General features: G+C 69.6%; 97 protein-coding genes and 1 riboswitch (1 of these 98 running past the window's edge). Of the genes, 49 read left to right on the top strand and 48 right to left on the bottom strand.

Going from position 1 to position 110,732, the window contains the following annotated elements; translation table 11 throughout:
- On the top strand, positions 1 to 2,120 hold the 3' portion of the coding sequence (locus AC3WQY_RS06440; protein ID WP_492706791.1) for a xanthine dehydrogenase family protein molybdopterin-binding subunit. 16 nt of this gene lie to the left of the window's left edge; only the last 2,120 of its 2,136 coding nucleotides appear in the window; its start codon lies off the left edge, out of view; the stop codon is at positions 2,118 to 2,120.
- 14 nt (positions 2,121 to 2,134) lie between these two features.
- Here AC3WQY_RS06440 and AC3WQY_RS06435 read toward each other — a convergent pair whose 3' ends face one another.
- Positions 2,135 to 2,329 (bottom strand): heavy-metal-associated domain-containing protein, encoded by a 195-nt coding sequence (locus tag AC3WQY_RS06435; RefSeq protein WP_492706789.1) that lies wholly within the window; start codon positions 2,327 to 2,329, stop codon positions 2,135 to 2,137.
- Positions 2,330 to 2,425: 96 nt separating this feature from the next.
- On the opposite strand from AC3WQY_RS06435, the gene AC3WQY_RS06430 reads away from it, so the two are divergent.
- Together AC3WQY_RS06430 and cueR are read left to right on the top strand one after the other, a co-directional pair.
- Positions 2,426 to 4,816 (top strand): heavy metal translocating P-type ATPase, encoded by a 2,391-nt coding sequence (locus tag AC3WQY_RS06430; protein WP_492706787.1) that lies wholly within the window; start codon positions 2,426 to 2,428, stop codon positions 4,814 to 4,816.
- Positions 4,816 to 5,238 (top strand): Cu(I)-responsive transcriptional regulator, encoded by a 423-nt coding sequence (gene cueR / locus AC3WQY_RS06425; protein ID WP_492706785.1) that lies wholly within the window; start codon positions 4,816 to 4,818, stop codon positions 5,236 to 5,238. The genes AC3WQY_RS06430 and cueR overlap by 1 nt, the downstream gene beginning before the upstream one ends.
- 4 nt (positions 5,239 to 5,242) lie before the next feature.
- On the opposite strand, the gene AC3WQY_RS06420 is transcribed toward cueR, so the two are convergent.
- Positions 5,243 to 7,195 carry a GspE/PulE family protein gene (locus tag AC3WQY_RS06420; RefSeq protein WP_492706783.1) on the bottom strand — a complete coding sequence of 651 codons (1,953 nt, stop codon included), beginning with the start codon at positions 7,193 to 7,195 and terminating at the stop codon, positions 5,243 to 5,245.
- Positions 7,196 to 7,292: 97 nt separating this feature from the next.
- Here AC3WQY_RS06420 and AC3WQY_RS06415 point away from each other — a divergent pair, with 97 nt between their 5' ends.
- Together AC3WQY_RS06415 and AC3WQY_RS06410 are read left to right on the top strand one after the other, a co-directional pair.
- Positions 7,293 to 7,841 carry an NADPH-dependent FMN reductase gene (locus tag AC3WQY_RS06415; RefSeq protein ID WP_492706781.1) on the top strand — a complete coding sequence of 183 codons (549 nt, stop codon included), beginning with the start codon at positions 7,293 to 7,295 and terminating at the stop codon, positions 7,839 to 7,841.
- Positions 7,838 to 8,743, top strand: coding sequence for a pirin family protein (locus AC3WQY_RS06410; protein ID WP_492706779.1), 906 nt, complete (start codon positions 7,838 to 7,840; stop codon positions 8,741 to 8,743). Before AC3WQY_RS06415 ends, AC3WQY_RS06410 begins: the two co-directional genes overlap by 4 nt.
- On the opposite strand, the gene AC3WQY_RS06405 is transcribed toward AC3WQY_RS06410, so the two are convergent.
- The 4 genes from AC3WQY_RS06405 to AC3WQY_RS06390 all read right to left on the bottom strand — a co-directional run bounded on the left by AC3WQY_RS06405 (position 8,721) and on the right by AC3WQY_RS06390 (position 12,929).
- A complete protein-coding gene (locus AC3WQY_RS06405) occupies positions 8,721 to 10,739 on the bottom strand; it encodes a hypothetical protein (RefSeq protein ID WP_492706777.1) in 2,019 nt (672 codons plus the stop codon). The two genes, AC3WQY_RS06410 and AC3WQY_RS06405, sit on opposite strands and share 23 nt — an antisense overlap.
- The gene (locus AC3WQY_RS06400; RefSeq protein WP_492706775.1) at positions 10,736 to 11,284 is read right to left on the bottom strand and encodes a PEP-CTERM sorting domain-containing protein; all 549 of its coding nucleotides are present in this window, start codon (positions 11,282 to 11,284) and stop codon (positions 10,736 to 10,738) included. The genes AC3WQY_RS06405 and AC3WQY_RS06400 overlap by 4 nt, the downstream gene beginning before the upstream one ends.
- Positions 11,285 to 11,385: 101 nt before the next feature.
- Complete coding sequence (locus AC3WQY_RS06395; RefSeq protein WP_285233780.1) at positions 11,386 to 12,258, bottom strand: pirin family protein; 873 nt, start codon at positions 12,256 to 12,258, stop codon at positions 11,386 to 11,388.
- A gap of 32 nt (positions 12,259 to 12,290) precedes the next feature.
- Positions 12,291 to 12,929 carry an FMN-dependent NADH-azoreductase gene (locus tag AC3WQY_RS06390; RefSeq protein WP_285233781.1) on the bottom strand — a complete coding sequence of 213 codons (639 nt, stop codon included), beginning with the start codon at positions 12,927 to 12,929 and terminating at the stop codon, positions 12,291 to 12,293.
- Between the two features lie 123 nt (positions 12,930 to 13,052).
- Between AC3WQY_RS06390 and AC3WQY_RS06385 the strand changes: the two genes are divergently transcribed.
- Positions 13,053 to 14,003: a LysR family transcriptional regulator gene (locus tag AC3WQY_RS06385; RefSeq protein WP_492706772.1), complete on the top strand. Its 951-nt coding sequence runs from the start codon at positions 13,053 to 13,055 to the stop codon at positions 14,001 to 14,003.
- On the opposite strand, the gene AC3WQY_RS06380 is transcribed toward AC3WQY_RS06385, so the two are convergent.
- Positions 13,972 to 14,673 carry a TonB family protein gene (locus AC3WQY_RS06380; RefSeq protein WP_492706770.1) on the bottom strand — a complete coding sequence of 234 codons (702 nt, stop codon included), beginning with the start codon at positions 14,671 to 14,673 and terminating at the stop codon, positions 13,972 to 13,974. The two genes, AC3WQY_RS06385 and AC3WQY_RS06380, sit on opposite strands and share 32 nt — an antisense overlap.
- Positions 14,674 to 14,828: 155 nt before the next feature.
- Positions 14,829 to 14,953: riboswitch (TPP riboswitch) on the top strand.
- A gap of 98 nt (positions 14,954 to 15,051) precedes the next feature.
- Between AC3WQY_RS06380 and thiC the strand changes: the two genes are divergently transcribed.
- Genes thiC through AC3WQY_RS06355 form a run of 5 tightly spaced genes read left to right on the top strand, consistent with a single transcriptional unit; the run spans position 15,052 to position 20,517 of the window.
- Complete coding sequence (gene thiC / locus AC3WQY_RS06375) at positions 15,052 to 16,914, top strand: phosphomethylpyrimidine synthase ThiC (protein ID WP_492706768.1); 1,863 nt, start codon at positions 15,052 to 15,054, stop codon at positions 16,912 to 16,914.
- Between the two features lies 1 nt (position 16,915).
- A complete protein-coding gene (locus AC3WQY_RS06370) occupies positions 16,916 to 17,974 on the top strand; it encodes an FAD-dependent oxidoreductase (protein ID WP_492706766.1) in 1,059 nt (352 codons plus the stop codon).
- The gene (gene thiS / locus AC3WQY_RS06365; RefSeq protein WP_285233786.1) at positions 17,971 to 18,177 is read left to right on the top strand and encodes a sulfur carrier protein ThiS; all 207 of its coding nucleotides are present in this window, start codon (positions 17,971 to 17,973) and stop codon (positions 18,175 to 18,177) included. The genes AC3WQY_RS06370 and thiS overlap by 4 nt, the downstream gene beginning before the upstream one ends.
- A gap of 4 nt (positions 18,178 to 18,181) precedes the next feature.
- Positions 18,182 to 18,973 (top strand): thiazole synthase, encoded by a 792-nt coding sequence (locus tag AC3WQY_RS06360; RefSeq protein ID WP_492706763.1) that lies wholly within the window; start codon positions 18,182 to 18,184, stop codon positions 18,971 to 18,973.
- Positions 18,970 to 20,517, top strand: a complete 1,548-nt coding sequence (locus AC3WQY_RS06355) for a bifunctional hydroxymethylpyrimidine kinase/phosphomethylpyrimidine kinase (protein WP_492706761.1) — start codon at positions 18,970 to 18,972, stop codon at positions 20,515 to 20,517. Before AC3WQY_RS06360 ends, AC3WQY_RS06355 begins: the two co-directional genes overlap by 4 nt.
- Positions 20,518 to 20,534: 17 nt before the next feature.
- Here the strand turns inward: AC3WQY_RS06355 and AC3WQY_RS06350 are convergent, their stop codons facing one another.
- Both AC3WQY_RS06350 and AC3WQY_RS06345 read right to left on the bottom strand, forming a co-directional pair.
- Positions 20,535 to 21,449 carry a glutaminase gene (locus AC3WQY_RS06350; protein ID WP_285233789.1) on the bottom strand — a complete coding sequence of 305 codons (915 nt, stop codon included), beginning with the start codon at positions 21,447 to 21,449 and terminating at the stop codon, positions 20,535 to 20,537.
- Positions 21,450 to 21,540: 91 nt separating this feature from the next.
- Positions 21,541 to 21,921, bottom strand: coding sequence for a nuclear transport factor 2 family protein (locus AC3WQY_RS06345; protein ID WP_492706758.1), 381 nt, complete (start codon positions 21,919 to 21,921; stop codon positions 21,541 to 21,543).
- A gap of 141 nt (positions 21,922 to 22,062) precedes the next feature.
- Between AC3WQY_RS06345 and AC3WQY_RS06340 the strand changes: the two genes are divergently transcribed.
- From AC3WQY_RS06340 to AC3WQY_RS06315, 6 genes are all read left to right on the top strand, one after another.
- A complete protein-coding gene (locus tag AC3WQY_RS06340) occupies positions 22,063 to 22,812 on the top strand; it encodes a hypothetical protein (protein ID WP_492706756.1) in 750 nt (249 codons plus the stop codon).
- A 75-nt stretch (positions 22,813 to 22,887) separates the two neighbouring features.
- Positions 22,888 to 23,904 carry an ABC transporter substrate-binding protein gene (locus AC3WQY_RS06335; RefSeq protein WP_492706754.1) on the top strand — a complete coding sequence of 339 codons (1,017 nt, stop codon included), beginning with the start codon at positions 22,888 to 22,890 and terminating at the stop codon, positions 23,902 to 23,904.
- 7 nt (positions 23,905 to 23,911) lie between these two features.
- Positions 23,912 to 24,490 carry an SCO family protein gene (locus tag AC3WQY_RS06330; RefSeq protein WP_492706752.1) on the top strand — a complete coding sequence of 193 codons (579 nt, stop codon included), beginning with the start codon at positions 23,912 to 23,914 and terminating at the stop codon, positions 24,488 to 24,490.
- Positions 24,487 to 24,909 carry a cupredoxin domain-containing protein gene (locus AC3WQY_RS06325; RefSeq protein ID WP_492706750.1) on the top strand — a complete coding sequence of 141 codons (423 nt, stop codon included), beginning with the start codon at positions 24,487 to 24,489 and terminating at the stop codon, positions 24,907 to 24,909. The genes AC3WQY_RS06330 and AC3WQY_RS06325 overlap by 4 nt, the downstream gene beginning before the upstream one ends.
- On the top strand, positions 24,906 to 25,682 hold the full coding sequence (locus tag AC3WQY_RS06320) for an ABC transporter permease (protein ID WP_492706748.1): 777 nt from the start codon (positions 24,906 to 24,908) through the stop codon (positions 25,680 to 25,682). Before AC3WQY_RS06325 ends, AC3WQY_RS06320 begins: the two co-directional genes overlap by 4 nt.
- The gene (locus AC3WQY_RS06315) at positions 25,672 to 26,442 is read left to right on the top strand and encodes an ABC transporter ATP-binding protein (protein ID WP_285233796.1); all 771 of its coding nucleotides are present in this window, start codon (positions 25,672 to 25,674) and stop codon (positions 26,440 to 26,442) included. The genes AC3WQY_RS06320 and AC3WQY_RS06315 overlap by 11 nt, the downstream gene beginning before the upstream one ends.
- On the opposite strand, the gene AC3WQY_RS06310 is transcribed toward AC3WQY_RS06315, so the two are convergent.
- Complete coding sequence (locus AC3WQY_RS06310) at positions 26,439 to 26,678, bottom strand: DUF1272 domain-containing protein (protein ID WP_285233797.1); 240 nt, start codon at positions 26,676 to 26,678, stop codon at positions 26,439 to 26,441. The genes AC3WQY_RS06315 and AC3WQY_RS06310 overlap by 4 nt on opposite strands.
- Positions 26,679 to 26,887: 209 nt before the next feature.
- On the opposite strand from AC3WQY_RS06310, the gene AC3WQY_RS06305 reads away from it, so the two are divergent.
- The 3 genes from AC3WQY_RS06305 (at position 26,888) to AC3WQY_RS06295 (ending at position 28,978) form a co-directional block, all read left to right on the top strand.
- Positions 26,888 to 27,790 carry a type 2 periplasmic-binding domain-containing protein gene (locus tag AC3WQY_RS06305; RefSeq protein ID WP_285233798.1) on the top strand — a complete coding sequence of 301 codons (903 nt, stop codon included), beginning with the start codon at positions 26,888 to 26,890 and terminating at the stop codon, positions 27,788 to 27,790.
- A gap of 9 nt (positions 27,791 to 27,799) precedes the next feature.
- Positions 27,800 to 28,474: an alpha/beta hydrolase gene (locus tag AC3WQY_RS06300; RefSeq protein ID WP_492706745.1), complete on the top strand. Its 675-nt coding sequence runs from the start codon at positions 27,800 to 27,802 to the stop codon at positions 28,472 to 28,474.
- Between the two features lie 84 nt (positions 28,475 to 28,558).
- Positions 28,559 to 28,978, top strand: a complete 420-nt coding sequence (locus AC3WQY_RS06295; RefSeq protein ID WP_285233800.1) for a c-type cytochrome — start codon at positions 28,559 to 28,561, stop codon at positions 28,976 to 28,978.
- A 12-nt stretch (positions 28,979 to 28,990) separates the two neighbouring features.
- Here AC3WQY_RS06295 and AC3WQY_RS06290 read toward each other — a convergent pair whose 3' ends face one another.
- Both AC3WQY_RS06290 and AC3WQY_RS06285 read right to left on the bottom strand, forming a co-directional pair.
- On the bottom strand, positions 28,991 to 30,208 hold the full coding sequence (locus tag AC3WQY_RS06290; RefSeq protein WP_492706742.1) for a sensor histidine kinase: 1,218 nt from the start codon (positions 30,206 to 30,208) through the stop codon (positions 28,991 to 28,993).
- Positions 30,198 to 31,532 carry a sigma-54-dependent transcriptional regulator gene (locus AC3WQY_RS06285; protein ID WP_492706740.1) on the bottom strand — a complete coding sequence of 445 codons (1,335 nt, stop codon included), beginning with the start codon at positions 31,530 to 31,532 and terminating at the stop codon, positions 30,198 to 30,200. Before AC3WQY_RS06285 ends, AC3WQY_RS06290 begins: the two co-directional genes overlap by 11 nt.
- 158 nt (positions 31,533 to 31,690) lie before the next feature.
- Here AC3WQY_RS06285 and AC3WQY_RS06280 point away from each other — a divergent pair, with 158 nt between their 5' ends.
- Genes AC3WQY_RS06280 through AC3WQY_RS06270 form a run of 3 tightly spaced genes read left to right on the top strand, consistent with a single transcriptional unit; the run spans position 31,691 to position 36,126 of the window.
- Positions 31,691 to 32,980, top strand: coding sequence for an efflux RND transporter periplasmic adaptor subunit (locus tag AC3WQY_RS06280; protein ID WP_492706738.1), 1,290 nt, complete (start codon positions 31,691 to 31,693; stop codon positions 32,978 to 32,980).
- A 21-nt stretch (positions 32,981 to 33,001) separates the two neighbouring features.
- Positions 33,002 to 33,679, top strand: coding sequence for an ABC transporter ATP-binding protein (locus AC3WQY_RS06275; protein ID WP_492706736.1), 678 nt, complete (start codon positions 33,002 to 33,004; stop codon positions 33,677 to 33,679).
- 17 nt (positions 33,680 to 33,696) lie between these two features.
- Positions 33,697 to 36,126 (top strand): FtsX-like permease family protein, encoded by a 2,430-nt coding sequence (locus tag AC3WQY_RS06270; protein WP_492706734.1) that lies wholly within the window; start codon positions 33,697 to 33,699, stop codon positions 36,124 to 36,126.
- Positions 36,127 to 36,156: 30 nt separating this feature from the next.
- Here AC3WQY_RS06270 and AC3WQY_RS06265 read toward each other — a convergent pair whose 3' ends face one another.
- The gene (locus AC3WQY_RS06265; RefSeq protein WP_285233806.1) at positions 36,157 to 36,615 is read right to left on the bottom strand and encodes a MerR family transcriptional regulator; all 459 of its coding nucleotides are present in this window, start codon (positions 36,613 to 36,615) and stop codon (positions 36,157 to 36,159) included.
- Between the two features lie 62 nt (positions 36,616 to 36,677).
- On the opposite strand from AC3WQY_RS06265, the gene AC3WQY_RS06260 reads away from it, so the two are divergent.
- On the top strand, positions 36,678 to 37,736 hold the full coding sequence (locus tag AC3WQY_RS06260) for an MBL fold metallo-hydrolase (RefSeq protein ID WP_492706732.1): 1,059 nt from the start codon (positions 36,678 to 36,680) through the stop codon (positions 37,734 to 37,736).
- A 249-nt stretch (positions 37,737 to 37,985) separates the two neighbouring features.
- Here the strand turns inward: AC3WQY_RS06260 and AC3WQY_RS06255 are convergent, their stop codons facing one another.
- The 7 genes from AC3WQY_RS06255 to AC3WQY_RS06225 form a co-directional block, all read right to left on the bottom strand.
- On the bottom strand, positions 37,986 to 38,882 hold the full coding sequence (locus tag AC3WQY_RS06255) for a M48 family metallopeptidase (RefSeq protein ID WP_492706730.1): 897 nt from the start codon (positions 38,880 to 38,882) through the stop codon (positions 37,986 to 37,988).
- A 19-nt stretch (positions 38,883 to 38,901) separates the two neighbouring features.
- A complete protein-coding gene (locus AC3WQY_RS06250; protein WP_492706728.1) occupies positions 38,902 to 39,693 on the bottom strand; it encodes a lysophospholipid acyltransferase family protein in 792 nt (263 codons plus the stop codon).
- A gap of 5 nt (positions 39,694 to 39,698) precedes the next feature.
- Positions 39,699 to 40,322, bottom strand: a complete 624-nt coding sequence (gene gmhB / locus AC3WQY_RS06245) for a D-glycero-beta-D-manno-heptose 1,7-bisphosphate 7-phosphatase (RefSeq protein WP_492706726.1) — start codon at positions 40,320 to 40,322, stop codon at positions 39,699 to 39,701.
- Between the two features lie 51 nt (positions 40,323 to 40,373).
- Positions 40,374 to 42,482, bottom strand: a complete 2,109-nt coding sequence (gene glyS, locus AC3WQY_RS06240) for a glycine--tRNA ligase subunit beta (protein WP_492706724.1) — start codon at positions 42,480 to 42,482, stop codon at positions 40,374 to 40,376.
- A 3-nt stretch (positions 42,483 to 42,485) separates the two neighbouring features.
- Complete coding sequence (gene glyQ / locus AC3WQY_RS06235; RefSeq protein WP_285233812.1) at positions 42,486 to 43,406, bottom strand: glycine--tRNA ligase subunit alpha; 921 nt, start codon at positions 43,404 to 43,406, stop codon at positions 42,486 to 42,488.
- Positions 43,407 to 43,471: 65 nt separating this feature from the next.
- Positions 43,472 to 44,947 (bottom strand): apolipoprotein N-acyltransferase, encoded by a 1,476-nt coding sequence (gene lnt, locus AC3WQY_RS06230; protein WP_492706722.1) that lies wholly within the window; start codon positions 44,945 to 44,947, stop codon positions 43,472 to 43,474.
- Positions 44,947 to 45,831 carry a CorC family transporter gene (locus AC3WQY_RS06225; RefSeq protein WP_425334660.1) on the bottom strand — a complete coding sequence of 295 codons (885 nt, stop codon included), beginning with the start codon at positions 45,829 to 45,831 and terminating at the stop codon, positions 44,947 to 44,949. The genes lnt and AC3WQY_RS06225 overlap by 1 nt, the downstream gene beginning before the upstream one ends.
- 119 nt (positions 45,832 to 45,950) lie before the next feature.
- On the opposite strand from AC3WQY_RS06225, the gene AC3WQY_RS06220 reads away from it, so the two are divergent.
- The 8 genes from AC3WQY_RS06220 (at position 45,951) to AC3WQY_RS06185 (ending at position 53,458) form a co-directional block, all read left to right on the top strand.
- Positions 45,951 to 47,003: a CobW family GTP-binding protein gene (locus AC3WQY_RS06220; protein WP_285233815.1), complete on the top strand. Its 1,053-nt coding sequence runs from the start codon at positions 45,951 to 45,953 to the stop codon at positions 47,001 to 47,003.
- 149 nt (positions 47,004 to 47,152) lie between these two features.
- Positions 47,153 to 47,869 (top strand): RNA polymerase-binding protein DksA, encoded by a 717-nt coding sequence (gene dksA / locus AC3WQY_RS06215; RefSeq protein WP_285233816.1) that lies wholly within the window; start codon positions 47,153 to 47,155, stop codon positions 47,867 to 47,869.
- Positions 47,870 to 47,914: 45 nt separating this feature from the next.
- Positions 47,915 to 49,660 carry a hypothetical protein gene (locus AC3WQY_RS06210; protein WP_285233817.1) on the top strand — a complete coding sequence of 582 codons (1,746 nt, stop codon included), beginning with the start codon at positions 47,915 to 47,917 and terminating at the stop codon, positions 49,658 to 49,660.
- Between the two features lie 76 nt (positions 49,661 to 49,736).
- Positions 49,737 to 50,309, top strand: a complete 573-nt coding sequence (hslV, locus tag AC3WQY_RS06205) for an ATP-dependent protease subunit HslV (RefSeq protein WP_285233818.1) — start codon at positions 49,737 to 49,739, stop codon at positions 50,307 to 50,309.
- Between the two features lie 5 nt (positions 50,310 to 50,314).
- A complete protein-coding gene (gene hslU / locus AC3WQY_RS06200; protein ID WP_492706890.1) occupies positions 50,315 to 51,628 on the top strand; it encodes an ATP-dependent protease ATPase subunit HslU in 1,314 nt (437 codons plus the stop codon).
- Positions 51,629 to 51,695: 67 nt separating this feature from the next.
- Positions 51,696 to 52,484 carry a potassium channel family protein gene (locus AC3WQY_RS06195; protein WP_492706718.1) on the top strand — a complete coding sequence of 263 codons (789 nt, stop codon included), beginning with the start codon at positions 51,696 to 51,698 and terminating at the stop codon, positions 52,482 to 52,484.
- Between the two features lie 141 nt (positions 52,485 to 52,625).
- Entirely contained in the window at positions 52,626 to 53,096 is a 471-nt protein-coding gene (locus AC3WQY_RS06190; protein ID WP_492706716.1) for a hypothetical protein, read from the top strand.
- An 80-nt stretch (positions 53,097 to 53,176) separates the two neighbouring features.
- A complete protein-coding gene (locus tag AC3WQY_RS06185; protein ID WP_492706714.1) occupies positions 53,177 to 53,458 on the top strand; it encodes a DUF4148 domain-containing protein in 282 nt (93 codons plus the stop codon).
- 86 nt (positions 53,459 to 53,544) lie between these two features.
- Here the strand turns inward: AC3WQY_RS06185 and AC3WQY_RS06180 are convergent, their stop codons facing one another.
- Complete coding sequence (locus AC3WQY_RS06180; protein WP_492706712.1) at positions 53,545 to 54,156, bottom strand: helix-turn-helix transcriptional regulator; 612 nt, start codon at positions 54,154 to 54,156, stop codon at positions 53,545 to 53,547.
- 306 nt (positions 54,157 to 54,462) lie between these two features.
- Between AC3WQY_RS06180 and AC3WQY_RS06175 the strand changes: the two genes are divergently transcribed.
- Positions 54,463 to 56,991, top strand: coding sequence for an ATP-binding protein (locus AC3WQY_RS06175; protein ID WP_492706710.1), 2,529 nt, complete (start codon positions 54,463 to 54,465; stop codon positions 56,989 to 56,991).
- On the opposite strand, the gene AC3WQY_RS06170 is transcribed toward AC3WQY_RS06175, so the two are convergent.
- Entirely contained in the window at positions 56,954 to 61,447 is a 4,494-nt protein-coding gene (locus AC3WQY_RS06170) for a beta strand repeat-containing protein (protein WP_492706708.1), read from the bottom strand. The two genes, AC3WQY_RS06175 and AC3WQY_RS06170, sit on opposite strands and share 38 nt — an antisense overlap.
- Before the next feature lie 357 nt (positions 61,448 to 61,804).
- Between AC3WQY_RS06170 and AC3WQY_RS06165 the strand changes: the two genes are divergently transcribed.
- Positions 61,805 to 62,887, top strand: a complete 1,083-nt coding sequence (locus tag AC3WQY_RS06165; RefSeq protein WP_492706706.1) for a helix-turn-helix transcriptional regulator — start codon at positions 61,805 to 61,807, stop codon at positions 62,885 to 62,887.
- Here the strand turns inward: AC3WQY_RS06165 and AC3WQY_RS06160 are convergent, their stop codons facing one another.
- Positions 62,888 to 63,655, bottom strand: a complete 768-nt coding sequence (locus AC3WQY_RS06160) for a type III pantothenate kinase (RefSeq protein WP_492706704.1) — start codon at positions 63,653 to 63,655, stop codon at positions 62,888 to 62,890.
- Between the two features lie 139 nt (positions 63,656 to 63,794).
- Here AC3WQY_RS06160 and AC3WQY_RS06155 point away from each other — a divergent pair, with 139 nt between their 5' ends.
- Positions 63,795 to 65,534 (top strand): methyl-accepting chemotaxis protein, encoded by a 1,740-nt coding sequence (locus tag AC3WQY_RS06155; protein WP_492706888.1) that lies wholly within the window; start codon positions 63,795 to 63,797, stop codon positions 65,532 to 65,534.
- 12 nt (positions 65,535 to 65,546) lie between these two features.
- Here the strand turns inward: AC3WQY_RS06155 and AC3WQY_RS06150 are convergent, their stop codons facing one another.
- Genes AC3WQY_RS06150 through AC3WQY_RS06140 form a run of 3 tightly spaced genes read right to left on the bottom strand, consistent with a single transcriptional unit; the run spans position 65,547 to position 68,649 of the window.
- The gene (locus tag AC3WQY_RS06150; protein WP_285233824.1) at positions 65,547 to 65,945 is read right to left on the bottom strand and encodes a nuclear transport factor 2 family protein; all 399 of its coding nucleotides are present in this window, start codon (positions 65,943 to 65,945) and stop codon (positions 65,547 to 65,549) included.
- Between the two features lie 35 nt (positions 65,946 to 65,980).
- Positions 65,981 to 68,122: a molybdopterin cofactor-binding domain-containing protein gene (locus AC3WQY_RS06145; protein ID WP_492706701.1), complete on the bottom strand. Its 2,142-nt coding sequence runs from the start codon at positions 68,120 to 68,122 to the stop codon at positions 65,981 to 65,983.
- On the bottom strand, positions 68,119 to 68,649 hold the full coding sequence (locus AC3WQY_RS06140) for a (2Fe-2S)-binding protein (protein ID WP_492706699.1): 531 nt from the start codon (positions 68,647 to 68,649) through the stop codon (positions 68,119 to 68,121). The genes AC3WQY_RS06145 and AC3WQY_RS06140 overlap by 4 nt, the downstream gene beginning before the upstream one ends.
- A 153-nt stretch (positions 68,650 to 68,802) precedes the next feature.
- Here AC3WQY_RS06140 and AC3WQY_RS06135 point away from each other — a divergent pair, with 153 nt between their 5' ends.
- Positions 68,803 to 69,690 carry a LytTR family DNA-binding domain-containing protein gene (locus AC3WQY_RS06135; RefSeq protein WP_492706697.1) on the top strand — a complete coding sequence of 296 codons (888 nt, stop codon included), beginning with the start codon at positions 68,803 to 68,805 and terminating at the stop codon, positions 69,688 to 69,690.
- Here the strand turns inward: AC3WQY_RS06135 and AC3WQY_RS06130 are convergent.
- The 5 genes from AC3WQY_RS06130 to nirB are packed head-to-tail and all read right to left on the bottom strand — an operon-like array spanning position 69,642 to position 76,433.
- Positions 69,642 to 70,100, bottom strand: a complete 459-nt coding sequence (locus AC3WQY_RS06130; RefSeq protein WP_492706695.1) for a GNAT family N-acetyltransferase — start codon at positions 70,098 to 70,100, stop codon at positions 69,642 to 69,644. The genes AC3WQY_RS06135 and AC3WQY_RS06130 overlap by 49 nt on opposite strands.
- A 3-nt stretch (positions 70,101 to 70,103) precedes the next feature.
- Positions 70,104 to 70,874, bottom strand: a complete 771-nt coding sequence (cobA, locus tag AC3WQY_RS06125; RefSeq protein ID WP_492706693.1) for a uroporphyrinogen-III C-methyltransferase — start codon at positions 70,872 to 70,874, stop codon at positions 70,104 to 70,106.
- The gene (locus AC3WQY_RS06120) at positions 70,871 to 73,618 is read right to left on the bottom strand and encodes a nitrate reductase (RefSeq protein ID WP_492706691.1); all 2,748 of its coding nucleotides are present in this window, start codon (positions 73,616 to 73,618) and stop codon (positions 70,871 to 70,873) included. Before AC3WQY_RS06120 ends, cobA begins: the two co-directional genes overlap by 4 nt.
- A gap of 1 nt (position 73,619) precedes the next feature.
- On the bottom strand, positions 73,620 to 73,997 hold the full coding sequence (gene nirD / locus AC3WQY_RS06115) for a nitrite reductase small subunit NirD (protein ID WP_285233830.1): 378 nt from the start codon (positions 73,995 to 73,997) through the stop codon (positions 73,620 to 73,622).
- 9 nt (positions 73,998 to 74,006) lie between these two features.
- Positions 74,007 to 76,433, bottom strand: a complete 2,427-nt coding sequence (nirB, locus tag AC3WQY_RS06110; protein ID WP_492706689.1) for a nitrite reductase large subunit NirB — start codon at positions 76,431 to 76,433, stop codon at positions 74,007 to 74,009.
- Positions 76,434 to 76,498: 65 nt separating this feature from the next.
- Here nirB and AC3WQY_RS06105 point away from each other — a divergent pair, with 65 nt between their 5' ends.
- On the top strand, positions 76,499 to 78,217 hold the full coding sequence (locus AC3WQY_RS06105; RefSeq protein WP_492706687.1) for a bifunctional protein-serine/threonine kinase/phosphatase: 1,719 nt from the start codon (positions 76,499 to 76,501) through the stop codon (positions 78,215 to 78,217).
- Positions 78,218 to 78,221: 4 nt separating this feature from the next.
- On the opposite strand, the gene AC3WQY_RS06100 is transcribed toward AC3WQY_RS06105, so the two are convergent.
- Complete coding sequence (locus tag AC3WQY_RS06100) at positions 78,222 to 79,484, bottom strand: MFS transporter (protein ID WP_285233833.1); 1,263 nt, start codon at positions 79,482 to 79,484, stop codon at positions 78,222 to 78,224.
- A gap of 189 nt (positions 79,485 to 79,673) precedes the next feature.
- On the opposite strand from AC3WQY_RS06100, the gene AC3WQY_RS06095 reads away from it, so the two are divergent.
- Complete coding sequence (locus tag AC3WQY_RS06095; protein ID WP_492706684.1) at positions 79,674 to 80,924, top strand: ANTAR domain-containing protein; 1,251 nt, start codon at positions 79,674 to 79,676, stop codon at positions 80,922 to 80,924.
- On the opposite strand, the gene AC3WQY_RS06090 is transcribed toward AC3WQY_RS06095, so the two are convergent.
- From AC3WQY_RS06090 to AC3WQY_RS06075, 4 genes are all read right to left on the bottom strand, one after another.
- Positions 80,925 to 81,728: an ABC transporter ATP-binding protein gene (locus AC3WQY_RS06090; protein ID WP_492706681.1), complete on the bottom strand. Its 804-nt coding sequence runs from the start codon at positions 81,726 to 81,728 to the stop codon at positions 80,925 to 80,927.
- A gap of 3 nt (positions 81,729 to 81,731) precedes the next feature.
- Positions 81,732 to 82,616: a nitrate ABC transporter permease gene (ntrB, locus tag AC3WQY_RS06085; RefSeq protein WP_492706678.1), complete on the bottom strand. Its 885-nt coding sequence runs from the start codon at positions 82,614 to 82,616 to the stop codon at positions 81,732 to 81,734.
- A 10-nt stretch (positions 82,617 to 82,626) separates the two neighbouring features.
- Positions 82,627 to 83,844, bottom strand: coding sequence for a CmpA/NrtA family ABC transporter substrate-binding protein (locus AC3WQY_RS06080; RefSeq protein WP_492706676.1), 1,218 nt, complete (start codon positions 83,842 to 83,844; stop codon positions 82,627 to 82,629).
- Positions 83,845 to 84,074: 230 nt separating this feature from the next.
- On the bottom strand, positions 84,075 to 84,731 hold the full coding sequence (locus tag AC3WQY_RS06075; RefSeq protein WP_285233838.1) for an ANTAR domain-containing response regulator: 657 nt from the start codon (positions 84,729 to 84,731) through the stop codon (positions 84,075 to 84,077).
- 83 nt (positions 84,732 to 84,814) lie between these two features.
- Here AC3WQY_RS06075 and AC3WQY_RS06070 point away from each other — a divergent pair, with 83 nt between their 5' ends.
- Positions 84,815 to 85,540 carry a hypothetical protein gene (locus AC3WQY_RS06070; RefSeq protein WP_492706674.1) on the top strand — a complete coding sequence of 242 codons (726 nt, stop codon included), beginning with the start codon at positions 84,815 to 84,817 and terminating at the stop codon, positions 85,538 to 85,540.
- 21 nt (positions 85,541 to 85,561) lie between these two features.
- On the opposite strand, the gene AC3WQY_RS06065 is transcribed toward AC3WQY_RS06070, so the two are convergent.
- The 6 genes from AC3WQY_RS06065 to AC3WQY_RS06040 form a co-directional block, all read right to left on the bottom strand.
- A complete protein-coding gene (locus AC3WQY_RS06065) occupies positions 85,562 to 85,888 on the bottom strand; it encodes a c-type cytochrome (RefSeq protein WP_285233840.1) in 327 nt (108 codons plus the stop codon).
- A 102-nt stretch (positions 85,889 to 85,990) separates the two neighbouring features.
- A complete protein-coding gene (locus AC3WQY_RS06060) occupies positions 85,991 to 87,307 on the bottom strand; it encodes a S8 family peptidase (protein ID WP_492706671.1) in 1,317 nt (438 codons plus the stop codon).
- Positions 87,304 to 88,005 carry an anti-sigma factor family protein gene (locus AC3WQY_RS06055; protein WP_492706669.1) on the bottom strand — a complete coding sequence of 234 codons (702 nt, stop codon included), beginning with the start codon at positions 88,003 to 88,005 and terminating at the stop codon, positions 87,304 to 87,306. Before AC3WQY_RS06055 ends, AC3WQY_RS06060 begins: the two co-directional genes overlap by 4 nt.
- A gap of 10 nt (positions 88,006 to 88,015) precedes the next feature.
- Entirely contained in the window at positions 88,016 to 88,630 is a 615-nt protein-coding gene (locus tag AC3WQY_RS06050; RefSeq protein WP_492706667.1) for an RNA polymerase sigma factor, read from the bottom strand.
- A 59-nt stretch (positions 88,631 to 88,689) separates the two neighbouring features.
- Positions 88,690 to 89,418, bottom strand: coding sequence for a TorF family putative porin (locus tag AC3WQY_RS06045; RefSeq protein WP_492706665.1), 729 nt, complete (start codon positions 89,416 to 89,418; stop codon positions 88,690 to 88,692).
- A 37-nt stretch (positions 89,419 to 89,455) separates the two neighbouring features.
- The gene (locus tag AC3WQY_RS06040) at positions 89,456 to 91,513 is read right to left on the bottom strand and encodes a TIGR03118 family protein (protein ID WP_492706663.1); all 2,058 of its coding nucleotides are present in this window, start codon (positions 91,511 to 91,513) and stop codon (positions 89,456 to 89,458) included.
- 147 nt (positions 91,514 to 91,660) lie between these two features.
- Here AC3WQY_RS06040 and AC3WQY_RS06035 point away from each other — a divergent pair, with 147 nt between their 5' ends.
- Both AC3WQY_RS06035 and AC3WQY_RS06030 read left to right on the top strand, forming a co-directional pair.
- Entirely contained in the window at positions 91,661 to 92,107 is a 447-nt protein-coding gene (locus AC3WQY_RS06035) for a hypothetical protein (protein WP_492706661.1), read from the top strand.
- A gap of 5 nt (positions 92,108 to 92,112) precedes the next feature.
- Positions 92,113 to 93,201 (top strand): hypothetical protein, encoded by a 1,089-nt coding sequence (locus AC3WQY_RS06030; protein WP_492706659.1) that lies wholly within the window; start codon positions 92,113 to 92,115, stop codon positions 93,199 to 93,201.
- A 16-nt stretch (positions 93,202 to 93,217) separates the two neighbouring features.
- Here the strand turns inward: AC3WQY_RS06030 and AC3WQY_RS06025 are convergent, their stop codons facing one another.
- The 3 genes from AC3WQY_RS06025 to AC3WQY_RS06015 are packed head-to-tail and all read right to left on the bottom strand — an operon-like array spanning position 93,218 to position 96,128.
- Entirely contained in the window at positions 93,218 to 94,498 is a 1,281-nt protein-coding gene (locus tag AC3WQY_RS06025) for a TRAP transporter large permease (protein WP_492706657.1), read from the bottom strand.
- A gap of 15 nt (positions 94,499 to 94,513) precedes the next feature.
- On the bottom strand, positions 94,514 to 95,065 hold the full coding sequence (locus AC3WQY_RS06020; protein WP_492706655.1) for a TRAP transporter small permease: 552 nt from the start codon (positions 95,063 to 95,065) through the stop codon (positions 94,514 to 94,516).
- A 34-nt stretch (positions 95,066 to 95,099) separates the two neighbouring features.
- A complete protein-coding gene (locus AC3WQY_RS06015; RefSeq protein ID WP_492706653.1) occupies positions 95,100 to 96,128 on the bottom strand; it encodes a TRAP transporter substrate-binding protein in 1,029 nt (342 codons plus the stop codon).
- A gap of 149 nt (positions 96,129 to 96,277) precedes the next feature.
- On the opposite strand from AC3WQY_RS06015, the gene AC3WQY_RS06010 reads away from it, so the two are divergent.
- The 6 genes from AC3WQY_RS06010 (at position 96,278) to AC3WQY_RS05985 (ending at position 103,334) form a co-directional block, all read left to right on the top strand.
- Positions 96,278 to 98,266 carry a sensor histidine kinase gene (locus AC3WQY_RS06010; protein ID WP_492706651.1) on the top strand — a complete coding sequence of 663 codons (1,989 nt, stop codon included), beginning with the start codon at positions 96,278 to 96,280 and terminating at the stop codon, positions 98,264 to 98,266.
- Entirely contained in the window at positions 98,256 to 98,867 is a 612-nt protein-coding gene (locus AC3WQY_RS06005) for a response regulator transcription factor (RefSeq protein WP_492706649.1), read from the top strand. The genes AC3WQY_RS06010 and AC3WQY_RS06005 overlap by 11 nt, the downstream gene beginning before the upstream one ends.
- Before the next feature lie 496 nt (positions 98,868 to 99,363).
- Complete coding sequence (locus AC3WQY_RS06000; protein WP_492706647.1) at positions 99,364 to 100,041, top strand: hypothetical protein; 678 nt, start codon at positions 99,364 to 99,366, stop codon at positions 100,039 to 100,041.
- 70 nt (positions 100,042 to 100,111) lie between these two features.
- Positions 100,112 to 100,432, top strand: coding sequence for a hypothetical protein (locus AC3WQY_RS05995; RefSeq protein ID WP_492706646.1), 321 nt, complete (start codon positions 100,112 to 100,114; stop codon positions 100,430 to 100,432).
- 87 nt (positions 100,433 to 100,519) lie between these two features.
- Positions 100,520 to 101,080 carry a hypothetical protein gene (locus tag AC3WQY_RS05990; protein ID WP_492706644.1) on the top strand — a complete coding sequence of 187 codons (561 nt, stop codon included), beginning with the start codon at positions 100,520 to 100,522 and terminating at the stop codon, positions 101,078 to 101,080.
- 445 nt (positions 101,081 to 101,525) lie between these two features.
- Positions 101,526 to 103,334 carry a tetratricopeptide repeat protein gene (locus tag AC3WQY_RS05985; RefSeq protein WP_492706642.1) on the top strand — a complete coding sequence of 603 codons (1,809 nt, stop codon included), beginning with the start codon at positions 101,526 to 101,528 and terminating at the stop codon, positions 103,332 to 103,334.
- Here AC3WQY_RS05985 and AC3WQY_RS05980 read toward each other — a convergent pair.
- A complete protein-coding gene (locus tag AC3WQY_RS05980) occupies positions 103,331 to 105,379 on the bottom strand; it encodes a serine hydrolase domain-containing protein (RefSeq protein ID WP_492706640.1) in 2,049 nt (682 codons plus the stop codon). The genes AC3WQY_RS05985 and AC3WQY_RS05980 overlap by 4 nt on opposite strands.
- Positions 105,380 to 105,567: 188 nt before the next feature.
- On the opposite strand from AC3WQY_RS05980, the gene icmF reads away from it, so the two are divergent.
- On the top strand, positions 105,568 to 108,858 hold the full coding sequence (gene icmF / locus AC3WQY_RS05975; protein WP_492706638.1) for a fused isobutyryl-CoA mutase/GTPase IcmF: 3,291 nt from the start codon (positions 105,568 to 105,570) through the stop codon (positions 108,856 to 108,858).
- Between the two features lie 29 nt (positions 108,859 to 108,887).
- Here the strand turns inward: icmF and AC3WQY_RS05970 are convergent, their stop codons facing one another.
- Positions 108,888 to 109,823, bottom strand: a complete 936-nt coding sequence (locus AC3WQY_RS05970) for a VTT domain-containing protein (protein WP_492706636.1) — start codon at positions 109,821 to 109,823, stop codon at positions 108,888 to 108,890.
- A 99-nt stretch (positions 109,824 to 109,922) separates the two neighbouring features.
- Between AC3WQY_RS05970 and AC3WQY_RS05965 the strand changes: the two genes are divergently transcribed.
- The gene (locus AC3WQY_RS05965; protein ID WP_285233860.1) at positions 109,923 to 110,297 is read left to right on the top strand and encodes a rhodanese-like domain-containing protein; all 375 of its coding nucleotides are present in this window, start codon (positions 109,923 to 109,925) and stop codon (positions 110,295 to 110,297) included.
- A gap of 15 nt (positions 110,298 to 110,312) precedes the next feature.
- Here AC3WQY_RS05965 and AC3WQY_RS05960 read toward each other — a convergent pair.
- Positions 110,313 to 110,732 (bottom strand): rhodanese-like domain-containing protein (locus AC3WQY_RS05960; protein WP_492706634.1); only part of this gene is annotated, 420 nt, incomplete at its 5' end.

The following is a 110,732-nucleotide window of genomic DNA, read 5'->3' as shown; positions in this document are numbered from 1 at the left end:
GCGACTTTCTCAAGACCGGCGGCAGCGCCGCCCTGGTGGTTTCCTTCGCCCTGCCGCTGGCCGCGCCCAAGCGCGCCGAGGCGGCGCTCAGCAACAGCTTCAACCCGAACGCCTATCTGCGCATCACGCCGGACAACCGCATCACCGTGGTGTGCGGCTCGGCCGAGATGGGCCAGGGCGTGCTGACCGCCATCCCCATGCTGGTGGCCGAGGAGCTGGACGCCGACTGGGCGCTGGTGAGCGTCGAGCAGGCGCCGGTGGACCAGGCCTACAACAACCCCATGTTCGGCATGCAGGCCACCGGCGGCAGCACCACCGTGCGCGGCCAATGGACGCCGATGCGCGAGGCCGGTGCCGCCGCGCGCGCCATGCTGGTGGCCGCCGCCGCCGAGACCTGGGGCGTCGATGCCGCCACGCTGCGCACCGAGCGCAGCCAGGTGTTCGGCCCGGGCGGCAAGAAGCTCAGCTATGGCGCGCTGGTGGCAGCCGCCGCCAGGCAGAAGGCGCCGGCCAAGCCCGCGCTCAAGGCCAGCAAGGACTTCAAGATCCTGGGCAAGCCCACGCGCCGCCTGGACAGCGCCGCCAAGATCAACGGCACGGCGCAGTTCGGCATCGATGCGCGCGTGGACGGCATGCTGGTGGCGGTGATGGCGCGCGCCCCCATCGCCGGCGCCAAGCCCAAGGCGATGAACGAGGCCAAGGCGCGCGCCGTCAAGGGCGTGCGCAAGATCATCAGCATCGACAGCGGCGTGGCCGTGCTGGCCGATGGCTACTGGGCCGCCAAGCAGGGCCGCGACGCGCTCGCGGTGCAATGGGATCTGGGCGCGCACGCCGATCTCTCCGCCACCAAGGTGCATGAGCTGCTGGTCTCGGGCGCCAACCAGGCCGAGGCGGTGGCGCGCGACGAGGGCAATGTGAAGGACGCGGCGGCGAATGCCGCCAAGACCCTGAGCGCCGAGTACGAGGTGCCCTATCTGGCCCATGCCTGCATGGAGCCGCTCAACTGCACCGCCTGGGTCAAGGGCGACGAGGTCACGATCTGGGCCGGCACGCAGAGCCAGGGCCCGGCGCAGGGCATCCTGGCCCAGATCGGCGCGGTGACGCCGGCCAAGGTCAAGATCAACACCTTGCTGCTGGGCGGCGGCTTCGGGCGCCGCTTCGCACCCGACTTCACCATCGATGCCACCCTGCTCTCCAAGCTCAGCGGCAGCCCGGTGAAGCTGATCTACAGCCGCGAGGACGATATGGCGGCGGGCTTCTACCGCCCGGCCTCGCTGGTGCGCTTCGAGGGCGCGCTGAACGAACAGGGCCAGCCCACGCTGCTGCGCGCCGCGGTGGCCAGCCCCTCCATCATGGCGGCCTCGGGTTTCATGCAGATCCCCGAGAACGGCGTGGATGCGATGGCGGTGGAGGGCCTGGCCGACCAGCCCTACGAGATCGCCAACCAGCGCATCGTCTATGGCCGCGCCGAGCCGGGCCCGCAGGTCTGGTTCTGGCGCTCGGTGGGGCATTCGCAGAACGCCTTCTTCATCGAGAGCTTTGTCGACGAACTGGCGCATGCGGCCAAGGCCGACCCGCTCAAGTTCCGCCTCGGCCTGCTGGCCAAGCACCCGCGCCTGCGCGGCGTGCTGGAGCTGGCCGCGGCCAAGGCCGGCTGGAGCCAGCCCGCGCCCAAGGGCGTGCATCGCGGCATCGCCGTGGCCGAGAGCTTTGGCAGCTATGTGGCCGAGGTGGCCGAGGTCTCGGTGGCCAAGGACGGCACGCCCAAGGTGCACCGCGTGGTGGCGGCGGTGGACTGCGGCCAGACCGTGAATCCGCAGACCATCGCGCGCCAGATCGAGAGCGCCATCGTCTACGGCCTCTCGGCCGCGCTCTACGGCAAGATCACCCACAAGGACGGGCGCGTGGAGCAGAGCAACTTCCACGACTACCCGGTGCTGCGCATGAGCGAGATGCCGAAGGTGGAGGTGCACATCGTGCCCAGCATGGAGGCGCCCGGCGGCATCGGCGAGCCCGGCACGCCACCGATCGCGCCGGCGGTGATGAACGCCATCTTCGCCGCCACCGGCGTGCGGGTGCGCAAGCTGCCGCTGGAGACGGCCGCGCTGGCCAAGGCCTGAAGGGCCTGGTCGCACTACGCCGATGGCGGGTAGCCGGCCTCGGTCAGCGCCGCCACCAGGGCGGCCTGGCTGAGCTGGCTCTCGACCTGCACCTTGTGGCTGGGCAGGTCGAACTGCAGCTTGGCCTGGGCATCGAGCGCCTGCACGGCCTTGGTGATGCTGGCAACGCAATGGCCGCAGCTCATATCGGGCAGGGTGAATTCGGACATGGTGGACTCCTGTTGGTGTTGCCACTGTAGAGCTTGCCATCATGGTAATGTCAAGCCGCTTGACATTGACATGATGTCAAGCATCAAACTGCGCACATGACCGATCAACTCACCCTCCCCATCACCGGCATGAGCTGCGCCTCCTGCGTCAAACGCGTGGAGAAGGCCTTGCTGGGCGTGCCCGGCGTGCAGGCTGCCGAGGTCAACCTCGGCACCGAGAGCGTCAGCGTCAGCGGCACCGCCGCGTTGACCGCCATGGCGGCCACGCTGGCGCGCGCCGGCTATGCCGTCGCCGAGCGCGAACTGACGCTGCAGATCAGCGGCATGACCTGCGCCTCCTGCGTCGGCCGGGTGGAGAAGGCGCTGCTGAAAGTGCCCGGCGTGCTGCGGGTGAGCGTCAATCTGGCGCTGGAGAACGCCAGCGTCGGCATGCTGGCCAATGTGGACCCGGCCGCGCTGCTGGCCGCCGTGCAGCAGGCAGGCTACCAGGCCGCCCTGCAGGCCGGCGAGGCCAGCGGCGCCGATGCGCCGCGCCCGGTGGACTGGCAGCACAGCGGCTGGCCGGTGCTGATCGCCGCCCTGCTCTCGGCGCCGCTGGTGCTGCCCATGCTGGCGATGCTGGCCGGCCGCCACTGGATGATCGATGGCTGGCTGCAGCTGGCGCTGACCCTGCCGGTGCAGTTCTGGCTGGGCGCGCGCTTCTACCGGGCCGGCTGGGCCGCGCTGCGCGCCGGCAGCGGCAATATGGACCTGCTGGTGGCCCTGGGCACCAGCGCCGCCTTCGGGCTCTCGGTCTACGAGCTGCTGCAAAACGGCGCACGCAGCATGTCGCTGTACTTCGAATCGGCGGCGGTCGTGATCACCCTGGTGCTGCTGGGCAAGTGGCTGGAGGCGCGCGCCAAGCGCCAGACCAGCGAGGCGATCCGCGCCCTCAAGGCGCTGCGCCCGGAGACCGCGCGCGTGCGCCGCGCCGGCGCCGAGCTCGAGCTGCCGCTGGCCCAGCTGGTGCTGGGCGACGAGGTGGTGGTGCGCCCCGGCGAGCGCATCCCGGTCGACGGCCTGGTGCTGGCCGGCGCCAGCCAGGTGGACGAGTCGCTCATCACCGGCGAGAGCCTGCCGGTGGCCAAGGAGGCCGGGGCCCGGGTGGTGGGAGGCTCCGTCAACGGCGAGGGCCTGCTGACGCTGCGCACCACCGCGCTGGGCGCCGAATCCACGCTGGCGCGCATCGTGCGGCTGGTGGAATCGGCGCAGGCCAAGAAGGCGCCGATCCAGCGCATGGTCGATCAGGTCAGCGCCTGGTTCGTGCCGGCGGTGATAGCTGCCGCCCTCGTCACCCTGCTGGGCTGGGGCTTGGTGCGCGGCGACTGGACCCAGGCGCTGCTGAACGCGGTGGCGGTGCTGGTGATTGCCTGCCCCTGCGCGCTGGGCCTGGCCACGCCCACCGCCATCATGGCCGGCACCGGGGTGGCGGCCCGCCATGGCATCCTCATCAAGGACGCCGAGGCGCTGGAAATCGCCGCCAGGCTGGAGGTGGTGGCCTTCGACAAGACCGGCACGCTGACCCTGGGCAAGCCCGAGCTGCTGGCCTTTCACAGTGCCGCCGGCCTGGACGAGGGCCAGACCCTGGGCCTGGCCGCGGCCCTGCAGGCGGGCAGCGAGCATCCGCTGGCGCTGGCGGTGCGCCAGGCCGCCGCCCGGCGCGGCCTGGCGGTACCGTTGGTGCAGAGCCTGCGCGCCGTGGCCGGCCGCGGCGTTGCCGCCCAACTTCCCGGGCAAGACCTGGCCCCGCGCGAATTGCAGCTGGGCAGCGCCCGCTACATGCAGGAGCTGGGCGTATATCTGGGCGCCATGCAGGCCGAGGCCACCGCCCTGCAGGCCCGCGGCCGCACGGTGTCGTGGCTGGCCGAGGGCGGCGCGGGCCAGCAGCCGCGCCTGCTGGCCCTGCTGGCCTTTGGCGACCAGCTCAAGCCCAGCGCCGCCGCGGCGCTGGCCAGCCTGCGCGCGCTGGGCGTGCACAGCGTCATGCTCAGCGGCGACAACCGCGGCAGCGCCGAGGCGGTGGGGCGCCAGCTCGGGCTCGACGAGGTGCGCGCCGAGGTGCTGCCCGAGGACAAGGCCCGCATCGTCAGCGAGCTGAAGCGGCAGGGCCATGTCGGCATGGTGGGCGACGGCATCAACGACGCGCCGGCGCTGGCCGCGGCCGATGTGGGATTCGCGATGGCCACCGGCACCGAGGTGGCGATGCAGGCGGCCGGCGTGACCCTGATGCGCGGCGACCCGGCGCTGGTGGCGCAGGCGATCTCGCTCTCGCGCCGCACCGTGCGCAAGATCCACCAGAACCTGTTCTGGGCCTTTGCCTACAACGTGGTGGGCATCCCCTTGGCCGCGCTGGGCTTTCTGAACCCGGTGATCGCCGGCGCGGCGATGGCTTTTTCGAGCGTGTCGGTGGTCAGCAATGCCCTGCTGCTCAAGCGCTGGAGACCGTGATGGACGAAGCATCGATGACGAGCTTGTGCAATATCGGCGAGGCCGCGGCCCGCAGCGGCGTCTCCGCCAAGATGATCCGGCACTACGAGTCGCTGGGCATGCTGCCCAAGGTGGCGCGCACCGAGGCCGGCTACCGCCTCTATTCCGAGCGCGAGGTGCACACCCTGCGCTTCATACGCCGGGCGCGCGACCTCGGTTTCTCGATCGTCGAGATCAGCGAGCTGCTCAAGCTCTGGCAGAACCGCCGCCGCGCCAGCGGCGACGTCAAGCGCATCGCGCTGGCGCACATCGCCGACCTGGAGCGCCGCCTGGCCGAGATGCAGGCCATGAAGCAGACGCTCGCGCAGCTGATCAGCTGCTGCCACGGCGACGAGCGCCCGGATTGCCCGATCCTGGACGACCTCGCCGCCAGCGCCGGCTGAGCACTCATTGGCTGGTCGCAGCCAGCACCTCGGGCAGGTCGGTCAGGCCGGCCAGCAGTTTCTCGATGCCGTCCTGCCGCAGTGTGCGCATGCCGCTGCGCTGCGCGCTGACGAACATCTCGGCGGCCGGGGCGCGGCGGCGTATCAGCTCGCGCAGCGATTCGTCGGCGATCACCAGCTCGTGGATGCCCAGGCGGCCGTGGTAGCCGGTGCCGCCGCAGGTGTCGCAACCATGGCGGCGATACTGGCGCAGGCCGCCGCCAGCTCCGTCAACGCCGAAGCGCTGCCGCCAGCCGGCCAGCAGCTCCTCCTCGTTCATGGCCTCGGCCGCGCCGCCGCCGGATTGCTGATACAGGCGCAAGAGCGAGCGCGCCGCGCGTTCATCCAGCGGCTCGACGATGCGGCAATCCAGACACAGCCGCCGCACCAGGCGCTGCGCCAGCACCGCCAGCAGCGAGTCGGAGAACATGAAGGGGTCCAGGCCGATCTCCAGCAGCCGCGTCACGCTCTCGGGCGCCGAGTTGGTGTGCAGGGTGGACATCACCAGATGGCCGGTCAGCGAGGCCTCCACCGCGATGCGCGCGGTCTCCTCGTCGCGCATCTCGCCGATCATGATGACGTCGGGGTCGGCGCGCAGAAAGGTGCGCATGGCGGCCGCAAAGGTCCAGCCGATGCGTGCGTTCACCTGCACCTGGCGCAGCCCGTCCTGGCTGATCTCGATCGGGTCCTCGGCGGTCCAGATCTTGCGCTTGTCCTCGTTGAGCTCGCGCATCACCGAGTGCAGGGTGGTGGTCTTGCCGCAGCCGGTGGGGCCGCAGATCAGCAGCAGGCCATAGGGCTTGCTCATCATGCGGCGCAGGCCCGCCAGATTGGTCTCGGACAGGCCGATCGCGTCCAGCGGCAGCGGCTTCATGCCGCCCAGCAGGCGCAGCACCACGTCTTCCAGGCCGCCGCTGGTGGGCACGGTGACCATGCGCAGCTCCAGCGATGTGCCGCCGAAACGCGCGAAATCGATCTTGCCGTCCTGCGGCCGGCGGTGCTCGGAGATGTCGAGGTCGGCCATGATCTTGAGTCGCGCCACCAGCGCGAAACGCACCCGCGCGGGCAGCTCCAGATAACGGATCAGATCGCCGTCCACGCGCAAGCGGATGCGCACCGGCTTGGGTGCCTCGAAGGTCTCCACATGGATGTCGGAGGCGCGCAGCTCGATGGCATCGGCGAGCAGGCGGTTGACCAGGCGCACCAGCGCGTTGTCGGACTCCGACACCACCTCGGCATCGGTTTCGGCGGTGCCGGGATCGGCCTGGCTCAGCTCCTGGGCGAGTTCGCGCACGGTGGCCATCTGCGGCGTGCCGGCGCCGGCATTGGCGGCATCGCCGCTGGGCACCTGGTAGGCCATGGCGATGGCCTGCGAGAGCGTGCCCGCCGCCGCCAGCACCGGGCGCACGCGCAGCTCGCTGACGAAACGCAGGTACTCCAGCAACCGGTAGTCCCAGGGGTCGGAGACCACCACCACCAGCACCTCGTCGCGCACCAACAGCGGCAGCACGCCCTCGCGCTGCGCAAGCGCGCGCGGGATGCGCGCCAGCGCCGCCGGCTCGGGCTTGAGCTGGGCCAGATCGACAGTGGGCACGTCCAGCCAGCTGGCCAGGGCGATGCGCAGCTGCGCCGGGCTGAGCAGACCCAGCTGCACCACCAGCTCGCCCAGCGGCACATGCTGCTCCTGCGCGCGCTGGCGGCGCAGCGCCGATTCCAGCTGGCTGGCGGTGAGCATGCCGGCCCCGACCAGGGCCTGGCCCAGATGGGCCGCATGATGTTCGGGCTCGCGCTGCAACGCCGCCCAGACACCTTCCATATCCGCCTCTACCGGCGGCACGCCCAGCTCGGTGCTTGGCCGGCTCAGCGCATCCAGGGCAGCGGGTACGGTGTCGTGTTCGTAGTGGTGGGGCTCGCTCATATGCACAGGCTAAGGCCGGCGCGCCGGCGCGGCGCTTGATCTGCGTCAGATCGTGGCCGCTCGGCCACAATCAGCCATCCCATCCGCAGGTACCGACATGACCCGATTGATCGCCCTTTCCGGCAGCCTGCGCCAGGCTTCCTTCAATACCGCCCTGCTGCGCGCCGCCATCGGCCTGGCGCCGCAGGGGGTGGACATCGAGCTGCGCACCCTGCATGGCATCCCGCTCTACGACGGCGATGTGGAAGCCCAGGGCGTGCCGGCGGCGGTGAGCCGGCTGCGCGCCGAGATCCAGGCCGCCGACGGCCTCATCATCGGCACGCCCGAGTACAACAACTCCATCCCCGGCGTGCTCAAGAACGGCCTCGACTGGCTCTCGCGCCCGCCGGCCGAGGGGCGCAAGACCTTCTTCGGCAAGCCGGTGGCGGTGCTGGGGGCCACGCCCGGCGGCTTCGGCACGGTGCAGAGCCAGGACGCGATCCTGAGCGTGCTGCGCGCCTTCGGCTGCAGCTGCTGGTTCGGCGGCCGGCTGATGGTGTCCAAGGCGAATACCTTGTTCGATGCGCAGGGCGAGCTGCTCGACGAGACGCTCAAGCAGCAGCTGCGCGATTTTCTGAGCGGCTTTGCCGCGGAGGCCATGAGATGAGCAAAAAGTTCGAACTGCTGCCGGCACATTTCGGCGATGTCGGCGGGCTGACGATACGCCGCGCCCTGCCCACCGCCAGGCGCCGCATGGTGGGCGCCTGGTGCTTCCTCGACCACGCCGGGCCGGCCGAGCTGCCCGCCGACAAGCCGATGCGGGTGGGCCCGCATCCGCACACCGGCCTGCAGACCTTTTCCTGGCTGATCGAGGGCGAGGTGCTGCACCGCGACTCGCTGGGCACGGTGCAGATGCTGCGCCCCGGCCAGGTGAATCTGATGACGGCCGGCCGTGGCATCGCGCATTCGGAAGAATCGCAGACGGCACGCTTGCAGCTGGCCCAGCTGTGGATCGCGCTGCCGGACGTGCAGCGCTTTTGCGAGCCCGCCTTCGAGCATTTCCCGCTGCTGCCGCAACTGGCCCTGAACGGCTTCAACACCACCCTGCTGGTGGGCCGCTATGGCGCCGCGCATTCACCCGTGCCCAGCCACACGCCCCTGCTGGGCATGGACCTGCGCTGCCAGGCGCCGGCCAGCACCGAGCTGCTGCTGACCCCGGGCTACGAGCATGGCCTGATGGCGCTGGAGGGCGAGCTGCAGATCGGCATGGAGGACGGTGAGTGTCAGACCCTGAGCCCCGGCCAGCTGCTCTATCTGGCCCCCGGCGCGCATCGGCTGCAGCTCAGCAGCGCGGCACCGGCGCGCCTGCTGCTGCTGGGCGGCACGCCCTTCGAGGAGCAGGTGCTGCTGTGGTGGAACTTCGTCGCGCGCGACAGCGAGGAGGTCCAGCGCTTCGCCGCCGACTGGAACGCCGGCATCGGCTTCGGCACGGTGCAGGGCTACGCGGGCGAGCGCCTGCTCGCCCCCGATCCGGCCGGCCTGAAGCTCAAGTCCCCGGCGCGAAATTGAACACGCCGGAACCGTGCTGCGGGCGCGCTCCGCCGGTGCGTATCAGGATCAGCACGGTGAAGCTGACATTGCCGCCCGAGACGTTCTTGAAGCCGCTCGGGTACTGCATCTCCATGCAGAAGCTGGAGAAGGTGGCGAGGCAGCCGAAGTTCTCGTCGAAGCTGTTGTAGACCACCTGGGCGGGCTGCTGGTGCGCCAGGTCGTAGGCCTCGCCGACGCCCTGGATGGCCGAGATCAGGCCATCGAAATAGTCGTAGACCTCCTTGATGCTGGTCGGCTTGGGCGGTGGTAGGGCGCTCGCCAGCCCGCCCAGCGCATTGATGGCCGCGCCACCGATCAGGTAGACATCGGCGGTCTGCGCCACCGCCAGGTCCATGCCGCGGACCTCGATGGTGCTGTCGGGGTAGTTGTAGGCATAAGGCCCCAGCACGGCGGCGCCCGCATGCACGCCGTCGATCAACACCGTCTGGGTCAGGAACTGGTCCAGCAGGCCCTTGGCCGCCAGGATGGCCGCCATGTTCTGCAGCTGGTTCAGGTAGTCGCCGTAGATCTTGTTGACGAGCTGGCCGATCGGCCCCAGGGCATTCAGCAGGCCGCCCAGCAGGAACTGCGGCTTGGCCTGCCCGGCGGCGCTGGGCCAGGCTTGCAGCGGTGCGGCCCTGCCGAGCAGGCGATCCAGGCTCATCGCCTTGGCGCTGGGCACCGCGCCAAGCAGCGCCTGCGGCGCCAGCTGGGCATTGGTGCGATCGGCCATGGCCTTGAGCAGTGCCGGCATCTCGGTGGCGATCAGGCCCTGGATCAGGTCGGCCTTGTCGACCAGCCCGTACAAGCTGGGCTGCGCGCCCGCCGCAGCCAGCTGGGTGGCCAGGGTCTGCAGCTCGCTGCGGTACTGGTCCAGCAGGGCGGTGTTGGCGGCGTCGTCGCCGCCCGACTGCTTCAGCAGCGCGGTGATCTGCTGCATCTTGGCCTTCAGCTGCGCGGTGGCGGCGGCATGGGCCAGATCGCCGGGCGTCTGCGGATAGCCGTTCGCCGCCAGCTTGGCCGGCAGCGGCACAAAGCCGCTGGCGGGCTGGTAGGGCGTGCTGAACACCATGCGCACCGGGTCCACGCTGGCCGCCGCCGCCGTGATGGCGGCCTTGGCCGCCGCCGCGCCGGTGTTGTCGCCGCGGTCCAGCGCCTCCTTGAGCAGCTTGAGGTTGCGCGCCAGGCTGCCCTGCGCCGCCGACAGATTGGCATACAGGCCGGAGTTCTTGGACACCGGGGTCGGCGCGATCACCGTGAAGGGCTGTTGCACGCTGATGGCCGTGCCATCCACCGTGGCCACCAGGGTGAAGCCGCCACGCGTGTCGGCGGCGCTCTGCAGTTGCAGGCCGGCCACCGCGGGCGTCGCACCCTCCACGCCCTCCGCCGGGCGCAACACCTGGTAGCTAATCGCCGGCAAGGGGTTCATGGCCTTGCCATCGGTGTCGAGCACGGTCGGCATGATGCCCACCGCCGTACCGGCGCCCGCGACCAACTGGCTCAGCTCCAGCGCTATGCTGGCCGGCGCGGCCACTGGCGGCGCGGCCGCGAACTGCCACACCAGTTGCGCCGGCAGGAAGGGCAGCAGCCGGTCCTGGCGCAGGGTGATGGTGTCAGCCGGCGTGGCGCTGGCATTCGCGGCGATATCGCCGACATTGACGTCGCCATCGAGCACCGTGGTGCCGGCGCCGCTGCCCACCAGCTTGGCCGTCAGCGCCGTCTGCGCCTGGGCGCCGTTGAGCACCGTGATCTTGAAGACATAGTCGTAGACCGTGCGCCCCACGCGCGTCTCGCCGACCTTGGTGAGCGAGACCACCGAGGCGCTGGCGGCCGCGACGGCCTGGATGCGCGCCTGCGTGGCCTGCGGCCGCATCGGGGTCAGGTCTTGACTCTCACCGCCTCCGCAGGCGGCCAGCAACAGCGCCGCGCCGCAGACCAGGCCCTGCAGGCTGCGTGCGATCAGCCCGGCGCTCACGAGCGGCTCCCGTCGGCGCGCCGGCGTGCCAGCAGGGCGAGCAGGCCCAGGCCGCCGAACAGCTGCGCCCAGGTGGCGGGCTCGGGCACCACCGCGGTCTGGCCGCTGGCCAGCAGCTGGAAGTTCTCATCGGTGATCTCAAACTGCAGACTGCCCGGCGCCGCGGCGCCCTGGTAATCGAACTTGACGACAAAGCCGCCCTGCGACTGCCCCGCGGTCAGGCCCAGCGAGCGGTTCAGCATCACGCTGTCGAAGTAGCCGGCCGCCGGGATGCCGGTATCCGGCTGCACGACCAGGCTGTCCCAGCTGACCGGCGATCCCTGTACAAGCAGATTGCTGAAGTCGGTCTCGGGAAAGAACACGGTGAAGCCGGACAGGCTGGCCGGCGTGCCATCGGCCAGCACGGTGAAGTCCACTGTCCAGCTGTTGCCGCCCAGCGGCGTGAAGACGCTGTTGATGGTGGCGGCGGAAGCGCCCTGGGCAAGGGCCAGGGTGAGCAGAGCGGGGGCGACCCAGCGGGCGCGCAGGAGGGGCATCGGCTGCATAGAGGGCTCCAAGTGGCAAGCCCTGACCCTAAGCAGCCCCCGCCGCAACAACCATCCCTAACTTGGCCGCGCGCCCTGTTTCACTGACAAGCGTCAAAGCCTCAGGCCAGCTTGCCGGTCTGGAAGTCACGCACCGCCTGCATCAGCTCGGCCTCGGTATTCATCACGAAGGGGCCGTACTGCGCGATCGGCTCGTTGAGCGGCTTGCCGGCGATCAGCAGCAGGCGCGCACCCGCCTCGCCGGCCGTGAAGGCCACGCCATCGCTGCCCGCGGTATTGGCCAGGATCGCCATGCGCTGGGCCGGCACGGTGCAACCCGAGCCGAACTGCACGCCGCCACGGTAGACGTAGACGAAGGCGTTGTGCGTGTCCGGCAGCGCCTGTTCAAACCTGACCCCCGGCTGCAGATGGATGTCCAGATACACCGGCTCGGTGCCCTCGCGCTGCACCGCCCCCTGCACGCCCCGGCTGGCGCCGGCGATCACGCGCACGCTGGCGCCCTCGCCATGCCACTCGGGGATTTCGGCCGAGGGAATGTCGCGGTACCAGGGCGCGCGCATCTTGTCCTTGGCCGGCAGGTTGAGCCAGAGCTGGAAGCCTTCCATGCGGCCCTCTTCCTGCTCGGGCAGCTCCGAATGGATCACGCCGCGCCCGGCCGTCATCCACTGCACGCCGCCATTGCCCAGCAGGCCCTCATGGCCGGCGGAGTCGCGGTGGCGCATGCGGCCTTCCAGCATATAGGTGATGGTCTCGAAGCCGCGGTGCGGATGGTCGGGGAAGCCGGCGATGTAGTCGTCGGCCTGGTCCGAACCGAAGGCGTCCAGCATCAGATAGGGATCGAGGCGGCGCTGCAGGTTCTGCGTCAGCACGCGGGTGAGCTTGACGCCCGCGCCATCGCTGGTGGGCTGGCCGGCGATCAGCCGCTCGACCTGGCGAGGCTGTTGCAGAACGGTGGTGATCGTGGCGGCAGTCATGATGGCGTTCTCCGTGGTCAATGCATTCAGGGTCAGACGGTAGCAGGCTCGGCCGCTTGCGGTTGCAGCAGCTGCTGGATCTGGGCACGCGCCGAGGCCAGGCCTTGCGCCTCGGCCTCCGGGCCCATGCCCAGGCCTTCGGCATAAATGAACTCGACGTCGCTCATGCCCAGGAAGCCCAGCACGGTACGCAGATAGGGCACGACGGTGTCGCTGGGGCGGTCGCGGTGCAGGCCGCCGCGCGTCAGCACCGCATAGACCTTCTTGCCGGTGAGCAGGCCCTCGGGGCCGTTCTCGGTGTAGCGGAAGGTGACGCGGGCCCGCGAGATCGCGTCGATCCAGTTCTTCAGCTGGCTGGGCACGCCGAAGTTGATCATCGGCACGCCCAGCACCACCACATCGGCCGCCTGGATCTGGGCAATCAGGCCATCGTCCAGGGCCACGCGCTCGGCCTGCGCCGCGCTGCGCTGCTCGGCCGGGGTGAACAGGGCTTGCAGGGCCGCCTCGTCCAGCACCGGATGGGCTTGCTGCGCCAGGTCGCGCACCTGCAGGCTGGCACCGGGCTGGGCCTGTTGCAGACCCTCGACCAGCTCGGTCGCCAGGCGGGTGGAGAAGGAACCCTGGCCGTCTTGAACACGGCGGGCGCTGGAATTGATTTGCAGGATGTTCATCTGGGGGCTCCGTTGGTTTGCTGATCGGGTCTTGCGAAAGACCATGGATGAACTGTATTGATCGCAGCGAAGCATCGGAAGACGCCAGAATGGATATGATCGTTCCACCAATGGAACAATGCCATGAGTCTGGACGCTGACGATCTGCTGCTGTTTGCGCGTGTGATGGAGGCCGGCAGCTTCAGCCGCGCGGCCGACCGAGTGCAACTGCCCAAGTCCACCGTGTCGCGCCGCATCGCCGCGCTGGAGCAGCGTCTGGGCGAGAAGCTATTGCAGCGCAGCACGCGCCGGCTGGCGCTGACCGAATTCGGCCAAGGCGTGCTGGAACATGCACGCGTGCTGGCCGCCGAGGTGGACGGCGCCCTCGCCCTGGCCCTGCATCGCCAGCAGCGCCCCACCGGGCGGCTGCGCGTCTCGATGCCGGGCGACTTTGCCAACCAGGCGCTGGACCAGATGCTGAGCCGCTTCGTGCTGGACTATCCCGAGGTGCAGCTGGAACTGGACCTCTCGCCGCGCCGCGTGGACCTGATTGCCGAGGGCTTCGACCTCGCGGTGCGCATGGGCAGCCTGCCCGACGATTCGCAGCTGGCGGCGCGCCGCCTGGCCCTGTTCAGCAACGGGCTCTACGCCTCACCGGCCTATCTGCAGCGCCATGGCGAGCCGCAGCTGCCAGAGGCGCTGAGCAGCATGCAGGGGCTGATGATTCTGGGCCGCACCGGCGAGCCCGTGCCCTGGACACTCATGCGTGGGGAAGGCGGCGAGGGCGCCGAGGCGCAACGCTGGCAAGGCGTGCCCGAGCAGCGCACCCTGGTGAATGCGCCCGACATGCTTCTGCGCATGGCCTGCGCCGGCCTGGGCATCACCGCGGTGGGCGAGCATTTCGCCCAACCCTATGTGGAACGCGGCGAGCTGCTACGCGTGCTGCCCGACTGGTGCCTGCCGCCGGTGGCCTGCTGGGCGGTGTTCCCCGAGCGCCGCCTGATGCCGCTGCGCAGCCGCGTCTTCATCGAGGCGATGGCGGCCACGCTGGCCAGTTGCAAGGCTACTCAGCCTGAAAGCCGATCTCCACACTGACCTCGCGCGAGCGCGGGATCGGCGCGAAGCGCCATTGGTTGACGGCATCGATGGCCGCCACCGAGAGCTTGCGGTGCGAGCTCTTGATGGCCTCGGCCCCGCTCACCGCGCCATTCGGCTCGACAGTGAACTTCACCACCACCAGGCCGTTGCGCACGCTGCTGAGCAGCTGGCGCGGGATCTCCGGCTCGACCTTGTTGATCAGCTTCAGCGCCACCTCGGGTTCGGGCTCGGGCGCCGCTGCGGGCGCCACGGCGGCGGGCGGCGGGGGATTCAGCTTGGGGCTCGCGGTGGCCAGCTGAACCGGCTCGGGCGCCGGGCTGCTGCTGCTCGCCGCAGTGGCCACGGCAGGCTCGGGCTTGTTCTGCAGCTCCTCGGCCTTGGGGCTGGGCGCCGGTGACTCGTGCCGCGGCGCGGCCTTGGCCACCGGTGCGGCCGGCTTGGCCGGTGCGGGCGCAGGCGCGACGGGCTTGGCGGGCGCCTTGTCGGCGTTGAACTTGATCCACTGGAACACCTTGTCGGCGTCGCGCTTGGCCCGATCGGCATCGCTGAGGGAAGACTTCTTCTCAAGGTCCCCGAGCTGCTGAGCGGCAACACCCAGCGTCGCGGCGGCAAGGCCCAGCGCCAAGGCCAGACGGCACATGCGCAATGCAGACAAGGAGCCGTTCATCGTTCCATTCCTTCGTCGAGAGCCCGCCGGCGGCCCAGCTTTTGACGGGCATGCGGGACGGTGAGCGCCCGGAGTGTACGCAGCGCCCCCGGCCGCCCTGGCCAAGGGTTTGCCCGCAGCCCCGTCAAAGTCTTCACGCTTGCCGCCTATACTCGCGCCTCGCTCCGGGGAGCCCTGCCGTGCGTCGCAACGATGCACCGGGCTGAGATGTGGTGGAAGCCACGGACCCGCTGAACTTGATCCGGCTCGTACCGGCGTAAGAAGAGCTTGTCTGCATGCCCGCCCGCGCGGGCCTCAGGCCGCCCCGCGCGCCCGTCCGTCCGCCTGCTTGAGTCCGACCTCCGGAGTCCTTGTTGCACCGACCGGAGGAAGACGAGCATGAACAGCGTGAGCGACGCAGGCCTTGAAGGGCTCAGCGACAACATCCAATTGACCCGCGAGCCCCTGCCCGGCTCCAGCAAGCAGTACCTGCCGGGCGAGCTGCACCCCGAGCTGCGCGTGCCGATGCGCGCCATCGCGCTCACGAACGGCGAGGTCGTCACCGTCTACGACGCCTCCGGGCCCTATACCGACGCCAGCGCCAGCATCGACGTGCACCGCGGCCTGCCCGCCCCGCGCGCCGCCTGGGTGGAAGCGCGTGGCGATACCGAGGCCTACGAGGGCCGTCGCATCCAGCTGATCGACGACGGCCTGCGCGACCAGGCCCAGCAGCTCAGGCTGCAGGCCCTCAGCGCCGGCCTGCAGCGCCAGCCACGCCGCGCCAAGCCTGGCGCCAACGTGACCCAGCTGCACTACGCGCGCCGCGGCATCGTCACGCCCGAGATGGAGTACGTGGCGATCCGCGAGAACCAGCGTCACGCCTGGATGCAGGAATACCAGGCCGATGCCGAGCGCGAGGCGCGCCTGGCCGGCCATGCCTTCGGCGCCAGCATCCCGGCCATCATCACGCCCGAGTTCGTGCGCGACGAGGTGGCGCGCGGCCGCGCCATCATCCCGGCCAATATCAACCACCCCGAGCTGGAGCCGATGGCGATCGGCCGCAACTTCCTCGTCAAGGTGAACGCCAATATCGGCAACTCGGCGGTCACGTCCAGCATCGAGGAAGAGGTGGAGAAGCTGGTGTGGAGCACGCGCTGGGGCGCCGACACGGTGATGGACCTCAGCACCGGCCGCAACATCCACACCACGCGCGACTGGATCATCCGCAACAGCCCGGTGCCGATCGGCACCGTGCCCATCTACCAGGCACTTGAAAAGGTAGGTGGCGTGGCCGAGGACCTCACCTGGGCGCTGTTCCGCGACACCTTGATCGAGCAGGCCGAGCAGGGGGTCGACTACTTCACCATCCACGCCGGCGTGCGCCTGCCCTTCGTGCCCATGACGGTGAAGCGCCGCACCGGCATCGTCTCGCGCGGCGGCTCCATCCTGGCGAAGTGGTGCATCGCCCACCACCAGGAGAACTTCCTCTACACGCATTTCGAAGAGATCTGCGAGATCGTGAAGGCCTACGACGTCAGCTTCTCGCTGGGCGACGGTCTGCGCCCCGGCTCGCTGGCCGACGCCAACGACGAAGCCCAGTTCGCCGAGCTGCGCACCCTGGGCGAGCTCACCAAAGTCGCCTGGAAGCACGATGTGCAGACCATGATCGAGGGCCCCGGCCATGTGCCCATGCACATGATCCAGGCGAACATGACCGAGCAGCTCAAGCACTGCGACGAGGCGCCCTTCTACACGCTCGGCCCCTTGACCACCGACATCGCGCCCGGCTACGACCACATCACCTCGGGCATCGGCGCGGCCATGATCGGCTGGTTCGGCTGCGCCATGCTCTGCTACGTCACGCCCAAGGAACATCTGGGCCTGCCGAACCGCGACGACGTCAAGGCCGGCCTGATGGCCTACAAGATCGCCGCCCACGCGGCCGATATCGCCAAGGGCCACCCCGGTGCCCGCGCCCGCGACGACGCGCTCTCCAAGGCACGCTTCGAATTCCGCTGGCAGGACCAGTTCAACCTCGGCCTCGACCCCGAGACCGCGCGCGAGTTCCACGACGAGACCTTGCCCAAGGACAGCGCCAAGGTGGCCCACTTCTGCTCCATGTGCGGGCCCAAGTTCTGCTCGATGAAGATCACGCAGGATGTGCGTGAATACGCCGAGGGCATGGCGGCCGGGATGGAAGCCAAGAGCGCCGAGTTCAAGGCGCAGGGCAGCGAGCTCTACATCCCAATCGCGAAGGCCTGAGATGGCGAAGACGATCGCCATCGCCGGCGCCGGCCTGGCCGGCCGCCTGTTCGCCTGGGCGCTCGCGCGCGCCGGCCATGAGGTGCGGGTCTGGGACGCCGGCCCCGGCCCCGCGCCCGCCCTCGATGGCCAGGGCGCCGCCGCCTTCACGGCCGCCGGCATGCTCAGCCCGCTGGCCGAGCTGGACCGCGCCGAGGCCGAGGTGGCGGTGCTCGGCTGGCAATCGCTGCGCCTGTGGCCCGCCATCGTCGCCGCGCTGCATCAGCCGGTGCGCCTGCAGACCGAGGGCAGCCTGCTGCTGGCGCACCGCCCCGACCAGGGCGCCGCGGCGCGCGTGCTGCAGCGCCTGCAGCAGGCCGGCGCGGACCTCTCATCCTTCCCGACGCCGCAGCCGCTCAGCGCGGCCCAGCTGCGCGAGCTGGAGCCGGCGCTGCCCGCCGGCCCGCAGGCCTGGCTGCTGCCCGGCGAGGGGCTGATCCATCCGCTGCAGGCCATGCAGGCGCTGCACGGCTCGGCGGCTGGCGTGCAGTGGCATTGGCAGCGCCCGGTGGCCGAGGTCCAGGCCGGTCGGATCGCACTCGGCGACGGCGAGCAGGTCCACGCCGACTGGGCCATCGACACGCGCGGCCTCGGCGCCCGCCCCACCCTGCCGCTGCGCGGCGTGCGCGGCGAGGTGCTGACGCTGGAACTGGCCGGGCATGGCCTGCGCCGGCCGCTGAGGCTGATGCACCCGCGCCATTGCGTCTACCTGGTGCCGCGCAGCGCAGATGAGCTGCTGATCGGCGCCAGCGAGATCGAGAGCGAGGACCGCTCGCCCGTCAGCCTGCAGAGCGCGGTGGAGTTGATGGCCGCGGCCCACAGCCTGATGCCGCAGCTGGGCGAGGCCCGCATCACGCGGCTGGACCGCAATCTGCGCCCCGCCCTGCCCCACCACCGCCCGCATGCGCACAGCGCGCCCGGCCTGATCCAGCTCAACGGCCTGTTCCGCCATGGCTGGCTGCTAGCGCCCGCCCTGGTGCAGCGCCTGCTGACGCAAACCCAGCTGGCAAGCCTGCCATGAACATCCAGATCCTGATCGACGAGCAGCCCCGCGAGCTGCCGGCCGGCAGCAATCTGGCCGAGCTGCTGGCCTTGCTGCAACGCGAGCCGCGGAGCGTGGCCACGGCGGTGAACGGCCGCTTCGTGGCGCGCGAGGCAAGACCCGGCACCATGCTCGCCGAGGGCGACCAGGTGCTGTTGTTCCAACCCATCGTAGGAGGCTGAACCCATGACGGACAGCTTTGAAATCGCCGGCGTCCCGCTCGCCAGCCGCTTCCTGCTCGGCACCGCCGGTTACCCGAACCCGCAGCTGCTGGCCGAGGCGGTGAAGGCCTCGCAAACCCAGCTGCTCACCGTGGGCCTGAAGCGCAGCGCCCAGGGGGGCGACAACGGCTTCGTGGCCATGGCCTTGGCGGCCGCGCGCGCCCAGGGCGCGCGCCTGCTGCCCAACACCGCCGGCTGCCGCAGTGCCGCCGAGGCGGTGCAGCTGGCCTGCATGGCGCGCGAGCTTTACGACACCGCCTGGATCAAGCTGGAGGTCACCGGCGACGAGCACACCCTGCAGCCCGATCCCTTCGAGCTGCTGGCCGCGGCCAGCGAGTTGGTGAAGCTGGGCTTCACCGTGCTGCCCTATTGCACCGACGATCTGGTGCTGTGCCGCCGCCTGCTGGACGCCGGCTGCGCCGTGCTGATGCCCTGGGGCGCGCCGATCGGCTCGGGCCAGGGCCTGCTCAACCCCTGGGCCCTGCGCACGCTGCGCGAGCGCCTGCCGGAGGCCGTGCTGATCGTCGACGCCGGCCTGGGCGCGCCCTCGCACGCGGCCCAGGCCATGGAGCTGGGTTATGACGCGGTGCTGCTGAACTCGGCGGTGGCGCAGGCGCGCGACCCGGTGCGCATGGCTCACGCCTTCCGCGACGCGGTGCGCGCCGGCCGCCAGGCCTGGCTGGCAGGCGTGATGCCGGCGCAGGACTTCGCCGTGCCCTCGACGCCGGTGAGCGGCCATGCCTTTGTGCTGTCATGAGCCAGCCGCACCCCTGCCTGCCTTCGCCCTGGGCCAGCAACGCTGATTGGCAGCAAGACCCGGCTCCGCCCATCATCTGGTCCGTGGCCGGCACCGACAGCGGGGGCGGCGCCGGCCTGAGCGCCGACCAGCGCGCCGCCGCCGCCCTGGGCGTGCATCTGTGCCCGGTGGTGGCGGCCGTCACGGCCCAGCATTCGCGCGGCGTGCTGGCGGTGCATGCGCTGACGCGTGTCGAGATCGACAGCCAGTTGGGCGCGCTGGCCGCCGACCTGCGCCCGCGCGTCATCAAGACTGGCCTGCTGGCCAGCGTGGACGCCGTGGAAGCGGTGGCGCGCACGGTGGACGCGCTGCGCCGCGATGGCAGGGTGGATCTGGTGGTGGACCCGGTGCTGGGCGCCAGCGCCGGCGGCGCCGCCTTTGCCGACGCCGCCCTGATCGCCGCCTACCGCGAGCTGCTGCTGCCGCGCGCCACCCTCGTCACGCCGAATCGCCGCGAGGCCGAACGCCTGCTGGGCCTCGCGCCGCAGGCAGGTTCCGAGCCGGAACTGGCACGCGCGCTGCGCGCGCTGGGCGCCCAGGCCTGCTGCGTGACCGGCGGCGACACACCCGACCCGGCCGCGCAAGACCTGGCCCTCGATTGGCTTGCCAGCGAACTGGCCGATGGCTGGTTATCCCTGCCGCGCCTGCCCTCCACCCACCACCATGGCAGCGGCTGCAGCTTCGCCAGCGCCGCCGCTGCGGCCCTGGCGCGTGGCTTCCCGCTGCCCGACGCGGTGCTGCTGGCCAAGATGCTCAGCTGGACCGCGGTGCGCGACGGCTATGCCGCCGGTGCCGGTGCCGGCCCGGTGCGTCCCCATCCGGGCTTCATGCAGGACCCAAGCGCCATGCCGGTGATGGGCTTTGGCGACGAGTTCGCGCCGGCGCGCTGGGGCCAGGTCTTGCGTGGCGAGCTGCCACCCGCGGATTTCCGGCCCGGGCTCTACGCCATCACCGAGGACGCCGGCCGCGTGGCCGAGCTGGCCTCGGGCGGGCGCTTCAGCCAGATCCAGCTGCGCATCAAGCAGGCGGATGCCGCCGTCCCGCTGCGCGGCGCCATCGAGCAAGCGCTGCGGGGCGCGCAGCAGGGCCGGGCACGGCTCTGGATCAACGATCACTGGCAGCTGGCGCTGGACTGCGGCGCGCGCGCCCTGCACCTGGGGCAGGAGGATTGGGCCGCCCTGCCCGCCGCGGCGCGCGCACGCCTGCTGCAGCCCGATGTGCGCCTGGGTATTTCCAGCCACAGCCTCTGGGAGCTGGCGCGCGCACGCGGCCTGGCGCCGCACTACATCGCCTGCGGGCCGCTCTGGGCCACCAGCACCAAGCAGATGCCCTGGCAGCCGCAGGGCCTGGACAACCTGGCCTGGTGGGTGCGCATGGCGGGGCGGCCGGTGGTGGGCATAGGCGGCATCACCACGCGTGAGCGCCTGCAGGCGGCCCAGGCCAGCGGGGCTGCCGCCCTGTGCCTGGTGCGTGGGCTGGAACTGGCGGAGGACCTGCGGCGCTGAGTACGCCCAGGTCGCGCTCAGAAGATCGATCGCTCGGTGAGGGTCGTGAACATCTCCAGCGCTGCCGTGCCCGCCAGCGAGTTGCCGGTCTCGTCCAGGCCCGGCGACCAGACGCAGATGCCGCAGCGCCCAGGTATCAGCGCGACGATGCCACCGCCCACGCCGCTCTTGGCCGGCAGCCCGACGCGGAAGGCGAAGTCACCCGCCGCGTCATAGGTGCCGCAGGTCAGCATCAGGGCGCTGATGCGCTTGGCGAGGCTGGGCGTCAGGAGCCGCTCGCCGCTGTGCGGCACGCTGCCATGCTGGGCCAACAAGAGAGCCGCACGCGCCAGCTCTACGCAGTTCATCTCGATCGAGCATTGGCTGCAATAGGCATCCAGCACGCGATCGACCGGATTGGCCAGGCGGCCGAAGCTGGCGATGAAATGCGCCATGGCCGCATTGCGATCGCTGTGGCGGCGTTCGGACTGGGCCACTTTGAGGTTGTAGTCCAGCGCCGCGTTGCCGCTGAGCCGGCGCATCAGGCCCACCAGCGCGTTCTCGGGCGTGGCGAAGCGGCTGCACAGCACATCGGTCACCACCAGAGCGCCGGCATTGATGAAGGGGTTGCGGGGCTTGCCGCCCTCAGCCTCCAGCTGCACCAGGGAATTGAAGGGCGTGCCCGAAGGCTCTCGGCCAACGCGTTGCCACAGCGCCTCGCCCTCGCTCTGCAGCGCCAGCACCAGGGCGAAGAGCTTGGAGATGCTCTGGATGGAAAAGCGCTGTTCGGCCGCGCCTACCTGCAGCACCTCGCCGTCCAGCTTGACGATGGCCATGCCGAACTGCTCGCGCGGCACATGGGCCAGCTCGGGGATGTAATCGGCCACGCGGCCCTGGCCCAGCAGGGGCTGCACATGGGCATAGATGGCGTCCAGCGCCTGGCGGTCATGCATGCGGGAGTTCCGGAGATCGATCTTGGCCGCCATGGTAAGTGCGCCGGTCCGCCGGACGGGATGAACGCTGCCAGCAGGCCCTGCGGCTCGGTCAGTAGCGTTGCACCACCGCGGTGGCCCGCGCCGGCGGCTCGTAATCCTCGGGCCAGTAGTCGGTCAGCTTGGTGATCAAGCCGGCCTCGACGGCGAACAAGGTGATGCCGCGCATGCGCTCGCTGGGCGTGACGAAATCGAACACCGTCACGGCCGACTTTTCGTCGGCGATCAGCTGCAGCAGTTCGACCTGCCAGCTGCCCGGCCAGGTACGGAAGAACTCCGTCATGGCAGCGCGGCCGCACACGCGCTCGCGTGTCTGCGGTACCTCGTAGACCAGCTCGGGGTCGAGCAGGGCGGCGAATGCTGGCCAGTCGGCGGCATTCGCGGTGGCCCAGAAACGAGTGGCCAGTTCATGGGCGGACGCGGTGGCGGTCATGCGCGGCTCTCAAGGTCGGGTGTGGCGCGGCAGTTTACGGCGCTCGGCGCCCCTGTTCTTTGCCCCGCGCCGGGTTCAGAATGCATGGGCCACCGCAGGGAGAAAAAGAACAACCGCAGGCATCGTCACGGAAGGGCCGCCATGCAGCTCAGCGCGCCTCGGCGCATGTTCTTGATCGGGCTGCTACCGGCGGCCTCGCGGCAGGCCTGGGCCGCGCCGCAGCGCTGGCGCTTTGCCACCGACAGCAACGACCGCAGCGGCCTGGCGCCGGCCGGGCGGGCGGTGCTCAGGCGGGCCTTCGAGCGGCTCGGGCAGTTGCTGGAGTTCGAGCCCTTGCCGCTGCGCCGTTCGCTGCGCCTCACCGAGCTGGGCCAGCTGGATGGCGAGCCCCTGCGCATCGCGAGCATCGTCGATCAGCGCCCCCAGCTCCTGCTGGTGCCGGTGGCGATCTCGCGCGTCGAGGTCTGGGGCTTCGTCGGCGACGCGGCCCTGCAGCCGCATGACATGGCCGAGCTGCGCCCGCTGCGGGTGGCGCACCAGCGCGGCATCCTCTTGCTCGAACAGCTGCTCGGCGAGGTGGCGCGGCGCGTCGAGGCCACCACGCCCGACGACGTGCTGCGCCTGCTGCGCCTGCGCGTGGTCGACATCGGTCTGCTGACCCTGGCCTCCGGGCAGGCGCCCTTGCGGCCGGCCCAGCTGGAAGGGCTGGTGGCGCTGGCGGCGCCGCTGTACAGCAGCTCACTCTACCCGGTGCTGCACCGCAGCCATGCGCAGCTGCTGCCGGCGCTCACCGCCGTGCTGCAGGAGATGGAGAGCAGCGGCGAGTCCGATGGCCTGCGCCGCAAGGCCTGGGCGGACGCGCGCGACGGCGCCGCGGCCTTGTCGCCCTAGTCGCCCTAGTGGTCTTCCGCCTGCCCGCCGGCGCGGCCCTGTCGGAAAATGCGCGCACGCACCCGAAGCCAGCCCATGCAAGCACCCGACCCTCATCACATCCAAGGCCTGGCGCGCCGCCAGCTGCTGTGCGGCGCCGCGGCCCTGGCGCTGCCCACGCTGCCGGCCCGGGCCGCCGCCGCGCCCTTGCTGGTGGGGGGCCTGCCGGTGACCTGCAACCTCACCCTGCCGGTGGCCTGCGTGGCCAACCAGACCGCCGGCGGCAAGCATGCCTTCGAGTACAGCAAGTACAACGGCTGGCCCGAGATCAAGGAATCGCTGATGACGGGCCGCATCCAGGCGGCCTATATGCTGGCGCCGCTGGTGATGGACCTGGCGGACAAGAAGATCCCGGTGAAGATCGTCTCGCTGGGCCATCGCTCGGGCGCCGTCATCATGGTGCGCAGCGATTCGCCCTATCAGAAGTTCAAGGACCTGACCGGCAAGCGCATCGCGATACCGAGCCGCTTTGCGGTGGACTTCCTGTTCCTGCGCAAGATGCTGGCGCGCGAGGGCATGACGCCCAAGGACGTGCAGATCGTCGAGATGGCGCCGCCCGACATGCCGGCCGCCCTCTATGCCAAGGCGGTGGACGCCTATTGCACCGGCGAGCCCTTCGGCGCCGCCGCCCAGCGCGCCGGCTATGCGCGTGCCCTGCGCATGACGCGCGACGAATGGCGCAACTACATCTGCTGCGTGCTGACGGTGCGCGAGGAGCTGATCCGCGACAACCGGCCCGCGGTGCAGGAGCTGGTGAATCTGGTGCTGGGCGCCGGCCAGTGGCTGGACCAGAAGCAGGACAACCGCAACAAGGCGGTGACGATCGCCGCCGGCCGCAAGTATTTCAACCAGGACCCCAACATCATCCGCTTCGTGATGGAGAACCCCACCGACCGCGTCACCTACGGCGATCTGCGCATGATACGCAGCGAGTTCGAGGAGCTGATGCAGCTCTCCATCGAGGCCGGCACGCTCAAGGCCCCGGTGCCCTACGAGAAATACATGGACGAGAGCTTTGCCAAGGCGGCCAAGGCCAGTGCCATCACGCTTTGAACCCGCCATGATGATGCGCCGTCTGTTGCTCTCCCTGTTCGCGCTGCTGCTGGCCACGCCCTTGCTGGCCGCCACACCCCGGCTCAAGGCCGGCGTGTTCGAGCCCCCGCATGCCGCGCCCGAGTTCAGCCTGCAGGGCTCCGATGGCGCCGAGCTCAAGCTCAGCCGCTACCGTGGCAAGCTGGTGCTGCTGGTGTTCGGTTTCACCCATTGCACCGAGGTCTGCCCGATCACGCTGGGCACCCTGGTGCAGGCGCGCCAGGCGCTGGGCAAGGCCGGCGAGGCGGTGCAGGTGGTCTATGTGACGGTGGACCCCGAGCGCGACGATGCCGCGCAGATGAAGCGCTACCTGGCCGCCTACGACGCCAGCTTCATCGGCGCCACCGGCCAGCCCGCGGCCCTGGCGGCGGTGCGCGCCAACTATGGCGTGGTGGCCAACAAGCTCGCCACCAAGGGCGGCTATGCGGTGGACCATTCGTCCTCGGTCTACCTGATCGACCGCGCGGGCAAGCTGCGCGGCATGATGCCCTACGGCCATGGCCCCAAGGACTATGTGCACGATCTGCAGCTGCTGCTGAGCCTGTGAAGCTGCGCCTCCTTCTCGCCACGGCCCTGGCGCTGATCGTGGCCGGCCTGAGCTGGGCCGCGCTGGCCCCGCTCGCACCCGCCAACCGCGAGGAGCTGTTCGAGATTCCCGCTGGCACCTGGGCGCGCCGCATGGCGGGCGACCAGGTCGAGATCCTGCCCGAGCGCATCCACCTCACCCTGGGCGCCAACGACGTGCTGCTGCTGCGCAATCTCGACGAGGTGCCGCAGGTGTTCGGCCCGGCGCTGATCATGCCCGGCCAGAGTTTCCGCCTGCCCTTCGAGGTGGCCTCCAGCTACAGCTTTGCCTGCACCGCGCATGCCAGCGGGCAGCTGAGCGTGATCGTCGCACCCCATCCCGCGCCGGGCTGGGAGACCCTCAACTGGCGCCTGCGCGCCTGGATCAAGCAACTATCGTGAACCCAAGCTCCCCGCATCAACGGCTGGCCAAGATCCTGCCGCCGCTGCTCGTGATCGCGGCCATCGTGATCCTCTGGTGGCAGGTGGTGCTGCGCACCGAGAGCGCCATCTTCCCCACCCCCTGGCAGGTGCTCACCGGCGCCTGGGAGCTGGCCGAGGACGGCACGCTGTGGGAGCACATCAGCGCCTCGCTGCTGCGCGTGGGCATCGGCTTCGGCCTGGCAATGCTGGTGGCGATCCCGCTGGGCCTGTGGATGGGCTGGGTGGGCGGCGCCTACCGCACCTTCAACCCGATCTTCCAGATGCTGCGGCCGATCTCGCCGATCGCCTGGATCCCGCTGGCCATCCTCTGGTTCGGCGTCGGCGATGTCTCGCCGATCTTCCTGATCTTCATTTCCTCGGTGTTCCCGATGATCGTGCAGACCACCTCGGGCGTGCACACCATCGAGCGCCGCTACTTGCGCGCGGCCGCCAACTTCGGGGTCTCGCGCACGGTGCTGTTCCGCCGCGTGGTGATACCGGCGGTGCTGCCCGAGATCATCGTCGGCATGCGCATCGGCATCGGCGTGGCCTGGCTGGTGGTGGTGGCGGCCGAGATGATCGCGCTGCGCTCGGGCCTGGGCTACTTGATCATGGACTCGCGCAACGCCGGCAACCGCTACGACCTGGTGATCGCCAGCATGATCATCATCGGCGTCATCGGCCTGCTGCTGGACGGCATCACGCGCCTGCTGGAGAGACTCAAGACGGTGAAATGGCGCTATGTCCGCTAAGCAAGCAAACCAGCACAAGATCGTCGTCAGCGACATCAAGAAGAACTTCGTCTCGGCCCAGGGCGCGCTGCCGGTCATCGGCGGGGTCAGCTTCACGGTGGACGACGGCGAGTTCGTCGCCATCGTCGGCCCCTCGGGCTGCGGCAAGTCCACCCTGATGAACATCATCGCGGGCTTCGAGCAGCCCGACAGCGGCAGCGTGCGGGTGGACGGCGCCGCGCAACGCGGCCCCAGCCCCAAGGGTATCGTGATCTCGCAGCATGGCTCGGTGTTCCCCTGGCTGACGGTGCAGCAGAACCTGATGTTCGGCCTCAACGATGCCGAACATGGCGCGCGCCACGACGAGCGCGCCGCGCTGGCCGATCACTACGCCGCCATGGTGGGCTTGAAGGGCTTCGAGGCCAGCTATCCGCACGAGCTCTCGGGCGGCATGCTCAAGCGCGCCGAGCTGGCGCGCGCCTTCGTCGTCAAGCCCGAGATCCTCTACATGGACGAGCCCTTCTCGGCCCTCGATGCGCTGATGAATATGCGCATGCGCACCGAGCTGCTGCGCATCCTGGCGGAGGAGCGCCACACCGTGCTGCTGATCACCCACGACGTGGAGGAGGCCATCTACATGGCCGACCGCATCCTCGTGCTCTCGCCGCGCCCCACCACCATCCAGGCCAGCTTCCAGGTGCGCCTGCCGCATCCGCGCAAGCTCGCCAGCCCCGAGGCCCAGGCCCTGCGCGAGGCGATCCTGCGCGAGCTCGGGCTTTAGCCAAGCGGGCGGGGCTTGAAGACGCGCTCGGTGGAGGCCGGGTTGCGCGCCAGCACCGCGCCCACACGGCGCGGCCGCGGCGCGAAATCGCCGCCGCAGTTGGGGCAGACCCCGGCCAGGCGCTGCGTCACGCAACTGGCGCAGAAGGTGCACTCGAAGGAGCAGATGCGCGCCTCGGTCGAGTCGGGCGGCAGGTCGCGGTCGCAGCATTCGCAATTGGGTCGGAGTTGCAGCATGGTGGGCGCCTCTGGTTGATGCGGCCACGATAGCGTCCGACGGCCCGGCGCGTCGGGCAGATCCGGACCGGCAAGGCTCGGATCCGGACCGCCAGCCGGGCAAGCCCGGTCGATGGGCAGGGCGAAATGGGTTACCGTTGCGGCAAGTCCAGGGCATTGGAGCCCATGCCGATGAACACCACCACCACGGTCCAGCGGGCCGCCCTCCCATGCTGATACGGCGCCGCCGCTGGCTGCTGAGCGGGCTGCCGGCCGCGCTGGCCGGCGCCTCCTCATGGGCGGCGCCGCTGCGCCCGCCGCGCGCGCCGGGCGGCGAGCCGCAGCCCCTGCATTACCCGCGCCACAACAAGATGCCGGACCCGCAGCAGGCCTATATGGTCGAGCTGCTGCAACTCGCGCTGGGCCGCGGCAGCAAGCCCTACCGCCTGCAGGCGCTGCCGATGACGATGGCCCAGGGCCGCACCATGGTGGAGATGGCGCATGGCGGCAACGAGCTCGACCTGATGTGGACCATGACCAACCGCGAGCGCGAGGCCATGGGCCTGATCCCGGTGCGCATCCCGGTGGACCGCGGCCTGCTGGGCTGGCGCCTGATGCTGATACGCCAGGCCGATGTGCCCTTCTGGCGCAAGCTGCGCAGCCTCGCCGAGCTGGCGCCGCTGGTGGCCGGCCAGGGGCATGACTGGCCCGATGCCGAGGTGCTGCGCGCCAACGGCCTGAACGTCGGCACCTCCAGCTCCTACGAGGGCCTGTTCCGCATGCTTGCGCGCGGCCGCATCGACTACTTCCCGCGCTCCATCATGGAAGTGGATGCCGAGCTGGCCATGCATGCCGACGAGGGCCTGGTGATCGCGCCGCATGTGATGCTCTACTACCCGACGGCTTCCTATTACTTCCTCGCGCCCCAGCATGCCGAGGCCGCCGAACAGCTGCGCCAGGGCCTGGAGGAATGCCTCGCCGACGGCAGCTGGGACAAGCTCTTCCAGCGCCATTACAGCGCCCTGCTGGCCCGCCACCAGATCGCACAGCGCCTGGTTCTGAGGCTCTCGAACCCGCTGCTGCCCGAGGCCACGCCGCTGCAGCGCAAGGCGTTCTGGTTGCAGCCCGACTAGGATGCGCGCATGAACCAGCCCCCTCTTCTCGACTGCATCGAACTGCAGACCCAGGCCACGCCGCGCGCCAGCCTGATCGTGCTGCACGGCCTGGGCGCCGACGGGCGCGACTTCGTGCCGGTCTGCCAGGCCCTGGACCTGCAGGCCATCGGCGGCCTGCGCTGCGTGCTGCCGAATGCGCCGCAGATCCCCGTCACCATCAACGGCGGCTACCGCATGCCGGCCTGGTACGACATCCTCGGCACCCAGCTCGAGCGGCGCGAGGACGAGACCGGCCTGCGCGCCTCGCAGGCCGCGATTGCCGCGCTGATCGACCGCGAGCGCGAGCGCGGCATCGCCGCCGAGCGCATCGTGCTGATGGGCTTCTCGCAGGGCTGCGCGATGGCGCTGCTGACCGGCCTGCGCTACCCACGGCGCCTGGCCGGCATCGTCGGCCTGTCGGGCTATCTGCCGCTGCTGGACCGCACCGCGGCCGAGCGCCATGCCGCCAACGCCGCCACACCCATCCTGCTGGCCCATGGCCGGCAGGACCCGGTGGTGGCGCTGGACCGCGGCGTGGCCGGACGCGACGAATTGCTGCGCCTGGGCTATGCGCCCGAATGGCATGAATACCCGATGCAGCACGAGGTCTGCAACGAGGAGATCGAGGAGCTGAACCGCTTCCTGCTGCGCGTGCTCGGCTGAAGCTTTGATCCAGCGCAGCATGGCGCGCTGCCACCGCGGGAAGATGGGCGGGCGCACCTGCGCGTCAATCCGAGGAGAGCTGTCATGACAACTCCTACGATTTCCCGGTGTCTGCTGATTGCATCCCTGCTGGGCGGCTCGGCGCTGGCCCTGGCACAGGGCAAGGTCGATCTGGGCCAGCGCGAGTACATGAGCAAATGCGCCGCCTGCCATGGCGAAAGCGCCAAGGGCAATGGCCCGTTCAACGAGCTGCTCAAGAAGAGCGCCGCCGATCTCACCACCCTGGCCAAGCGCAACGGCGGCGTGTTCCCGGTGGCACGCGTCTATGAGGTGATCGACGGCAGCGGCAGCAGCCATGGCTCGCGCGACATGCCCGTGTTCGGCACCGACTACAAGCTCAAGGCGGCCGAGTACTACGGCGACATGCCCTACGACCCCGAGGTCTATGTGCGGGGCCGCATCCTCATGCTGGTCGAGTACCTGAACCGGCTGCAGGTCAAGTAGGCAGCGGCGGGCTCAGAAGCTCAGCACGAAGCAGGCCCCGCCGGTGGGCGGCTTCACATAGCGCACCGTGCCGCCCATGCCGTGCACGAGGTTGCGCACCACCGCCAGGCCGATGCCCGATCCGGCGCCGCCGCCGGCGGGGCTGCGCGCGCTGAAGAAGGGCATGAAGATCTGCTGCTCCAGGCCCTGCGGCACGCCGGGGCCGTTGTCGCGCACGCTGATGGCCAGGCGGCCGCCGCGCGTGAGCCGTGCCTGCACCTCCAGGCTGGGTTCCACCAGCTCGGCGGTGGCCTCGGCGGCGTTCTTCATCAGGTTGATGAGGGCCTGCTCCAGCTGGCCGGGGTCGGCCATCAGGCTCAGCGAGCCGGGTTGCACCTGGAAGCGCGCCTGGCCGCCGCGCGCGCGCCAGCCCGCGGCCACCAGTTGCTCCAGGCGCGCGAACAGGGCCTGCAGCTCGACCGGCTCGGGCCGCGGCTCGGGCCAGTCGCTGACGCGCCGGTAGTCCGCCACAAAGCGCGCCAGCGCCTCGGCGCGCCGCGCCACCGTGTCCAGCGCCAGGGCCAGGTCCTGCGCGCGTTCGGCATCGCCCTGCAGCTCCTGCGCGCTGCGCGCGAGCGAGGCGATCGGGGTGAGCGAATTCATGATCTCGTGCGTCAGCACATGCACCAACTGGCGCCAGGCCTTCAGCGTCTCCGCCTCCAGCTCAGACTCCAGCGGCAGCAGGGCCAGCAGGCGCACCGGCTCGCCCTGCAGCGTCATGGCGCTGCCGGCCAGCAGCCAGCGCTCCAGCCCGCGTTCGGTGGCGATGTGCAGCAGCGCGCGGCCGGCCTCGCCCTGCGCCTCGGCCAGCTCCCGCAGCAGCTCGGCGCGCTCCTGCGCGCCGCCGGGCGCCAGCAGGCGGCGTGCGCGCGCGTTCAGCGCCCGCACCTGGCCGGCGCTGCAGCGGAACAGCGCCACCGGCACATGCTCCAGCTCGCCCTCCAGCAACAGCAGGCGCTGCTGCAGATCCTGTTGCGGCTGCGCCGGCTCGGCCTGCGGCGCCGGCCATTGCAGGCGCGCCAGCGCCCGCCAGCCCCAGCCGGCCAGCCCCGCCATCGCCAGGCCAAGCAGCAGCTGCACGCGCGGCGAACCCGCGGCGGCCAGCAGGCCGGCGCCGCCCAGGGCCAGCAGGGCGGCGGCCAGCACCACGCGGGCGCGCAGCCACTGGCCACGGCGCAACTCAGAGCTCATGCTTTTCCATGCGGCGGTACAGGGCCGCCCGGCTCAGGCCCAGCAGGCGCGCGGCCTGGCTGATGTTGCCCTGGGCCTGGCGCAGCGCCTCGTCGAGCGCGGCGCGCTCGCGCTGGTGCAGGGTCAGGTGTTGCGCGGGGGCCGGCTCAAGCGCGGCCGGCGCCGGGCCGGCGCGCAGGCCGAAGTCGGCGTACTCGTAGCGATCGCCCTGGGCCAGGATCACCGCGCGCTCGCAGGCATGGCGCAGGGCGCGCACATTGCCATGCCAGTCGTGCGCCCGCAGGGCCGCCAGCGCCGCCTCGCTGCAATGGCGCGGCGGCTTGGCGTACTGGGCCGCGTATTGCGAGAGGTAGTGCTGGCACAGCAGCGGGATGTCCTCGCGGCGCTCGCGCAGCGGCGGCACGCGTAGCACGATAGTGTTGAGGCGGTAGAGCAGATCGGCGCGGAAGCGCTGCGGGTCGAACAGCGCGGCCTCGTCCAGATTGGTGGCGCTGACGATGCGCACGTCGATAGCCTGCGGCTGGTCGGCCCCCAGCGGCGTGACCTCGCGGCGCTCCAGCGCGGTGAGCAGCTTGGCCTGGCTGGCCAGCGGCAGGTTCGCCACCTCGTCGAGGAAGAGCGTGCCGCCCGCCGCCGCCTGGAAGCGCCCCGGGCGCTCGCTGCGCGCATCGGTGAAGCTGCCGCGCTTGTGGCCGAACAGCTCGCTCTCGAGCGTCGACTCGGCCAGCGCGCCCAGGTCCACCGCCAGAAAGGTGCCGGCCGCACGCGCCGACTGCAGATGCAGCTCGCGCGCCACCAGCTCCTTGCCCGAGCCCATCTCGCCCAGCACCAGCACGTTCGCCTCGGTGGGCGCGACGCTCTGGATCAGCGCGCGCAGCTCCTGCATCGGCCGCGCCTCGCCCAGCAGGGCCGAGGCATTGGTCGCCGCCTGGGCCGGCCGGCGGCTCGCCAGGGCGGCGGCCACCGTGGCCACCAGCCTGGCGTTGTCCCAGGGCTTGGTGATGAAGTCGAAGGCACCGGCCTTGAGCGCCGCCACCGCGAGATTCACCTCGGCATAGGCCGTCATCACGATCACCACCGGCGCGGCCGCGCCGCGCCGCAGCACCTGCTCCAGCAGCGCCAGGCCCTGGGCGCCGTCGGTGCGGCCGGGCAGGAAGTTCATGTCCAGCAGCAGCAGTTCCACCGGCTCGGCCTCGAGCGCCGCCGCCAGCTCGGCCGGCCGCTGCAGCAGCCGCACCGGGCAGGTCGGCGGGAGGCGGCGCTGCAGCAGCAGCTTGGCCGCCAGGCCCACGTCGGGGTCGTCGTCGAGTATCAGCATGGACATGGGCAACACCATAGCAGCGGCGCGCGCCGCCATCCAGCCGCTGTCCGCTTCCGGACAGTCGGACCGGCCGGACCTGTCCGCTTGCGGACGCTGGCGCGCCCAGGCAGCGGCTTTCTCCCGGCAAAACACCCTGGCACGGGGCTTGCGCTGAAGTGGCCATGAGCGCCCATCTGCACAGCCTCCCTCCCGCCTCGGGCGCCGCCATGGACCGCCCCCTGCCGCGGCGCAAATACCAGCGCCCGCTGCGCTGGGGCGGTGCCGCGCTGGGCCTGCTGGGCCTGGGCGCGCTGCTGTTCACCAGCCTGCCGCGCGGCCTCTCCGTGCCGGCCGCCGAGCTCAGCCTCTCGACCGTGGCGGAGGGCGAATTCCTCGACGAGCTGAGCCTGCGCGCCCAGGTCGTGCCGGCGCACCAGGTGCTGCTGGAGGCCACCGAGGGCGGCCGCGTCGATGCGGTGCTGGTGCGCGATGGCGAGATGCTCAAGGCCGGCGCCCTGCTCTACCGCCTCTCCAACCCGCAGCGCGAGCAGGAGGTGCTGCAGCGCTCGGCCGAGGTGGCGCAGCAGCTCGCCAACCTCTCCGGCCAGCGCACCGGCCTGGCCAACGCGCGCGCGCTGCAGCGCCGCGACCTCAGCACTCTGGCCCATGAGGCCGAGCGCGCCCACAGCGATTTCCTGCGCCAGCAGGCCTTGGCCGCGCAGGGCTTTGTCTCGGCCGCGGTGCTGGAGGACGCGCGCCTGAAACAAGCGCTGCAGCAGCGCCTGCTGGAGCAGGCGCGCGAGGACGGCGCCGCCGAGATGCGCACCCGCGAGCAGGCCATCGGCGAGCTGGAACGCGCCGTCAGGGGCCTGAGCGAGGGCCTGGCGCTGGTGCGCCAGGCCGCGGCCGGCTTGTCGGCGCGCGCCCCGCGCGACGGCCAGCTGAGCGGCTTTGCCCTGCAGGTGGGCGGCTCGGTGAAACCGGGCGACCGGCTCGGCCGCATCGACGACATTGCCAGCTTCAAGCTGGTCGGCAATGTCGACGAGTTCTACCTGAACCGCCTGCAGACCGGCCTGCGCGCCAGCCTGGACATCGCCGGCAAGACCTGGCCCCTGACGGTGACCCAGCGCCTGCCCCAGGTGAAGGAGGGGCGCTTCGGCGTCGAGATGGAATTCACCCAGGGCCTGCCGCCGGGCCTGCAGGCCGGCCAGAGCCTGGATGCGCGCATCCGCCTGGGCCAGCCCAGCCGCGCGCGCCTGATCGCCGACGGCGCCTTCTACGCCGACAGCGGCGGCGCCTGGGTCTATGTGCTGAACGCCAAGGGCAGCCAGGCCGAGCGTCGCAACGTGCGCCTGGGCCGCCGCGCCGCCGGCCGCATCGAGGTCCTGGACGGGCTGGCCGCGGGCGAGCGCGTGGTTGTTTCCAAGGTGCGCCAGTACGGCGACGCCGCCCTGCTGAATCTGCAAAACTGAACGAGGACGAGGAGAGCCCCCATGATCAAGCTGACGAACCTGAGCAAGCTGCACCGCAACGCCGAGGTGGAGACCACCGCGCTGAACCGCATCGACCTGGAGATCGAGGCGGGCGAGTACCTGGCCATCACCGGGCCCTCGGGTTGCGGCAAGTCCAGCCTGCTCAGCATCCTGGGCCTGCTGGACGCGCCCAGCAGCGGCGAATACTGGTTCGACGGCCAGAACGTGGCGGGCTGGAACGAGCGCCAGCTCAGCAAGCTGCGCCGTGGCCGCATCGGCTTCGTGTTCCAGAGCTTCAACCTGATCGACGATCTGAGCGTGCGCGAGAACATCGAACTGGCGCTCGAGTACGGCGAGGTGCCGGCGCGCGAGCATGGCGCGCGCGTGGACGCGGCCATGCAGCGGCTGGGCATCGCGCACCGCGCCGGCCACCGGCCCTCGCAGCTCTCGGGCGGGCAGCAGCAGCGCGTGGCGATTGCGCGCGCCATCGTCGCGCGCCCGGCCCTCTTGCTGGCCGACGAGCCCACCGGTAATCTCGACAGCGCCCAGGGCGACGAGGTCATGCGCATCCTGCGCGAGCTCAACGAAGAGGGCACGACCCTGGTGATGGTGACCCACTCGCCCGCGCATGCCGCACAGGCCTCGCGCTGCCTGCGCCTGCTGGACGGCCGCATCCTCGTCGACGCGCTCGCGGCCTGAGCACAGGGAGTCTGGCAATGAAATTTCTGGACCTGCGCGTGGCCTGGCGTCAGCTGCTGGCCGAACCGCTCAATGCCGCGGTGCTGATCGGCGGCCTGGCGCTGGCGCTGGCCGCCTGCTATTTGCTGGCCATTCTGCTGGGCGAGCGCTATCGGCCCGACCCGGCCCTGCAGGCACCCGAGCGCATCGTGCTGATCGACTTCCACGGCAATATGCCGGGGCGCGAGGAAGACTGGTTCCTGGGTTCGCCCTTCGTGTTCAGTCAGGCACTGGCGCAGGCGCGCGCGCCGGTGCAGCTGCTCAGCCGCGTGTCCGAGGACATGGTGACGCTGCGCCAGGGCGAGCGCAGCGTGCGCGCCAGCACCCTGGCCGCCGACGCCAGCCTGGTGGAGCTGTTCAATCTGCGCGCGCTGCAGGGCGATCTGCGCAGCAGCCTGGGCCGCCCGGACACGATCGCCATCACCGAGGGCCTGGCACGCAAGCTGTTCGGCCATACCGCCGTGCTCGGCAAGACCCTGGTGCTTGGCAAGCACCCGCTCAGTGTCGCGGCCGTGCTGCCCGAGCCGCAGTCGCGCAGCCAGTTCCGCGCCGAGGCCTATCTCGGCTTCGACGCGCCGGCCGCGGGCATCGATCGCGACACCCGCGAGGCCTGGTTCATGATCGCCGGCCGGGTCTACGGCCGCCTGCTGCCGGGCGCCAGCGCCGCCCAGGTCGGCGCGGTGGCGCAGGCCCTGCTGGACGCCAGCCCGATCATGAAAGAGCTGCCGCCGGAATGGACCGCCAAGGGCCGCAAGGCCGCCTTCATGCGCGCCCTGCCGGTGACCGAGATGCCTTTCGAGGGCCGCGAGGGGCGCTTGCGCGTGCAGGTGCTGGCGGCGCTGGCCGCCATCGCCGCCCTGCTGCTGAGCCTGGCCCTGCTCAACTTCGTCAACCTCAGCGGGGTGCGCACGCTGCAGCGCCAGCGCGAGATCGCGGTCCGCAAGAGCCTGGGCCTGAGCCCGGCCCGGCTGCTGCTGCAATTCGCCGTCGAAGCCCAGCTGAGCATCCTGCTGGCCTCGGCGCTGGCCCTGCTGCTGGCCTGGCTGCTGCTGCCATGGCTAACGAACGCATTACGCGTCCCGATGCCCGACGCGCTGCTGCAGCCGCTGCCCCTGCTCGGCCTGCTGCTGGTCGGCCTGCTGCTGGGCCTGCTGGTCAGCCTCTACCCGGCCTGGCTGGCCTGGCGCCAGCAGGCGGCCGCGGCGCTGCAGGGGCGCCAGGCCAGCGAGGGCCGCGGCGGGCTGCTGCTGCGCCGCGTGCTCAGCGGCCTGCAGTTCGGCATCGCGCTGCTGGTCTGCAGCCTGGCCCTGTTGCTGAGCCTGCAGAACCGCCATGTGCTGCAGCGCGAGCTCGGCTACCACCCCGAGGGCGCGCTGGCCCTGCCGATGCCGGCCGGCGCCAGTGCCCAGCAGGCCGAGGACCTGCGCCAGGCCTTGGCGCAGCTCGCCGAGGTCGGCGCCATGGCCTGGACCGACAGCGTGCCGGGCAGCGCGCGCCTGGATCGCAACGCCGATTTCAGCTACCAGGACCGCCAGGCCCAGCTGCGCATGAGCGCGCTGGACAGCGACTTCTTCGCCTTCTACAAGGTGCCCCTGCTGGCCGGGGAGCTCGCGGGCGCCGGCCGCGATGCCATCGTGCTCGACGAGCCGGCCGTCCGCGCGCTCGGCTTTGCCAGCGCCGCCGAGGCCATCGGCAAGACGGTGGCCTCGACCATGGTCGGGCTGAACCAGCAGCGCGAGCAACTGCGCATCGTCGGGGTCGTGCCGGCGCTCACCCTGGAGGGCACGCGCGAGCTGCCGCGCCCGCACATGCTGCGCCTGCAACGCAGCGAGCAGGCGCTGGCCGAGCGGCGCGGCTTCTGGGTGCTGAACCTGCGCCTGAAGCCCCACTACCAGACCGACCGCCAGGCCGAGCAAACTGCCGAGCAATTGCTGGCGCCGGCCTGGAAGCGCATCTTCCCGGGCGAACCCTTCAGCGTAGAGAGCGTCGAGCAGGCCATGCTGGAGCCCTACGAGACCGACCGGCGCATCGCCCAGCTGGTCAGCGCCACCGGCGTGCTGGCCCTGGCCCTGGCCGGCTTCGGCGTCTATGCGCTGGCCGCCTATCTGGTGCAGCGCCATGCGCGCGAGCTGGTGCTGCGCAAGCTGCATGGCGCCTCCTCGCTGCAGGCGCTGACCCGGCTGTTGCGCGAGTTCGCTGTGCTGCTGCTGCTGGCGGCGCTGATCGCGCTGCCGCTGTCCTGGTGGCTGGGTCAGCAATACCTGAGCCAGTTTGCCGACCGCAGCCCCAGCGGCGCCTGGCCGCAGGGCCTGGCCCTGGCGGGCCTGCTGCTGGTGAGCCTGCTGGCCAGCCTGCGCCACGGCCTGGCGGCGATGGCGATGCGGCCCGTGCTGGCGCTGCGGGCCTGAGCCTGAACCTAGGCGTCTTGCGGCGCCGGCTCAGGCGCGCCGTGCCTTGTTGGCCACCTCGCCCAGCAGGCTCTGGCAGCGCTCCTCATGCTGGGCGATCTCGGCCAGCGTGACCTCGATGTCGTCGAGCTGCTGCTCGAGCTGGCGGCGGTGCTGCTGCAGCACCGCCAGAAAGGCCTTCAGCTGCGGCGCCGCGTCGGACTCGGAGTCGTACATGTCGACCAACTGCTTGACCTCCTGCAGCGTCAGGCCCAGGCGCTTGCCGCGCAGGGTGAGCTTCAGGCGGGTGCGGTCGCGGTGCGTGTAGACGCGGTTGCGGCCGGCGCGCGCCGGCGTCAGCAGGCCCATGTCCTCGTAGAAGCGGATCGCCCGCGGCGTGATGTCGAACTCGGCGGCCAGCTCGGTGATGGTGAACAGGCGCGAGGCCGGCTCGACCGCACGTGCCGCTGCCTTGCTCTTCTTGGCCGGAGGGCTGGACTCTGTGCTCATGGCTACACTTGGGCTCACGTGACGTTAACGTAAACGTAAGTCTAAGGCAGGCAGCCCCCCCCATGGCCAATCCGCGCGAATCCGAACTCTCCTACCCGATGGGCGATGCCCTGCCCGCGCCCGGCGGCGTGCTGGAGCTGCAGCCCGGCGTGCGCTGGCTGCGCATGGGCCTGCCGTTCGCGCTGGACCATATCAATCTCTGGCTGCTGCGCGACGAGATCGACGGCCAAGCTGGCTGGAGCATCGTCGACAGCGGCATCCACAACGACGCCACCAAGGCGCTCTGGGAGCAGGTATTCGCCGCGCACCTCGACGGCCTGCCGGTGCTGCGCGTGATCGTCACGCATTTCCACCCCGACCACATGGGCCTGGCGGCCTGGCTGACGGAGCGGTGGCAATGCCGGCTCCATATGAGCGCGACCGACTACAACCTGGCGCGCCTGGCCAGCGGCTCCACCGTCGGCATGGGCGGCGAGCTGGCCGCCAATTTCTTCGCCAGCCATGGCCTCACCGACCCCGACTCGCAGGCCAAGATCCGCGCCCGCTCGAGCTACTACCCCAGCATGGTGCCGGCGGTGCCGAGCAGCTACCGCCGCCTCATGGAGGGTCAGGTCTTGCGCATCGGCGGCCACGACTGGCGCTGCATCACCGGCTACGGCCATGCGCCCGAGCACATCAGCCTGCACAGCGCTAGCCAGGGCCTGCTGATCTCGGGCGATATGGTGCTGCCGCGCATTTCCACCAATGTCAGCGTGGTGGATGTGGAGCCCGAGGCCGACCCGCTGAGCCTCTACCTGGACTCGGTCAAGCGCATGCTGAGCCTGCCGGCCGAGACCCTGGTGCTGCCCTCGCATGGCAAGCCCTTCCGCGGCCTGCATGCGCGCGTGGACCAGCTGCTGGAGCACCACGACGAGCGCCTGGCCGAGGTGCTGCAGGCCTGCACGGCCAAGCCCTGTCATGCGGCCGAATTGTTGGAGCTGATGTTCAAGCGCAAGCTCGACCTGCACCAGACCACCTTCGCGATGGGCGAGTCGGTGGCGCATCTGAACGCGCTGTGGCTGGCGGGGCGCTTGCGCCGCAGCCTGGATGAGGACGGGGTGTACCGCTTCTCAGCGGTCTAGGCTCAACCGGTGTCCGCCGCCCCCGGGAGGGGGCGGCGGGTCGGGCCTTTTTTATGGCATCAACTTTTCGGTTCTAAGCGCGGGTCTACCGGATCCATGGGGATGCGGGGCCCTGGCGCCACCGTAAGTTCCGCGGGACTTGAAGAAACCCTTGTGAACTCAGATGCGGGTGATGACAGCTTGCAGGCGCGAGTGTGAGGGTCACCCCTTGCTGCGGCAAGCCCCCCCAAAGGGGGAAAGGTCCCAGGTTCAGGCCTCGAAGCTGGGCAGGGCCGCCTGACGCAGGCGCTCGCGCGAGGCCTCGTAGTCCGGAATCACCGAACGCACCAGGGCCCAGAAGCGCGGGCTGTGGTTCATCTCGCGCAGATGCGCGAGCTCATGGGCCACCACATAGTCGATGGTGGCCAGGCCGAAGTGGACGAGGCGCCAGTTCAGGCGTATCACGCCGTCGGCGCTGGCGCTGCCCCAGCGCGTTTGCGCCGACGACAGGCGCAGCCTGGTCATGTGCACGCCCAGCTGGGCGGCGAAATGGCGGCAGCGCTGCTCGAACAAGGCCTTGGCCTGGCGCTGCAGCCAGGCCTGCACGGCATCGCGCACCTGCTCGGCGCTGGCGCCCTGCGGCAGGCCCAGATAGAGGGTGTGGCGCGCCACCGACGCCAACGTGGCCTGCGGGTCGGCCGCGCCGCTGTCGTAGCGCGCGCCGCCGGGGTGCTGCGCGGCGGACGGATCCAGCACCACGATCAGGCTCTCGCCCAGATAGGGCACGCTGCAGCCATCGGCCCATTGCACCCGGGCCGCCTCGACGCGCTGGGCGCGTTCGCGCTGCTCCACCAGCTTGCGCAGGATCCAGCCGGACTTGCCCTGCAGGGCGCGCTCGATTTCGCCCAACGGCACCCAGCGCGGCGCGCTGACGCGCAGACCCAGCTCGCTGACGGTGAAACCAATGCTGCGGCGGCGCGCGCGGCGCAGCTCGTAGCCGACGCGGTGGCCATCCAGCAGCAGCTCGCGGCTGTGCGCCGAGGGCGTGGGGCGCTCGGGACGGGCCGCCGGCGGCGCGCTCACCAGGGGCGCAGCCTGCGGCTCATCGCTGTCGAACAGCGACAGCTGTGCGTTCTTGGAAAAGAGCCCGGCCAGACGTCTCAGCATGGCCTGCGAGTGTACTGATTCAAGCCAGCGTGCGCTCGACGCGCCCGACCGCGGGCGCATAGGCCTCGGGGTCGAGCCGGTGCATCTCGGCCTCGATCCAGGCCTCGACCTCGCGCATCAGCTCGGCCGGTTCGCGGCCCACCGAGGGGATGGGCTTGCCGATCGAGATGTCCACCACGCCCGGCCGCACCAGCAGGCTGCGCGGCGGCCAGCAGCGCGCCGAGGTGGTGGCGATGGGCACCACCGGCACGCCATTGGCAATCGCCAGGCGCGTGCCGCCGGTCTTGTAATCGCCCTTGCGGCCGCGCGCGATGCGCGTGCCCTCGGGGAACATGATGACCCAATGCCCCATCGCCGCCAGGCGCTTGCCCTGCGCCGCCACCCGGGCCCAGGCCTCGGCGCGCTTGCTGCGGTCGATGTGGATCATGTCCATGCGCGCCATCGCCCAGCCGAAGAAGGGCACATAGAGCAGCTCGCGCTTGAACACATAGGCCATCGGGTGGGCCATCAGGGTCGGGTAGGCAAAGGTCTCCCAGGTGGACTGGTGCTTGGAAAGCAGCACCACCGCGGAGTTCCGCTCGGCCTTGCTGGGCAGGTTCTCCATGCCGTGCACGCGGTAGTCCACGCCGCAGATGGTCTTGGCGGCCGCGATCGCCAGGCGCAACCAGCCCACGCAGGCCCAGTAGACGCGGTCGCCGCGCGCAAACACGGAGATGGCCAGCACCGCCAGCGCCCAGGGGATCACCGTCGCGGTGAGCACCAGCACCAGCACGGCAGACCTCAACACGGAAAGCAGCACGGACAAGCCCATCGTGATCATTCGCTCAGATCGCCGGGGCCGGTATCGGGCGGCATGGCCTCGCCGCGCGCGTCGGCCTTGGCGCGGCGCTCGTCCTGGATCAGATGGTCGGCGAACTGGGTCAGGTCGGCATGCAGGCGCGCGCCCGGCACCTGGGCCAGCAGGGCCTGGAGCTGGGCCTCGTCGAGCTTGCCGAGGCGGTCGCTGCGCAGCAGATGCGGCACGCAGCCGGCGGCCTGCGCCGTCTGCAGGTCGCGCAGGCTGGCACCCACCATATGCACCTGCGGCAGCGCCACGCCGAAGCGCTCGCCGATCTGCTCGATCAGGCCCGGCAGCGGCTTGCGGCAGGCACAGCCCTCCTCGGGCGTATGCGGGCAGAAGAACACCGCGTCCAGGCGCCCGCCCTTCTCGGCCAGCAGCTGGTTCAAACGCATATGCACCGCGTTCAGCGAGGCCATGTCCAGCAGGCCGCGGCCGATGCCGGGCTGGTTGGTGGCCATCACCGTGTGCCAGCCCGCATGGTTGAGGCGCGCCACCGCCTCGAGCGCACCGGGCAGGGGCTCGAGCTCGTCGATCGACTTCACATGGTCGTCGCGGTAGCGGTTGATGGTCCCGTCACGGCCCAGGATGACGAGCTTCATGCTGTGGCTGTGGTCGGAGCGCATCGAGGGCATGGTGCTTGCGAACGGTGGTTAGCTGGCCAGGCGGGACAGATCGGCCACGCGGTTCATCGCCTCGTGCAGGCTCTTCAGCAGGCCCAGGCGGTTGGCGCGCAGCGCCGGGTCTTCGGCATTCACCATCACGCCGTCGAAGAAGGCATCCACCGGGCCCCTGAGCGCCGCCAGCTCGCGCAGCGAGGCGGCGTACTCGCCGTTGTGGAACAGCGCGTCGGCCACCTGGGCCGTGATCTTCAGCGCGCCGGCCAGATGCTGCTCGGCCGGCTCGGCCAGCAGGGCGTCCTTGATCTGCGCCTGCACCGGCTCTTCGCTCTTCTTGAGGATGTTGCCGATGCGCTTGTTGGCGGCGGCCAGCGCGGCCGCCTCGGGCAGGGCCGCGAAGGCGCGCACCGCCTGCAGGCGCGCGCCCACATCGGCCAGGCGCTGCGGGTTCAGGGCCAGCACGGCGTCCACTTCCTGGGCGCTATAGCCCTGCTCGCGCAGGCTGCCGGAGAGGCGCTCATAGATGAATGGCGCGAGCGCCTCGCTGGGGTCCTGGATCAGGCCGCCAAAGGCCGGCACGGCCGCCTTCAGCAGGCGGCTCAGCTCCAGCGTGCCGGCACGCTCGGACAGCATGCGCACCACGCCCAGGGCATGGCGGCGCAGTGCGAAGGGATCCTTGTCGCCGGTGGGCAGCTGGCCGATGCCGAACAGGCCCACCAGGGTCTCCAGCTTGTCGGCCAGCGCCACCACCAGGCCCACCTCGTTGCGCGGCAGCTCGTCGCCGGCAAAGCGCGGCTTGTAATGGTCTTCGATGGCGTCGGCCACGGCCTCGCTGAGGCCGTCGTGACGGGCGTAATAGCCACCCATGATGCCCTGCAGCTCGGGGAACTCGCCCACCATGTCGGTAAGCAAATCGGCCTTGGCCAGATGGGCAGCCTGATCGACCTGGGCGGCCAGATCGACGCCGCCAAGCTGTTCAGCGATGGCCCGTGCAATCGCGCGCACGCGCTCGACGCGCTCGCCCTGCGTGCCCAGCTTGCCGTGGTAGACCACCTTGGCAAGACCTGGCACACGCTCGGCCAGGCTCTTCTTGCGGTCCTGGTCGAAGAAGAACTTGGCGTCCGACAGGCGCGGGCGCACCACGCGCTCGTTGCCGCCGGTCACGGCGCTGGCATCGGCCGGGCGGATATTGGAGACCACCAGAAATTTGTGCGTCAGCTTGCCGGCGGCATCCAGCAGCGGGAAGTACTTCTGGTTCGCCTTCATCGTCAGGATCAGGCATTCCTGCGGCACCGCCAGGAACTCGGTCTCGAACTGGCAGCTCAGCACATTCGGGCGCTCGACCAGGGCCGTGACCTCGTCCAGCAGGGCCTCGTCCTCGATCGGCTTGAGCCCTTGCTGGGCGGCCGCCTCGCCGAGCTGGCGCAGGATCTCGGCGCGGCGCTCGGCAAAGCTGGCGATCACGGCGCCCTGCTCGCGCAGTTGCGCGGCATAGCTGTCGGCACTTTCAATGCTCAGCTCGGGCACGCTGGCCTCGAAGCGATGGCCGCGCGTCGTGCGGCCGGCGCTCAGGCCCAGGGCCTGCACCGGCAGCACGGCCGTGCCATGCAGGGCCACCAGGCCATGGGCCGGGCGCACGAACTTCACATCGCTCCAGCCATCGGCCAGCTGGTAGGTCATGACCTTGGGGATGGGCAGCTTGGCCAGGCTCTCGTCCAGCGCCTTCTGCAGGCCCTCGGCCAGGGTGGCGCCGGCCACGATGGAATCGAGGAACAGGGCCTCGGCCTTGCCGTCCATGGCGCGCTTGAGCTGGGGCACGACGGCCGCGTCCGCGCCCACCGCGGCCAGCTTCTTCAGCAGGGCCGGCGTGGGCTGGCCCTCGGCTGTGAGGGCCACGGCCACGGGCATCAGCTTCTGCTGCACGGCGCGATCCGCGGCCTTGGCGGCCACGCCCGCCACCTGCACGGCCAGGCGGCGCGGCGAGGCGTAGGCGGTGACGGCGGCGTCCGCTGCGGCCAGGCCTTGCGACTTCAGGCTGTCTGCCAGCACGGCCGCAAAGGCCTCGCCCAGCTTCTTCAGCGCCTTGGGGGGCAGCTCTTCGACAAACAATTCAACCAGCAGGTTCTTGTGATCAGCAGTCATGGTTCAGGCCGCCTTCTTCTTTTCGATCTGGGCAATCACTTCATCGGCCCAGTCCTTGGGCGCCATCGGGAAGCCCAGGCGGGCACGGCTGTCCAGATAGCTCTGCGCCACGGCGCGCGCCAGATTGCGGATGCGGCCGATATAGGCGGCGCGCTCGGTCACCGAGATGGCGCCGCGTGCGTCCAGCAGGTTGAAGCTGTGGCCGGCCTTGAGCAGCTGTTCGTAGGCGGGCAGCGCCAGCTGCTCGCTCATCAGGTGCTGGCTCTGCTTCTCATGCGCCGCGAAGGCGCTGAGCAGGAATTCGACATCGCTGTGCTCGAAGTTGTAGGTCGACTGCTCCACCTCGTTCTGGTGGAACACATCGCCGTACTTGAGCCCCGGCGTGTACTCCAGGTCGTAGACCGACTCCACGCCCTGCAGATACATGGCCAGGCGCTCCAGGCCGTAGGTGATCTCGCCGGTGATGGGCTTGCAGTCGACGCCGCCGACCTGCTGGAAATAGGTGAACTGGGTCACTTCCATGCCGTTCAGCCAGACCTCCCAGCCCAGACCCCAGCAGCCCAGCGTCGGATTTTCCCAATCGTCCTCGACGAAGCGCACGTCGTTCTTCTTCAGATCGAAGCCCAGCGCCTCCAGCGAGCCGAGATAGAGCTCGAGGATGTTGGCCGGCGCCGGCTTGAGCACCACCTGGTACTGGTAGTAATGCTGCAGGCGATTCGGGTTCTCGCCGTAGCGGCCGTCCTTGGGGCGGCGGCTGGGCTGCACATAAGCGGCCTTCCAGGGCTCGGGGCCGAGGGCGCGCAGGAAGGTGGCGGTGTGGCTGGTGCCGGCGCCGACCTCCATGTCATAGGGCTGCAGCAAGGCGCAGCCTTGGGCGGACCAGTATTCCTGAAGCTTGAGAATGATTTGCTGGAAGCTCAGCATGGTGGGCGCGTGGCGGTCGACATTGGGAAGCGCCCGATTCTAGGTGAGCCCAGGGTGAGCAGGGCTCAGCGCCGCCGTCGCCAGGCCCAGCCCAGGCCAAGAACCAACAGTGCGCCGAAGGGCCAGAGCCCCAGCGCCGCCAGCCAGCGCGCATAGGGCGTGCTGCCCGTTCGCCCCTCCACCTCCACCTCCAGCACGCCCGCGGTGGCCGCGGGCAGGCGCGCCAGCACGCGGCCGCGATGGTCCAGCGCCGCGGTGGCGCCGGTATTGGTGGCGCGCACCAGCGGGCGCTGGAATTCCAGCGTCCGCATGACGGAGAACTGCAGATGCTGGTCCTGCACCATCAGCGTGCCGAACCAAGCCAGGTTGCTGGCATTCACGAGCACGGTGGCGGCGTCCGCGCCCACCACGCTCTGCACAAAGTCCTCGCCGAACAGATCCTCGTAGCAGATCAGCGGGCGCAGGCGCTGGCCCGCCACCGCAAAGGCCTGCTGGTGCTGGCCGGCGGCCTGGTCGTCCATGGGGATCTGCAGCATGCGCACGAACCAGTGGAAGCCGGGCGGGATGTATTCGCCAAAGGGCAGCAGATGGCGCTTGCCGTAGCTGTAGGCTTGCTGGCCGCCAGTATCACCACCGAAGGCCTGCAGGGAGTTCACAAAGCCCGTTTGCTCATCGCCCAGAAAGCTGCCCAGCAGCAGGGGCCGTTCGCGCGCGCCCTGCGCCAGCGCCTGCACGAACTCGGGCGGCAGATAGGCGAGCGGCAGCGGCACCACGGATTCGGGCGTCAGCACCACCTGGCCGCGCGCTGCAGCAATCTGCGCGTGCAGGCGCTGCAGGTTCGCGTCCATCAGCTCGCGGTCGAATTTCTGGTCCTGCGGCACATTGGGCTGCAACAGCGAGAGCTTGATGCTGCCGCTGCTGCGGGTGAAGTCCTGCGGCAGTGCCAGGCCGGCCAGCAAGATCAGCAACGCGGGCGCCAGCGCCAACCGTGCTCCGCGCAGGGCCGCCGCCAACGCCGCCGCCAGCAGCGCCGCCAGCAGGGTGATGCCATACACGCCCAGCCAGGGCGCCCAGGCGGCCAGCGGCCCGACCGTGTGCGCATAACCGCTGGCGATCCAGGGGAAGCCACCGAACAGGGTGGCGCGCGCCAGCTCGGCGAGCAGCCAGCACAGCGCCCAGGTCAGCCCATGCCAGGCCGAAGCCGATGTGCCGCGCAACCAGGCTGCCAGCGCCATGGCTCCGGCAAGGTACAGCGACAAGAACGCCGCCAGCAAGAGCACCGCCCCGCCCGCCATCAGCCCCGGCAGATGGCCGAACTCGTGCATGCTGATATAGAGCCACCACAGCCCACCCGCCAACCAGGCCAGGCCGAAGGCCAGCCCCAGGCGCGCGGCGCGCGCCGGCGTCGCGTCCCAGCTGGCCCAGGCCAGCCAGGCCAACGCCAGGGGCTGCAGCACCCAGGCCTGCGTCGGGGCAAACGCGGCCAGGTGCAGCAGGCCGGCCAGCAGGGCCACCGGCCAGGACTGGAGCAGGCGCCGCATCAGCTATCTTGCGAGCCGGTTTCGCGCGTGACCTTGAACCAGCGCACCGAACCGCCGCGCGTCAGCATCACGTGGAAGTGCAGGCCGGCCATCGTCACCGTCTCGCCACGGCGCGGCACGCGGCCATGCTGGTGCGCCACCAGGCCGCCGATGGTGTCGAACTCCTGCGCGGGCAGCTCGACGCCGAAGGCCTGATTGACGGCCGCGATCTCGGCATCGCCCGCCACGCGCTGGCTGCCATCGGCCAGGGTGTAGATGCTGGACTCGCCGTCCTTGTCGTCGAACTCGTCCTCGATCTCGCCGACGATCTCCTCCAGCACATCCTCGATGGTGATGAGGCCGGCGGTGTTGCCGAACTCGTCGATGACGATGGCGAGGTGGTTGCGATTGGAGCGGAAGTCGCGCAGCAGCTCGTTCAGGCCCTTGGTCTCGGGCACGAACACCGCCGGGCGCAGGAGGGTGCGCAGGTTCAGCTCGGGGGCGCGCTGCAGCTTGAGCAGATCCTTGGCGAGCAGGATGCCGATGATGTTGTCGCGCCCGTCCTCGTAGACCGGGAAGCGCGAATGGCCGGTCTCGATCACCGTGGCCAGCAAGTCCTCGTAGCTGGCATCGATATTCAGCAGGTCCATGCGCGGCGCCGCCACCATGGCGTCGCCGGCGCTCAGCTCGGCCATGCGCAGCACACCCTCGAGCATCTGCCGGGATTCCGGGGCGATCAGCGCCCGCTCCTCGGCATCGGCCAGGGTTTCGATCAGTTCGGAGGTGGAATCCGGCCCGGGATGCAGGAATTCCAGCATGCGGTTCAGGAGACCGCGGGGCTCGGCGGCAGACTTGTGACCCCCACTCTTGGTGTGGGGGCTCCTACTAGGCTGGGGTTCAGACACAGTGCTGCGTGTCGTAGTTTCAGGACGCACAGAATAACCGATTGACATTGCAGCCCGCTTGAAAGACAGTCAGCCGCCCTCATCTGTGGGGCTCGTTTGCTTCAGCTGTAGAGAACACCATGTCATCCGCATCCCAGGGTCTGATTCCCGCCACCATCCTCACCGGCTTCCTCGGCTCGGGCAAGACCACCCTCCTCAAGCGCGTGCTGTCGGAGGCCCATGGCCAGAAGATCGCCGTGATCGAGAACGAGTTCGGCGAGGAGAACGTCGATACCGAGATCCTGGTGGCCGAGACCCAGGAGCAGATCATCCAGATGAGCAATGGCTGCGTCTGCTGCACCATCCGCGAAGACCTGCGCACCACCCTCTCGGACCTGGCCACCAAGAAGCGCCGCGGCGAGCTGGATTTCGACCGCGTGGTGATCGAGACCACCGGCCTGGCCGACCCCGGCCCGGTGGCGCAGACCTTCTTCATGGACGACGAGATTGCCGAGAGCTTTCTGCTCGACTCCATCCTCACCCTGGTGGACGCCAAGCATGCCGAGCAGCAGCTCGACACGCGCCAGGAAGCGCGCCGCCAGATCGGCTTCGCCGACCAGATCTTCATCAGCAAGAGCGATCTGGTGGACGAGGCCAGCGTGGACGCCTTGAGCCACCGCATCAAGCACATGAACCCGCGCGCACCGCAGGAGCGCGTGCATTTCGGTGAGGTGCCGATTGCCAAGGTGTTCGACCTGCGCGGCTTCAACCTCAACGCCAAGCTGGACATTGACCCCGATTTCCTCAAGGCCGAGGAGCACGACCATCACCACCACCATGATCACGACCATGAGCATGGCGAGCATTGCGACCACCCGCATCACCATGTGCACGATGACGACGTGAAGTCCTTCGTGTTCCGCTCCGACCGCGCCTTCAACCCCGCCAAGCTGGAGGAGTTCCTGGGCGCCATCGTGCAGGTCTACGGCCCCAAGATGCTGCGCTACAAGGGCGTGCTGAACATGAAGGGCACCGACAAGAAGGTGATCTTCCAGGGCGTGCACCAGCTGATGGGCTCGGACCTGGGCCCCAAGTGGATGCCCGGCGAGAAGAAGCAGAGCAAGATGGTCTTCATCGGCATCGACCTGCCCAAGGACATCCTTATGCAGGGACTGGAAGGCTGTCTGGCTTAGTGCCACACTCGGTGACAAATTGGACAAACGAGGGCTTGGCGCAAGCTGGCTACAATCCGCGGCGCCCAAGAAGCGGCGCATGCTGGCCAGCAGGCGTCAACCCGTTGCGAACTGACCCTACAGAGCAGGTATAACTGCCAAAGAGGAGTGTGAACGTGAGCAAGACACCGGCCCCAAAACCCACCCCGACGACGGCCAAGGCCGCCGCCGAGGGTCGCCCCGCTGCCAAGGCTGGAAAGACTGCGAGCAAGCCCAAGGCTGACGCGCACGAAGACTCCGCCGCAGTGGCCACCCTGGAAGTCGCCGCACCAACGCCTGGCAGCAACCGATTTGCAGACCGTTTTGCTCCCCCGAAGCCGCCAACGCGCCAAATGAGTAGTCCCGTGATTGAATCTCCCCGTACGCCGGCCAAGGCCGACCCCAAGCTCGTCAACGCCTGGAAGACCAAGGCCGGCCATGAACTGACCGATGCCGAAGTGCTCGCCATGCCCGAGAGCGAGTACATGAACGACAAGCAGATCGAGTTCTTCCGCGCCAAGCTCACCGAGCTGAAGGACGGCGTGCTCTCGAATGCCGGCGAGACCACCGAGCACCTGCGCGAAGACACCTCCATCGTCCCCGACCCGGCCGACCGCGCCACCATCGAGGAAGAGCACGCACTGGAACTGCGCACGCGTGACCGCGAGCGCAAGCTGCTGAAGAAGATCATGCAGTCGCTGGCCCGCCTGGACACCGGCGACTATGGCTATTGCGACGAGACCGGCGAGCCCATCGGCCTCGGCCGCCTGATCGCCCGCCCCACCGCCACGCTCTCGCTGGAAGCCCAGCAGCGTCGCGAGCTCAAGCAGAAGATGTTTGGCGATTGAGCCCTGGGGCTCCGTTCCTGAACCCCCGCCAGCCGACGCACGCGCATGACTGAACCGAAGGACGGCGAAAGCTTCTTCCGCAAAGTGGCGCGCTTCGTGGCCAATCCGACCACGGATTGGGCCGAGATCAATTCGCGCCAGGACGACCCCGAGGGCGATGCCGCCAAGGCCGAACTGCGCGCCATGGTGGAGCGCAAGCGCCGCAACGACTTCGTGCGCAAGCGCGAGCTCGACATGCTGCGCCGCATCCGCCGCGAGGGCCTCACCGCCGAACAGCTGGCGGCGCTGGGCGGCTCGTCCTCGAGCATCGACGAGATCGTCCGCAACAGCGAGATCAACTCCAAGATCGACCTGGGCGTGAAGGCCAAGATCGACCAGATCGAGCAGCAGATGGTGGGCGAGAACTTCGCCCCCACCGAACGCCAGCAGAGCCAGCACGCGCCCGGCTTCTTCGACACCAGCACGCGCCCCGCGCATTTCGCCCCCACCGAGGCGGCCCAACAGGAGCTGGCGGCGCGCGTGGCCGAGTACGCCCCGCCCGAGGAGATCGAGCGCCTGGAGATCGCCCCGCCGCCCGCGGCCGTGGTGATGGGCGCGGGCATGTCGCCGCTGTCGGACGGCAAGCCCAGCATCCTGCCGCCGCTGGACCTGCCCGAGCCGCCGCTGAGCTTCAGGGCGGCCAACCAGCCGGCCGTCGAGGTAAACGAGTTCGTGCACGACGCCGAGCTCGACGAGGCGGTGATCGCCTTTGCGAATGCCGATTACGAAAGCTGCGAACGCGGCCTGCTGGAGCTGACCCGCCCCGGCGGGCAACGCAATCTGCATGCCGAGACCTGGCTGGCGCTGTTCGACCTCTACCGCGCCACCGGCCAGCAGAGCAAGTTCGAGGGCCTGGCGGGCGACTACGCCCACCAGTTCGGGCTCTCGGCCCCACAGTATTTCTCCCTGCCCAAGCTGGTGGCCGAGGCGGCGCGCAGCGAGCGTGTGCCGCATGGCCAGGCCGGCGGCGTGACCTGGGCCGCGCCCGAGTACCTGGACCTCGAGGCGGTGGCGCAGCTGCGCTCGCGCTGCGAGGTGCAGCCCATGCCCTGGGTGCTGGACTGGACCAAGCTCAACCAGATCGACGCCGAAGCCTGCGCCAAGCTGCGCGAGCTGTTCCGCGCCTGGGCCGGCCAGCCGCTGGACATCCGCTGGCTGGCGGGCGACAACTTCCTGCTGCGCCTCAAGGAGCAGGCGCCGGTGGGCGTGCGCGACGTCGATCCGGCGTTCTGGATGCTGCGCCTGGAAGCGCTGCGGGTGGTCAACCGGCCCGACCAGTTCGATGAGGCCGCGATCGATTACTGCGTGACCTACGAGGTCTCGCCGCCCTCCTGGGAGCGCGTCCGGTGCAGCGTGCGGGTGAGCGGCAACAGCCTCTCCACCAGCGCGCCCGCCAGCACCACCATGCAGCCCGGCGAGGCAAGCAGCTCCTTCATGGAGACCAGCATCACCGACCAGACCCAGCTCGATGGCGCGGTGCAGCTCGAGCTCTCGGGCCAGCTGAGCGGCGACATCAGCGAAACCCTGCAGCTGATGACGGAGCAGCTCGGTGCCGCCACCATCATCAACATCGCCTGCCCCAAGCTGATCCGCCTGGACTTCATGGCCGCGGGCGACCTGCTGAACTGGGTGCTGGCGCGCCGCAGCGAGAACCGCGCGGTGATCTTCAGCGAGACCCACCGTCTGGTGGCGATGTTCTTCGGCGCGATGGGCATCAACGAGCACGCCCGCATCAAGGTGCGCCAGGTTTAAGCTCCCGACATCCGAATCAAGCCGCGGGCCGCATGCTTGGTTGAAGCTGCGGCCCGCGCCCCCATCTGGAGCCCCTATGGACTCTTCATCATCTTCTTCCTTCCCCAGCTACCACGGCACCACCATCGTCAGCGTGCGCCGGCAAACGCCCCAGGGCATGCAGGTCGCGATCGGCGGTGACGGCCAGGTGACCCTGGGCACCATCGTCGTCAAGGCGAGCGCGCGCAAGGTGCGCAAGCTCTACCGCGAGCAGGTGCTGGCCGGTTTTGCCGGCGCCACCGCCGATGCCTTCACCCTGTTCGAGCGCTTCGAGGCCAAGCTCGAAAAGCACCAGGGCAATCTGGTGCGCGCCGCCGTCGAGCTGACGCGCGACTGGCGCACCGACCGCGTGCTGCGCCGTCTCGAGGCGATGCTGGCGGTGGCCGACCGCGAGGCCTCGCTGATCATCACCGGCAACGGCGATGTGCTGGAGCCCGAGCAGGGCATCGTGGCGATCGGTTCGGGCGGCGCCTATGCCCAGGCCGCCGCCAAGGCGCTGCTCAACCACAGCCAGCTCTCGGCCGCCGAGATCGTCAAGCAGTCGCTGGTGATCGCCGGCGAGATCTGCATCTACACCAATGGCAACCACACCATAGAGACCCTGGAATGAGCAGCATGACCCCCCAGGAGATCGTCTCCGAACTCGATCGCCACATCGTCGGCCAGCAGGCCGCCAAGCGCGCCGTGGCGATCGCGATGCGCAACCGCTGGCGCCGCCAGCAGGTGGATGAAAAGCTGCGCGGCGAGATCACGCCCAAGAACATCCTCATGATCGGCCCCACCGGCGTGGGCAAGACCGAGATCGCGCGCCGCCTCGCCAAGCTGGCCGATGCGCCCTTCATCAAGGTCGAGGCCACCAAGTTCACCGAGGTGGGCTATGTGGGCAAGGACGTGGACTCGATCGTGCGCGACCTGGTCGACATGGCGATCAAGCAGGAGCGCGAGCACGCCATGCGCCGCCAGCGCACGCGCGCCGAAGATGCCGCCGAGGAGCGCGTGCTGGACATCCTGGTGCCGCCTCCTCCAGGTGGACACGATGCCGAGAACCCCACCCGCCAGCTGATGCGCAAGCGCCTGCGCGAGGGCACGATGGCCGACAAGGAAATCGAGATCGAGTTGCTCGAGCCCAAGCCCACCATGGAAATCCTCGGCCCGGCCAATATGCCTGGCATGGAGGACATGGCCGAGCAATTGAAGGGCCTGTTCTCGCAGATGGGCGCGGGCAGGCGCAAGGCCCGCAAGCTCAAGATCGCCGAGGCGATGCAGCTACTGGTGGAGGAGGAAGCCGCCAAGCTGCTCAACGAGGACGAGATCAAGACCGCGGCACTGCGCAACGCGCAGGAGAACGGCATCGTCTTCATCGACGAGATCGACAAGGTTGCCAGCCGCGCCGAGCATGGCGGCGCCGATGTCTCGCGCCAGGGCGTGCAGCGCGACCTGCTGCCGCTGGTGGAGGGCACGACGGTGAGCACCAAGTACGGCCTGGTGAAGACCGACCACATGCTCTTCATCGCCTCGGGCGCCTTCCACCTCAGCAAGCCCAGCGACCTGATCCCCGAGCTGCAGGGCCGCTTCCCGATCCGCGTGGAGCTGGGCTCGCTGTCGGTGCAGGACTTCGAGGCCATCCTCTCCAGCACCCATGCCAGCCTGGTGAAGCAGTACCAGGCCCTGCTGGCCACCGAGGGCGTGACGCTGACCCTCAGCGCCGACGGCATCCGCCGGCTGGCGCAGATCGCCTTCGAGGTGAACGAGCGCACCGAGAACATCGGCGCGCGCCGCCTCGCCACCGTGATGGAGCGCCTGCTCGACGAGATCAGCTTCGACGCCCCCAATCTGGGCGGCCAGAGCATCACCCTGGACGGCGCCGCGGTGGACGCCAAGCTGGGCGAACTGGCCAAGGATGAGGACCTGAGCCGCTTCATCCTGTGACGGCCCGCCCGGTCGGCGCTTGACCAGAGTCAACGCCGCCCGGCGCACCAGCCCCTAAGCTCGCGCCATGCCACATCGCATGAGCACGCGCAGCTGGGGGCTGGCGCGGCCCTCGGCCCTGAATCCTGCCGCCACCAGGGTCGAACGTTTCTGGCGCTGGCCGGTGCTGCTGGCGCTGATCGCCACCATCCCGGCCTTCTACATCGAGCTGCTAGAGAACCTGCCGACGCCGCTGGCGATCGGCATCTACCTCGGCTCGGCCAGCATCTCGGCCCTGTCGCTGTGGCGCGTGGCCCGCATGGTCAGCCATCCGCGCCAGTATCTGCGCAGCAATGCGCTGGACCTGGTGCTGATCGCCTGCCTGCTCGGCGCGGCCCTGCTGCCGCCCAGCGCCGAACACAGCTGGGCCCTGGCCGAACGCCTGCTGGTGGCCCTGCTGACCCTGGTGCGCATGGTCTGGGCCGTCAAGTCCTGGGTCTCGCGCGGCAGCCTCATCTATCTGCTGGCGCTCTCGCTGCTGGTGCTGGGCTTTTGCGGCGTCGGCTTCTGGGCCCTGGAGCCGCATGCCCGCAGCCTCGGCGACGGGCTCTGGCTGGCCTTCACCACCGCCGCCACCGTGGGCTACGGCGACATCGTGCCCACCACCCCAGCGGCCAAGATCTTCGCCGTGTTCGTGGTGCTGCTGGGCTATGCGGTGCTCTCGCTCGTGACCGCCGCGATCGCCGCGATGTGGGTCGAGACCTCGGAGCGGCGCATGGAGCAGGACATCATGCGCGACCTGCACGCGCAGTTGCGCGGCCTGCGCGAGGAGGTGGCGGCGCTGCGCGAGGAGCGGCGCGAGCGGGGCTCGCCCTGAGCCTTTGCACAGCCATGGTGCGCTAACCCACAGAATTGCCGAGCTCCCGGGACGTCGGCGTTGCCGCGCTGCGGTCCGCCCACTAGCTTTCACCCAGGGCGGCCATCCGGCCGCTCGCAACGAAACACCTGGGAGCACATCATGAAGACGTTTTCGACTCGAGTCCTGCCGAGCCTGCTGTGCCTGAGCATCCCGGCATTGATGACCCTCACCGCCTCGGCGCAAGAACGTGCCGACACCCGCCTGCAACCGGTGGAACTGCATGGCACCAGCGTGCCGGAGCCACGCGTGGATGTCATCCGCGCCTGCCCCGACATCAGCGCCTCGCTGCAAGACTCGCTGGCCGGCGCCGTCTACCGCCATGGCGCCAGCGGTGAAATGGAGGTGCACTTCCAGCTCAAGGGCGCGGAGGTGGCGGCCGTGCAGACCAAGGGCGGGCCCCGGGAAATGCGCGCCCCGATGCGCCGCGCCGTTCGCGGCGTGGCTTGCGCCAGCGACCAGCAAGCCAACCAGCACTACGCCTTCCGCGTCGTGTTCAGGCAAGAGGATGAGCTGCCGGCCGATCAGCGCGTCGCCGTGATCACCGGGCAACGCCTCGCATCCAAGGACTGACAAGGCCCTGCGCCCGCGGCGGCAGCCCTGGCGCCGCGGGCCGCACACCCGACCCACAGGGCATGCAGCAAGGAGTCATCATGAAGCACTTGATCGCCCTTAGCACCGCGCTGCTGCTTGCCGGCTTGGCACAGGCGCAAGACCTGACCCCGGCCAAGACACGCGCCGAGGTCATCGCCGAACTCCAGCAGGCCCGCGAGAGCGGCGAACTGGCGGCCATGCACGCCGAGATCGGCGTCAATGGCTACCTCGACCTGCGGCCGGCCACGCGTCAGCTGGCCACCGCAGCCCTCACTCGCAAGCCTGCCGACAAGGCCCAGCCAGCCAGTGCGGACCTCGCCGCGCTGCAAGCCGGCAAGTGACGCGGCGCCGCCGCCCACCGGCTCAACGGCAAGAAGGCCGCTCGGCTCCCACCGAGCGGCCTTACTTCTTTTGGGAGGGCTTGCAGTCAATGCAACAGCGGCGCGGCGCTTCCCAGCCAGCGCAGCAACTGCATCAAGCAGGGGGCCTGGGTCTTGCCAAGCAGGTTTCTGACATGGGTGCGCAGCGTGCTGACCTTCAGCCCCAGTTGCTGGGCCGCCGCCTCCACGCCCTGGCCGTCGGCCAGCAGCATCAACACATAGCGCTCGGTATGGGTGAGCCGGCATTGCTGGCACAGCGCGTCGATGCGCGCGCCCTGCGCCAGATCCGGCTGGTCCAGATGCACCATCAGCAGCAGCGCGCCCTCAGGCCATTCACCGCTCGCCATGCCGGCCCGCAGCGGCGACAGGCTCAGCCAGCCGGTACGCAGGCCGGGCGAGAACCACAGGCCGGCCCTTGCCGGCGTATCGCCGCAGGCCAGGCGCAGCAGGCCTTCCAGCCGGCACGCATTGAGCTGGCCGACGCTCATCAGACGTTGCGAGACCTTGCTAGCGAATCCGTCGGCAAACAGCCGCTCGGCCCCATGATTGCCGAACACGAGCCGCCGGTCGGCGTGAAGAACCATCAGGGGATTGGGCAGGCCGGCAAGCAGCTGCTCGGCACGGTTGCTGCCCGGCGCATGGGGACTGGGGTACTGCATGGTGAGTGGGCCTTTGCATTCGACACGATGTGGAGTCACTGCCCCGTGGTCGAGGCAGTGACTCCACTGTGGGCATCCCCCGCTTTAAATGCTTTGGCGCTGCCTTAAACGTTATTAATCCGGACGATGGCAACGCTGCCATCCACTTGCATATCGCGCAGGAAGGGTCCCTGTCCATGGACTTCGTGCTCGGAGGCATCGCGCACCGGGCATGCCGGGGCTAGGCTCGCGCCACCACCCGTGATGACCCCTATTTCCGCGCCTTCAAGAGCCTGCGCCTGAGCCCCTGATGCGGCATCATGTCGCATGCCCACGGCATTGTTGAAGTACCAGGACTTCGAGCTGCGCCCGCAGGAGCGGCGCCTCCTTGTGCACGATCAGGAGGTGCCAGTCGGCGCACGGGCCTACGACCTGCTGCTGGCCCTGGCCGAACGCCATGAGCGCGTGGTGAGCAAGCATGAGCTGCTCGATCTGGTCTGGCCTCACAGCGTCGTCGAGGAAAACAATCTGCAGGTGCAGATACACGCCCTGCGCAAATTGCTGGGTCCCGCGGTGATCGCCACGGTACCGGGCCGGGGTTACCGCTTCACCGCGGCGGCAGATCAGCCGGCCGAGCCCTCGCCGCGGCGCCGTCGCGGCGACGGCGGAGAGCGCCGCGACGGCAATGTGCCCGACCACATTCCCGAGATCTATGGCCGCAGCGAGGCACTGGAGGCCGTGACGGCGCTGCTGGACAGGGAGCGGCTGGTCACGATCACCGGCGCCAGCGGCATCGGCAAGACCAGGCTGGCGCAGGCGCTCGCGCATCGCCTGCGGAGCCGCTACGCGCATGGCGTCTGGATGGTCGAGCTGGCCGCGGTCCAGGACCCCGCCCTCATCACGCCGCTGCTGGCGCAGGCACTGGGCCTGGCGCCGATGAACCGGGCCGTCACCATCGACGATCTGGTGGATGCGTTGAGCCAGCGCGCCGCCCTGCTGGTGCTGGACAACTGCGAGCACCTGCTGGACGGCGTCGGCATGCTGGCCATGCGCCTGCTTGCCAACGCGCCCGGGCTGGTGATCCTGTGCACCAGCCAGGAGCGGCTGCATGTGCCCGAGGAATGCGTCTACCGGCTGGACGCGCTGGCGGTACCGGAGCGCGAGGCGCAGGCGCACGCCGGCGATTACGGCGCCGTGCAGCTGTTTGTCGAACGCGCGCGCGCGCTCGACCGCAGCTTCGCACTGGATGAGCGCAATGTCGGCGCCGTGATCGACATCTGCCGTGCACTCGATGGCATCGCGCTGGCCATCGAACTGGCGGCGGCACGCATGCCCGCACTGGGCGTGCAGGGCATACTCGACCGGCTGGGCGAAAGCCTGCGCGTGCTCAGCGGCGGCGCGCGCGTACCGCTCAGGCGGCATCAGACCTTGCGCGCCGCGCTGGACTGGAGCCACCAGTTGCTCGACGCGGAAGAACAGAAACTGTTCCGTCGCCTGGCGGTCTTCGTGGACGGTTTTTCCATCGAAGGCGTGCAGCTGAGCTGCGCCTACGACGGACGCGATCACTGGGCCTGGCTCGATGTGCTGAGTGCCCTGATCGACAAGTCGCTGGTGCTGGTCGACCCCGGCGAACGGCCGCGTTACCGCTTGCTGGAGACCACGCGCGCCTATGCGATGGAAAAGCTCGCCGAGGCCGGCGAGACCGATCTATGGCTGCGCCGCCATGCCGAGGCCACGCGGGCGGTGCTGGAACTGGCGGCCAGACAGCGCGACACCGAATGGTCGCTGGCGGAGGTGAACAATACGCGCGCCGCCTTCGGCTGGGCGATGGGGCCGGATGGCGATCGTCAACTTGCAATAGCACTCGCCGCCTCGTCAGCCACCATGGTGATGGTGCTCGCGGGTCTGGCCCGTGAGGGCATGCAGCGCCTGCTGGAGGTCGAGCCCTTCGTCAACGCCGACACGCCGACGGACATCGCCGCGCGCTTCTGGCAATGGCTGGGGCGCGGCGGCAGCGATGGCCGCCTCCCCACCTCGAAATGCATACAGGCCTTGGCGCGCGCCGAGGCCATGTTCCGCGCCGCCGGCAATGGCCGCCATATTCACGCCTGCCTGCGCATGCGCGCCGAGGCCCTACTGGCTTGTGGTGACCTCGCCGGCGCCGAAGACGCCTTGCGCGAGGCGCGCAGCATGGAGGGTGCGAACTGGCCGCTGGCCGACCGCATGCGGCGCCTGCGCGTACAGGCCCTGCTCTATGCCGCCACCGGGCTGCATGAGGAATCGCTCAGCACCTTTGCCCAGGCGCACGAACTGGCCAGCGCGGCGTCCATCCTGCGCTACGAACTCACCATCCTGTCGGACAGAGCCGGCTTGCTGCTACAGATGCGCCAGTATGCGCAGGCCAGCGAGCAATTCGAGTCGCTCGCCGAGCGCACGCGACCGCAACGCACGCAAACGCTCATCCTTGCAAAGGCATTGATCGGATTAGGGGCCGCCAGGCTGGGCCAGGCCCGCATCGACGACGCCACCCGGGCCTGCGCGCAAAGCATAGCGTTGGCGCAGCGATGCGGCATCTTCCTCGCGTCCGCCGACATCTACGCCTGGCTGCTCGCGCAGCGCAGCGAGGGTGCACTGGCGGCCCGCCTCGTCGGCGCCTCCGATACCTTCCATGGCCGCAGCGAGATCTGCAGGGATCGCGTCAAACAGTTCGCACGCGCCGAGGTCATGCAGGCCCTGCACGCACGCCATGCCATGGGGCAGATCGATGCATGGGTGGCCGAGGGCGCTGCGACCGAGGAGTCCTGGCTGACCGCGACGCTCAGCGCCGCGTTGGCCGAGGCAGACGGCGCGCCATGAAGGCCAGGCCGAGAAGCAACATGCCCCAGGTGGCCGGCTCAGGCACCGGTTGCGCCGAGAACAAGGCGCCGCTACCGGCGTCGAACGTGAAGTTGCTGATCGTGTAAGCGTCGGCCCTGGCGCTGAACGTGACCCCGCCGAACAATTGCGGGTCCAGCGCCGCGCCACCTTGCTGCTGCATGAAGCTGCCGATCCTGAAGCCGCCGCTGGCCTGGAAGGCATTGGGATCGGTCGTGCCGAGGAAGTGGAAGCTGATCTGCAGGCTGCCGAGATCGGGCGCGCCGGCCCCGCCGAAGATGAGATGGTCGGTGACGAAACCGCCCTGCCCGTCGGACTCGACCTCCAGCACCAGCCGCCCGCCGGCCTGGTTGACGAAGCTGCCACTGAGGGTCAGCGTGCCGGGCGAGTTGCCGGGGCTGAAGATGCCGCGGTTGATCACGTCCGCGATGATCGTGCCGTTGCCGCCGACGTAGCCCTTGGCTCCGACCTCCAGCGTCGTTGCGGACAGCACGCTGTCGTTGACGATCAGCGTACCGAGGCCGCCGTCGCCCTTGCGGGTACTGCCAACGCCCACATAGTCGGCCGTCAGCGTCGAGCCGCCCAGCAAGCGCAGCGTGCCGACGGCCGAGGCGTTCTGGCCGACGACGACGTCGCCCTGCGCGATCGTCAGGCTGGATCCGCCGTCGAAGGTGGCCATGCCGCTGCCGCCCAGGCCGACGACGACGGCGTTCATGCCCGGCTGGCCGCTGATCGTGACATGCGAGTTGTTCAGCACCTGCAGCGTGCCGCTGCCCTTGGGGGACTGGTTGATGCCGCCGAGCAGCAAGCCCGCGCCGGCCGAGCCCATATTCGTGATGTTGACCTGCGCGCCGTTGCCGAAAAAGGCCGAGCCCAGCGAGCCGTTGCCGTAACCCAGCGAGAGGATCGAGCCATAGGGCGCGCTGACCCATTGGCCGCTGAGATTCAGCGTGCCGCCATTGACGTTGAGATTGCCGGTCGCGCCGTCGGCGCCAACGTTCAGCAGCGTCGAGCGGATCTCGCCGCCGTTGTTGACCGACAGGGTGCCGAAGCCGCCGCTACGCCCGACATAGGTGATCGGATCGACGCCGGCGACGCTCAGCAGCGAGCCGGTCCCGCTGACGACGACATTGCCGCTGCCGGTCACACCATTGATCGCCTGCCCGATGGTCAGCCGTGTGCTGCTGATCGCATTCGGCGCCGAGTCACCTTGCCCCAGCAGCGTCAGTTGGCCGCCGTTGACGATCTGGACCGAACCGCTGCCGCCCCAACCGATCTGGCCAGTCGGATTGGCCCAACCCGAGCCGGCGGCGAAGGCTGGACTCTGCAGCGCCAAGGTGCTGCCGGCGCCGTCGATGCGCAGCGTGCCCGAGGCGCCGTCGGCACCCGAACCGTCGCCGACATACAGCCGCGTGAAGGCATTGCCCTGCAGGTCGACGCGACCGCCGTGCAGCACCTGGGCCGAGCCGAAGCCACCCTGCCGGCCCACGTAGAGGTCAGCAAAGCTGCTGCCATAGCTGATCGCACTGCCGACGCCGTCGACCAGCAGCGAGCCGGTGGCACCGGTGTTGCCAACCTGCACCCGGTTGACGCCCTGGATCTGGCCGCCGTTCATCAGCTTGACGCCGGCGATCGCGCCATTGCGGCCGATCCACAGGCCGGCGTTGTTGTTGTCGCTGTAGACGACGGCCGCACCGGGCCCGCTGACCAGCAGGTTGTGCATGCCGCCCTCGATGCCCAGCTGGATCCAGGCCGCATGGCTGCTGTCGGCATGCAGGCGCAGTTGCGCGCCGTCGCGCACCTGGATGTCGCTCTGCGTGTTGGCACCGCCGCCGGTACCGGTGAAGAAGTTGGCCTGGCCGCCATCGCCGGGGCCGCCGCGTACATCCCAGATCGAGCCGGCGCCGGACAGCTTGACCACCGCCTGCACGCCCTCGGCCCCGGTGGCGGCCGGTCCGCTGGGGCCCTGCCCGATCCGCGCCCCCTCGGTCTCGAGCCGGCCACCGTTCAGCACGTTCAGCTGCACGGTGCTGGTCGCGCCGGGCCGGCCGAGGGTCCAGGCCGTGCCGGGCGGCGCCGTCACATAGGCCATGCCGACATTGAAGCCGCTGAGGAAGCTGGCGCGCGAGCCGGCGCCGGTGATGGTGAACACCGCATGGTCGCCGGCGTTGTTGGCCAGGAAGGTGCCGCACCAGTGGCCGTTGCAGGCCGCCGCATTGATGGTGGCGTCGAGCACGGCGCCGCCGGAGACGGTCAGCGAGCCGTTGCTGATCGCCAGCCGGTGCCAGTCAAGGGCGTCGGTCTCGATGCGCGAGCCCACGCCATCGATCAGCACGCTGCCGCCGTCGCTGCCATAGCCATTGCCGATCTGCAACGAGAAGGCCGAGGCCAGGCCGCCGTTGCGCACCGTGAGGCTGCCGCTGCCCTGCTGCCCGACATTGAGCTGACCCACGAAGCTCCCATTGCGGTCGGTGGTGAGCAGGCTGCCGACGCCGTCGATCAGGGCCGTGCCCGCGCCACCCGCACCGATATTGACGTTGCGGCCACCTTCGAGCCGCCCACCGTTGAGCAGTTCCAGCACCCCACTAGACCCTGCCCCCTGAGCGACGTTCAGATAGCTGTAGTTGTCGCCAATGATCTTGACCAGGGCGGCATCGGCCACGCGCAAGCGCCCGAATCCGCCACTCTCACCCACATTGATGCTGGCCTCGACGCCGGCCACGCGCAGCTGCGAAGCGCCTCCGCTGACCAGCATCTCGCTGTGCCCGCCGCCATGGGCCAGGCGCAGATGGGCCTGGCGGCCCGCGGGCGCCTCAATCAGCAATTGCCCGCCATTGCGGATCTGCCAATCGGCCTGTCCGCCGGGATGGGTGCCACTGCTGACGAAGGCATCCTGATTCGCCAACGCGCTGCCGTTCACGCGCCAGGTCGAGCCCGGGCCGTCGACCACCAGGCTGGAGAAGCTGCGCTCGCCGCCGGTGCCCGAGGGCGAGGCCCAGCCGCCCACATTGACGCGCTCGGTCTGCAGCAGGCCGCCGTTCAGCACCTCGACGCGCGCGCTTGTCACGCCGCCGGGCGTGCCGATGGACCAGCCATCCCGCTGCTGCACGGCAATCTGGATACCGCCGACCTGCAACTCAAAGAACCGCGCCTCGGAGCCCGCACCCATCACCGTGAACAAGGCATCGCTGCCGGCGGCATGCCCGACCATGGCCACGCACCAATGGCCAGCACAGGCGGCTTCGTCAGCCTTGGCGTCAAGCAGGGCGCCACCACTGACCGTCAGCGCGCCAGTGCCCCAGTCGCCCAACGACAGGCGGTGTCCGTTAGGGTGATTCAGTGTCAACACGCTGCCAGCGCCGTCAATCACTACGGTGCCCCGGCCAGTACCGCCAGAGCCGATCTCCATGTGGCTGGCGGTGAATTTCGAGCCCGACGCGACGCGCAACTCGCCGACACCCTGGTAGCCAAGGTTCACATAGTTCTCGCTGGCAGTCGCAATCCAGCGAGCGCCTTGCTCGAAGCTCAGCCGTCCCGTAGCGCCATCGCTGCCAACGCGCAGCGACCAGCCCAGCGGTGCATTCACCTGCACCTCGCTGGCGTTCAGCGTCAATTCGCCCAGACCACTAGTGCCTTGGCCCAGCAACAGATTGGCGTAGGGCGCCGCCAGCAGCAATTGACTGCCGCCGTTGATCGCGGCCGTCGCCTGACCGCCGTTCTGGCCTATTGCCACAAAGGCGCTGGACGCGCCGGGGCCGCCAACCACGAAGCGCCCGCCATTGCCAACGCTAAGTTCGGCGCTCGCCTTGGGGCCATTCGCCAGCACCGCCTCGGCGCGGCCATCAAACAAGACGAGCCCGCTAACCTCGAGCAAAGAGCCTGCGCCCACTACGTTGATAAAGGCACGGCTTTGCTCGGCGCCAGTCGCCATCGCGGCGTCGTAGTTGGGAACACCACCGTAAAGTCCGTCGGTGCGCAGCACGCCGCCATTCAGCAGATCGATGCGGCCGCTGCTGCTGGCGCCTGGTGTGCCGTAGCCGGGGCCCATGCTTAGGCCGCCCATGGTCAGGTGGTTCTGCAGCCGCACCTCGCTACCGCTACCGGTCACGATTAGGTGACCGCTGGAGCCCGCCTCATTGCCAATCGAGTTGTTGCACCACTGATTTCCGACCAAGCACTGCCAGCCCACGGCACGACCGTCGAGCAGGGCGCCATCCGCTACGGTGAAGCGGCCAATGCCGCTGTTACCCAGCAGGAATCGGTTGCTGTTGCCGTCGCCATAGAGCGCCATCGCGGTACCCACACCGCTCAGCAGGCCGGTGACGGTGCTGCCGTTCTGGCCCATCGACAGCATCGCCAGCCGCACATGCGAGCCAGCCAGGGCCTCGAAGCTCCCATCACCTCCTGTTCCAAGCCAGAGCTTGCTGTCAGGCTTCAACAGATTGGCTCCGTTTAGCGGCGCCGGGTCCCATGGGTCCAGCCAATACGGCCCCGTCACCGTCACCGCCGCCTGTACCCATGGCCCCGCCAGACCGAGCAGGAGGATCAGGTGACGCAGGCGCAGATGCGCCGGCCGCGCAGCGCGTGATGATGGGTGATGACGGGACATGATGAGAAGCCTCCCCGGAGCTGAGGTGGCGATGGTGTCAGCCTGCCGCCCTGGTGGAGCGTCCCTGTCCCCTGCGGCGAGGACGACCAGCGCAGCGATACCCCATGACCGCAGGGCATGGCGGCCGCCCGCCCGTCATCAGAGTTGAGGATACGGCGGCGGGCGCTAGCCGCTAGCCTGCGCGGCATGAAGAGCATCAAGCACAGCCGCGTCCTCCACAAGCTGCGCGATCTGGCGGCGCTGGCGCTGCCGGCACAGCAGTTGCTGCCGGCCTATCTGCAGACCCTGCACGAGCTGATCCCCTCGCAGCGCAATCTGTTCGACTGGTGCGATGCACAGGGGAGGCTGACGCATTACTACATCGAGGGTCCAGTGGATGAGCGCATTGCGCGCCTGTACTTCGACGAGTTTCACAATCGGCGCGAGGCCGAGGTCATGCTGCCCTTTGCCAGCGCCTTGCGCGGCGCCGCCACCATCCACAGCGCCGGCGAGCTCAATACCAAGGCTTTCTTCAACTCCGCCCTGTACTGGGAGATCTGGCGCCCCCAGGGTCTCAAGTACCGGGTCGAGGCGATCGTGCGCGCGCCCGAGGGCCTGCCGCTGGGCTCGCTGGTGCTGTACCGCGGGCCCGGCGAGCCCTGTTTCAGCGCCGAGGAGGAAGCCCTGCTGCCCGCGGCCCTGCCCTATCTGGCTAGGCTGCTGCTGCGCCATGACGATGGAAAAGACGCGTGCAAGGACGAATGGGTGCCCAGCGCCGAGCCGATCGAAACCCTGCTGCTGGACGACGAGGGGCGGCTGCGCCACGCCAGTGCCGGGGCCATGCGCCTGCTGCTGCTGGCCGGCGATGGCCTGGCAGCCGGCAGCTTCGGCAGGTCGACGGGCGCCGAACATGCGGCGCTGATGCGCCTGCGGCAAGCCCTGCAGGGGCGGGACGAGGCCGACATCCTGCACGCCAGCGCCAGCGGCCGCTATCGCTTCCGGGCGCTGCGCCTGCACGCCCTGGCGCAAGACGATGCCGGCTGGCTGCAGGTGCAGATCACCCGGCTGGAGCCCGCCAGCCTGGCGTTGGAGCGCCGCCTGCTGGCGCTGCCGCTCTCGCATGGCCAGACCTCGGTGTGCCGCCTGCTGCTGCAGGGCTGCTCGCAACCCGAGGTGGCCAGGCGGCTGGCGGTGGCGCCCAGCACGGTGGCCGACCACACGCGCAAGCTCTACAAAAGCCTCGGCGTGCGCTCGCTGCAGGAACTCAGCGAGCGCGTGCGCAACCCATGATCACAGCGCCAGCCGATGTGACTGCAGCGCCAGCATGCCGTCGAAGATCAGCGGCTCGAGCAGCTCATGCGCAATCTCCAGCGTAGGCGCGACCTTCCAGCCGGCGCCGCCGGTCATGAAGGTATAGGGCTGGTGGCCGGCGCGCTTGGCCAGATGCCGGTGCATGCGTTCGATCGCGCCGGTGATGGCATAGGTGCCGCCGCTTGTGAGCGCGTCCGAGGTGTTGGTGGGGAATTCGCGCACCTCGCCGGTGGGCACGCGCAGGCCGGCGGTGCCGCCCTCGAGCGCGCGCAGCATGATGCCGTGGCCGGGCAGGATCAGCCCGCCGAGGAAATGGCCGCCGGCGTCCAGCGCGTCCACCGTCACCGCCGTGCCCACCATCACCACCAGGGCGGCGCGGTCGCCGCCGCGCTGCAGCACATGCGAGCGTGCCCCGATCAGGGCCACGAAGCGGTCCGCCCCGAGGCGGCCGGGATAGTCATAGCCATTGGTGACGCCGCCGGCATGGGCGCTCGAGACCACCCAGCGCGGTTCCAGATCCCACAGCTCGAGCTGCTCCTCGACGCGCCGGCGCACCGCGTCGCCGGCCACATTGCAGCCCAGCATGCTGTGCGGCGGGGTCAGGTCTTTCCATTCGGCCTCGGCCAACTGGTCGATGTTCTCCAGGAACACCGCGCCATGGGCCAGCAGCACCGCCCCGGGCTGGGGCGAGGCATAGACGGCCCATTTGAGGCGGGTATTGCCGATGTCGATGGCGAGAAAGCTCATGGGAAAAGCGCTGCTGGCGGGGGCGACCCTCGCAGCCTAACAGCAGTTGCGCGCCTCAAGTCGGTGCAGTTCCGGCCGAAATTGCCGTATGGTGGTGCCACGCCACGCTCCGCAACAAAAACCGAGACAAGCCGCGATGATGAAGTCACTCTCGATCTCCACCAAGCTCTGGATTCCGGTCATGGTGATGGCCGTGTTCATGGTGCTGATGACCACGGTTGCCGCCACGCGCACGCGCCATCTGCAGGCCATCGCCAAACAGACCCAGGAGCAGCAGCAGCGCAAGTTCGAGCTGGCGCTGAGCTGGCGCGGCATGACCGAGGCGAATGCCGGGCGCGCGCTCGCCTCGCTGGCGGCCAGCGACAGCAGCGCGGCGGACGCGCTCAAGAGTGACATCGAGGCCACCACCGCGCGCATCTCCGAGCTGCAGAAGGAGCTCGAAGGCATCGCCACCGAGCCCGACGAGAAGGCCGCGATGGCGCGCATCGCCGACACGCGCAAGAGCTATATCGCCGCGCGCGCGGCGGCCACCAAGCTCAAGAGCGAGGGCAATGCCGAGGGCGCCAAGCAGGCGCTGGAGCAGAACGTGCGCCCGGCCATCGCCAGCTACCTCGGCGCGCAGCAGGACTTCGTCAAGCTCGAGAACGCCAAGTCCGACGAGCTGCGCGATGCCGCGGGCGCCGAGCGCATGCGCACGGTCTGGAGCGTGGCCGCGGTGATGGGCCTGATCGTGCTGGTGCTGGCCTTCGTCACTCGCTACCTGATCAAGACCATTTCGGCGCCGCTGCACGAGCTGGTGGTGCAGGCCGAGCAGATCGGCCGCGGCGACCTGAGCGCCAGCATCGCCTCCGACCGCAAGGACGAGATCGGCGATGTGCAGCGCGCCCTCGGCCAGATGAAGGATTCGCTCAACAAGGTGGTGGCCGAGGTGCGCCGCAGCACCGACAGCATCCAGACCGCCAGCGCCGAGATCGCCACCGGCAACACCGACCTGAGCCAGCGCACCGAGCAGACCGCCTCCAATCTGCAGCAGGCCGCCAGCTCGATGAGCCAGCTCACCGGCACGGTGCGCCAGAGCGCCGAGAGCGCCGCCACCGCCAACCAGCTCGCCAGCAGCGCCGCCCAGGTGGCGCAGCGCGGCGGCCAGGTGGTGGGTCAGGTGGTGAGCACCATGGACGAGATCAACAGCAGCTCGAAGAAGATCGGCGACATCATCGGCGTGATCGACGGCATCGCCTTCCAGACCAATATCCTCGCCCTCAATGCGGCGGTGGAAGCTGCGCGTGCCGGCGAGCAGGGCCGCGGCTTCGCGGTGGTGGCCAGCGAGGTGCGTTCGCTGGCCCAGCGCAGTGCCGAGGCGGCCAAGGAGATCAAGACCCTGATCGGCGCCAGCGTGGAACGCGTGGAGGCCGGCGCGCGCCTGGTGCAGGACGCCGGCACCACGATGGAGGAGATCGTCGCCAGCGTCGGTCGCGTCAGCGACATCATCGGCGAGATCTCGGCCAGCACCGTCGAGCAGAGCGAGGGCATCGGCTCGGTGAACGGCGCGGTGGTGCAGCTGGACCAGATGACGCAGCAGAACGCCGCCCTGGTGGAAGAAAGCGCCGCAGCCGCCGAGTCGCTGAAGGACCAGGCCGTCAAGCTGGCCGGGCTGGTGAGCAGCTTCAAGCTCAGCGGTGGCGAGAGCGCGGCGGCCGCGCCGCGTGCCCCCAGCTACGCCGCGCCGTCCCCGATGGCGAAAAAGCCAGCGCCCAAGGCGGCTGCCGGCATCAAGCCGGCCGCGCCCAGGCCGCCAGCCTCGGCCAAGCCGGCCGCGCCTCGCCCCGCACCGGCACCCACGCCCAGTGCTGGCACCGAGCATGACTGGGAGAGCTTCTAAGAGCGCGCGCCCTCAGGGTGCGGCGGCGGCCTGCGGCTGCGCATGGAAGGTCTTGCTGACGATCTTCCACTCGCCGGCGATCTTGAGCAGGGCCATATGGTCCACAAAGCGCATGGTCGGATAGTCCAGCACCACCTTGGCCAGCGCGGCATCGCCGCTGAGGTCGAGGATTTCAACGCTGCGCCGGCGCTGCGCCTCGTCGGCGGCGGGCTTGCCGCCGAAGCGGGCGGCGTATTGCTCCACGCTCCATGCAATCGGCTGGCCATTGAGTTGGCCGACGATGCGGGCATCGGCGGCAAAGGCCTTGCGCATCCAGTCGGCCTCGCCGCTCTCGTGGGCGCGCAGATAGTTCTGCAGGGGCACGCGCACGGCGTCCAGTTCGTGGCCCTGGGCCAAGGCGTTGCTGCTCATCAGGCATGCTCCAAAAAATAGTAGAAGGGCTTGCTTCACGAATTCCCCCGCTGGGCTTGCGACGGCTCGGCACGGCCCCGCAGCAGGGCGGGCAGCTGGGCCCAGGGCAGGCGGGTGACGCGCCCTCCGCCGGCGGCGGCCCAGGCATTCAGCAGCGCCGGCGCCAGCGAGGGCACACCCTTCTCGCCCGCGCCGCTGGGATGCTCGGCGCCGGGGCGCAGGTGCACGTGCACCGCGGGCATCTCGCTGTGGCGCAGCAGGGGGTAGGCGTCGAAGTTGCGCGCCTGCGGCCGGCCGTCCACATAGCGCAGCTCGGCCAGCATGCCCGAGAGCGCCCAGGCCACCCCGCCCCCGAACTGCGCGCGCACCTGGTCGGGTGCCACCACCAGGCCGCAGTCCACCGCCACGTCCACCCGCTCTATGCCCCAACCGTGGGGGCCGCGCGCCAGGCTCACCAGGTGCGCGACAAACACGCCATAGGGCGCGCCACGCTCCTCGTCCTGCTCCTGGAAGACGGCCAGGCCCTGGGCCCGGCCGGGGCGCGGCGGCCATTGCCAATCGCCCGCCGCCAGCACCGCCTCGAGCACGCGGCGCATGCGCGGGGCCTGCAAGAGGCCCAGGCGAAAGCGCGCCGGGTCGGCGCCGGCGCGCACGGCCAGCGCGTCGATACCCTGCTCCTGCACCAGGCAGTTGGCCACATGGCCGATGCCGCGCCAGATGCCGCAGGGGATGGCCGTGCGCACGCCGCCGCTCTCGGTATGCAGCGCCGCCACGCGGTAGGCCTGCATGGCGAGGCCGGCGTGGGATAGATAGTCCTGGTCGGGCGGCAGCTGCTGATCGCTGCCGTACCAGGGCAGCACCGCCGCCGCCACGGCCTGGTGGCGCCAGGCCGCGATCGTACCGTCGGGGGCCAGCTGGGCGAACAGGCGGTGTTCGCTGGCGGGCCGCACCGGATCGCTGGCGAACTCGTCCGCGCGGCTGTAGAGCGCATGCCAGTCCTGCGCCGGGCGGCCGGCCTCGCGCCAAGCCTGGATCAGGCGCTCCAGCGCGTCGTGGTACTGCTTGCGGCCGAAGCCGCCACCCAGCCAGCATTTGCGCAGGCCATAGTCCTCGGCCTTGCCGCCCAGCAGGCGCTGCAGGCTGCGCCGCGCGCCGGCCGGGCTTTGCGTGGCCAGCCAGGCCTCGGCACTAGCGCCGCGCCACACCGCCGCCGGCGGCTCCAGCGTGGCATGGGCCAAGAAGGGCATTTGAAATTGCAGGCTGATGCTGCGCGCCGGATCGGGCGCGGGCCAGTCGGCGCCGGCGCGCTGCTGCTCGAACAGAGAGCGCCGCCAGCGCGCCGCAAAGGCGCGCTGCAGCGCGGCGTTGTCGTTGGGCGCCGGGTCGCTGCGGCGCAGTTGCACGCGCAGCGCGTCGCGCGCCTGCCAGGCCGACCAGGTATCGTCCGCCAGCACCGCCACTGCCGTCGGGCCGGCCAGCAGGCGCACCCCGGCCGGCGCGCGCTGCACGCGCACGACGCTGTAGCCATGCGGCGGGATCCAGAAGGCCAGGGCCTGGCTGTGCGCGGCCGCGGCATCGACGCCGTAGACGGCGCGGCCGCGCAGCTTCTCGGCCATGTCCAGGCGCGGCAGCACCGCACCCAGCGGCGGCAGGCCGGGGCGCAGCGGCGGCGCGGCGATCTGCGGCTCACGCAGCTGCGCCCACAGCTGCCGATAGTCCAGCGCGCCGGCCGGGCCATGCACGGCACCACCGGCGCAGCGCAGGGCCGCGGGCGGCAGGGCCCAATGGTGGCCCGCGGCCTCCAGCAAGGCCTGGCGCAGCAGTGCACCGGCCTGGCGGTAGACCAGGAACTGGCTGTGCAGGCTGTCGCTGGCGCTGGTGCCCTGGCGCTTGATGGCGGCGGGGATGTCGGCATGCTCGATGCGCAGCTGCGCCCAGGGCAGGTCCAGCTCCCAGGCCAGCAGCTGGGCCAGGCCGCTGGCGACCCCCTGGCCCATCTCGGAACGGGCGATGCGCAGGAGCAGGCCCTGCACCGGGTCGATCAGCAGCAGCGGATGCAGCAGCGGGCCGGGCGCCGTCTCGTCGGCATGGCCGCTGCGCCACAGCAGGGTGCCGCTGGCCGAGAGCCCCAGCAGGATAGTGCCGCGCAGCAGGTCGCGGCGGCTCAGGCCGCTCATGGCGCCGCCTCCTGCGTCAGCGGGCCGGGCCCCGGCCGCGCCGTGCCCGGCGCCAGCAGGCCCAGCTCGGCCGCCGCGTCCAGCACCGCCCGGCGTATGCGCAGGTAGCTGCCGCAGCGGCACAGATTGCCCTCCATGGCGGCGATCACATCGGCCTCGCTGATCGGGCGCCCCTGCGCCAGCAGGGCGGCGGCACTCATGATCTGGCCGGTCTGGCAATAGCCGCACTGGGCGACCTGATGGCGCTCCCAGCTGCGCAGCAGCGGATGCTCGAGGGCCTGTGCCGCCAGCCCCTCGATGGTGCTGACCTGCTGGCCCCGCAGCGCCCCCACCGGCACCTGGCAGGCGCGCGCCGCGGCGCCGTCGATATGCACCGTGCAGGCGCCGCAAAGGCCGGCGCCGCAGCCGAACTTGCTGCCCCTGAGCCCGCCCACATCGCGCAGAAACCACAGCAGCGGAATCCCTGCATCCACCTCGCCGCGCAGCGGCGCGCCATTCACCTGCAACTCCACCATCACCTTGCCCACGCTCGCCTCCCGAATTGAAGGCCCCCAGCCTAGGGTGCACGGCGGCCCGCGTGACGAGGCTTGTGACCAGCGCCGGGGCGCTGGGACGAGCGGCTGGGCCCTGGGACGAATGGCGAATGGCTGGGCGCGCGGCCTGGCTTACCATGCGCGGCCATGCACAACGCATCCCCTGCCATCTCGCTTGAGACCCCGTGGATCGACACGCGGCTGTACGCCTTGCTGCTGCGCGGCCGGGTATGGCCGGTGGCCTTGGTCCTGTTCGCCGCCACCGCGCTCTACTGTGCCGCCAGCCGCCTGCTGCATGGCAGCCGGCTGGACTGGGGCCATTGCGCCCTGCCCTGGGCGGCGGCCGTCAGCCTGCCCTGGGTGGCGGCCTGGGTGCTGGCGCGGCGCGGCTGGCGCCCGGCCCGGCGCGGCGCCCTGTGGGCCTGGGCAGCGACGCTGGCCGCGCTGGCCTGGGCCGGCCGCCTCGGGCTGGAATGCCTGCTGCTGGGCTTTGACGCCGGCACCGCGCTGCGCGACAGCTTCGCCGCCCTCTCCACCTGGCCGGTGGCGACGCTGGCCTATGCGCTGATCCTGCATTGGCGCGGCCCGCCCGCACCGGCGCCGCTGCCGGCCGCCGCAGCGCCGGCCTTGATCGAGCTGCCGCAGAGCCCGGGCGAACGCCTGGCCTGGCCCGAGGTGGAGGCGGTGCTGGCGGCGGGCAACTATGTGGAGCTGTGCGTGCGCGGCCGGCGCCACCTGCTGCGCAGCACCATGGCCGACACCGAGGCCCTGCTGGCGCCCATGCCCGGCAGCGCTTTTGTGCGCATCCACCGCACCGTGCTGGTCAATCTGGCCGCGGTGCAGGGCCTGACGCGCGCGCCCGGCGCGGCGCTGACGGTGCTGATGCGCGACGGCAGCCAGCACCCGGTGAGCCGGCGCCGCCAGGCCGAGCTGGAAGCCGCCTGGCAGCGGCATCGATCAGCCAGCGCCGCCCCCGCCAACGCTCATCACGACAGCCGCTTCTGCATGAACACGCTCAGCGGGTCGTCGCGGTAGCTGCCAAACGGGCCGCGGCGCGTGTAGCCCAGCGCCGCGTAGAAGGCCAGCGCCTCGGGCTGGAAGGGCCCGGTTTCGAGCTTGAGCAGGGCGCAGCCGCGTGCCAGCGCGGCCGCCTCGAGCGCGGCCAGCAAGCGCCGCGCCAGGCCCTGGCCACGGCAGGCCGGGCTCACGAACATGCGCTTGAGCTCGCCATAAGCGGCGCCCAGCACCACCGCGCCGCAGCCGACGGCCCGCCCGGCGGCATCGCGCGCCACCGCGAACAGCACGTTCGCCTGCCGCAGCGCGGCCAGGTCCAGCACATGGCGGCTCTCCGGCGGATAGAGCCGGTCCTGGTAGGCATCGAGCTCGGCGATCAGCGCGATCACCTCGGGCTGATCGGGTGATTCAAAACCGATCGCTGCCGCCATCGCTCAGGCGCTCCTCTGCAGGCCCAGCTCGGCCTGTAGGCCTTGCCAGGCGGCGCTGAGCCCCACCACCTCGCCCACCACCAGGATGGCCGGGCTGGCGAGTTGCTCGCGCAACAGCATGGCGGGCAGCTCGGCCAGGCGGCTGAGCTGCTGGCGCTGGCGCGGCGTATGCGCCGAGGCGATCGCCGCGGCTGGGGTATGGGCAGGCAGGCCGCCGTCGACGAGGGCCTGCACGATGGACTCGGCGCGCGCCAGCCCCATATAGATCACCAGGGTCAGCCGGCTCTGCGCCAGCGCGGCCCAGTCTGGCGCCACCCCACCCTCACCGTTATGCCCGGTCACCAGGGCCACACCGGGGGTGCAGCGGCGGTCCGTCACCGGCACGCCGATGCTGGCGGGCGCGGCCAGGCCGGCGCTGATGCCGTTCACCACCTCCACCGCGATGCCGGCGGCCTGCAGCGCGTCCATCTCCTCGCCGCCGCGGCCGAACACAAAGGGGTCGCCGCCCTTCAGGCGCACGACGCGGTGGCCGGCGCGCGCCTCGCGGATCATCAGCTCGTGGATGAAGCGCTGCTCGGTGGAGATGCAGCCACCGCGCTTGCCGACGCGCAGCACGCGCGCGGCGGGGTTCGCCAGCGCCAGCACGCGGGCGTCGACCAGGTCGTCGCTGAGGATGACCTCGGCGCTCTGCAGGCGCTTCAGTGCCTTCAGCGTCAGCAGTTCGGGGTCGCCGGGGCCGGCGCCAAGCAGGCAGACGGGGTGGCTTGTGGTCATGGGGAAACCTCCTCGGTTTGGGCGGCCACCAGGCGCCGCAGCGCCGGCAGGCAGGAGCCGCATTGGGTGCCGCAGCGCAGCGCACTTTGCAGGCCCGCCAGGCGTTCGGCCGGCGTGCCGCTGCAATTGCCAAGCTGGCGACGGATGCTGGCCTCGGACACGTCGAAACAGTTGCAGACCTGGGGGCTGCGCGCGGCGGCGGGCGCCGTCTCCAACTGCTCGGGCGCGAGCAGCTGGCGGCCATGGGGGGCCACCGGCAGGGCATCGCGCCACAGCGGCAATAACCAGGCGGCGGTGCCGCGCTCGCCCACCAGCAGCAGGGCCTGCAGGCGCGCCTCGGTGCCCTCGCCCTGCAGGCGCAGCAGCCGGCTGCGGCCGCGCTGGCTGTCGGCATAACGCAGCACCCCCATGCCGCGCAGGCCCAGCGCCTCGGCCAGGCGCGCCACCAGGGCGGCCGGCGGCGCCTCGGCGCTGGCGGCCTCGAAGCTCAAGCCCTCGCGTCCCTCCGGACCGGCCACCGGGACGCAATGCGCATAGGCGAACTCGGCCAGCAGGGCGCGCAAACTGGCACGCATCGCCGCACCCTCGCCGGCGCTGCACCAGGCCGCGCCACTGAGCCGCCAGGGCAGCTCCAGGCGCTGCAGCGAGATGGCGGCGTACTTCAGCTCGGGCTGCTTGGAATCGGGGCAGAAGCCCGGCTGGGTGAGCGCGTTGACGCCCAGCCCGGCGACGAACTCACTGCCCCAGTGCATGGGCACATAGGCCTGGGCGGGCGCCATGCCGGCATCGGCGCGCAGCGGCAGCGTCAACTCGCCCTGCGCCGAACGCAGGCGCACCAGATCGCCCTCGGCCAGGCCGCGGCGCGGCAGCTCCTGCGGGTGCAGGCTCAACGCCGGCGCGCCCTCGTGGCCGAACAGGCGCGCCACCACGCCGCTGCGGCTCATGCCATGCCATTGGTCGCGCAGGCGGCCGGTGCTGAGCGCGAGCGGATATTGCGCATTCGCCGGGGCCAGCGGCAGGGCAAACGGCTGGCTGACGAAGCGGGCGCGGCCATTGGCGGTGGCGAAGCGGCCGTGTTCGTAGAGCCGGGCCCGGCCTTGCAGCGCGCCCTCGGGAAAGGGCCATTGCTGCGGGCCGGCGCGGTCCAGCAGCGCATAGCTCAGGCCGCTGATGTCGAGGTCGCGGCCACGCGTGGCCTCGCGGTGTTCCAGCCAGAGCTGCTCGGGCCGCTCGTAGCCAAAGCGGCGCGGCAGGCCCAGGCGCTTTTCCAGCGCAGCGGCGATGTCGCTGACGATCTGCCAATCGGCCCTGGCCCGGCCCGGCGGCGGCACGGCGGCGCGCACGCGCGAGATGCGGCGCTCGCTGTTGGTGACCGTGCCCTCCTTCTCGCCCCAGGTGGCGGCGGGCAGCAGCACATCGGCATAGGCGGCGGTGGCGGTGTCGGCAAAGGCCTCCTGCAGGATCACCAGCTCGCAGCGCTCCAGCGCGCGGCGCACCAGGGCCTGCTCGGGCAGCGACTGGGCCGGGTTGGTGCAGGCAATCCAGAGCGCCTTGATCTCGCCGCGCGCCGCCGCCTCGAACAGCTCCACCGCGGTCTTGCCCGGTTTCTCGGGCAGGGCCTCGACGCGCCAGAGCCGCGCGATCTCGGCGCGGTGTTCGGCATTGGCGGGGTCGCGATGGCCGGGCAGCAGCGTGGCCATGCCGCCGGTCTCGCGCCCGCCCATCGCATTGGGCTGGCCGGTGAGCGAGAACGGCCCGGCGCCGGCGCGGCCGATCTGGCCGGTGGCCAGGTGCAGATTGATGAGCGCGGTGTTCTTGGCGGTGCCGCTGCTGCTCTGGTTCAGGCCCATGCAGTAGAGCGAAAGGCTGGCGGGCGAGCGGGCAAACCACGCGGCCGCCTGCAGCAGATCGGCCTCGGCAATGCCACAGACGCGCGCCGCCGCGGCCGGCGTCATGGCACGCACCAAAGCTTTCAGCGCCTCGAAGCCCTCGGTGTGCGCGGCGATGAAGGCCTGGTCTATCCAGCCCTCCCAGATGCAGGCGTGCAGCATGCCGTGGAACAGCGCCACATCGGTGCCGGGCAGGATCTGCAGATGCAGGTCGGCGAACTCGGCGCTCTCGGTGCGGCGCGGATCCACCACGATGATCTTCATGCCGGGCCGCTGCTGGCGGGCGGCCTCGATGCGGCGGAACAGGATGGGGTGGGCCCAGGCCGGATTCGCGCCGGCGATGAAGAGGCAATCCGCCAGCTCCAGATCCTCGTAGCAGGCCGGCGGCGCATCGGCGCCCAGCGCCTGCTTGTAGCCCACCACCGCCGAGCTCATGCACAGGCGCGAGTTGCTGTCGATATTGTTGGTGCCCACCACCGCGCGCGCCAGCTTGTTGAAGGCGTGGTAGTCCTCGGTGAGCAGCTGGCCCGAGATGTAGAAGCCGATCGCGTCGGGGCCATGTTCGGCCCGGATGGCCGCGAGCCGCGCCGCGATGCGCTCGTTCGCCTCGTCCCAGCCGAGCGCCTCGGGCGCCGCGCCGCGCGCGGGCCGCCAGGCCGGCTGCAGCAGCCGGCGCGTCTGCAGCACCATGGGCGTGGCGGTGAGGTGCAGGGTCGATCCCTTGCTGCACAGGCGGCCGAGGTTGGCCGGGTGCTCGGGGTCGCCGCGCACGCCGGTGATGCGGGCGCCCTCGCTCTCGATGATCACCCCACAACCGACGCCGCAGTAGGGGCAGGTGGAGCGTGTCTCGGTCATCTCAGCAAGCCCTGGCGCAGGGCCCCGCCTTGACGGGCTGCAGCTCGATCGCGATGGTGTCGAGCTCATGCTGGTTCAGCAAGACCTGACCCTCTTCAACGCGCACCGTGAAGGTGGGCGTGGCGCCCTCGTCGGGCTCGCGCGCGCAGCCGCTGTCCAGCGCGATGGTCCAGTTGTGCAGGGGGCAGGCGACGGCCTTGCCGAACACGATGCCCTGGCTCAAGGGCCCGGCCTTGTGCGGGCAGCGGTCCAGCAGCGCAAACACCTGGTCGTCGACGGTGCGGAACAGCGCCACTTGCGGCCCCTGGGCGCGCTGCACGCGGCGGGCGCCCAGCACGGGGATGTCGGCCACGGCGCAGATGGTTTTCCAGTCACTCATAAGGGCTCCTCAAACAGCTTCAAACTGGCGCAGATCGACCTTGGCCTGGTCGAAATCGAACCAGGGATCGGGCTCGCCATCGAGCGCGAACTGCAGCTCGGCCCAGAGCGCGCGGCGCCCCGCGTGATCGTCCAGGATGCGGGCCTTCACATGGTCCAGGCCCACGCGGCCGACGTAGTGCACGGTGCGCTCCAGGTACCAGCCCTCCTTGCGGTAGAGCTGCATGAAGGCGCCGGTGTACTCCAGCACCTCCTCGGCCGTCTTCAGCTTGGTGAAGAAATGCGCCACCTCGGTCTTGATGCCGCCGTTGCCGGCGATATACATCTCCCAGCCGCTGTCCACGCCGATGATGCCCACGTCCTTGATGCCGGCCTCGGCGCAGTTGCGCGGGCAGCCGCTGACCGCGAACTTGACCTTGTGCGGCGCATACATGCGCCACATCGCGCGCTCCAGGTCCTTGCCCATCTGGGTGCTGTCCTGTGTGCCCATGCGGCACCATTCCGAGCCCACGCAGGTCTTCACCGTGCGCAAGGCCTTGGCATAGGCGTGGCCCGAGGGCATGCCGATGTCCTTCCAGACGTTCACCAGGTCTTCCTTCTTCACGCCCAGCAGGTCGATGCGCTGGCCGCCGGTGACCTTGACGGTGGGAATCTGGTACTTGTCCACGGCATCAGCAATGCGGCGCAGCTCCGAACTGTTGGTCTCGCCGCCCCACATGCGCGGGATCACGCTGTAAGTGCCGTCCTTCTGGATATTGGCGTGGGCGCGCTCGTTGATGAAGCGGCTCTGCGGATCGTCCTGCGCCTCCTTGGGCCAGGAGGAAATCAGGTAGTAGTTCAGCGCCGGCCGGCAGCTGGCGCAACCGTTGGGCGTCTTCCAGCCCAGGGTCTGGTAGACCGCATCCAGGCTGGTGAGGTGCTCCGCAAAAATGGCATCGCGCACGTCCTGGTGGCTCATGTCGGTGCAGGCGCAGATCGCCTTCTTCTTGGGCGTGGCCGAATAGTCACCACCGGCGGTGAACATCAGCAGCTGCTCCACCAGTCCGGTGCAGCTGCCGCAGGAGGCGCTGGCCTTGGTGTGCTTGCGCACCTCTTCCAGCGTGAACAGGCCCTTCTCCTTGATGGCCTTGCAGATCGTTCCCTTGTTGACGCCGTTGCAGCCGCAGACCTCGTCGCTGTCGGCCATGGCGGCCGCCTTGCTATGCCCCTGGTGGCCAACGTCGCCGATATTGCTTTCGCCGAACATCAGCTTGTCGCGGATGTCGGCCACCTTGCGGCCCTCGCGCAGCAGCTTGAAGTACCAGCTGCCGTCGACGGTGTCGCCGTAGAGGCAGGCGCCCACCAGCTGGTCGTTCTTGATGACGAGCTTTTTGTAGACCCCGGCGAAGGGATCGCTCATCACGATCTCCTCGCTGCCCTCGCCCCCCATGAAATCGCCGGCCGAGAACAGGTCGATGCCGGTGACCTTGAGCTTGGTGCTGGTCTGGCTGCCCTGATAGCGGCCGATGCCGAACTCGGCCAGATGCGTGGCGCAGACCTTGCCCTGCTCGAACAAGGGCGCGACCAGGCCGTAGGCAATGCCGCGGTGCGCCGCGCATTCGCCAACCGAGTAGATGCGCGGATCGGTGGTGGTCTGCATGGTGTCGCTGACGACGATGCCGCGGTTGCAATGGATGCCGGCCGATGCGGCCAGCTCGGTATTGGGGCGGATGCCGGCGGCCATCACGACGAGGTCGGCCGGGATCTCCTTGCCGTCCTTGAACTGCACCGCCATCACGCGGCCGTCTTTGTCACCAATCAGCGCCTGGGTCTGCGCGCCGAGCAGAAAGCGCAGGCCGCGCTGCTCCAGCGATTTGCGCAGCAGCTCGCCGGCCTGGTCGTCGAGCTGGCGCTCCATCAGCCAGTCGCCCAGGTGCACCACCGTCACCTGCATGCCGCGCAGCATCAGGCCGTTGGCGGCCTCCAGGCCCAGCAGCCCGCCGCCGATCACCACCGCATGCCGGTACTTGGTGGCGGCCTCGATCATGGCGTTGGTATCGGCGATGTCGCGGTAGGCGATCACGCCGTCCAGGTCCTTGCCGGGCACCGGCAGGATGAAGGGGCTGGAGCCGGTGGCAATCAGCAGGCGGTCGTAATCGGCCTCGGTGCCATCCTCTGCAATCACGCGGCGCTTGATGCGGTCGATCTGCGTCACCTGCTTGCCCAGGTGCAGGGTGATGCCCTGCTCTTCGTACCAGGAGAGCGGGTTGAGGATGATCTCGTCCACCGTCTGCTCGCCGGCCAGCACCGGGCTCAAGAGGATGCGGTTGTAGTTGGGATGCGGCTCGGCGCCGAACACCGTGATGTCGTAGAGATCCGGCGCGATCTTCAGCAACTCTTCCAGGGTGCGCACACCGGCCATGCCGTTGCCCACCAACACCAGCTTCATCTTTTTCATGAGCGCACCTCGCATCGACTTGAAATTTGATTCGCACAATCCATGCCCGACCAATAATCGCGGCCATGAGTTTTGACATTGCCATCGGCCTGGCCAGCGCGCGCGGCCCGCGTGCCGATATGGAAGACTGCGCCGCGGTGCAGCGCGATGCCGCACGCGGCTGGATTGCCGCGGTGGCCGATGGCGTCTCGGCCGGCGGCGGCGGCCGCATGGCGGCGCGCACCACCGTCACCAGCCTGGTGCAGGACTTCTTCGCCGCACCGGCCGACTGGGACGTCAGCGTGGCGCTGGACCGCCTGATCAGCGCGCAGAACACCTGGCTCTACGGCCATAACCGGCGCCAGCGCCAGGCCGAGCACGACGAGCCCGCCGCGCTCACCACGCTCAGCGTGCTGGCCCTGCATGGCGACCGCTACACCCTCGCCCATGTGGGCGACACCCGCATCTACCTGCTGCGCGGCGGCGAGTGCCTGGCGCTGACGCAGGACCACAAGACCGATGAAGGAGGAGGCGGCGCGCATTTCGCGCGCCTGGCCCGCGCCATCGGCCTGCGCGAGCGCCTGCAGATCGACTACGCCAGCGGCGAGCTGCATGCCGGCGATCGCCTGCTGCTGTGCACCGATGGCGTGCATGGCGCGCTGAGCGCCAAGGCCCTGGCCCAGCTGGCCGGCGGCCATGGCACGGACGAACCGCAGGCCGCCGCCGAGGCGCTGGTGCAGGCCGCGCTGGCCGCGGGCAGCCACGACAACGCCACCGCCCTGCTCCTGCAGGTGCGCGGCCTGGGCAGCGAAGGCAGCAGCCTGCTGGACGCTGACCAGGGCCTGCCGGTGCCGCCGCTGCTGGCGCCGGGCGCGCAGCTCGACGGCCTGACGGTGCAGGCCCTGGTGGCCGACAACGGCGTGCACCGGCTCTACCGCGTGCAGCGCCAGTCCGACGGCCAGCTGCTGGCGCTCAAGACCCTCTGCGAGGGCCGCGCCGGTGACCCGCAGGAACGCGCCATGCTGGCCCATGAGGGCTGGCTGGGCCAGCGCCTCGCCGGCGCCGGCCTGGTGCGCGTGCATGCCCATGCCGGCGCTGCTTCCTGCTTCTACCTCTTGTTCGACTGGCAGGAGGGCCAGACCCTGGAGCAGCTGATGAAGGGGGACGAGGGCCGTCCGACCTTGGCGCAGTTCCTGAGCGCGGCCAGCGCGCTGGCCGCGGCCCTGGGCCGCCTGCACCGCGCCGGCGTGGTGCATCGCGACATCAAGCCCGCCAATCTGCAACTGGGCGCCGACGGCCAATGGCGCATCCTCGACCTGGGCGTGGCGCTGTCGGGCCGCGAGCCCGAGGCCCTGCGCGATCTGCACGCCGGCACGCCCAGCTACATCAACCCCGAGCAATGGGCCGAGCCGCCCGCAGCGCCCGATGCCGGCAGCGATCTCTACGCCCTGGGCGTGACGCTCTACCAATGGCTCACCGGCCACCTGCCCTATGGCGAGATCGAGCCCTACCAGAGCGCGCGTTTCCGCCGCGATCCGCGCGCGCCCTCGCGCAGCCGGCCCGAGGTGCCGATCTGGCTGGACCATGTGCTGCTGAAGGCGGTGGCGCGCGAGGCCAACAGCCGCTTCGAGACCGCCGAGGAATTGCTGCTGGCGCTGGAGCGCGGCGCCGCGCGCCCCCTGCCCGCCCCCGGCAGCACGCCACTGGCGCGCCGCAACCCGCTGGCGCTGTGGCAGATCGCGCTGGGCATCTCCTTGTTGTTCAACGCCCTGCTGGTCTACTGGCTCTTGTTCCTGCCGCGATGAATGATCAGGCCTCATAGCTGGCCTTGCCGGTAGGCTTCGCGGCGCGTGGCGCAGGCCCCGCGGGCCGGGCGCGGCCGCCGCGCTCTGCCCAGGTGCGGGTCCAGCGGATCTGCACCACGCGCAGCATCGCCAGCATCGCCAGCGCAAGGACGGCGAAGGCGACGAAACCCCACAGATAGCTGCCGACATGCTGCTTGGACAGGCCCATGGCATTGGGCAAGAAACCGCCACCCAGCGCACCGATCTCGCCGATCATCGAGCCCGCCACCGCGGTGCTGAGCGGCCAGCGCAGCGGCACCAGCTGGAACAGCGCGCCGTTGCCGGCGCCAAGGGCGGCAAAGCACAGCATGAAGAGCAGGGTCGTCACCGCCACCGACTGGCCGCTGAGCCCGCACAGCAGCAGGCTGCCCGCCACCAGCAGCAGCACGCCGCTGAGGGTGTTGACGCCGCCGATGCGGTCCGAGATATAGCCGCCCGCCACGCGCACCGCCGAGCCCATCAGGGTGGCCAGCATGGTGAGTTGGCCGGCCTCGATCTTGGTGACCTTGAACTGGTCGTAGAAATAGGTGGGCAGGAAGCTGGCGAGGCCGATGAAGCCGCCGAAGGTGACGATGTAGATCAGGCTGAAGGCCCAGCCGTCCTTCTCCCACAGGCAGGCCAGGTGCTCGCGCAGGCTCTGGTGCTCGCGGTCCGGCGGCTCCTTGGCGGCGAACCACATCACCGCCATCGGCAGCAGCATGGTCAAGGCGGCAAGGCCGTAGACGGCCTGCCAGCCATAGGCGGTGGCCAGCGGCGGCGCGAACAGCACGGCCAGCACCGTGCCCGAATTGCCCGCGCCCGCCAGGCCCATGGCCAGGCCCTTGTAGCGCGGCGGGAACCAGCCGCTGCCCAGCGACAGCGCCACGCCGAAGCTGGCGCCGGCGATGCCCAAGAGCACGCCCATCAGCAGCACCTCGTTGTAGCTGTCCACCATGGTGTAGCCGAAGGCCAGGGCGGCGACGATCAGGCTCATCTCCACCATCGCCGCGTTCTTGCGGCCGATGTATTGCGAGAGCACGCCCAGCGGAAAGCGCATCAGCGCGCCGGCCAGGATGGGCACCGAGATCATGAAGCCCTTCTGCGCGGCATTGAGCCCGAAGCTTTCGCTGATGAAGGGCGCCATGGCACCGTTCAGCACCCAGACCGCAAAGCAGAAGTCGAAGTACAGGAACGAGGCCAGCAGGGTGGGCCAATGACCGGAGCGCACAAAGGTCTTGAAGCTGGACATGCTGCGGATCGCCAGGTTGAGGGACAGAAGAAGAACGCCAAAAGGCCGCGTCGAGCACCGGGCTCGTCGAGGCCTTGAAAAAGGAAGCTGTGAGAAAGAAACCGCGGCGCGCCATTGCGCCACGCCTGGGTACCTGCAAGTGCCGTGCCAAGGGCGGGCGGGGCCTGCCTTGCCTTATGCTGGCGCCCCATGTCCGAGCCCGATCTGCCCAGCCATCTGCTCCTGCTGAACCCGCCCGATGAAGGCTTGGCGGAGGCCATGCGGGCGCTGGGCTGCAGCGTGCAAATCTGCCGCGAGCGCCACGCTTTGGTGCAGCACGCACTGGAACAGCCCAGTTCCGCCTTGCTGCTGTGCGCCGCCAGCGGCGCCGAGTTGGACCTGTGGCTGGAGGCCCTGGCTGACATGAGCCCCCCCCTGCCCGGGGTCTGCATCGCCGCGGCGAGCAGCAGTGCGGCACAGCAGCAACGCGGCCTGGCCCTGGGCCTGCAGGTCTGGCTGGCCGCAATGCCGCCGCCCGCCGAGCTGCTGCGCCAGCTGCGCTGGGCGGTTTGGCAGGCGCGCCGCCTGGAGGCCCTTCAAACCCAGCTGGACGAGCGCAAATGGACCGAGCGCGCCAAGGGCCTGCTGATGGCGGCGCGCGAGATCGACGAGGACAGCGCCTTCCGCCTGCTGCGCGAGACCGCCATGCAAGCCCATTTGCGCCTGGGCCAGGTGGCGCGCTCGGTGGTGCAGGCGGCGCAGCTGGCCGAGGCGGTGAACCTGGCCGGCCAGCAGCGCATGCTCTCGCAACGCCTGGTGAAGCTGATGGCGCAACGCGCCGCCGGCATCGAGGCGCGCCGCGCCAAGGCCTTGCAGGATGAATCCGCCGCCCGCGTGGATGCCAATCTGGCGCGCCTGCCCGCCCTGCTGGGCGCCGAGCATGGGCCGGCGCTGGGCGGCCTGCAACAGGCCTGGCAGGCCCTGCGCGGCCTGCTGGTGGGCAAGCCCACGGCCGATGTGCTGCGGCGCGCCGAGGCCGCCGCCCAGACGCTCCTGCAGCGCTCCGAGCAGCTCACCGCGACGGTGGTGGCGGCAGGCGCGCAGCAGCCACTGCGCCTGGTGAATCTGTGCGGCCGCCAGCGCATGCTGAGCCAGCGCCTGGCCAAGCAGGCCTTGCTGGCCGATCTCCTGAACGGGCAAGACCCGACCCTGCTGGGCGCGGGCTTGAGCGAGTTCGAGGCCGGCCTGCTGGAGCTGGAGGCGGCGCCGCTCAGCAACGCCGAGATCCGCGCGCTGCTGGCCGAGGTGCGCGAGGAATGGCTGCGCCTGCTGCGCAGCCTGCGCGAGACCCAGGGGCCCGAGGCCGCCGCCGGCCTGGCGCGCAGCAGCGAGCTGCTGTTGAGCCAGCTCGACGCGCTGACCGCGCAATACCAGCAGAGCCTGCAGACCCTCCTGGCCTGATCAGGCGGCGTTCTCGACGCGGCGATGCCGCGTGTAGAGAAAATCGATCACCGCCTTGCGCGCCGCGACATAGCGCGCGTCCTCGGCCAGGGCCACGCGTTCGCGCGGGCGCGGCAGGTCCACCGCATAGATCTCGCCGATGCTGGCGGCGGGGCCGTTGCTCATCATCACGATGCGGTCCGAGAGCAGCACCGCCTCGTCGACATCGTGCGTCACCATCACCACCGTGCTGCGGGTGCGCGCGACGATCTTCAGGAGCTCGTCCTGCAGATGCGCGCGCGTCAGCGCATCCAGCGCGCCGAAGGGCTCGTCCATCAGCAGCACCTTGGGCTCCATCGCGAGCGCGCGCGCGATGCCCACGCGCTGCTTCATGCCACCCGAGATCTCGTGCGGGCGCTTGAACATGGCGTGGCCCATGCCCACCAGCTCGAGTGCATCCTCGGTACGCTGCATCAACTGGCGCTTGAGTTCGCGCCCGCCGAACACCGATTCCACCGCCAGCAGCACGTTGTCGAAACAGCTCAGCCACGGCAGCAGCGAATGGTTCTGGAACACCACCGCGCGCTCGGGGCCGGGCTCGGCGATCTCGCGGTTGTCGCACAGCAGCACGCCGCTGGTGGGGCGCAGCAGGCCGGCGATCAGGTTCAGCAAGGTGCTCTTGCCGCAACCCGAGTGGCCGATCAGGGTGATGAACTCGCCGCGCTGCACCTGCAGCTCGATCTGGTGCAGCGCGTGGAAGGAGCCCTTGCGGGTGTTGAAGCGCATCTCGACGTTCTGCACCTCGATGAAAGCTCGCTGGCTCATGATTCACTCCTCCTCGAAGCTGAAGCGTTTGGCGACGGCGATCAGGGCCCATTCGAGCAGCAGGCCGACGATGCCGATCACGAAGATGGCGATGATGATGTGCTGGACGTTGAGGTTGTTCCACTCGTCCCAGACCCAGAAGCCGATGCCCACCCCGCCGGTCAGCATCTCGGCCGCCACGATCACCAGCCAGGCCGTGCCCACCGAAAGGCGCACGCCCGTCAGCACATAGGGCAGCACGGCGGGCAGCAGGATGCGGGTGATGACCTTCCATTCGCTGAGCTTGAGCACCCGGGCCACATTCAGGTAGTCGGCCGGCACGCGCTGCACGCCCACCGCGGTGTTCACCACCATGGGCCAGATCGAGCAGATGAAGATGGTCCAGATCGCGGCCGGATTGGCGCTCTTGAACACCAGCAGGCCGATCGGCAGCCAGGCCAGCGGCGAGACCGGCTTGAGCAGGCTGATGAGCGGCGAGACCATGCGGCTGGCGAACTCGAAGCGGCCGATGATGAAGCCCAACGGGATGCCCACCGCGGCGGCCAGGCCGAAGCCCAGGCCCACGCGCTGCAGCGAGGCCAGGATGTTCCAGCCTATGCCCTGGTCGTTCGGGCCGTTGCGGTAGAACGGATCGGCGAACAGCTTGAGGGCGGCATCGAAGGTGAGGGCCGGGGTGGGAAAGCTGCCACCCTTTTGCGTCAGCAAGCCCCACACCCCCACCAGCAGCGCCAGGCCCAGCACCGGCGGCAGCACGCGCATCCAGAGGGCGCGCCAGTCGAAGGGCGGCCTGGCTGGCCGGGCGGGGAGCGGCGCCCTGGCCATCGGCTTGGCCGGCGCGGCGTCCTCGCGGGTGGCCGCGAGCGGATCATGAAAGACAGCGGAGACCATGGCGCCCTCCTCAGGCTTTGACTTTGAAGGCATCGGCGTACTTGGCAGGGTCCTTGCCATCCCACGCCAGACCATCGATGAACTTGCTGCTGCGCATCGGCTCCTTGGGCACGCTGATGTTCAGCTGCGCCGCCGCCTGCTTGTAGAGCTCGATCTGGTTGATCTGCCTGGCCACGCCCAGGTAGTCGGGATGCTCCTTCAGCAGGCCCCAGCGCTTGTGCTGGGTGAGGAACCACATGCCGTCGCTGAGGTAGGGAAAGGTCACCGCCCCGTCGTTGAAGAACTTCATGTGGTTGGGGTCGTCCCAGGTCTTGCCCAGGCCGTTCTGGTAACGGCCCAGGATGCGCTGGTTGATCGCATCGACGCCGGTGTTGACATAGGCCTTGTCGGCGATCACGTCGGCCATCTTCAGCTTGTTCTGCAGGCCGGCATCGATCCAGCGGCCCGCCTCCAGCACGGCCATGATGACGGCGCGCGCGGTGTTGGGGTACTTCTTGGCGAACTCGCCCGTCGTGCCCAGCACCTTCTCGGGATGGTCCTTCCAGACGTCCTGGGTCGTCACCGCGGTGATGCCGATGCCGTCCATGATGGCGCGGTGGTTCCAGGGCTCGCCGACGCAGTAGCCGTCCATATTGCCGACGCGCATGTTCGCCACCATTTGCGGCGGGGGCACGGTGATGACCTTGGCGTCCCTGACCGGGTTCACGCCATGCGCGGCCAGCCAGTAGTTGAGCCACATCGCATGCGTGCCGGTGGGGAAGGTCTGCGCAAAGGTGTATTCACGCTTCTCGGCCGCCATCAGCTTGGCCAGCGAGGCGCCATCGATGGCACCCTTGTCGGCCAGCTTTTTCGACAGCGTGATGGCCTGCCCATTGTTGTTGAGCGTCATCAGCACGGCCATGTCCTTCTTGGGGCCGGCAATGCCCAGGTGCACGCCATAGATCAGGCCGTAGAGCACATGGGCCATGTCGAGTTCGCCGTTCACCAGCTTGTCGCGCACGCCGGCCCAGGAGGCCTCCTTGGTGGGGATGATCTTGATGCCGTACTTCTTGTCGAAGCCCAGCACCGCGGCCATCACCACGCTGGCGCAATCGGTCAGCGGGATGAAGCCGATGCGCACCTCCTCCTTCTCGGGCTTGTCGGAGCCGGCGGCCCAGACCGTGGGGTGCAGCGCCCCCACGGCAGCACCGGCGGCGCCGGCCAGCAGCTTGCGACGGTCTTCGCTCATCAAACCCTCCTTGCGCTTCACATTCATGGCCTTCTCCAACAAACAAGTCTTGAAAGAAAAAAGGAAAAGGCGCCACGACCAGCCAGTGCCGGCAAGCGCCAGCAACAGGGGTCGGACGCCTTTGTCCGGAATCGAATCAATCGTGAGCCCGCGCCGTTGCGGTCTCAACCTTGTTTAGCAGGAGCCGTGCCAGCCCTTGCAGCGCCGCCATGCACGCTTGCAAGGCGGAATCAGCCGCCGCGCACCCCGATTTGGTGCGGACGCAGCAGGGCCTGCGCCTCGATGATGCGGTCGGCCACCTCGGCCAGCGGCTCGCCGCGGTCCATCGCCAGGCGGCGCAGGCGCTTGTAGGCCGCGTCTTCGTCCAGGCCCAGCTCCTGCATCAGGATGCCCTTGGCCCGCTCCACGCTCTTGCGGCCGGCCAGCTGAGCCTGGGCGCGGCCCAGCTCCTGGCGCAGGGCGAGGTCTTGCTCGAAGCGCGCGATCGCCACCTGCAGCACCGGCGCCAGGCGCTCGGCCTGCAGGCCCGCCACCACATAGGCGCTCACGCCGGCCTTCAGCGCCCGGCGCATCGGGTCGTCGCTGGCATCCTCGGAGAACACCACCACTGGCCGCGGCATGCGTTCGTGCAGGGCCGCCAGGTTTTCCACCGTGTCGCGCGTGGGCGATTCGCTGTCGACGATCACCACATCGGGCTTGAGGCGCAGCACGCAGTCGTGGATCAGGGTGGCCTGCTCGATCACACCCACTACCTCGCAGCCCTGGCGCGTCAGCTCCTCGCGGATCAGCTGCACGCGATTGGCGCCGTCGTCGATCAGCAGCACGCGCAGGCCGGGGGTGGCGGCGCGGGGATCGGGGTGCGGCGATGGCGGCGTGGGCAGCGACATGTGGGGCTGCGCTCACGCAACTTCCATGCCGCGCTGCCGGACAATCGGCCTCCTTCCCTGCTCCCGACGACGAACTCCGCACCATGAAACCGCGTTCCCTGGCCCTGGTCGCCCTGTGCTTGCTGCTGGCCCTCGGCGCCGCCGGCCTGTTCTGGCTGCGCGGCAATCTCGACCGCCTGGTGCGCGACGCCATCGTCGGCTATGGCAGCCAGATGACGCAGGCGCCGGTGCGGCTGGGCGCCGTCAAGCTCAGCGCCGGCGACGGCCTGGGGGTGTTGCGAGAACTCAGCATCGGCAACCCGGCCGGCTTCAAGACCGCCCATGCGCTGCGCGTCGAGCAGATCGCGATTGCCGTGGACCTGGCCTCGCTGACCCGCGAGGTGGTGCTGATACGGCAGATCGAGCTGATCGCCCCCGACCTGATCTACGAGAAGGCCGACGGCCGCACCAACTTCGATGCGCTGCAGGCGAATATCGCGCAGCAGCTGGGCGCAGGCGGCGGCGCGCCCGCCAGGGATGGCAAGCCAGGCAAACGCTTCATCGTCGAGAGCTTTGCGCTGCGCAAGGCGCGCGCCCAGGTGAGCGCCGGCTTCCTGCAGGGCAACACCGTCTCCATCGCCCTGCCCGACATCAGCCTGCACGACATCGGCAAGGCCCAGGGCGGGCTGACGGCCGACGAACTGGGCCAGGTGATCGCCCAGGCCATCAATCGGCAGCTGCGCGCCTCCATCAGCTTCGACAAGCTGCTGAAGTCCACCGAGTCGGGGCTGGAGAGCGTGGGCCGGGCGGTGAAAGGCCTGTTCAAGTAAGGCCGCTTCTCACCCACTCACTCACTGCTTGAGGATCCACTTCGCGATCTGCCGCGCCTCGGCCTCGCTCACCAGGGGGCGCTCGCTCTGGTCGGGCATGGTGGCCTTGTTCCAGTGCGGCCCGCCGGTGGCGGCGCTGCCCTTGCGTATGGTGGCCACCATCGCCACCTCGGCATTGCCCTTGCCCTTCCAGAACTTGGCGATCTTCTGGAACGAGGGCGCGGCGCCGTCCTCCTTGAGGGCATGGCAGCCCATGCACTGCTTGTCCTGCACGAGCTTCTCGTTGGCCATGACCGCGCCGGGCAGAACCAGCAGCATGAGGGCCGCGAAACGCAGAGATGTCTTCATAGCAAACCTCCGTTCACCCAGGGTCTATCTAGACCTTAGGCGTCTGCCAACCTTCAGCATTGCGGGAGATCAAGGCATGGCGGGCGGCAGCGCCGCCGCGCTTCAGTGCCCGCCGGCGACGGCGGCGTCGAGCTCGGGGCAGTGCCCCTGGGCGCCCTGGGCGAGCAGGCTGCGCAGCGCCGCGCAGGCATGCACCGGCCGCCGCCCCGCGGCGGTGGCGGCGGGCATGGACTGGCGCAGCAGGCGCTCGAGCTCGGGTGCGGCCAGGCCGGGTCGGCGCGCCAGCAGCAGGGCGGCAATACCGCTGACCTGGGCGGCCGCGATCGAGCTGCCCGAGATCGCGTCGTAATGGCCGCCCGGCGCGAGCGTGAAGACATCGACGCCCGGCGCATACAGCACGCCCGGCGCCGGATCGCGCCCATGCTCGAGCGCGTCGATCGCGATGACGCCGGCAATGCCGGTCGGGAAGCCCTCGCGCCGGCCGCTGGGCGGCACCGCGCCGACAAACACGGTGCCATGCTGCAGGCCGCGCTCGACGATGCGCCGCAGCAGCGCGTCGTCCGGCCCGCCGAGGCTGAGATTGACGATATCGGCCTTGGCATGCAGCGCGGCGATCAGGGCCTGCGCCAGCGTGAAGCTGTTGCACTGCCCCTGGCCGGCGCCGTTGACCCAGCAGCCGCGCAGACTCAGCAGCCGGGCGTCGGGGGCAATGCCGGCAATGCCGATGCCGTTGTTGGGCTGCGCCGCGATCACGCCGGCCACCGCCGTGCCATGCACCTCGGCGGGCGCGCGCCCATCGGCCACCAGATCGGCGGCGACCAGCCGGCGGCCCAGGTCGGGATGGGCCAGGTCCACCCCGGTGTCGACCACCGCGATGCGCACGCCCTCGCCGCGCGACCAGCGCTGCGCGGCGGCCACCCCCATGTCCTGCAGATTGCGCTGCAGGGCGGCATAGGGGTCGTTGTAGTCCGCGCCACGCAGCGCATGGCCGGCCAGGGGCTGGGCGGACTCCACGCGCGCATCGCGCTGCAGCGCGGCCAGCACCTGCTCGCGCTGCGCGCCCGCGGGAATTTCGTACACCAGGCAATGCAGGCCCAGCAGCTCGATCGGCCAGGCCGCCACCTCGCGCAAGCCATGGCTGCCGGCAATGCCGCGCGCCAGCGCGAGCGCGCTGCTGCTGGCCCGGTAGGCGCCGGCACCCGCATAGCCGCGCGGGGTGGAGCCGGCATAGCCCTGCGGGCTGAGCGCCAGGTTGTGCACGGTGACGACCACATAACGCTCCGGCTGCGCCAGCACCGCCTCGCCCAGCGGCACGGCCTCCGGCATCGGCATCGGCATCGGTAGCTGTGGCGCCGGGCGCAGCGCAGCGCATGCCGCCAGCAGCAGGGCCAGCAGGGCCGGCAGCAGGCGCGCACTCATCGCGGCGCCGCGGCCAGCGGCTCGGCAAAGCGCACGCGCGGGTCGGCACGCAGGCGCGCCAGCACCGCGGCCAGCGCCTCGGGCGTGGACGGGCTGCCGCGCAGCGCCAGGGTGAACAGACCGGCCTCGGAGGGCCCCGCTACCGCCACCAGCTGATGCGCCTGCAGCAGGCCCTGCAATTCCGCCAGGCTGAGGCTGGGCGCGAACAGCACGCGCAGGCGCGCCTCGCCGGCCGGCTGCGAGCTCAGTGTCAGGTAGCGCGGCGCGGCCTCCAGCGCCGCCATATCGGGCCGCCAGAGCGTCAGGCCCAGCAAGAGGCTCAGGGCCAGCGCCTGCACCAGCACCGCGGCGCTCAGCCAGGCCACCAGGCCACGCGGCCGGCGCAGCGCCGCCAGGCCGGCCAGCCAGGGCCTGGCGGGCGCCGGCGCGCGGGCGGGATGCACGGCTTTGGCCTCGGCATCGATGCGCTGCATCAGCTTGCGCAGGCCCGCCTGCGGCGCGTACTCCAGCTGCACCGGCGCGCGCATCAGGCCGCGCAGCTGCTGCTGTGCGCGCAGCTCCTGGCGGCAGGCCGGGCATTGCTCCAGATGGGCCGCCAGCTGCCGGGCCTGGCCCTCCGGCAGCGTGCCATTCACATGCCAGGGCAGCAGTTGCGCCAGCTCGCTCCTGCAGGTGGCGGTTTCGCGGGCTTGCTTCATCGCGATATCCTCATTTCTGCCCCGACAGATCCGGCAGCAATTGGCGCAGCTTGCGGCGCGCGTGAAACATGCGCGTCTTCACCGTGTTGACCGGGCAGTCGGTGATGACGGCAATCTCTTCGCAGCTGTGGCCCAGGTAATAGGTCAGCTCCAGCACCAGGCGCTGCTCCAGGGGCAGGGTGGCGAGCGCGCGGTCCAGCAGCTCGCGGCGCTCGAACTCGCTGGCCGGGTCCTCCTGTTCGATCGGCTCGTCCAGCGCCGTCGCATGCGGGCGCACGCTGGCATGGCGCATGGTCTTGAGGGCGCGCCGATAGGCGATGCCGACGATCCAGGTGGAGACGCGCGACGCCGCGCGGAACTCGCCGGCGCTCTGCCAGACGATCCAGAGCGTGTCGTTGATGATTTCCTCGGCCAGCTCGTAGCGCAGGGTCACGCGCGTCAGAAAGCGCGCCAGCCGGCGGTGATAGCGGGTGTAGAGCTCCTCGAGCGCGCTGCGCTCGCCGGCCGCCACGCGCCGCAGCAAGGCCAGGTCATGGGCGTCGTCCGCCCCCAGGCCGCCGGGCTCCGGCAACAGGCCTTTGGGTTCACCCAGCACATGCACGCTCCGACCTCCTTGCTCCGCCATCTCATCAGCAACGCCCGCCATGAGTACCCGCCAGGCGCGCCACGGTTCAATCGCCCGCCTCAAAATTTCCAGGCGGCGCTGAGCGCCCAGCGCCCCTGGGCGGCATTCACGCCGAACAAGCGGCGCGCCGCCGCGCTGCTGTCGATGCGCGCCAGGCTCAGCTCGGCGCGCCCGAACTGGGCGGCCAGGCCCAGATCCCAGGCGCGGTAGGACTCGCCCAGCAGCGCCCTGGTGTCGTAATGGCCCAGCGAGGCGGTCAGCGCCAGCGGGCCGGCCGGCGTCCAGCCCAGCGGCTGCCGCGCCACCAGCTCGTAGGCGCGCGTCGCCTGGCGCTGGACCAGGCCGTAGTCGGCGCGGCGCCCGGCGTTCGGCGCCAGGCCCACACTCAGGCTCAGGCGGTCCTCGAAGCGCAGGCTGGCCGAGAGCTCGTCGGCGTCCGGCCGGCCATAGACCGACGCGTCGGCATAGCGGTAATGCACATAGCGCAGCGCCGCGGCCCAGCCGCGCGGCAGCGTCAGGCCCAGGCCGGCGTAGAGATTGAGCTCATGGTTGCTGAGGTTGGACGGCGCGCGCGTCGCGGCCGAGGCCCAGAGGCCGGCGAACCAGCCCCCGGGCAGGCCGGCATGCAGATCGGCCTGCAGGGTGGGCCGGCCGCGCGCCTGCAGCACGCCACGAAACACGCTCTCGTTGGTGAGCAGCAGCGAACCACCCAGCAAGGGCTGCGCGACAGCCGGCACGGCGGCCAGTGCCAGCAGCCCCACCCCCAGCGCAGAACTCCCTACGGCCATGCAGCGCCCCAAAAGCATCGGGTCCGATTATGGGCGCTCAGTTATTGGGCGCACCGGCCGCGATCCAGGCCTTGATCTGCTCGATCGTCGCGGCGTCCAGATAGGGGCCGCCGAAGGGCATGCGCGCGCCGCTGATGCCGGGCCCGCCCTCCAGCTTGCGTATCAGGTAGCTGTTGGCGGCGTCGCCGGGCTTGACGCGCTTCAGGCTCGGCTGCTCCAGGCTGTCCACGTTCACCAGCGCCGCGAAGCTGCTGCCGGCGCTCAGGTTCTGCGAGCCGGGCAAGGCACCGCCGGCCGGCTGCGAACCGTCGTGACAGCCGGAACACCGCGCCGTGAACACCTGTTGCTGGAGCTGCGTCAGGGTCGGCGCCGCCGGCGCGTGGTTGGCCACCGTCACGTTCACCGCGGCCGAGCTGCCCACCGCGTTGTTGACATTGGTGGCGGTGGCGGTGATGGCGGCGCTGCCATCGGCGATCAGGGTGGTGTCCCAGCTGATCGTGTAGGGCGAGCTGGTGGCCACGCCCAGCGATTGGCTGCCATTGGCGAAGAACTCCACCTTGCTGATGCGCAGCGCATCCTGCACCGTGGCACTGAGCGTCACCGTGCCGGCGAGGCTGCCGGTGGGCACCGTCAGGCTCACCACCGGCGGCACATTGAGCACCGGCGGCGTGGCGCCCAGGTCGATGCGGCCATAGGCGCCGCCGCTCTCGTCGTTCACGCCGGCGGCATAGAACAGCGTGTTGTGCGGCTGGTTGCTGGCATCGTTGCCGAACGTGAGGCCCCACAGCCCGGGCAGGGCAAAGGCCACGCCCGCGGCGTCGCCCAGGGTGCCGACGAAGGTGCCGCTGGCGGGGTCGTAGGCATGGATGCGGCCATCACCGAAATTGCCCACCAGCAGGGCGTTGCTGAGCGTGCCGAAGTCGGCCGGCGCCAGCGCCATGCCCCAGGGCGAATTGAGCGCGCCGCCGACGTCGACCAGGCGCCTGACGAACACGCCATTGGCATCGAACACATTCACCAGGCCGAGGCCGGCACCGTTGACGTTGTCGATGCTGCCGGCCGCGCCCTGCCTGGCATAGCTGACATAGAGCTGGGTGCTGCCGCCGGCGCCGTTCTTGATCGCCTGGATGCCGAAGGGCGCATAGCCCGCGGGCAGATTGGCGTCGCTGAAGGCAAAGCGGCCCGCGCTGGGCGCCTGCTTCTGGTAGCTGGCGTCGAACACATCGATCTTGGCCTTGGCGAAATCGGCGGCGTAGAGGTAGTTGGCGCTGCCGTTGCTGGCGATCGCGAGGCCCTTGTAGACCGCGCCGCCGGTGTCGGCAAACATGGTCAGCGCATGCGTGCCGTCCACGCTCGCGGCCCAGCCGGCGATCATGCCGCCCTCGCCCGCGAAGATGAAGGCGGCCGGCGCCGACTTGCCGGCGGCCGCGACGACGAAGTCCGCGCTGCCGTTGAAGACCATGCCGGTGGGGCTGAAGGCGGCCCCACCGGCACTGGGCGCCAGCGCCACCACGCGCGGCGTCGCCACCGGTTGGGCCTTGCCATTGCCGTCGTAAATGGTCGAGCTGGCGGTGGCGGCATTCGCCACCCACATCGGCGAGGTGGGCCCCAGCGCCAGGCCCCAGGGGTTGACGAGGTGGCTGTCGACGGACTGCGCGTTGCCGCCCGCCGCATTCGCCACCAGCAGGGTGTTCGAATAGGCGCTGTGCGCGCTCACCGTGAGGGTGGCCGACTGCGTGCTGCTGCCGGTGTAGGCGGCGCCCGCGCACATCAGCGTGTAGACGACGGCGCCGACGCTGCTGGGCGTGACCGCCTGGCTGCCGCTGGCCGGCTCCGTGCCCGACCAGCCGCCACTGGCGGTGCAGGAGGTGCCGTCGCTGGACTTCCATGTGAGCTGTGCGCTTTGCCCCAGCACGATGCTGCCGGGCTGCACCGCCAACGTCAGCGTGGGCGGGGGTGGCGGCGGCGGTGGGGGCGGCATGCTGCTGTCGCCGCCGCCTCCTCCTCCGCAAGCGGCGAGGCCGCAGGCCAGCAGCAGGCCGAGTACTTGCCAGGGCCGCGGCCGGATGAGTGAGCCATGCATGTTCAGGTTCATCGCTGAGCTCCTGCCGATGATGTTTGGTGCGGTAAGTGCCGCCAGCCGCCTGCGGGGTTCATTGCGGCAACAAAAACATTTGCGCGCGCACTGAACCCCGGGGCCGCCGCGCTGGCACTTACCGCCAATCACGCCGAGGAGCTGCCCATGCCAAGAGGATCCCTGCCGCTGGCCACGATGCTGGCGACCCTGCTGGCGGCATGCGGCGGCAGCGGCGAAGGGCTGGACGCCAACGGCCGCCCGCTCGCGCCCGGCGGCGGCAGCGGCGCGCCGCTGAGCGCCGACTTCGGCGCCATCCAGCAGCATGTGTTCACGCCCATCTGCAGCGTCTGCCATGCCGGTGGCGCGGCACCGCAGGGCCTGCGCCTGGACGCCGCCAACAGCTACGCCATGCTGGTGGGCGTGGCCAGCACCGAGTCTCCCGGGGTGTTGCGGGTGGCGCCCGGCGACCCCGATCACAGCTATCTGATCCAGAAGCTGGAGGGCCATGCCGCGGTGGGTGCGCGCATGCCGCTGGGTGGGCCCTATCTCGATGCCGACACCATGGCGCCGCTGCGGCAATGGATCGCAAACGGTGCCCAACGGGGAACATGATGACGATGAAGCGCATCCTGCTGCGGGCGCTGGCCCTGCTCGCCCTGCTGGCCCTGGCGGCACTGCAGGGGCCGGCCCGCGCCGAACCCTATCTGGCGCTGCGGCAGGGCTGGACCTGCAGCGCCTGCCATGTCAACGCCACCGGCGGCGGGCTGCGCAACGCGCTGGGCAATGCCTTCGCCCAGAAGATGCTCGCCGCCCATGAACTGCCGGACAGCTGGCCCGACTGGAGCGGCAGCATCGGCACGCGCCTGCGGATGGGCGCCGATCTGCGCGACAGCTGGTCGCGCATCAGCGTGCCGGGGCAGGCCAGCCAGAGCCGCCAGGGCCTCGATCAGTTGCGTCTCTATGCCGACCTGCTGTTGCTACCCGACTGGCTGAGCGTCTCTCTGGACGAGCAGCTGGCGCCGGGCGCCGCGCAGCGGCAGGAAGCCTATCTGCGGCTCAGCCATGCGGGCGCCTATCTGAAGGCCGGGCAGTTCTACCTGCCGCTGGGCTGGCGCCTGCAGGACGCCAGCAGCCTGGTGCGCGAGGTCAGCGGCATCGGCATGACGACGCCCGACAAGGGCGTCGAGCTGGGGCTGGAGCGGCCGGGCTGGTCGGCCCAGCTGGCCTATAGCAAGGGGCCGGGCAACGCCGGCACGGACGCGGGCCATCAATGGACCGGCCAGCTGGTCTGGCTGGGCAGCGAGGGCCGCATCGGCCTGGGCGGCGTGCGGCTCAGCTCGGCGGCCGGCGCCCGCAGCGTGCTGGCCGGCTTCGGCGGCTGGCGGCTCGGCCCGCTGGTGCTGCTGGGCGAGCTGGACCTGATCGCCGACGACGGCTACCCGGAGGGCCGGCGCCGCCTGATGGCCGGCCTGGCCGAGCTCAACTGGGGCTGGCGCCGCGGCCACAACCTGAAGTTCAGCGCCGAGAGCTACGACCCCGACCGCCACGTGCGCGAGGACCAGAAGGCCCGCTTCAGCCTGGTGTACGAGTACACGCCCCTGCCCTTCCTGCAGCTGCGCGGCGGGCTGCGCCGCTACCAGGGCATCCCGCAGAACGCGCTGGACCACCGGAGGCTGATCTTCCTGGAACTGCACGCCTTCATGTGAGGGCGTGCGAGCCGGCTCACTTCATCAGCAGGTGCGGCAGCCACAGCGAGATGCTGGGCACATAGGTCACCACGCCGAGGAAGATCAGCATGGTGAGCAGCCAGGGCCAGACCGCCACGGTCAGCTCGCTGATGCCCATCTTGGTGATGCCCGAGGCCACGTAGAGGTTCAGGCCCACCGGCGGATGGCACATGCCCACTTCCATGTTCACCACGATCAGGATGCCGAAGTGGATCGGGTCGATGCCCAGCTTGATGGCCACCGGGAACAGGATGGGCGCCAGGATCAGGATGATGGACGAGGGCTCCATCACATTGCCGGCCAGCAGCAGCAGGATGTTGACCACCAGCAGGAAGGCCACCGGCCCGAAGCCCTGGTTGATCATCCAGTCGGCCATGGCCTGGGGCACGCCCTCGCTGGTCATCAGGAAGCTGAACAGCACCGCGTTGGTGATGATGTAGAGCAGCATCGCGCTCATGCTGGCCGAGTCCAGCAGCACCTTTGGCAGGCGCTTGAGGTCCAAGTCCTTGTAGATGAAGACCGCCACCACGAAGGCGTAGACGGCGGCCATGGCGGCGGCCTCGGTGGGCGTGAAGATGCCGCTGTAGATGCCGCCCATCACGACCACGATCAGCATCAGGCCCCAGACGCTTTCGCGGAAGGCGGTCCAGCGCTCGCCCCAGCTGGCCTTGGGCAGGCGCGGGTAGTTGTTCTTGCGGGCGATGCGCCAGGTGGTGAAGCCCAGCGCCGCGGCCAGCATCAGGCCCGGCACCACGCCGGCGATGAACATCGCGCCCACCGAGGTGTTGGTGGAGACCGAGTACATCACCATCGCGATCGAGGGCGGGATCAGGATGCCCAGCGAGCCCGAGGTGGTGAGGATGCCGGCGCCGAACTTGTTGGGAAAGCCCTGCTTGACCATCGCCGGCAGGATCACCGAGCCGATCGCCACCACGGTGGCGGGCGAGGAGCCCGACACCGCGGCAAACAGCGCGCAGGCCATCACGCCCGCCAGGCCCAGGCCGCCATGCCAGTGGCCGATCATGGATGAGGCGAAACGGATCATGCGCCGCGCCACCCCGCCGTGGGTGAGGAAGTTGCCGGCCAGGATGAAGAAGGGGATCGCCATGATCTCGAACTTCTCGATGCCGGTGAAGAGCTTCAGCGCCACCGACTGCACGGGCACGTCGGTCATGGTGAAGAGGAAGGTCAGCACGGTCAGGCCCAGCGAGATGCTGATGGGCATGCCCGTCAGCATCAGCACGATGAGCAAGACGAAGATGATGGAGGCATTCATGTTCTGGGTCTCCGCTCAGACGGGGCCGGCGTCTTCAAGGCCGTCCACATGGCTGTGGTCGTGGTGCGGCAGCTCGCCGGTCCGCAGAAAGCTCCAGGCCACCTGCAGGAAGCGATAGCACATCAGCGACGAACCCAGCGGCACGCACAGATAGACCCACCACATCGGGATCTCGAGGTCGGCCGAGGTCTGGTCGGTCTCGGACATATGCCAGACGAAGTTGCCGCCCAGCGTGGCCACCGTGCCGGTGAAGAGCGCGCCCGCCAGCAGGCCCACCACCACCAGGGCGCGGTAGGGCTTGCCGCTGAGCTTGCGCAGCACCACGTCCACGCCCACATGGATGCCGGTGCGCACGCCATAGGCGGCGCCGAACTTGGCCATCCACACGAACATGAAGATGCAAAGCTCCTGGGCCCAGCTCATATTGATCTGCACCGTGTAGTCCTGGATCACCGGAATGCCGGAGGCATAGCGGTGCACCACGGCGGCAAAGATCACCAGCGTGGCCGCGCCAATGAGGAAGGCGATCAGCCATTCCTCCAGGTGGTTGAGGATGCGATTGAGCATGATGCGGGGCTCCGTCTGCGCGGGCTGATGGTGATTACTTGGGTGCCGTGAAGCCGGTGGCCTTGTAGACCGCCTCGATGGTGGCCTTGCCGACGCGCGACTCCATCTCCTTGTGCACCGGCATCAGCGCCTTCTTCCACTCGTTCAGCTCGGCCGCAGACGGCAGATAGATGGTGGACTTGCCGCTGTTCTTGATGGCAGTCAGGGCCGAGGCGTTCTCGGTGCTGGCAATCGCGTTGGCATAGGTGCTGGCTTCCTTCATCGCGCCTTCCAGCTGGCCGCGGATGTCGGCCGGCAGGCCCTCCCAGAACTTCTTGTTGACGATCACCGCATAGGCCAGGTGGCCGTGGTTGGAGAGGGTGATGTGCTTCTGCACCTCGTAGATGCGCTGGGTGTAGAAGTTGGAGGCCACGCCCTCGGTGCCGTCCACCACGCCCGACTGCAGCGCCTGGTAGAGCTCACTGAAGGCCATCACCTGCGGGATCGCGCCGAGTGCGCGCATCTGCGCGTCCAGCACCTTGCTGGACTGGATGCGCATCTTCATGCCCTTGAAGTCGGCCACCGCATGCAGGGGCTTGTTGGCGCTCATGATGTGGAAGCCGTTGTCCCAGTAGGCCAGGCCCTTGATGCCCTTGGGCTCCAGCTTCTTGAACAGCTCGGCGCCCACCGGCCCGTCGGTGACGGCACGGAAGGCCTCGGTGTCCTTGAACACGAAGGGCAGGTCGAAGACCTCGAACTCCTTCACGCCCAGCGGGCCGAACTTGGCCAGCGAGGGCGCCAGCATCTGCACCGAGCCGAGCTGCAGGGCCTCGAGCTCTTCCTTGTCCTTGTAGAGCTGGCTGTTGGGATACAGCTCCACCTTGACCTTGCCGCCGGTGCGCTGCTCGGCCAGCTCCTTGAAGCGCTGCGCGCCCTTGCCCTTGGGCGTGTCGGGCGCCACCACATGGCTGAACTTGATCACGATGGGGGCCTGGGCCAACGCCGCCAGCGGCAGGGCCAGGGCGGCGCCCAACAGCAAACGGCGGGAAATGCAGCGGGTCAGGGCGGTGAAGCGTGGTGTCATGGCAGTCTCCTGGTGGATGGTCGGCAGGCTGATGCGCAAGCCGCTTTGGGGCGATTGTGCGAAGCCGGCTCCGCGCCGGGTAGTTGTGGAGTTCCACATTTGTGCATCGGCGCCGCGTTCTGGGGCGCCGCCGTCCGTAGACTGCGGCCATGCTTGCCACCCCCCCCTCGGCCGCCCCGCCCTCGCGCCTGCGCCGCGCCTGGCGGGCCTCGCTCTGGGCGCTGCCGCTGGCGCTCTCGCTGCTGTTCGTGGCCGGCGTGCTGGCCTGGGTGCGCGCCAACGACGCCGAGGAGCTCGAGCAGCAACGCCTCACCCTGATCTCCGACGCGCTCAGCGCCGAGGCCCAGCTGCGCGCGCGCCTGGACGCCGAGCTCCAACAGGTGCATCTGCTGGCCGCCGCGCTGCAGGCGGTGCAGCCCGGCAGCGAGGCGCTGGCGGCGCGCCCCGAGGTCAACGCCGGCCTGCGCCGGCTGTGGCTCTCGGCCACCTGGCTGGACGGCCGCAACCGCGTGCTGGCCCAGGTGCCGCAGTCCGGCGCCGAGCGGCCGACGATGGCCGAGGATGGCCTCTCGCTGCACCTGGTGGCACCGGTGGGCGCGCGCGGCGAGGGCGGCACCCTGGTGGTGCGCTACGCCCCCTCGCTGCTGCTCAAGCGCGGCATCCCATGGTGGCTGGCACGCAAATACGATGTACAGATGGTGGACAGCGCCGACCAGGTGATCGCCTCCAGCGCCGAGGGCCCGGGCCGCATGGCGCAGGGGCCGCGGCTCAGCTACCGCGTCGCCTTCGTCGGCCCCCTGCGCGCCGGCCCGCTGACCGAGGCCGCGCTCAGCGACGCCGCCCTGGAACTGACGCTGCGCGAGCCCGGCAGCATCACGCTGAAGCCTTTGGCCTGGGTGCTGATCGCCGGCTTCCTGCCCCTGATCGCGGTGGCCAGTTGGCTGCTGCGTCGGCAGGTGCGGCAGGTGCGGCACGCCGAAGCGGCCTGGCGCACCGAGGCGGCCTGGCGCCGCGCGATGGAAGACTCGGCCCTGGTGGCGCTGCGCGCGCGCGATGCGCAAGGCAAGCTGCTGTACGTGAACCGCACCTTCTGCGACATGGTGGGGCTGCGCGCCGACGAACTGGTGGGGTTGTCACCGCCCATGCCCTACTGGCCGCCCGACACCCTCGACGAGGTGATGCAGCGCAACCAGCGCAACCTGGCCGGCCACGCGCCGCGCGAGGGCTACGAGGCGCGCTGGCGCCACCGCGACGGCCATCTGCTGGACGTGATGGTGTTCGAGTCGCCGCTGGTGGATGCCGCGGGCCGGCAGGTCGGCTGGATGGGCTCCATCGTCGACATCACCGCGCGCAAGCGCCTGGAGGAACGCGAGCGGCGCCAGGTCGAGACGCTGGCGCACAACGCCCGCCTCACCATGCTGGGCGAGGTGGCCTCGACCCTGGCCCATGAGCTGAACCAGCCGCTCACCGCGATCGCCAGCTACAACGCCGGCATCATCAACTCGCTCGCCAAGCTGGGCGTGGACGATGGCCTGGTGCTGGGCGCGCTGCAGCGCCTGGGCCAGCAGGCCGCCCAGGCCGGGCGGGTGGTGCAGCGCATCCGCGAGTTCCTCACCCGGCGCGAGCCCCAGCATGAGGAATGCGCGCTCAACGATGTCATCACGGCCGCGGTGGAGCTGCTGCGCAAGGAGCTGCAGCGCGGCCAGATCCAGCTGAGCCTGCAGCTGGCCGATCCCCTGCCCGCGGTGCTGGCCGATGCGGTGCTGGTGGAGCAGGTGGTGATCAACCTGGTGCGCAATGCCGCCGACGCCCTGCAGGCGCAGCCGCTTGATGCGCAGCAGCGGCCGCGCCGCATCGAGATCCACAGCCGCCTGATCGCCGGCGAGGCGCTCAGCTTCGTGCGCGTGGACGTGCTGGACAACGGCCCCGGCCTCGGCGGCCTGGGCGTGGAGACGCTGTGCGCGGCCTTCTACTCGACCAAGCGCGAGGGCATGGGCATGGGCCTGGCGATCTGCCGCTCCATCATCGAGGCCCACCATGGCGTGCTGGATGCCGGCGAGGCGCCCGGCGGCGGCGCGCGTTTTTCCTTCAGCCTGCCTCTGCATGCCGAGGCCGCGGAGCTCTCTCATGACGACTGAAGCCAAGGTCTATCTGGTTGACGACGATGCCGATGTGCGCGATGCGCTGAGCTTTCTGCTGCGCTCGCGCGGCCTGCAGGTGCAGGCCTATGACAGCGGGCCGGCGCTGCTGGCGCAGCTGGATGCGGGCCTGCGACCGCAGGGCGTGTTCCTGCTCGATGTGCGCATGGAGCCGATGGCCGGCACGCGCCTGCACGACGAGCTGCTGCTGCGCGGCCTGCGCAACCCGGTGCTCTTCCTCACCGGCCATGGCGACATTCCCATGGTGGTGGACGCGCTCAAGAAGGGCGCCTTCGATTTCCTCGAGAAGCCCTACAGCGACAACGCCCTGGCCGACCGCATCGAGCAGGCGCTGGCGGTGGACGCGGCGATGCGCGCCGACGGCGCCCAGGCCGCCGAGCGCCAGGCGCGCCTGGCCAGCCTGACCGAGCGCGAGCACGAGGTGATGGCGCGCGTGGCCGCCGGCAAGCTCAACAAGGTGATCGCCGACGAGCTGCACGTCTCGGTGCGCACGATCGAGGTGCACCGCGCCCGCGTCTTCGCCAAGCTGGGCGTGCGCTCGGCGGCCGAGGTGGCGACGCTGCTGGCGCAGGGGGGGTAGCGGCCCACCCCCTACCGGCTGCGCCGGCGCCATCGAGGGGGCGTTGCCCGGACTCAAACAGTTCTGAGGACTGTTTGAGCCTGGCAACGGCCAAGGCCTCTGGCCTTGGCACGCCCGTAGGACCGGCGGAGCCGGATCCTCGGGCGTCCCTGGATGAGCAGCCTGCGCTGCCGTGGCGGCAGCGCCGGAGCCAGAACGAGCGCTTCCCTCCGTGGGGCGATAGACGTGCCAGACATGCACACCTCCAATCCATGCCATTCGCCATAACGGCTCCGGCACGCGCATACCCTTAGGCCGCAATTGGCCTGAGCGGCGAAACTTACAAGGTGTCGGATTTGGCAACTTGATAATGCTGTGCGAATTAACAGTCGAACACCAAGAAATCAAGGACTGGCGTGCCCTGCAGCGCGGCCACACGTCCGACGCTAGGGAGACAGCTGCCGGTGTTATCCAGCAGAACTGCGCCCTACAACCAAGTTAGGCCCCTGAAACCTCTATGCACCAGAGCTTCCTGTGGCCGAATCGTGAACTGGCACTGGCCCATCTATCCACGCAGCATCCGTCACGCCTCCGAGTGGTTTCGCAGGCCTTCGAACAGATCGATGGTTGCTTGGGCGCGTTTGAACGCCAATCAGCGGGAGATCCGTTTGCTGCGGCCTGTGGTATTTCTCTTGTCAAGGGTAAGAACTTCGCGGTCTGCTCCCTCGGATTGATTACCGATGGGTATGGTCAAGAGAGTGGTGTTCTGCTCCGACTCTTGGTCGAGCACATAGAGCTCTTGAACTATCTTGAGAAGTTTCCTGACGAGGCGGGGCGAGCCCTGGAGAACAAGCTCCCCGCCGCAGGTGCGCGCGCGATGCGAATCAACGGCAGCTTCAAGTTTCTTCGTGACTTTCTTAATGAGAATTCCTCGCACGGTAGCTTCTCAGACCACTCCGTGGGTCATGTGCGAAACCTCGATGGCTCGATCAATAGGCGTCCCCACTTTGGAGCAACGACCTTCGACGCGAATTTCAGGCTCACGGCCGTGTTCACAATCTTCCTGCTGCGGTCTGCGGTCGAGTGCCTTAGACCGGTTGATAGGGAGGCATTCGATGACCACGCAAAGTTGTTCGATAAGTTGCTTGGGAGGGCTCGCGATGTATTCAACATTTCCGCGAATGAAGAGGCCTAACCAGTCGCTCGAGCTGACTCTCGTCGGCAGGCCGCCGCTCGCGGCTCAGCTTCAACGTTAGGCCTTTTGGATGATTGCGATTGACGTTCAGGTGGTCTTCTACTCGTTCAAAGACGAAGACGCATTCTTTGAGTGGGTGCAGCGAATCCCGTGTATCGAAAAATTCGATCCAGTCACTCTATTTGTCCGCTCGAAGGTCATATCAGCCGAGAATCTTCGAGAGCTGGCCGCGCTGCTCTTCCGCTACGACGCTGACATGTCCCAGCTGCAGCAATTTTGCAATTCGAAGAACGAGCACTGGTTCAAGGTGCCTCGCATGTATTGGTACAAGAGAGTCTTTGGTGGAGCTGAGAATGCCGGTAGTCGCAAGCTTGCATCGCGAAAGGCCTAACCAGTCGCTCAAGCCGACTCGCGTTGGAAAGCCGCCGCTCGCGGAGCAGCTTCAACGTTAGGCATCGTTGCTGGCTATGTCGGAGTCATGAAAACGAAAACCAAACAGTTCGTCCAGCACTTGTCGCATGAGATCGAGGATGAGGAACGCGCAGAGTCGTACCTAGACGAGTCTCTTCCGCTAATTGGCCTGGTCGTCATGTACTTCAATGCCGTGGAGAAGTCGCTCGACTCCTTCATCTGCGAGATCGTTTCAGATCGGACCGATGCTCCTGGCCTCATCGTGATCCAAAAGCTTATGTTCAGTGCCAAGCTGGACCTGTTCAAACGCTTCTCCGATGACTTCCACCTGTGCTTTGAAGATCAGCCTAAGTTCTTCCTCGAGCTAGTTCATGAACTCGGTGAAATCGCAAGATTGAGAAATCTCGTCGTGCACGCGGATTGGAGCAGTACCGACGAAGAGGGCTACACGTTCGTGCGGCTAAAGGGGTCCAAAGAGGGAATGCTGCAAGAGTATGTGCAGTTCTCAGTTGACTCCCTCGAAAAGCTCATTGAAAGAATCATTGCAGCGAACCATCTCCTTTCTGACTACTGGGTATGGCGCTCCGAATGCCTTTCAAACCACCGAAGGCGCGAAAACGGCGTCTAGCCAGTTACAGGGACTTCCCGCCACGACAACACCGTCGCATTGGAGTTTCCTCATCAAGACCTGACCCTTGCCAAGGGCCGTCGTGCACGCCGGTGTATTGAATAACTGAACAGAGAACAGACTGCCGCTCTACAGACGGCCTTGTTACATGCCCGTGCGCATGCGGACCCAGAGACGAGCCGCTCAGCGGTTCTCCATTCCGATCACGTGGACTTGGGCCCAAGGGTACGAGCCAAGCCGATGGCTTGGCCCTTCGTCAGCCATGAACAGTCCGCCGGACTGTTCATGGCCGGACTCAGCCCGCTGACGGTCTGACCTGTCAGGGCATCTGCTGCTGCACGCGTCCGCGGTAGCGCTCCTCGAAGCTAAGCGCTATGGACTTGCGCCCGCAGGACGCGCAACATCGCTCACTCGGCCTTCATTCAAGCGCCGATGGGAGACGACGATGGATGCAGCGGCACGCCCCACCTATCTGAAGTTCACCGCACTGAGCTTCGCGCTGGCGAGCCTGTTCGGCTCGGCCGAACTGGCAGCAGGCAGCGGTGCCTACGATCCGCTGCTCTCCGACCCTGGCAATCTGCTCTGCACGCCGGCGGTGGCCGGACGCCCGCCGCTGCTTCAACAGCTCGTGCTGGCGCAGGCCGGGACGAAGAGCGAGACCAAGCCCTTCAAGCCGCAGCCGATGCAGGCGGCCAGCGGCGAGGTGCCGCTCTACGACAACCTGGGCACGCTATCCCTCAAGGTGGGCACGCGCGACGCGAAGGCGCAGGCCTATTTCGACCAGGGCATGCGCTGGGCCTTCGCCTTCAACCATGCCGAGGCGCAGCGCGCCTTCCAGGCGGCGCAAAAGGCCGACCCCAAGCTCGCGATGGCCTGGTGGGGCGAGGCGCTGGTGCTCGGGCCCAACATCAACGCGCCGATGATGCCCGAGGCGGTGGCGCCGGCCCTGGCCGCGCTTGCCAGGGCGGTCGAGCTGGCCCCCGGCGCGCCGCCGAAGGACCGTGCCTTGATCGCGGCGCTGCAGCAGCGCTACTCGCCCGACCCGAAGGCCGAGCGCGCCGCGCTCGATGCCGCCTTCGCCGAGGCGATGAAGGCGGTGGCCGCGCAGTACCCGGCCGACGACACCCTCCTCACGCTCTATGCCGAGGCCATCATGGACACCCAGCCCTGGGACTACTGGGAGGCGGCGGGTGCCAAGCCCAAGGGCCGCGCGGGCGAACTGCTCGCGGTGCTGGAGAAGGTGCTCGCGCGCAACCCCAGGCACGCGGGCGCGATCCATCTCTACATCCACGCGGTCGAGGCCTCGACCAGGCCCGAGCGCGCGCTGCCGCATGCGCGCCGGCTGGCCGCCTTGATGCCGGGTGCGGGTCATGTGGTGCACATGCCGGCCCACATCTACTACCGCGTCGGCCTTTACAAGGAATCGCTGGAGATCAACAAGCGCGCCATGGCCGTGGACGAGCAGTACTTCCGCAGCTCACCGTCGGACCCGATGTACCGCTCGGCCTACTACCCGCACAACATCCACTTCGTGCTGGTCTCGGCGCAGATGGGAGGTGACGGCCCGACCGCGATCGAAGCGGCGGCCAAGCTCGATGCGTCGCTGTCCGACGCGGTGATCGCGCAGTTCGCGGTGCTGGAACCCATCAAGGCCGCGCCCTACCTGGCGCACGCGCTCTTCAGCGCGCCCGAGGTAATCCTCGCCCTGAAGCTGCCGCCGAAGGAGCAGCTGCTGGTGGCCGCGCTGGCGCATTACGCGCGCGCGCTCGCGCTCGCGGCGAAGCAGGACATGGGCGGCGCCCAGCGCGAGATCGACGCCATCGCCGCGCTGGAGCAGCGGGCCGACTTCAAGCCCTACGCCGACTGGGGCGTGCCGGGCAAGGAGATCGTGCAGACCGCGCGCCTGGTTGCGAGCGCGCGCCTCGCGGATGCGCGCGGCGACCTCCCCGGGGCCGCCAAGGCCTATGAGGAGGCGGTCGCGATCGAAGACGCGCTCGCCTATATGGAGCCGCCCTACTGGTACTACCCGATCCGCCAGTCGCTGGGCTCGGTCTATCTGCGCCAGGGCAAGCTCGACGCCGCCGAGCAGGCGCTGCGCGACTCGCTGGCCCGCGTGCGCAGCAATGGCTGGGCGCTGGCCGGGCTTGCGGAGGTCTACAAGCGCAAGGGCGACGCGAAGGCCGAGTCCCTGGCGCGCCAGGGCTTTGCGCGCGCCTGGCTCGGCGGCGCGCCGCCCGACGTTGCCCGGCTCTAGGGCTTGGCCGCCGCCATCCTTTTGCCCGCGGCGGCCTCTACAAAGCGGTACTCATGCTGCGCATCGCGCAGGATCAGCGCGCGCGGGCCCTTGCCATCGCCCCGCACGAACTCGATGCCGCCGATGCCGGGATCGATGGTGACGAAGGACTGGGTGCCGTCCTCGGCCTTGCGCAGGGCCACCTCGCTCTTCCAGTGGTCGAACTGGAAGAACACCTGGCCGCGCTGCTGGCTGACCTTGATGCTGCCCAGCGCCGGGCTGGCATAACGCGCCGCCAGCGTGGCCGCGACGGCCTTGGGCACCGGCATGGTGAGCAACTCGCGATTCTTGGCCGCCTCGGCCTTGCGGTTCTCGGCCGCCAGGCGAAGGCGCTCGTCGGCCTCGGGCTTGCCCTCGAACACCAGCTCGAGCAGCTTGCGCAGGAAGGGACCGCGCAGCAGCACGCCGGAGTCCGAGTTGGTGAGGATGGTGCCGCCGATGCCGAACTCGGGCAGCCAGAACATATTGCTGTGGAAGCCCAGCATGTCGCCGCCATGGCTCACCACGGTGACGCCATCCTGCTTGTTGATGAACAGGCCCATGCCGTAGACGTTGTCCTCGCCCACCATGATCTGCGGCTGGTAGCGCGCCAGCAGATTCTGCTCGGATACCAGCTGCTGGCCCTCGGGGCTGCGGCCACGGCCCAGTTCCATCAGCACATAGCGGCTGAAGTCGTGCGGGCTGGTCCACACCGCGCCGGCCGGGCGCGCCGGCACGATGGTGTAGTTGAGGTCCATGCGCGCCGGCTGGGTGCGGCCCTGCAGGTCGTCGCCATGCGGCTCGGCGTGGTTGCCGCCCAGCGCCTTGGCGTAATCGAAGGTGGTGTTCAGCATGCCCAGGGGCTTGAAGAGGCGCTCGGCCATCAGCCGGTCGTAGGCGGCGCCCACCTCCTGGCCGGGCGCCAGCGCCGCCGCGGCGATATAGCCGCCCGCCGCCACCATCAGATTGCTGTACTGGAACACCTCGCCGAACTGGCTGGTGGGCTTCATCACGCTGAGCTGCTCGAAGCTGGTGGTCGGCGCGGCGCGGCCGTCGCCGAACAGCCATTCCAGGTCCTGGCGCGGCAGGCCGGTGCAGGCGCACACCAGATGCTTGATCAGCACCTGCTTGGTCACCTCCGCGTCGCCCAGCCTGAAGCCCGGGTAGGCCTGGGCGGCGGGCTGATCCCAGCGCAGCTTGCCGGCATCCACCGCCTGGGCCAGCAGGGCGGTGGTCATGGCCTTGGTGTTGGAGGCCGCCATGAAGAGGGTGTGGGCGTCCACCGGCGTGGGCTTGCCGAGCTGGCGCACACCCAGGCCGCCCTCGAACACCACCTTGCTGCCATCGATCAGGCTGAAGCCCACGCCCGGGATGTCGAGCTGCTGCATGCCCTTGGCGACGAAGGCCTGCAGCGCGGCAATGCGCTCGGCATCCAGGGGCTTGGGCTTGCGGCCGGCAAAGCTCTCGCGCTCATAGCCCTTGGGGCGCAGGCTGGTGAGCATCTTGCCGATCGGGGCGCCGCGCTTTTCCAGCGTGGCGTCGGCGGCCTCCAGGGTCACCACCACCCAGGCCGTGCCGGCGCGGCGCGCGATCGCCTGCACCGACAGGCGCTCGTTGGGCGAGGTCTCGTAGTCAAACACGCGCTGCTCCTCCCAGCCACTGCGCGGCGGGCGCGGCGTGGCCAGGCGCAGCGTGCGCTTGAAGCCGGGATGGGCCAGGGCCCAGGCCTGGGCCACCGCCTCCTCGGCGCTGTTGGCCTGCGGCACATCGATGATGGCCAGCTGGGCGTCGCCCTCGGGCGCGGTGAGGCGCAGCAGGGCACCCTCGCGGCCGAGCGCGAAGCCATCCGCCGGCGTGAAGGTATGGCCGGCCGAGGTGGTTTGCACGGCCGCGGCCGCCGCGGCGGCGGCGGGGGCCTCGGCGGCCTGCGCGGCGCCCAGCGGCGCCAGCGACAACAACAGGGCCAGGCCGGCGGCGGCCAGCTGGTTCAGGGGCTTGGGGGCGTTCAATCGGGCATCGGGTCGCATGGCTTCTCCTCAGGTGCGGCGCATGCTAGGTGGGCCCCCAAAGCCCGCCTATAGGTCATAGCCCTTGCCCCGGGCTGACGTGATCGCGCCAATTGACGTTTACGTAAACGTCAATCAGCCTCTAGAATCCGCCTACCTTTGCTGATAGAACCGGGCATTGCCGCTGCTTTGCCCGCTGGAGACACGCCATGACCGATTTGTCCGCCGAGTACAAGGCCCTCGCCGACTACCGCCCCACTCACAAGGTTCGTTTCGTGACGGCGGCCAGCCTGTTCGATGGCCATGACGCGGCGATCAACATCATGCGGCGCATCCTCCAGGGCATGGGCGCCGAGGTCATCCACCTGGGCCACAACCGCTCGGTGGACGAGGTCGTCACCGCCGCGCTGCAGGAAGACGCGCAGGGCATCGCCATCAGCTCCTACCAGGGCGGCCATGTCGAGTACTTCAAGTACATGGTGGAGCTGCTGAAGGCGCGCGGCGGCGAGCATATCCAGGTCTATGGCGGCGGCGGCGGCGTGATCGTGCCGGCCGAGATCCGCGATCTGGCCGAGCATGGCGTGCGCATCTTCAGCCCCGAGGACGGCCAGCGCATGGGCCTGGCCGGCATGATCGGCGAGATGGTGATGCGCTGCGACCAGGATCTCTCGGTGCACGCGCCCAAGCAACTGGAAGCCATCCAGGGCCATGACGAAGCCGCCTGGCGCGCGCTGGCCCAGCTCATCACCGCGCTGGAGAACGGCAAGGCCGAGGCCGGCCTGGTGGCCGCGCTGCAGGCCGCCAGCAAGGACATCAAGACCCCCGTGCTGGGCATCACCGGCACCGGCGGCGCCGGCAAGTCCAGCCTCACCGACGAGCTGATCCGCCGCCTGCGCCTGGACCAGGGCGACGCGCTGCGCGTGGCGCTGATCTCGATCGACCCCTCGCGCCGCAAGAGCGGTGGCGCGCTGCTTGGCGACCGCATCCGCATGAATGCGATCGGCCCCTGGAAGAACGGCCAGCGCGTCTTCATGCGCAGCCTGGCCACGCGCGACTTCGGCAGCGAGATCTCCAAGGCCCTGCCGGACGTGATCGCCGCGGCCAAGCTGGCGGGCTTCGACCTCATCGTGGTGGAGACCTCGGGCATCGGCCAGGGCGACGCCGCCATCGTGCCGCATGTGGACGTGCCCATGTATGTGATGACGCCCGAGTTCGGCGCCGCCAGCCAGCTCGAGAAGATCGACATGCTGGACTTCGCCGAGTTCGTGGCCATCAACAAGTTCGACCGCAAGGGTGCGCCCGATGCGCTGCGCGACGTGGCCAAGCAGGTGCAGCGCAACAAGGAGGCCTGGGGCAAGAAGCCGGATGAGATGCCGGTGTTCGGCACCATGGCCAGCCGCTTCAACGACGACGGCGTGACCGCGCTCTACCAGGCGCTCAAGGGCCGCCTGGCCGAGCTGGGCCTGCAGTTTGGCGAGGCCCGCCTGCCGCTGGTGCACACCCGCCACAGCACCAACCAGACCCCCATCGTGCCGGGCGCGCGCGTGCGCTACCTGGCCGAGATCTCCGATGCGGTGCGCGGCTACAAGAAGCGCGCGCGCCAGCAGGCGACGCTGGCGCGCGAGATCCAGCAGCTCTGGGGCAGCTCGCGCATGCTGCTGCAAGCCAACCCCGACAAGCACCGCGCCCGCGACGCGCTGAACGAGCTGGCGCAGGAACGCGAGGGCCAGCTCGACCCCGCGGCGCGCAAGCTGCTGGCCCAGTGGCCCGACATGCAGAAGGCCTATGCCGGCGACGAGTACGTGGTGAAGATCCGCGACAAGGAGATCCGCACCAGCCTGATCTCCACCAGCCTGTCCGGCACCAAGATCCGCAAGGTGGTGCTGCCGCATTACGAGGACCATGGCGAGCTGCTGAAGTGGCTGCTGCTGGAGAACGTGCCCGGCAGCTTCCCCTACACCGCCGGCGTGTTCGCCTTCAAGCGCGAGGGCGAGGACCCCACACGCATGTTCGCCGGCGAGGGCGATGCCTTCCGCACCAACCGCCGCTTCAAGCTGGTGAGCGAGGGCATGGAGGCCAAGCGCCTCTCCACCGCCTTCGACTCGGTGACCCTGTATGGCAACGACCCCGATCCGCGCCCGGACATCTACGGCAAGGTGGGCAACTCCGGCGTCAGCATCGCGACCCTGGACGACATGAAGGTGCTGTACGACGGCTTCGACCTCTGCAGCCCCAGCACCTCGGTGTCGATGACCATCAACGGGCCCGCGCCCTCGATCCTGGCGATGTTCATGAACACCGCGATCGACCAGAACCTCGCCAAGTTCAAGGCCGACAACGGCCGCGAGCCCACCGCCGACGAGGCCGCCAAGATCAAGGACTGGGTGCTGGCGAATGTGCGCGGCACCGTGCAGGCCGACATCCTGAAGGAAGACCAGGGCCAGAACACCTGCATCTTCTCCACCGAGTTCAGCCTCAAGGTGATGGGCGACATCGCCGAGTACTTCGTGCACCACAACGTGCGCAACTTCTACTCGGTCTCGATCAGCGGTTATCACATCGCCGAAGCGGGCGCAAACCCGATCAGCCAGCTGGCGCTGACGCTCTCCAACGGCTTCACCTTTGTGGAAGCCTATCTGGCGCGCGGCATGCACATCGACGACTTCGCGCCCAACCTCAGCTTCTTCTTCAGCAACGGCATGGACCCCGAGTACACCGTGCTGGGCCGCGTGGCGCGCCGCATCTGGGCGGTGGCGATGCGCGACCGCTATGGCGCCAACGAGCGCAGCCAGAAGCTCAAGTACCACATCCAGACCTCGGGCCGCTCGCTGCACGCGCAGGAGATCCAGTTCAACGACATCCGCACCACGCTGCAGGCGCTGATCGCGGTGTACGACAACTGCAACTCGCTGCACACCAACGCCTTCGACGAGGCCATCACCACGCCGACCGAAGAAAGCGTGCGCCGCGCCATGGCGATCCAGCTCATCATCAACCGCGAGTGGGGCCTGGCCAAGAACGAGAACCCCTCACAGGGCGCCTTCATCATCGACGAGCTCACCGAGCTGGTGGAAGAGGCGGTGCTGGCCGAGTTCGAGAAGATCGCCGAGCGCGGCGGCGTGCTGGGTGCGATGGAGACCGGCTTCCAGCGCAGCAAGATCCAGGAAGAGAGCATGCATTACGAGATGCTCAAGCACACCGGCGAGTACCCCATCATCGGCGTCAACACCTTCCGCAACCCGCATGGCGACACCGTGCCCGAGACCATCGAGCTGGCGCGCTCCACCGACGACGAGAAGCAGAGCCAGCTGCAGCGCCTGCACGACTTCCATGAGCGCCATGCCGGCGCCAGCGCCGCGATGCTGCAGCGCCTGCAGCAGGCCGTGATCGCGAACCAGAACGTGTTCGAGGTGCTGATGGACGCGGTGCGCGTCTGCTCGCTGGGCCAGATCACCTCGGCGCTGTTCGAGGTGGGCGGGCAGTACCGCCGCAGCATGTAAGCAGGCCGCGAGGCAGGGGGCTCGCGGACTCAGCCGCCTTCGAGCGCCTGCCCGTCGCGGACCCAGGCCTCGATGCCGCCTCGCAGCACGCGCGCCCGACGGCCTTGCTGGCGCAGCCAGACGGCGGCGCGCACGGCCGAGGCGTCCTGAGGGCAGGCGCAGTAGGTAAAGAACTCGGCCGTCGCCGGCCATTGGGCCAGGTCGGTTTGCTGCAGCCGGCCCAGATCGAGCGGGCGCGCGCCCGGGATGCGACCGGGCGCCGGCATGCCGGGCAAGCTGGCACGCACGTCCAGCACCACGATGTCGGGCCCTTGCGCCAGCAGGGCCGCCAGCGCGGCCGCGTCGATGCGCTCGAAGCGCAGCAGCTCGCGCCGGTTGCGCCAGCGCCGCCAGAGCCGCCAGGCCAGGTAGGCCAGCAGCAGGGCCAAGACGCCCCAGAGCGCGGCGCTGCCGAGCTCGCCGAGCCCGGCCAGGAGGCGCTCGATCTGGCGGCTGAAAAGCCAGCCCACGCCGATGCCCGTGGCCGACCACAGCAGGGAACCGGCCAGATTGAAAAGCATGAAGCTGCGCAAGGGCATGCCGAGGGCGCCGGCCAGCGGCGGCGCCAGCACCGACAGCCCCGGCACGAACTTGGCGATCAGCAGCGTGCGCGCGCCGCGCCGCGCAAAGCTCGCCTCGTTCTGGCGCACGCAACTGTCGGGCGAGATCGAGATACGGCAGAGCGTCGACAGCACGCGCCGCCCGAGCCGGCGCCCGGCATAAAACCACAGCGTGTTGGCCAGCATCGCCGCCAGCGTGGCCAGCAGCAGGGACTGCAGCGCAAAACCGGCATTCGCCACCGCCTGCGCGCCGGCCAGCATGAGCAGGGGCGTGGACGGCAAGGGCGCGCCGATCTGTTCGAGAAAGACCCCGATAGCGACGGCCAGCAGGCCATGCTGCGACAACAAAGCGGCGAGTTCCTGCATGACGGGAGTCAGGATAGCAGCGCCGCACCGAAGGCCCTGCGACTCGCGGTCGGAGCGAAATTGGCGTAAAACGGAACCGTCGCCACGAAGGAGGCCGCCATGAACTGGAACACCGGACTGCTACCCATCGAAGCGCAGATGGACATCCCGCCGGAGGGGCCGGGCGAACGCCCCGCGGAGCCGCCCAGCGCCCTGCCCGAGCAGGCCCTGCTGATCGACGTGCGCTCCTATGCCGAGTACATGCAAGGCCATCTGCCGGGCGCGCATTGTCTGCCGCTGCCCAAGCTCGACGTCATGATCCACGAGCTGGCGCCGGACCCGCAGACGCCGCTGATCGTCTACTGCGCCAGCGGCGCCCGCGCCGAGCTGGCGCTGGGCCAGCTGCGGCGCCTGGGCTACCGCCAGGCCCACTACGGCGGAGCGGCGATGGCCCTGGCCAAACAGCTGCGGCTGCCGCTGAGCGCGGGCATGTAGGCTCGCGCGCCGCGCTCAGGCACAGCCACACTCGAGCAGCTGCGCGTCCCGCATCGAGCCGGGCGCGCTGCCGGTGGCCAGCGGGTGGCCGTCGCGGCGCCAGAAGTCCAGGCCGCCCAGCATCTCCTTGACCGAAAAACCCAGGGCGGCGAGCTTGTAGGCGCCCTTGGTCGAGCCGTTGCAACCGATGCCGTCGCAATAGGTCACATAGGTCTTGGTGCGGTCCAGGCCCGCGGTGGAGGCGGCGTCCATCCGGCGATGCGGCAGGCTCAGCGCGCCCGGCACATGGCCGGCGGCATACAGGGCCTCGGCACGCGTGTCGATCACCACGATGTCGGCCAGGCCGGCGCGCAGATCCTCGGCCACGTCCCAGGCATCGGCGTGGTATTGCAGCTTGGCCAGCATGAAGGCGGTGCTCTCGGCGGGGCTGGGGGC

It is taken from the genome of Roseateles sp. FW301-B2 (assembly GCF_058788955.1).
The sequence above is the reverse complement of the archived record's forward strand: the minus strand, read 5'-3'. Positions and strand labels throughout refer to the sequence as shown.

What these genes read in the sequence shown, in the direction of transcription:
- AC3WQY_RS06105 (WP_492706687.1), top strand. Translation starts at nt 76,499, where the DNA reads ATGAGTTTTGACATTGCCATCGGCCTGGCCAGCGCGCGCGGCCCGCGT.
- icmF (WP_492706638.1), top strand. Translation starts at nt 105,568, where the DNA reads ATGACCGATTTGTCCGCCGAGTACAAGGCCCTCGCCGACTACCGCCCC.
- AC3WQY_RS06120 (WP_492706691.1), bottom strand. Translation starts at nt 73,618, where the DNA reads ATGACCGAGACACGCTCCACCTGCCCCTACTGCGGCGTCGGTTGTGGG.
- thiS (WP_285233786.1), top strand. Translation starts at nt 17,971, where the DNA reads ATGAACATCCAGATCCTGATCGACGAGCAGCCCCGCGAGCTGCCGGCC.
- AC3WQY_RS06095 (WP_492706684.1), top strand. Translation starts at nt 79,674, where the DNA reads ATGTCCGAGCCCGATCTGCCCAGCCATCTGCTCCTGCTGAACCCGCCC.
- AC3WQY_RS06420 (WP_492706783.1), bottom strand. Translation starts at nt 7,195, where the DNA reads ATGAGCGAGCCCCACCACTACGAACACGACACCGTACCCGCTGCCCTG.
- AC3WQY_RS06030 (WP_492706659.1), top strand. Translation starts at nt 92,113, where the DNA reads ATGAAGCGCATCCTGCTGCGGGCGCTGGCCCTGCTCGCCCTGCTGGCC.
- AC3WQY_RS05985 (WP_492706642.1), top strand. Translation starts at nt 101,526, where the DNA reads ATGGATGCAGCGGCACGCCCCACCTATCTGAAGTTCACCGCACTGAGC.
- AC3WQY_RS06270 (WP_492706734.1), top strand. Translation starts at nt 33,697, where the DNA reads ATGAAATTTCTGGACCTGCGCGTGGCCTGGCGTCAGCTGCTGGCCGAA.
- AC3WQY_RS05990 (WP_492706644.1), top strand. Translation starts at nt 100,520, where the DNA reads ATGAAAACGAAAACCAAACAGTTCGTCCAGCACTTGTCGCATGAGATC.
- AC3WQY_RS06130 (WP_492706695.1), bottom strand. Translation starts at nt 70,100, where the DNA reads ATGGCGGCAGCGATCGGTTTTGAATCACCCGATCAGCCCGAGGTGATC.
- AC3WQY_RS06305 (WP_285233798.1), top strand. Translation starts at nt 26,888, where the DNA reads ATGCTGATACGGCGCCGCCGCTGGCTGCTGAGCGGGCTGCCGGCCGCG.
- AC3WQY_RS06090 (WP_492706681.1), bottom strand. Translation starts at nt 81,728, where the DNA reads ATGAGCCAGCGAGCTTTCATCGAGGTGCAGAACGTCGAGATGCGCTTC.
- AC3WQY_RS06410 (WP_492706779.1), top strand. Translation starts at nt 7,838, where the DNA reads ATGAGCAAAAAGTTCGAACTGCTGCCGGCACATTTCGGCGATGTCGGC.
- cueR (WP_492706785.1), top strand. Translation starts at nt 4,816, where the DNA reads ATGGACGAAGCATCGATGACGAGCTTGTGCAATATCGGCGAGGCCGCG.
- thiC (WP_492706768.1), top strand. Translation starts at nt 15,052, where the DNA reads ATGAACAGCGTGAGCGACGCAGGCCTTGAAGGGCTCAGCGACAACATC.
- AC3WQY_RS06265 (WP_285233806.1), bottom strand. Translation starts at nt 36,615, where the DNA reads ATGAGCACAGAGTCCAGCCCTCCGGCCAAGAAGAGCAAGGCAGCGGCA.
- AC3WQY_RS06400 (WP_492706775.1), bottom strand. Translation starts at nt 11,284, where the DNA reads ATGCAGCCGATGCCCCTCCTGCGCGCCCGCTGGGTCGCCCCCGCTCTG.
- AC3WQY_RS06335 (WP_492706754.1), top strand. Translation starts at nt 22,888, where the DNA reads ATGCAAGCACCCGACCCTCATCACATCCAAGGCCTGGCGCGCCGCCAG.
- AC3WQY_RS06220 (WP_285233815.1), top strand. Translation starts at nt 45,951, where the DNA reads ATGTCATCCGCATCCCAGGGTCTGATTCCCGCCACCATCCTCACCGGC.
- AC3WQY_RS06255 (WP_492706730.1), bottom strand. Translation starts at nt 38,882, where the DNA reads ATGCTGAGACGTCTGGCCGGGCTCTTTTCCAAGAACGCACAGCTGTCG.
- AC3WQY_RS06080 (WP_492706676.1), bottom strand. Translation starts at nt 83,844, where the DNA reads ATGAGCGAAGACCGTCGCAAGCTGCTGGCCGGCGCCGCCGGTGCTGCC.
- AC3WQY_RS06185 (WP_492706714.1), top strand. Translation starts at nt 53,177, where the DNA reads ATGAAGCACTTGATCGCCCTTAGCACCGCGCTGCTGCTTGCCGGCTTG.
- AC3WQY_RS05980 (WP_492706640.1), bottom strand. Translation starts at nt 105,379, where the DNA reads ATGCGACCCGATGCCCGATTGAACGCCCCCAAGCCCCTGAACCAGCTG.
- AC3WQY_RS06050 (WP_492706667.1), bottom strand. Translation starts at nt 88,630, where the DNA reads ATGGCGGAGCAAGGAGGTCGGAGCGTGCATGTGCTGGGTGAACCCAAA.
- AC3WQY_RS06330 (WP_492706752.1), top strand. Translation starts at nt 23,912, where the DNA reads ATGATGATGCGCCGTCTGTTGCTCTCCCTGTTCGCGCTGCTGCTGGCC.
- nirD (WP_285233830.1), bottom strand. Translation starts at nt 73,997, where the DNA reads ATGAGTGACTGGAAAACCATCTGCGCCGTGGCCGACATCCCCGTGCTG.
- AC3WQY_RS06275 (WP_492706736.1), top strand. Translation starts at nt 33,002, where the DNA reads ATGATCAAGCTGACGAACCTGAGCAAGCTGCACCGCAACGCCGAGGTG.
- AC3WQY_RS06175 (WP_492706710.1), top strand. Translation starts at nt 54,463, where the DNA reads ATGCCCACGGCATTGTTGAAGTACCAGGACTTCGAGCTGCGCCCGCAG.
- AC3WQY_RS05965 (WP_285233860.1), top strand. Translation starts at nt 109,923, where the DNA reads ATGAACTGGAACACCGGACTGCTACCCATCGAAGCGCAGATGGACATC.
- AC3WQY_RS06020 (WP_492706655.1), bottom strand. Translation starts at nt 95,065, where the DNA reads ATGCTCAATCGCATCCTCAACCACCTGGAGGAATGGCTGATCGCCTTC.
- AC3WQY_RS06135 (WP_492706697.1), top strand. Translation starts at nt 68,803, where the DNA reads ATGCACAACGCATCCCCTGCCATCTCGCTTGAGACCCCGTGGATCGAC.
- AC3WQY_RS06075 (WP_285233838.1), bottom strand. Translation starts at nt 84,731, where the DNA reads ATGTCGCTGCCCACGCCGCCATCGCCGCACCCCGATCCCCGCGCCGCC.
- AC3WQY_RS06395 (WP_285233780.1), bottom strand. Translation starts at nt 12,258, where the DNA reads ATGACTGCCGCCACGATCACCACCGTTCTGCAACAGCCTCGCCAGGTC.
- AC3WQY_RS06060 (WP_492706671.1), bottom strand. Translation starts at nt 87,307, where the DNA reads ATGAGTGCGCGCCTGCTGCCGGCCCTGCTGGCCCTGCTGCTGGCGGCA.
- AC3WQY_RS06180 (WP_492706712.1), bottom strand. Translation starts at nt 54,156, where the DNA reads ATGCAGTACCCCAGTCCCCATGCGCCGGGCAGCAACCGTGCCGAGCAG.
- ntrB (WP_492706678.1), bottom strand. Translation starts at nt 82,616, where the DNA reads ATGGTCTCCGCTGTCTTTCATGATCCGCTCGCGGCCACCCGCGAGGAC.
- AC3WQY_RS06065 (WP_285233840.1), bottom strand. Translation starts at nt 85,888, where the DNA reads ATGAAGACATCTCTGCGTTTCGCGGCCCTCATGCTGCTGGTTCTGCCC.
- AC3WQY_RS06415 (WP_492706781.1), top strand. Translation starts at nt 7,293, where the DNA reads ATGACCCGATTGATCGCCCTTTCCGGCAGCCTGCGCCAGGCTTCCTTC.
- AC3WQY_RS06035 (WP_492706661.1), top strand. Translation starts at nt 91,661, where the DNA reads ATGCCAAGAGGATCCCTGCCGCTGGCCACGATGCTGGCGACCCTGCTG.
- nirB (WP_492706689.1), bottom strand. Translation starts at nt 76,433, where the DNA reads ATGAAAAAGATGAAGCTGGTGTTGGTGGGCAACGGCATGGCCGGTGTG.
- AC3WQY_RS06360 (WP_492706763.1), top strand. Translation starts at nt 18,182, where the DNA reads ATGACGGACAGCTTTGAAATCGCCGGCGTCCCGCTCGCCAGCCGCTTC.
- AC3WQY_RS06070 (WP_492706674.1), top strand. Translation starts at nt 84,815, where the DNA reads ATGAAACCGCGTTCCCTGGCCCTGGTCGCCCTGTGCTTGCTGCTGGCC.
- AC3WQY_RS06300 (WP_492706745.1), top strand. Translation starts at nt 27,800, where the DNA reads ATGAACCAGCCCCCTCTTCTCGACTGCATCGAACTGCAGACCCAGGCC.
- AC3WQY_RS06000 (WP_492706647.1), top strand. Translation starts at nt 99,364, where the DNA reads ATGCACCAGAGCTTCCTGTGGCCGAATCGTGAACTGGCACTGGCCCAT.
- cobA (WP_492706693.1), bottom strand. Translation starts at nt 70,874, where the DNA reads ATGACCACAAGCCACCCCGTCTGCCTGCTTGGCGCCGGCCCCGGCGAC.
- glyQ (WP_285233812.1), bottom strand. Translation starts at nt 43,406, where the DNA reads ATGCTGAGCTTCCAGCAAATCATTCTCAAGCTTCAGGAATACTGGTCC.
- AC3WQY_RS06340 (WP_492706756.1), top strand. Translation starts at nt 22,063, where the DNA reads ATGCAGCTCAGCGCGCCTCGGCGCATGTTCTTGATCGGGCTGCTACCG.
- AC3WQY_RS06315 (WP_285233796.1), top strand. Translation starts at nt 25,672, where the DNA reads ATGTCCGCTAAGCAAGCAAACCAGCACAAGATCGTCGTCAGCGACATC.
- hslU (WP_492706890.1), top strand. Translation starts at nt 50,315, where the DNA reads ATGACCCCCCAGGAGATCGTCTCCGAACTCGATCGCCACATCGTCGGC.
- AC3WQY_RS06345 (WP_492706758.1), bottom strand. Translation starts at nt 21,921, where the DNA reads ATGACCGCCACCGCGTCCGCCCATGAACTGGCCACTCGTTTCTGGGCC.
- AC3WQY_RS06260 (WP_492706732.1), top strand. Translation starts at nt 36,678, where the DNA reads ATGGCCAATCCGCGCGAATCCGAACTCTCCTACCCGATGGGCGATGCC.
- AC3WQY_RS06280 (WP_492706738.1), top strand. Translation starts at nt 31,691, where the DNA reads ATGAGCGCCCATCTGCACAGCCTCCCTCCCGCCTCGGGCGCCGCCATG.
- AC3WQY_RS06290 (WP_492706742.1), bottom strand. Translation starts at nt 30,208, where the DNA reads ATGAGCTCTGAGTTGCGCCGTGGCCAGTGGCTGCGCGCCCGCGTGGTG.
- lnt (WP_492706722.1), bottom strand. Translation starts at nt 44,947, where the DNA reads ATGCGGCGCCTGCTCCAGTCCTGGCCGGTGGCCCTGCTGGCCGGCCTG.
- AC3WQY_RS06250 (WP_492706728.1), bottom strand. Translation starts at nt 39,693, where the DNA reads ATGGGCTTGTCCGTGCTGCTTTCCGTGTTGAGGTCTGCCGTGCTGGTG.
- AC3WQY_RS06285 (WP_492706740.1), bottom strand. Translation starts at nt 31,532, where the DNA reads ATGTCCATGCTGATACTCGACGACGACCCCGACGTGGGCCTGGCGGCC.
- hslV (WP_285233818.1), top strand. Translation starts at nt 49,737, where the DNA reads ATGGACTCTTCATCATCTTCTTCCTTCCCCAGCTACCACGGCACCACC.
- AC3WQY_RS06385 (WP_492706772.1), top strand. Translation starts at nt 13,053, where the DNA reads ATGAGTCTGGACGCTGACGATCTGCTGCTGTTTGCGCGTGTGATGGAG.
- AC3WQY_RS05970 (WP_492706636.1), bottom strand. Translation starts at nt 109,823, where the DNA reads ATGCAGGAACTCGCCGCTTTGTTGTCGCAGCATGGCCTGCTGGCCGTC.
- AC3WQY_RS06210 (WP_285233817.1), top strand. Translation starts at nt 47,915, where the DNA reads ATGACTGAACCGAAGGACGGCGAAAGCTTCTTCCGCAAAGTGGCGCGC.
- AC3WQY_RS06430 (WP_492706787.1), top strand. Translation starts at nt 2,426, where the DNA reads ATGACCGATCAACTCACCCTCCCCATCACCGGCATGAGCTGCGCCTCC.
- AC3WQY_RS06350 (WP_285233789.1), bottom strand. Translation starts at nt 21,449, where the DNA reads ATGCATGACCGCCAGGCGCTGGACGCCATCTATGCCCATGTGCAGCCC.
- AC3WQY_RS06025 (WP_492706657.1), bottom strand. Translation starts at nt 94,498, where the DNA reads ATGAATGCCTCCATCATCTTCGTCTTGCTCATCGTGCTGATGCTGACG.
- AC3WQY_RS06155 (WP_492706888.1), top strand. Translation starts at nt 63,795, where the DNA reads ATGAAGTCACTCTCGATCTCCACCAAGCTCTGGATTCCGGTCATGGTG.
- AC3WQY_RS06165 (WP_492706706.1), top strand. Translation starts at nt 61,805, where the DNA reads ATGAAGAGCATCAAGCACAGCCGCGTCCTCCACAAGCTGCGCGATCTG.
- AC3WQY_RS06195 (WP_492706718.1), top strand. Translation starts at nt 51,696, where the DNA reads ATGCCACATCGCATGAGCACGCGCAGCTGGGGGCTGGCGCGGCCCTCG.
- AC3WQY_RS06160 (WP_492706704.1), bottom strand. Translation starts at nt 63,655, where the DNA reads ATGAGCTTTCTCGCCATCGACATCGGCAATACCCGCCTCAAATGGGCC.
- AC3WQY_RS06370 (WP_492706766.1), top strand. Translation starts at nt 16,916, where the DNA reads ATGGCGAAGACGATCGCCATCGCCGGCGCCGGCCTGGCCGGCCGCCTG.
- AC3WQY_RS06055 (WP_492706669.1), bottom strand. Translation starts at nt 88,005, where the DNA reads ATGAAGCAAGCCCGCGAAACCGCCACCTGCAGGAGCGAGCTGGCGCAA.
- AC3WQY_RS06010 (WP_492706651.1), top strand. Translation starts at nt 96,278, where the DNA reads ATGCTTGCCACCCCCCCCTCGGCCGCCCCGCCCTCGCGCCTGCGCCGC.
- glyS (WP_492706724.1), bottom strand. Translation starts at nt 42,482, where the DNA reads ATGACTGCTGATCACAAGAACCTGCTGGTTGAATTGTTTGTCGAAGAG.
- AC3WQY_RS06295 (WP_285233800.1), top strand. Translation starts at nt 28,559, where the DNA reads ATGACAACTCCTACGATTTCCCGGTGTCTGCTGATTGCATCCCTGCTG.
- AC3WQY_RS06390 (WP_285233781.1), bottom strand. Translation starts at nt 12,929, where the DNA reads ATGAACATCCTGCAAATCAATTCCAGCGCCCGCCGTGTTCAAGACGGC.
- AC3WQY_RS06150 (WP_285233824.1), bottom strand. Translation starts at nt 65,945, where the DNA reads ATGAGCAGCAACGCCTTGGCCCAGGGCCACGAACTGGACGCCGTGCGC.
- AC3WQY_RS05995 (WP_492706646.1), top strand. Translation starts at nt 100,112, where the DNA reads ATGATTGCGATTGACGTTCAGGTGGTCTTCTACTCGTTCAAAGACGAA.
- gmhB (WP_492706726.1), bottom strand. Translation starts at nt 40,322, where the DNA reads ATGAAGCTCGTCATCCTGGGCCGTGACGGGACCATCAACCGCTACCGC.
- AC3WQY_RS06015 (WP_492706653.1), bottom strand. Translation starts at nt 96,128, where the DNA reads ATGACACCACGCTTCACCGCCCTGACCCGCTGCATTTCCCGCCGTTTG.
- AC3WQY_RS06100 (WP_285233833.1), bottom strand. Translation starts at nt 79,484, where the DNA reads ATGTCCAGCTTCAAGACCTTTGTGCGCTCCGGTCATTGGCCCACCCTG.
- AC3WQY_RS06040 (WP_492706663.1), bottom strand. Translation starts at nt 91,513, where the DNA reads ATGAACCTGAACATGCATGGCTCACTCATCCGGCCGCGGCCCTGGCAA.
- AC3WQY_RS06355 (WP_492706761.1), top strand. Translation starts at nt 18,970, where the DNA reads ATGAGCCAGCCGCACCCCTGCCTGCCTTCGCCCTGGGCCAGCAACGCT.
- AC3WQY_RS06045 (WP_492706665.1), bottom strand. Translation starts at nt 89,418, where the DNA reads ATGGCCGTAGGGAGTTCTGCGCTGGGGGTGGGGCTGCTGGCACTGGCC.
- AC3WQY_RS06310 (WP_285233797.1), bottom strand. Translation starts at nt 26,678, where the DNA reads ATGCTGCAACTCCGACCCAATTGCGAATGCTGCGACCGCGACCTGCCG.
- AC3WQY_RS06145 (WP_492706701.1), bottom strand. Translation starts at nt 68,122, where the DNA reads ATGAGCGGCCTGAGCCGCCGCGACCTGCTGCGCGGCACTATCCTGCTG.
- AC3WQY_RS06435 (WP_492706789.1), bottom strand. Translation starts at nt 2,329, where the DNA reads ATGTCCGAATTCACCCTGCCCGATATGAGCTGCGGCCATTGCGTTGCC.
- AC3WQY_RS06380 (WP_492706770.1), bottom strand. Translation starts at nt 14,673, where the DNA reads ATGAACGGCTCCTTGTCTGCATTGCGCATGTGCCGTCTGGCCTTGGCG.
- AC3WQY_RS06005 (WP_492706649.1), top strand. Translation starts at nt 98,256, where the DNA reads ATGACGACTGAAGCCAAGGTCTATCTGGTTGACGACGATGCCGATGTG.
- AC3WQY_RS06190 (WP_492706716.1), top strand. Translation starts at nt 52,626, where the DNA reads ATGAAGACGTTTTCGACTCGAGTCCTGCCGAGCCTGCTGTGCCTGAGC.